The sequence below is a fragment of the Streptomyces lateritius genome (assembly GCF_014649715.1).
Classification (GTDB): Bacteria; Actinomycetota; Actinomycetes; order Streptomycetales; family Streptomycetaceae; genus Streptomyces; species Streptomyces lateritius.
This window is the reverse complement of the sequence record NZ_BMTO01000008.1, coordinates 169,769-279,947: the sequence shown is the minus strand read 5'-3', so window position 1 is coordinate 279,947 and position 110,179 is coordinate 169,769. Positions and strand designations below refer to the sequence as shown.

Genomic DNA, 110,179 nt, shown 5'->3' with positions numbered 1-110,179 from the left:
ACGCCGGCCGGGACGGGCTCGGTTCGGTCGCCACCGCGCAGTACCGTTCGGGCGGCCTCGACCCCGCCGTGCAGCTCGCGCTGTCCTCCGGCCCGGAGCAGTATCTGGAGCGCGCCGCCATCGCCGAGAAGGCCGGGGAGCGGCAGGCGGCGGCCCTCACGTCCGTACGGCGCGAGCTCGCCGGGATCCAGCAGCTGCGCGCCGAGTCCACCCGGCGGCTGACCGAGCTGCGCGGACACGAGGCCGATCTGCGACGGCAGAAGAGCGCCGTCCAGAGCAAGCTCGCCGAGGCGCGGACGCTGCTGGCCCGGCTGACCGCCGAGGAGCGGGCGCGGTACGAGGACGCCGCGGCGGGATCGGGCCGCGGCGGGGCCGGGCGCGACACGGGTGGTACGGACTCCGGGTCGGGGGCCGGCTCCGGGGCCAGGGCCGACCGGGCCCCCGAGCCGCGCGGGCCGATCGCGGCGCCGAACGCCCGCGCCGCCGAGGCCATCTCCTTCGCCCGGGCTCAGATCGGCAAGCCGTACGTGTGGGGGGCGACGGGCCCGTCGGGCTACGACTGCTCGGGCCTGACCCAGGCCTCCTGGCGCGCGGCCGGGGTGTCGCTGCCCCGCACGACGTACACGCAGATCAACGCCGGACAGCGCGTCCCACGCTCCGAACTGGCCCCGGGCGACCTGGTGTTCTTCTACTCCGGCATCAGCCACGTCGGGCTCTACATCGGCGGCGGCCAGATGATCCACGCCCCCCGGCCGGGGGCGCCGGTACGGGTCGCGCCGATCGACGAGATGCCGTTCGCGGGGGCGACCCGGGTGGGTTGACCGCTCGTGGCCTCGTCCCGGTGACTCCGGGCGGCGCTGTCAGACCAGGCGGCGGGCGGTGGCCCAGCGGGTCAGCTCGTGCCGGTTGGAGAGCTGCAGCTTCCGGAGCACCGCCGAGACGTGCGACTCGACCGTCTTCACCGAGATGTAGAGCTGCTTGGCGATCTCCTTGTACGCGTATCCACGGGCGATCAGGCGCAGCACCTCCCGCTCCCGCTGGGTGAGCCGGTCCAGGTCTTCGTCCACCGGCGGGGCGTCGGTCGAGGCGAAAGCGTCCAGGACGAAGCCGGCCAGGCGGGGCGAGAAGACGGCGTCGCCCTCCTGGACGCGGAAGATCGAGTCGACCAGGTCGGCGCCCGTGATCGTCTTGGTGACGTAGCCGCGGGCGCCGCCGCGGATCACGCCGATGACATCCTCGGCCGCGTCCGAGACCGAGAGGGCCAGGAAACGGACGGGGTTCTCGGACGCCGCCATCAGGCTCGAGCAGCGGCGCAGCACCTCGACCCCGCCGCCGCCGGGGAGGTGCACGTCGAGCAGGACGACCTCGGGGCGGGTGGCGGTGATGACCGTGACCGCCTGGTCGACGTCGGCGGCCTCGCCGACCACCTCGACGCCGGTGACGTCGGTCCGGCCGATCTCGGCCTGGACGCCCGTGCGGAACATCCGGTGGTCGTCGACGAGCACCACCCGCACCCGGCGCTCCGTGGTCGGCTCCCCCGTCGTCCCGGTCCCGGTCTCGTCGCTCATGCGTCCGCCCTCTCCATCTCGAGCTCCACTTCGGTGCCTCCGTCCGGCACGGACCGCAGCCGGGCCGAACCGCCGTTCCGCTGCATTCGGCCGATGATCGATTCTCGTACACCCATCCGGTCGTCGGGGACGGCGTCGAGGTCGAACCCGGGGCCGCGATCCCGGACGGAGACGAAGACCGTGCGGCCCTCGACCTCCGCGTAGACCTGCACCGCCCCTCCCTCGCCACCGTACTTGGCGGCGTTGACCATCGCCTCGCGCGCGGCCTGCATCTGTGCGACCAGTTTCTCGTCGAGCGGGCAGTCGCCCACGACGACGACCTCCAGCGGCACGCCGTGCTTGTCCTCGACCTCGGCGGCGGCCTTCTTCACCGCCTCGGCGAGGGTGTCGGGCTCCTCGCCCTCGTCCTTGCCGTTGCCCTCCGGCCGGTACAGCCAGTTCCGCAACTCCCGCTCCTGCGCACGGGCGAGACGGCGCACCTCGCCCGGCTCGTCCGCGTTGCGCTGGATCAGGGTGAGGGTGTGCAGGACGGAGTCGTGGACGTGGGCAGCGACCTCGGCGCGCTCCTGGGCGCGGATACGCATGGTCCGCTCCTCGGAGAGGTCCTGCGACATCCGCACCAGCCAGGGGCCGGCGAGCAGGGCGATGCCGGTGAGGACCGCTATGGCGGCCGTGAACGCCGTGCCCAACTGGGCGGCGGAGCCGCGGATCACCAGGAAGACGGTCAGGCCGACGCCGACCAGCGCGACCCCGGCGAACCCCCGCGCGAGCTGGAGGGTGCGCCGGCGCCGTCCGGTCTCGGTCCAGCTGGCCCGGCGGGCGTTGTCGGCCTGGCGCCAGACGAGGACGACACCGATGCCAGTCAGCAGCGTCGGCCAGACGTAGCGGTCCGCCTGGTTCCCGAAGTCGACGTTGCCCACGAAGACGGCGGCGCCGAGTGCCAGGGCGATCAGTGCGAAGACCTGCCCCCGGTCGGGCTTGCGCAGCCGGCGCCGCCCGTCGGGGGTCGTCTCGAACACTGGGCGGGGCGCGCCCCGGCCACCGACGCCGAGCGGGACGACGATCCAGAAGACCGCGTACAGCAGTGCCCCGAGCCCGTCCGCGAGCAGCAGCACCACGAACAGGGTGCGGACCCAGACGACCGGCACGCCGAGATGTCCCGCCAGACCCCGCGCGACACCGCCGAGCCACCGCCCGTCGGCGCTCCGGTAGAGCTTGCGCACGGGCGGTTCGTCGGTGTCGGCGACACGGGCGGATGCTGGCATGTCCCGATCGTCACACGTTCGGCCGGGCGGGCACATCAGGGTCGGCCCCTGAGATGCCCCCGAGGCCGTGTCCGGAAAGTCCCGCCTGGCCCGCGACGCCTGGCACGCACGCTCGCCGCGTTGTCGGGATCACCCGAGTACGCCCGGTACGAGGGCGGCCCTCCGCCTTGCGATCGCACGCACCGGACGCCGCTGGCCCTGCCCTGCGGGCAGACGGCGCTCCTTTCCGGACACGACCTAGCCTCCGGACTTCCCCCCGTCCCGGATGCCCGCGGAATATCAGGGTCGGGCCAGGGTCGTCCCCGGTGCCGCGGGAGGCGACCGGCCGTCACCATGGAGCCATGACGAGTTCGACGCCTTCGCACCACGGGGCCCCGCCGTCGGCGGAGGCCCCGCCCGTCACGGCGCTGCGCCGCTCGCCGCGGCAGAAGGTCGTGGCGGGTGTGTGCGGCGGTCTGGGCCGGCACTTCGATCTCGATCCGGTGATCTTCCGGATCGCGGTCGGTGTGCTGTCCGTGCTCAGCGGCATAGGGCTGATCTTCTACGGCTTCGCGTGGCTGCTGATCCCGCTCGACGGCGAGGAGGAGAACCAGGGCCGCAGGCTGCTGTCCGGCCGAGTGGACGGGGCCGCGCTCGCTGCCGTGCTCATGGCGCTGACCGGCTGCGGCATCTTCCTGTCGATGCTGCACAACGGCGGGACGATCGCGTTCGCGATGATGCTGTCGACAGCGGTCTGCGGCGCGGCGGTCTGGTCGCAGCGGCGCCGGCAGGCCGTCGGCGGTGACGCCGAGGGCCGGATGGACGCGGCGACGGCGCACGCGGTGGCCGAGGCTCCGCCGGAGACGAAGGCCCCGCCGCTGGTGGAGTTCCCGTCCTGGTGGAAGGACCCGATAGTCAAGGACGGCTCGACCGGAAGGATCGCGGTCGGCTATCTCTGGGGCCCTCACGGCGTGGTGGGCCCGGACGGCAGGCTCGAGAACGGCGAGAAGCCGGTGCCCGGCGGCCAGTGGGGCGTGAGCGTCCCCGAGGACGGTGCGCGTCCCCCGGCGGCGAGCGTCCGGCGCGGCCCGCGCTCCATCGGCGGCCTGCTCTTCCTGCTCGCCCTGCCGGCAGGCGGGCTCGGCACGGGGCTCTCCTGGGAGACGCATCCGCTCGGCACGAGCCTGCAGATCGGCCTGGTCGCCGCCCTCGCGGTGTTCGGCCTCGGCCTGGTGGTCGCCAGTTTCCTCGGCCGGACCGGCTTCGGCACGATCTTCCTGACCGTGGTCACCGCCGGCCTGCTCGCCGTGTCCGCCGCCCTGCCGAAGGAGATCTCGACGGACTGGGTCCGTACGACCTGGGAGCCGGCGTCGGTCGCCGCCGTCCAGCCGCGCTACGAACTGGGAACGGGCGTCGGCACGCTCGATCTGTCGCGCCTCGCGGTCCCGGCGGGAACGGCGGTCGGCGCCACGGTGGAGGTCGGTGCCGGAAAGCTCGAAGTGGTCGTTCCGAGGAACGTCACCGTGAAACTGCGGGCCCAGGTGGGCCTGGGTGATCTGCAACTGCCGCAGCAGCGCCCCGGTGACATCGACATCGCCCCGGACCGCGACGAGACCCGTACGCTCACCCCTCCGGCGGGCACCGTCCCGGCCGGGACGCTGAACCTGTCCCTCGAGGTCGGTCTCGGACAGGTGGAGGTCACCCGTGCTTCTTCATGAGTTCCGTCCGGGCCGGCTGATCGCCGGCGGGACCGCCCTCGGGCTCGCCGTGCTGTACGCGGGCGATGCCGCCGACGCCTGGGTGACGCCCTGGTACGGAGTCGTCCCGGTGCTCTGCGGCGGTCTGGGGACGGCCGCGCTCGCGACGTGGATCGCCTACCGGATCCGCCGCCGCCGTTCGGCGAGGACCGCGTCGACCGAGAACATCGAGGCCCCGGCCAGCACCAGCGGCAGCCAGGACATCAGATAGGCGAGGTCGTTGCCGTAGTAGTACGGGTCGGTCTGCCAGCTCACGGTCAACCACAGGCTCAGTGAGATCAGCGCGCCGCCGAGCGCGGCCAGCCGGGCGTAGAGGCCCACCAGGGTGCCGATGCCGACGGCGAGTTCCCCGATGGCGATGGCGTGGCCGAAGCCGGTGGGGCTCTTGAGCGCCAGGTCGACGAGGGCGGGGACGGCCGAGGTGTCCCGCACGCCGCGCATCATCTCGCCGATGGATCCGCTGCCGGTGTCGGCCATGAAGGAGGGGTCGGTGAGCTTGTCGAGCCCGGCGTAGATGAAGGTGACCCCGAGGAAGACACGCAGCGGCAGCAGGGCGTACCGCGAGGCGGTGGCCTTCCACCCGGTGAGCCCGCCCGGCCCGCCCGTACCAGCGGGGCCGCCGTGGCCGCCCCGGTCGCCGCCCGCGGGCCCGTACGCTCCGTGCTCCCCGCGCGTCCCGTTCGTACCGCGCATGCGTCCTGACATCACCGGCCCGCCTCTCCACGCCCTGTCCGCAGAACCGATTGTCCTCGGACCCCCCGCATCTGGATACGCGGAGAACACGCCCGGAGTTCAGGTGGCTCGGCCGAGGCTCAGTCGACGACGTCGATCGTGACCCGGTTGGTCTCCACGCCCGCGGCCGTCACCACCCACACCTCGACCCGCCCCGGCTCCACGTCCACCGGGAGCGGCACGGTCAGGGTCGCGTCCGTCGGGTTGGCGAAGCCGCCCGGGACCGGGATCAGGGGGACGTGCGCGTGGACGGGGCCGACGCGCACGACCAGACGAGTCAGGGCGTCCGGGCTCTCGGCGCCGGCCGGGACGAACCCGGCGCCCCGGATCTCGATGTCGTCCCCGGTACGGATCGGGGCGTCCAGGTCGCCCGCCTCGCGGGACCGGACGACGGCGAGGATCGTGGGCCGGCCGCCCTCCGCACACTTCCCGGCGAGATAGCCGGCCGCCGACACGGCGACGAGGAGAACCAGGCTCCACGGCAGGGCGGGCAGCCGGTCGGGGTCACGCCCGAGCCGGACGGCGCCGAGGACGAGGACGGCCCCGGTCACCAGGACGTACTGGAGGTCGGTGAGGCTCGCCCGGCCGTTGTCGTCGCACAGCAGGTCGGCCGCACGGGGGCGGTCGGCGCGGATCTTCTGCAGCCGCTGCCCCACGATCCGCACCCACACGATCCGCCGGACGGCGACGGCGACGGCCGCCGTCAGCGCGAAGGCGGTCAGCAGTCCGGCGCCGCGCGCGGGCCCGAGGCCGACCCGGTCGGCTCCGGTGACCAGCCGCAGCGCGAGGAAGAGCACGGTCCAGACGGCGAAGAGGAGCCAAGAGGCGGCGACCGCACGGGAGGTCGAGAGCCGGTTGTCCTCCCCGATCAGCGGCGCGAGGATCCCGCCGCGCGCCCGGTGGGCGTGGCCGGCGCCGGTCAGCAGGGCGGCGAGGACGAGGGTCGCGGCCAGCGCGGCCGTACGCGCGCCGGTCCACCCCGTGCCGATGGCCGTGAGCGCCTGTCCGAGGAGCAGGGCGAGGACGGCGCCGCCGAGCACGCCGAAGGTGACGCGCCGGACCCGCCGGAGCCAGGCTTCGCCGGCCTCGCGGCCCCGCGCGGCGACGGTGCGGGCGGACTCGGCGAGCTCGTCGGAGACCCACTGCCGGGAGGCGCCCGGGGAGTGGGCGACGGCCGCCGGCACCCCCTGCCCCGCGGCGAGCTCGTCCCGTCGGGCGAGGAACGCGGCGACGGCGCGCCGGTGCCCCGCTCGTCCGCCCTCTGCGCACCGCGCGTGGTCACCGCACTGTCTGGCCTCTTGCACCGCCACGGCGCTCACTTCCCGATCAGTCAACTCGCCGGTGATTATCGGGAATTGTGCCGTATCGAAACGTGCCCCACATGCTTCGAGCGCCCCGCGCGAGAGTGATTGAACCGTCATCACATTGACGTAAGGACAGCTGAAGTGCCGTTTGCAGCGCCGCTCTACGACAGGAGTTCGGGTTCCGCGCGGCTGATCCGACGCCACAGCGGCTGGTAGTTGATCCACGCGGCCAGATCGGTGCCGAGCTGGTCGCGGGTGGCGACCGCCTCCCGGTGACCGATCGGGACCGGCCTGCCCGCCGCGCGCGCGGTCAGCTGCACCTGGGCGCAGCGCTCCATCGCGATGAACCACCAGGCCGCCGCGTCCACCGAGCCCCCGACGGTCAGCAGACCGTGGTTGCGCAGCACGATCGCCTTGTACGGGCCGAGGGCGGTGGCGATCCGGCGCCCCTCCTCCCGGTCGACCGCGACCCCGGTGTACGCGTCGAAGAGCGCGTGGTCCTGGTAGAAACCGCAGGCCTCCTGTGTGATCGGCTCGATCAGTTCGCCGAGCGCGGCGAGCGCCCGCCCGTACGTGGAGTGGGTGTGGGCGACGGCGACGACGTCGGGCCTGGCCCGGTGGACCTGTGCGTGGACGGTGAAGGCGGCCTGGTTCACATGATGGCCGCCGTGGACGACCCTGCCGTCCCCGTCGACCAGGAGGAGGTCGCTCGCGGTCAGCTCGGCGAACGGGGCCCCGAAGGGGTTCACCCAGAAACAGTCGGCGAATCCAGGGTCGCGTGCGGTGACATGACCCGAGACGCCCTCCTCGTACCCGAACCGCGCGAAGAGTCGCAGCGCGCCCGCGAGCCGCTGCTTGCGGTACGCCCGTTCCTCCTCGGCGGTCTCGTGGACGGGCGGCATGGCGAAGTGGAGCCGGGCGACGGGTACGGGGGCCGGGGCCGGTGTCTCGCTCATGCGCGGGAAGGTAACGCCGGGCCGCGCAACTCACCAGAGTCCGTACGCCACGGAAACACGCCATGGAAACACGCGACCGGAACACGCGACGGAGAGACGGCGAAGCCGCCGCCCACGAGGGACGGCGGCTTCGAACGACGGCGCGGAGGGACTACTCCCACTCGATGGTGCCCGGCGGCTTGCTCGTCACGTCGAGCACCACACGGTTCACGTCGGCGACCTCGTTGGTGATCCGGGTGGAGATCTTCGCCAGCACGTCGTACGGCATCCGCGTCCAGTCCGCCGTCATCGCGTCCTCGGAGGAGACGGGGCGCAGGACGATCGGGTGGCCGTAGGTCCGGCCGTCACCCTGGACGCCCACGGAGCGCACGTCGGCGAGCAGGACGACCGGGCACTGCCAGATCTCGCGGTCGAGACCGGCGGCCGTCAGTTCCTCGCGGGCGATGGCGTCGGCCTCGCGCAGCAGGTCGAGCCGCTCCTTGGTGACCTCGCCGACGATCCGGATGCCGAGGCCCGGTCCGGGGAAGGGCTGGCGCTGGACGATCTCCTCCGGCAGGCCGAGCTCCTGGCCGACCATGCGGACCTCGTCCTTGAACAGCTGGCGCAGCGGCTCGACGAGCTCGAACTCCAGGTCCTCGGGGAGTCCGCCCACGTTGTGGTGGGACTTGATGTTCGCGGTGCCGGTGCCGCCGCCGGACTCGACGATGTCCGGGTAGAGCGTGCCCTGGACGAGGAAGGCGACGTCCTCGCCGGTGCCCGCCGACTCGGCGACGATCTCGGCCTGGGCCTGCTCGAAGACGCGGATGAACTCGCGGCCGATGATCTTCCGCTTCTCCTCGGGGTCGGAGACCCCGGCGAGCGCGGTGAGGAATCGCTCCTGCGCGTCGACGACCTTCAGCTGGACGCCGGTCGCGGCGACGAAGTCCTTCTCGACCTGCTCGGTCTCGCCCTTGCGCATCAGACCGTGGTCGACGTAGACGCAGGTGAGCTGCGAGCCGATGGCCTTCTGCACGAGCGCGGCGGCCACGGCGGAGTCGACGCCGCCGGAGAGACCGCAGATGGCGCGCTTGGTGCCGACCTGCTCGCGGATGGCCGCGACCTGCTCCTCGATGACGTTGCCGGTGGTCCAGCTCGGCTCGATGCCGGCGCCGCGGTAGAGGAAGTGCTCCAGGATCTGCTGCCCGTGCGTGGAGTGCAGCACCTCGGGGTGGTACTGGACGCCGTACAGCTTCTTCTCGTCGTTCTCGAAGGCCGCGACCGGCACGACGTCCGTGGACGCGGTGACGGCGAAGCCCTCGGGGGCGGCGGAGCAGGCGTCGCCGTGCGACATCCACACGGACTGCTCGCTCGGCGTGCCCTCGAAGAGGGTCGAGCCGCTCCTGGAGACGTACAGCGGGGTACGGCCGTACTCACGGGCGCCCGTGTTGTCGACGGTGCCACCGAGGGTGGTCGCCATCAGCTGGAAGCCGTAGCACATGCCGAAGACGGGAACGCCGGCCTCGAAGATGGCGCGGTCGAGGCGCGGGGCGCCCTCCGCGTACACGGAGGACGGGCCGCCGGAGAGGATGATCGCCTTGGGGTTCTTGGCCAGCATCTCGGCCACCGGCATGGTGGACGGGACGATCTCGCTGTAGACCCGGGCCTCACGGACGCGGCGGGCGATGAGCTGGGCGTACTGGGCGCCGAAGTCGACAACGAGGACTACGTCCGGGTTGGAGACGTCGGGCGCGGCAGCGGGAGTCGCTGATGACACTACGGCGGCCTTCCGGCGGTAGGGAGGGTCCCCCGAGAGGGGGGCTATTTGTCGATTCTACCGGCGCGTCGGTAGTCGCTTTTCGTCTCACCATCCGAACCGGGTTTGGCCGACGGAGCGGGGCGGGGTCCATACTGTCCGCATGCGCAAGCTCACGACCTTCGTCTTTACCTATGGCACCGGCCCGTCCGGCTGCCATGGTCGTGCTGCTTGAGCAACTGACAAGCGACTTCCGAGGCGCCCCGGGCCGACAAGGCCCGGGGCGCTTCGTGGTTTCCGGGCCATGTCGCTCCGGGGCGGCCGACACCGACAGCCCAAGGAGCCCCACCATGACCGTGAACATCGCTGAGAAGACCGGCGCCCGTACCGACGAGGCGGCCGCGCTCATCGGCGACGCCCGCGAGCGGATCGACGCGCTCGACGACCGGATCATCGGTCTGATCCAGGAACGTATGGCCGTCTCGGCCGTGATCCAGGAGGCCCGGATCGGCTCGGGCGGCCGCCGCGTGAACCTCGCGCGCGAGATGGAGGTGCTGGGCCACTACCGGGACGCGCTGGGCAAGCCGGGCACCTCGCTCGCGATGACCGTCCTGGAGCTGTGCCGGGGCCGCGTCTGACCCGCGGGCGCGGGGGCCCGGGGGCCCGGGGCACGGACCGCCGCGTCTGTGGCCCGGGGCACGGACGGCCGTATCCGACCCTCGGGGGCGGTGGTACGGACCTGAGTTCGGGCCCGCTCTCACCCGTACGGCGCGTGACCGGCTCCTGCACCCCTTCGTTGGTCGTGTTGTCCGTGCCAGCCAGGGGCGGGCCCGAAAAAACCACGCGTGGCTTCGCTGGAGCGTGTGACGTACCGCAAGTACGTCGTGGGACCTCGCCCCAGCGCGCGTGACCGGACGGCAGGGGACAGCAGCCCGGTCACCGAGAAAGGGCGGTCGGCCCCGGGGACGCCCGGGGCCGACCGCAACCGGTCCAGACGGATGCGCCGGCACCCGTCCCGATCAGGCGCGAGACGCGCGACAACCCCACACCTCCCCGTCCCCCACCACCTCCACGCGGCGCAACCCCCGGCGCCGCTCCCCCTCGGCACCGCCGCCGCCCTGACACCGGTGCCGATCCCCAAGGGCCCCGCCGCGACCGGAATCGCGCAGCGGGGCCCTTGCCCTGCCCCGACGCGCCACCCGTCACAGAAGTGACGCGCGTCACACCGCAAATCTCGGAATCGGGTACAACCAATCCCCCTGGCCACAGGTCATGTATGCGGCACCACCCAGAAGCTGGAGAGGCGCTGCACTCGGAGGGGGGTGCAGCGCCTCTTCCGTATCCGGAACGCCGTCCGGAGCCGCGCGCCCTGACCGCTTGGCCCGCCTACGCCGGCCGCGTCGGCTGGGAGCGCTTCGGCGGTACGGCCGGGATCCCCAGGAACGGCAGCTTCAGCGCGCCGAAGGCGTCCGCCGGCACCGTCGGGGCCTTCGGGGCGATCGCGGCGAGGCGGACGTACGCCTCGCCCTGCCGCGGCCGCGGGTCATCCTCCCCCTTGTTCGGCCAGAAGGACATCGCGCGCTCCGCCTGGGCCGTGATCGTCAGCGAGGGGTTGACGCCGAGGTTCGCGGAGATCGCCGCCCCGTCGACGACCGAGATGCCCGGGTGGCCGTAGAGCCGGTGGTACGGGTCGATGACGCCGGACGCGGCGTCGGCGCCGATCGGACAGCCGCCCAGGAAGTGCGCGGTCAGCGGGGTGCCCATCAGCTCGCCGATGTTGGAGCCGGCGAAGCCGTTGATCTCCTCGGCGAGCAGGGACGCGGCCCGGGTCGCCTCGGGGATCTGGTTCGGGTTGGGCGCGCCATGGCCCTGGCGGGCGGTGAGCAGGCCCTTTCCGATGCCGCCGGGCTTGCGGAAGGTCGTCAGGGAGTTGTCCAGGGACTGCATGACCAGACCGATGATGGTCCGCTCCGACCAGCGGCGATTGGAGAGCGAGCGGACCGCGAGGGCCGGGTGCAGGGCCATCTGGAGGAGCCAGTTCCGTACCCGGTGCGCGCCGTAGGGCACCTGGAGGACGGTCATGCCGCCCATGGCGTTGGAACCCTTGCCGTACCGGACCGGCTCGATGTGGGTGTTCTCGTCCGGGTGGATCGAGGAGGTGATCGCGACCCCGCGCGTGAAGTCGACCCTCGCGGCGCCGTGCTTCTTGCGGTAGCGCCGGTCGGTGGTCTGCGAGCCGACCAGCGCCTCCGAGTTGGTACGGGTCAGCTCACCGAGGCGGGCGGAGATCCGGGGCAGCAGACCGGTGTCCTTCATGCGGTGCAGCAGCGTCTGCGTGCCGTACGTACCGGCCGCGACGACGACCCGCCGGGCCGTGAACGTCCTCCCCTTGCCCTTCTTCCGGTTGTCGGTGGGGAGGGTCTTGACCGCGAACCCGCCCCGCGAGTCCTCGGTGAGGGCGACGACCGAGGTCATGGGGTGGACGACGGCGCCGGCCTTCTCGGCGAGGTAGAGGTAGTTCTCGTTCAGGGTGTTCTTGGCACCGTGGCGGCAGCCCGTCATGCACTCGCCGCACTCGGTGCACGCCGTACGGGACGGGCCGGCGCCGCCGAAGTACGGGTCGTCGACCTCCGTGCCCGGCTTCGCCTTCGTGACCCCCTCGGCGTCCGCGCCGTCCCCGAAGAAGACGCCGACCGGCGCCATGTGGAAGGTGTCACCGATGCCCATGGCCTGCGCGGTCGCCTTCAGGTGGACGTCCGAAGGGGTCATCGTCGGGTTGAGACGGACGCCGAGCATCCGCTTGGCCTGGTCGTAGTAGGGCGCCAGCTCCTCCCGCCAGTCCGTGATGTCCTTCCACTGCGGGTCGTCGAAGAACGGCTCGAGCGGTACGTAGAGGGTGTTGGCGTAGTTGAGGGAACCGCCGCCGACACCGGCGCCCGCGAGCACCATCACGTTGCCCAGCAGGTGGATGCGCTGGATGCCGTACAGGCCGAGGGCGGGGGCCCAGATGAAGTTCTTCAGGTCCCATGAGTTCTTGGGCAGGTCGCCGCGGCCGAAGCGGCGGCCGGCCTCCAGGACGCCGACGCGGTAGCCCTTCTCGGTCAGGCGCAGGGCGGTGACCGAGCCGCCGAAGCCGGAGCCGACGACGATGACGTCGTAGTCGTACGCCGAGTCGTCGTCGGTCTCGGCCTGCTGAGCGGCCTGACTTCGGGCAGGGGGTACCGCGGTCATGGCTCTCCTCGTACGAAACGTGTGGAAACGGACGGGTCTCGGCGCGGGACGTCTGCGCCCGGTGTCGGCGCAAGACGTCGCCGCGGGGCGTCAGCGCAGGCGCAAAGCCTTCATCGCCTTCAGGGACACGCTCATGAACGCGGCGTACTTCTCGTCGTCCATCCCGAAGGAGGGAGCGAGCGGCATCAGCCTCTGCTGGGCCACGGTCTGGGCCTCGGTGTACTTGAGGATGCCCTCGGAGCCGTGGCGCCGGCCGAGGCCGGAGTCCTTCATGCCGCCCATCGGCGCCTGGACGCTGCCGTACGCCGGGGCGTACCCCTCGTTGATGTTGACCGTGCCGGTGCGCAGTCGGGCGGCGACCGCGTGGCCGCGCCGCGAGTCCTTCGTCCAGAGGGAGGAGTTCAGGCCGTACGGAGTGGCGTTGGCCAGCTCGACGACCTCGTCCTCGTCCGTGAAGCGGTAGACGGAGACGACCGGGCCGAAGGTCTCCTCGGTGCAGACGGACATCGGGGCCTCGACGCCGTCGAGGATGGTCGGCTCGTAGAAGAGGGGGCCTATGTCGGGGCGGGCGACGCCGCCCGCGACGAGCTTGGCGCCCTTGGCGACGGCCTCCTCGACGTGCCGGGTGACGGTCTCCAGCTGCCGCTCGCCGACGAGGGAGCCCATGTCGGCGCCGTAGGAGAGGGAGTTGCCGAGGCGCATCGCCTTCGTACGGGCGGCGAACCGGGCGACGAAGTCGTCGGCGACCGACGCGTGGACGTACAGCCGCTCGATGGAGATGCAGAGCTGTCCGGCGGAGGAGAAGCAGGCGCGGACGGCGCCGGCGGCCGCCTTCTCGATGTCGGCGTCCCGCAGGACCAGCATGGCGTTCTTGCCGCCGAGTTCGAGGCTCACGCCGACGAGCCGGGCCGCCGCGCCCTGGGCGACCTCGCGTCCGGTGCGGGTGGAGCCGGTGAAGGAGACGTAGTCGGCGTGCTTGACGACCTCGGGGCCGACGACCGGCCCGTCGCCGAGGACGATCTGGAAGACGCCGGCCGGGAGGCCCGCCTCGATCAGCAGGTCACGGGCCCAGAGGGCGGTGAGGGCGGTCTCGGTGTCCGGCTTCATCACGACGGCGTTGCCGGCGACGAAGGCGGGGAGCGCGTCGCCGACCGACAGCTCCAGGGGGTAGTTCCAAGGCGCGATCTGGCCGACGACACCGCGCGGCTGGCGCAGCTCGGTGACCTTGGTGAGGGTCGGCACGACGCCGGTGTGGCGCTTGGGGCGCAGGTAGGAGGGGGCCTTGCGGCCGTAGTGGCGGGCGGCGACGGCGACCGCCTGGACCTCTTCGTGCGCGTGGAGCCGGGCCTTGCCGGTCTCCAGCTGGATGAGGTCGAGCACCTCCGCCTGCCGTTCCAGGATCAGGTCGTGGAAGCGGAGGAGGACGGCGGCGCGAGCCTTGACGGGGGTCGCGGCCCAGGCGGTCTGGGCCGCGCGGGCGAGGGCGAAGGCCTCGGCGACGTCCTCGGGGGTGGACTCGGGCAGGTCGGCCAGCTTCTCCCCGGTGAAGGGGGTGTGGTTCGCGGTCCGGCCGGAGCCGACGACACCGCGGGTGAGCTGCGCGACCACCTCGGGAGTGACCACGTCGGCGGCGGTACGGGCGCCGGCCGGCGAGGGCGCCACGGGGTTGGTCCCCTTGGCCGAAGTCACCGGAGTCCCCGACGTGGCCGAGGTGGCGGAAGGGGTGGCGGCGGTGGTGGCCGTGGCGGTGGAAGCCTGCGAGTCCGTCATGAGGGGGAGAGTAGGCCGCATTCCGGCCTTTGGGTACCCGTCGGTAATACGTTTTCACCGGGTGCGCACAATCACGCCAGCGATCACTGGCACATAAGCCCTGATCGGCGGCTCACGGTCGGGCAGGCGTGCGAATCTGTGATTCTCGGCGGGTCAGTCGCCGGGCGCCCGCCAGTGCTGCAGGACGATGTCGAACTGCTCCCGCGTCACGCTCCAGCTCTCCTCCGGGGACGACATGTACACGGCGTACTCGGTGCCGTCGTCGCCGAAGTAGACCTGGTCGATCGCGTGGCGGGGGCCGGGGAACGTTTTCCTCTCGTTCCAGGTGAACTCCCACAGAGCGGACCGGACCTGGTCCCGGTAGGTGTTCTGGTCGAGCTTGACCCTCTCGTACCCGGACCGCGTCCCCACGGTCTTCTCCAGGTCGAGCAGGTGCATGTACGGGTTCTCGAAGTCGGGCGTGCGGTCCATGCTGATCCGGATGCGGTGGCGTCCGTTGTCCGGCGTGTAGTCGATGTTGTCGCCATCGGCCTGCCGCTTCCAGCCGTCGGGCACGAGCAGACTGAAACCCTTGGGGTCCTCGACCCGGTGCCACCCCTCCGGGACGCCGTTCGTGGCGGGCTTCGTCACCGTGGGGCCCGCGGAGTGGCCGGCGGCCCCGCCCTTCGTGCCACCGTCGGAGTGGTTCATGGCGACGAAGACGGCTCCGCCGGCGAGCAGACCGGCGAGGACGGCCGCCATGACCGCCGTACGCCACTTGCCGCGGCTCTTCGCCGGAGAGGGAGCCGGGGCCGAGGCCGGGGTCGACGTCGGAGCCGGGGACGGCGTCGGCGTGGAGGGCTGCGCCGGCCTGGAAGGTGCGGGCCGCGGCGTCGTCGGCTGCTGCAGCGTGGCGGAGGTCAGCTCCGCCCGTCCCACCCGCTGCGTCGGTACGTACGCCTGCGCGGCGACCGGGTCACGGCCCTCCATGGCGTCGAGCAGCATGCGTTCGGCCTCGTCCGCGTGCGGCCGGTCGGCCGGATTCTTGCGGAGCAGTGCGACGATCACGGAGGCCAGGGCACCGGCCTTGGCCGGATGCGTCGGCTCCTCATCGACGACGGCCTGCATGGTGCTGATCGGCGAGGTCCTGCGGAACGGCGAGACGCCCTCCACCGCCGTGTACAGCGTCGCGCCCAGCGACCAGAGGTCGGAGGCGGGTCCGGGGTCCCCGCCCCGTACCCGCTCGGGCGCCAGATAGTCGATGGAACCGACCAGTTCACCGGTCCGCGTGATGGTGGAGTCGCCCTCGATCGCCGCGATCCCGAAGTCCGTGAGCAGGACCCTTCCGTCCCTGGCCAGCAGGACGTTGCCGGGCTTGACGTCCCGGTGCAGCACGCCGGCCGCGTGCGCGGCGCGCAGGGCGCCGAGGACGTGCAGTCCGATCCTGGCCGCCTCGCGGGCCTCGATCGTGCCGGCCTCCTTGGCGGCGTCCGCGAGCGAGGGGCCGTCGACGTACTGCATCACGATCCACGGCCGGTCGTCGTGCTCCAGCACGTCGTGCACCGTGACCACGCCCGGGTGGGTGATCCGCGCCGCGGCCCGGGCCTCCTTCTGCGTCCGGGCGTGGAGGACCAGCCGGTCGGCCTCGGCCGCGAACCGACCTGCCGTCAGTTCCTTGACCGCCACCACCCGGTGCAGGACTTCGTCGTGGGCGCGCCAGACCTTGCCCATGCCGCCGCGACCTATGCTTTCGGCCAGCCGGTAGCGCCCGGCGAGCAGAAGACCCTCCCCGGTCTCCGCCCCGGTCCCTCTTCCGTTCCCGGACCCCGCACCTGTGTTCTGAGACTGTTCCACTTGCCCCCGCCCGTTCCTTCGGATGCCAGGTTACGGAGGGGGACACGGGCGACGGAACCTCGGGGCTGGCATAGGAACGCCACTGTGACCAGGGCGACGTGGACCGACGCGTTTCGGCCACTCCTGAGGAGGGCTCAGTCGGCGCTCCACAGGGTCGGCGGGAGTATCAGCGGGTCGAACGGTAGGCCTTCACGGCCTGGTCGTAGATCTCGGACACCTTGTCGCGCTCGCTCTCCGGCCCGATCACCTGGACGACGTGGTAGCGGCCGTCGTCGATCAGGGCCAGGTTGCGGACGAACACCTCACGGCCCGTGCTGTCCTGCCAGGTGAACTGGCCCACCGCCATGGCCTGCCGGCCGACGTCGATCCGGCGCAGCCCGGAGGCGCTGGACCAGGAGGAGTCCCGCCAGGGCTGGAGTTCGCGCTCCTTGGTCCGCTGATACGCCATCGGGTCCGAGCCGTTGGCCTGCACCGTGTCGCGGCCGGGGACGACGATCAGGATGAAATCGCCTCCGCTGTAGCGCACTTGGCCGGCGTCGTTGACGGGGCTGCGCCGCCAGCCGTCGGCGACACCCACCTGGAAGCCCTCCGGGTCCTTGCGCAGGGTGTACCCGGCGGCGAGGGCGGGCGTGCTGGGCTCGGTGGCGGGCGGAGTCGACCGGCCGGAACTCGGCTTGGCGCTGGGCTCGGAGCTCGGCCCGGCGGGCGGGGCGGACTGTCCTGTGGGCCCGCTCGTCGGCCGCTGGGCGGGGTCTTGGCCCCCGGTTGCGGCCTCCTTGGGCATGAACATCACGGCGTACGCGACGGCGCCGCCGAGCAGGAGGAGGATCAGGAGCAGGAGCGTACGCCCGAGGGAACGCGGGGACCGGGACGAGCGTCCGTCGCGGGGCGGGCGCGGCACCCGGGGCGGGCGTGGGGCACGCTGCGGAAGCTCCTCGTGGAACCGCTCCTGCGACCGCTCCTGCCGGAACTCCCGGCGGGCGTCTGGGCGCTCGTCGTGCCGTACGTCCTGGTGGCGGGCCGATCGGGGTTCCCTGCCCTTCTTGTGGCGGTGGCGGCCACCGGCCGCCGCCCCGCGGCGCCGGCGCACCAGCTCGCCCCGCCGGCGCACCACGGGCAGCCGGGTCGCGTCCACCGGGGGCAGGGGGACGACCCCGAGGCCGGCCTCGGGTTCCGGCGCGGAGCGGACGAGGGAGCGCAGCCAGCCGCGCAGCTCCTCGAAGTCGGGTCGGTCGGCCGGGTCCTGACGGAGCAGCGATTCGACGACCGGGCGCAGGGGGCCGCACTCCTCGGCGAAGGCGGGCGGCTCGGCGCAGACGAGCTGGACCAGCTCGGCGGCGTTGTCCTCGGGGTACGGGGCATGGCCCTGGACGGCCCGGTAGAGGAGCGCGCCGAGCGCCCAGAGGTCGGTGGCGGGGCCGATGGGCGGAGCGAGCCGCCAGTTCTCGTGGACCGGCCCTGCCTGCTCGGGCGCCCATCGTTCCGTGACGGCGCCGACGACGGCGATCCGGGCCTGCCGGGCACGCTCACCGGCGAGGCGGGTGGCGGGGCCCCGGTAGACGGACGCGGCGCCGCCGTCTCCCTCACCCGGCTCGCCCCAGCCGCCCTTTCCGCTCCTTCCGTCTCGGCCGGAGGCAGGTACGGGGTCGGGGGACGCGGGGGCCGGTGCGGGCACGGGCGCGGGGGCGTAGCCGGCCGGGAGGGCGGGGCGGCCTGATCCGGGGAGCGCCGGGCCGCCGCCCGCGGGGACGGGCGGAGAGCTGTCGCGGGAGGCGTGCGGTCCGTCGCTCCAGGATCCGGTGAGCAGCGCGCGCGGCGGTCCGCCGCCTTCCGGGCGGTAGCCGTCCGGATAGGTCGTGTCGGCCTCGTCCGTGTCGTCGTCGTCATCGTCGTCGTCGACGGCCTGGGACCACCAGTGCGGCTCCGGGCCGAGGCCCCGAGCGGGAACCGGGGAGGGGGGCGGGGGCACCGGGCGCTGAACCGGGACGGCCCCGGTCTCGCCGATCTGCGCGGCAGCCCGGGCTCCCGCCCGGTAGGCGGCGATGGCGCCCGCGCGCGCCGCCCGTACATCGGAGACGGGCGTCGGCGTTCGGGCCGGCGAGGCAGCGGGCCCGCCGGGCAGAGTCGGCGACGCCGGCGTGTCGGAAGGGTCCGTCGACTCCGTCCGCTCCTTCGACTCCGTCCGCTCCGCCGACTCCATCGACTCCGTCGGTTCCGTCCGCTCCGGCCCGGCCGTCGCCTCGATCTCCGTACGTCCGCGCGCTCCGGGTACGTGCGTCGCACTCGCACTCGTCGGCGGCTCCTCCTCCACACCGCCGCCGCCGCGGTCGTCGTACCCCCGCTCGACCTCCTCCGGGAGCGGCACCGGTGCGTAGCCGCACAGGGCCTCCTCCGCCGCGCCGGCCGCGAGCCCGGTCAGCACCACGCGTCCGTCGTCGCAGACGAGCACCGTGCGCGCGGTGATGTTGCGGTGGGTCCAGCCGTGCGCGTGCAGCGCCCGCAGGGCGGTGAGGACGTCCGAGCCGATCTCGGCGGCGCGGTAGGGGCTCAGTGGCCGGTCGTCGAGGAGCGCCGCCAGCGGCGTGGCCGCCACCAGCTCACTCACTATCCACAGCGAACCGGCCTCCGCGAACACGTCGAAGACCTGGTCGAGGCGAGGATGATCGGGGATCTGGGCGGCCGCCTGCGCGGCCTCGACGGCCCGGCGCACCGCGGGGTCGGCCGGCCGCCGGGTCGCCCGGCCCTGGGCGCGGTACGGCGTGTACCCGGCACCGTCGTCCTCGACGACCTCGGCGTCGACCACCTCGGGCAACGGCACCTGACGGACGAGCACTTCCTGCCCGCTGTAGGTGTCGAAGGCACGCGTCTCCAGGAGTTCGTACGCGTCCGCGGGCGGCAGCGGCAGGCGGTAGCGGTCTGCGAGCACCCTTCCCGCGTAGTCCTCCACGACGCCTCCCCACCGAGCGCGCTGTCCTCCGGGTTCTCACGGACCCCTGCCCCAGGGAACGTTCGAGAACCGTCAAATCCGGTCCGGTCCGGTGCAGTTAACGGCTCTGTTCGGCTGCGTACGGTCCGCGTACTCTCACGATACGTGGCGCCGGTCAGTCCTTGGGGCTGAACGTGGCGAACGCCGTGTCCCGCAGCGTCTTGCACGCCGCGGCGTCCCACTCGTCCGCCTTACAGCTGATCATGATGGAGTAGCCGCGCTGGGCGTCCACCTTGAATCCGCGGTTGAGTATCCGGACCCGCATGCCGCTCTGGTTCCGCTCGAACTCCCAGTCGGCGACGGTCGGATAACCCTTGTACGAGACGGTCCTGATGCCGATGGTCTTGTAGCCGTTGCTGGACGCGGCCACCCCGGCCACGGCGGCGGCCCAGGCGCTGCGCGCGTCGTCCTTCGGGTTGCTGTTGAAGTCGACCTGGACGCGCGGGAAGCCGCCGTTCGCGTTGAATATCCCGCCCGAGTTCCGGCCCGCGATGGCGTTGAGCTTGAAGGTCGCCGGCATCGCCATGGAGAAGTGGAACCGGTCGTTGGTCACCATGACGTATCCGGCGGGCAGCTGCGTGCCGCCGGCGTCCGAACCGCCGGCGCTGGGCGTCGAGGACGGCGTACCGCTCTGCTCGCCCGTGCCGCCCGGCTTCTCGCCACCCTGCTGACCGGGGTCGCTCGGCGTCTGCCCCTGCTGCTGACCGTCGCTGTCGCCGTTGCCGGCCGTGGCACCGGCCGAGGTCACCTTGTCCCCGGTGCCCTTGCCCCCGCCCTTGTTGCCCGTCCCGTCCTCGCCGCCGCCGAGCGCGACGGTGAGGATGGTGCCGAGCAGGGCAAGGACCACGACCGCGGCGATGATCACCAGGGTGCGGCGCGGCACCACGTCGGTGAGCGAGGCCCGCGGCTGCGCCGGCCGGTTCCCTCCCTGGAGCGGCTCCGGCCTCGGCCTGGCCTTCTGTTCGGACTTCACCGCGGCGGCCGCGTTCCGCACGGACTTCAGCGCGCCGCGCACCCGCTCTGCGGCCGCCTCGACGGGCTTCTCCTTCGGCACGGACGCGAACGGCGGCGTGGCCGGCAGCGGCGGCAGCGGAACGACCCGCGTGGCCTCCGGCGACGGCTCCGGTTCGGCCACCGGCGCGGGCGAGTCGAGCACGGCCCTGAGCAGCACCCGCGCGCCGGCGTCGTCGAGCCGCTGCGCGGGGTCCTTGGCGAGCAGGCCGTAGATGACCTTCTCCAGCAGGGGCCCGGCGTTCTTGGGCGGGTCGACGGGCTCGGTCATCACGGCGGTCAGCGTCGCGATCGCCGAACCCTTGTCGTACGGCGGGCTGCCCTCGAGGCTCGCGTACAGCAGGCCGCCGAGCGACCACATGTCGGCGGCCGGGCCGGGCTTGTGACCACGGGCCCGCTCGGGCGAGATGTACGAGGGCGCGCCGACGAGCATGCCGGTGGAGGTGATCGACGGATCGCCCTCGACCTGGGCGATGCCGAAGTCGGTGAGGACGACGCGGCCGTCCTCGGCGATCAGGACGTTGGACGGCTTCACGTCGCGGTGCAGGATGCCCTCGCGGTGCGCCGAGCGCAGCACGTCGAGGATCGCGAGGCCGACCTCGGCGGCGCGGTGGGGCGTCAGCGTGCCGTCCTCGCGGATGGCGTCGGCGAGGGACTTGCCCTCGATGAGCTCCATGACGATCCACGGCCGGTCGTCCTCGTCGACGACGTCGTAGACCGTGACGGCGCCGTTGTTACGGATCCGGGCGATGGCCTTCGCCTCGCGCAGGGTCCGAGTGATGAGGCGTCGCTTCTCGTCCTCGTCGATGCTGTTGGGGAAGCGCAGCTCCTTGACGGCGACGGTACGCCCGAGAGTCTCGTCGACCGCGCGCCACACCGTGCCCATGCCGCCGCGTCCGAGCACCCCGTCGAGGCGGTAGCGCCCGGCGAGCAACCGCCCTTCGGTGGTCGGCACGGCACCGGTCTTCGCGGGGCGCCCGGCAGCCGCGGCCTTGGCCTTCGGCTTCACGGGCGGCGCGTCCTCCGGCTCCGTCGCAGCGGGCGCCTTCCCCGATCCGCCGTCCGCGGCTCCCGCCCCGGCCCCGGAATGGGAATCCGTCCTGGAATCCGACCCGGAACCGGGCCGGATCACGCGGTCGGCGGCGCCGTCTCCGGCACCTTCCGCGTCGCTCTTGGTGTCCGTCTTCGGGCCGGACTCCGCGTCCGGCTCCGCCTCACGGGCCGCTGGAACCACACTTCGGTCGCCGTCGGTTCCGGCACCCGCGCCGGCGTCCCGCCGAGGGTCCCGCGCCGTGTCCCGCGACTGCTCCGCCTCCGACATGCGTCCCCTCTGCGATCCCTGATCTTCGCCCGCGCTGCCGCTTCCCGCGCGATGCGGTAACCCGCCCTGGAAGAGAGCCCATTGTCTCTCACCCCGGGACCGATGCGGATCCCGGGTCCGCACTCCGAGAGGACGGCCCCTGGAGAAAGCGCTCCCCATCACGCCACCGGACGCGCAGTCACCCCTCGAAGGTTCCCCTCCCGCAGGAACAGGATGCCGCACCCGCCCGCCAACGACCCTCGCCGACGGGCGACTTCTCCTCTCCCCACTCCCTCCTCGCCCCCTTTCCGCCTGGCCAGACAGCCGGCCGGCGTTCCGAGGCCGGCCGGCTCAGCCCAGGAGTCCGGCCGGTCAGATCGGCACGATGTCCGGTGCTCCGAGCCGCGCCGCGTCCGCCGTCAGGTCGTCCGGCTGCCGCTGCGACTCACGCTCCGCCTCCACCCGCTTCTCGTAGTGCTCCACCTCCTTGTCGATCTGGTGGTGGTCCCAGCCCAGGACCGGTGCCATCAGCTCGGCGCACTCCCGTGCGCTGCGGGTCCCCCGGTCGAACGTCTCGATCGAGATCCGGGTCCGCCGGGTCAGGACGTCGTCCAGGTGCCGAGCCCCTTCGTGCGAGGCGGCGTAGACGATTTCGGCGCGCAGATAGTCGTCGGCGCCGGTCAGCGGGTCGCCGAGCCCCGGATCGGCGGCGATCAGCTCCAGGATCTCGTCCGTCAGGGCTCCGTAGCGGTTGAGCAGATGCTCGACCCGTACGACATGGAGACCGGTCCGCGCGGCGATCCTGGCCCGGGCGTTCCACAACGCTCGGTATCCCTCGGCGCCGATGAGGGGGACGTCCTCCGTGACGCAGTCGGCGACCCGCTGGTCGAGTGCGTGTACCGCGGCGTCGACGGCGTCCTTGGCCATGACCCGGTAGGTCGTGTACTTCCCGCCGGCGACGACGACCAGGCCGGGGACCGGGTGGGCGACGGTGTGCTCGCGCGAGAGCTTGCTGGTGGCGTCCGACTCGCCGGCCAGCAGCGGGCGCAGCCCCGCGTAGACGCCCTGCACGTCGTCCCGGCCGAGCGGGACGGCCAGGACGCTGTTCACATGCTCCAGCAGGTAGTCGATGTCGGCGCTGGAGGCGGCCGGATGGGCCTTGTCCAGGTCCCAGTCGGTGTCCGTGGTGCCCACGATCCAGTGCCGGCCCCACGGGATCACGAACAGCACGGACTTCTCGGTCCGCAGGATCAGTCCGGTGGTGGAGTGAATCCGGTCCTTGGGCACCACCAGATGGATGCCCTTCGACGCCCGTACGTGGAACTGCCCCCTCTCCCCGATGAGGGCCTGGGTGTCGTCCGTCCACACCCCGGTCGCGTTCACGATCTGCCTGGCGCGGATCTCGTACTCTCCGCCCGCCTCCACGTCCTGCACCCGGGCGCCGACGACGCGCTCCCCCTCGCGCAGGAAGCCGACCACCCGTGCGCGGCTGGCGGCCAGCGCTCCGTAACTCGCCGCGGTGCGCACCAGAGTGGCGGTGAAGCGGGCATCGTCCATCTGGGCGTCGTAGTACTGCAGAGCCCCCACCAGGGCGTCCTTCTTCAGGCAGGGCGCCACGCGCAGCGCGTGACGCCGTGAGAGGTGGCGGTGGACGGGCAGGCCCCTGCCGTGGCCCGAGGAGACCGACATCGCGTCGTACAGCGCGACGCCCGAGCCCGCGTACAGCCGCTCCCAGCCCTTGTGCCGCAAGGGATAGAGGAAGGGCACCGGCTTCACGAGATGGGGCGCGAGCCGCTCCAGGAGCAGTCCGCGCTCCTTCAGGGCCTCCCGCACCAGCGCGAAGTCCAGCATCTCCAGATAGCGCAGGCCGCCGTGGATCAGCTTGCTCGACCGGCTCGACGTGCCGGACGCCCAGTCGCGGGCCTCCACGAGACCGGTCGAGAGCCCTCTGGTGACCGCGTCGAGGGCGGTTCCGGCGCCGACGACGCCGGCGCCCACGACCAGCACGTCCAGTTCACGCTCGGCCATCGCCGCGAGCGCTTCCGCGCGCTCGGCGGGTCCCAGTTTCGCTGTCCTCACCGCTGCCTCCCGTCGTCCCCCCGTGTGGTCGGGCTCACAGGGTCGATTCTGTCCCGGCCTTCCGACTTCAGCCACCGCCTGTGGATAACACTCGGCGACCTTCGACTCCCCAATGCGGCATATCGGTCATATTTACGCCTAGTCTGACATTGCGCTCGACCCGTTCTGTCCACCGGGCTTGCGCGTCTCGTCCCCTCCGGCTACTGGGAAGGACGGCCCACCCTCATGCCCGCTGATCTCGCCGTCATCGGCCTCGGCCACCACGGACTCCCCCTCGCCCAGGCCGCCATCGCCGTCGGCATCGACACCGTCGGCTACGACACCGACCCACGGCCCGTCGCCGAACTCGCCGCCGGCCGCCCGCCCGTCGACGGCTCGCTCACCGCGTCGGAGATCCGCCGGATGCTCTCGGGGGGCTTCCGGCCCGCCACCAACCCGGCCGAGCTCGGACGGGTCCGCACGGCCGTCATCTGCGCCCCGACCCCGCCAGGGCCGGACCGGTCCCTCGACCTCACCGGCGTCGCCGACGCCGCCCGCGCCCTCGCCGCCCGGCTGCGCCCCCACACGACGGTCCTGCTGGAGTCCCCCGTCCCGCCCGGCACCACCGAGGGCGTGCTGCGCGACCTCCTCGAAGAGGGCTCCGGCCTGCGAGCGGGCCGCGATTTCCACCTCGCGTACTCCCCTGGCCGCCTCGACCCCGGCCGGCGCACCCACGGCTTCGCCGGGACCCCGAAGGTCATCGGCGGCCTCACCCCCGCCTGCACCGAATCCGCCGCCGCCTTCTACGGCCGGCTCACCGACAAGGTGGTACGCGCGCGTGGCCCGCGCGAGGCCGAGACGGTCAAGCTCCTGGAGACCAACTTCCGGCACGTCAACATCGCCCTGGTCAACGAGATGGCGGTGCTCTGCCACGAACTCGGCGTCGACCTGTGGGACGTCATCCGCTGCGCCGAGACCAAGCCCTTCGGCTTCCAGGCATTCCGGCCGGGGCCCGGTGTGGGCGGCCACGGCGTCCCCGTCGACGTGGTCGGCACCAACCGCCCGCTGCGCATGGTCGAGCTGGCGAGCCAGGTCAACGAGCGCATGCCGCAGTACGTCGTCCAGCGCTGCGCGACCCTCCTCAACGAGCACGGAAAGTCGGCCCGGGGCGCCCGGGTGCTTCTGCTCGGCATCACGTACAAACCCGATCTCGCCGACCGCGAGAGCTCCCCAGCCGACGAGATCGCCCGCCGCCTGATGGACCTGGGAGCCGTGGTCAGCTACCACGACCCGTACGTCCCCGACTGGCGCGTCCGCGACCTCCCCGTGCCCCGCGCGGACTCCCTCTACGAGGCCGCCGCCCACGCCGACCTGACGGTCCTCCTGCAACACCACCGCACCTACGACCTCCAGGGCCTGGCGGTCAAGGCCCAACTGCTCCTCGACACCAGGGGAGCGACCCCGGCGGGTGCGGCGCACCGCCTCTGAGAGCGGCCGAAACCGCCGAAAGCCGCCGAAAGCCGCTGGGGGCCACACGGGACACGGGAAGGGCCCCGCACCAGATCCACATGGTGCGGGGCCCCTCTCGTACGCGTACGGCCGAACGGGTCAGCGCTTGTGCTGCGCGTCCGCGACCGTGACCTCGACGCGCTGGAACTCCTTGAGCTCGCTGTAGCCCGTCGTCGCCATCGCCCGGCGCAGCGCGCCGAAGAAGTTCATCGAGCCGTCGGGGCTGTGCGACGGGCCCGCGAGGATCTCCTCGGTCGTCCCGACGATGCCGAGGTCGACCAGCTTGCCGCGCGGCACGTCCTCGTGGACGGCCTCCATGCCCCAGTGGTGCCCCTTGCCCGGCGCGTCCGTGGCGCGGGCCAGCGGGGAGCCGATCATCACCGAGTCGGCGCCGCAGGCGATCGCCTTGGGCAGGTCGCCCGACCAGCCCACACCGCCGTCGGCGATGACGTGGACGTACCGGCCGCCGGACTCGTCCATGTAGTCGCGGCGGGCCGCGGCCACGTCGGCGACCGCGGTCGCCATCGGGACCTGGATGCCCAGCACGTTGCGCGTGGTGTGCGCCGCGCCGCCGCCGAAGCCGACCAGGACACCCGCGGCGCCGGTGCGCATCAGGTGCAGGGCCGCGGTGTACGTGGCGCAGCCGCCGACGATGACCGGGACGTCGAGCTCGTAGATGAACTGCTTCAGGTTCAGCGGCTCGGCGGCGCCGGAGACGTGCTCGGCGGAGACCGTCGTGCCGCGGATGACGAAGATGTCCACGCCGGCGTCGACGACGGCCTTCGAGAACTGCGCGGTGCGCTGCGGGGAGAGCGCGGCCGCGGTGACCACGCCCGAGTCGCGCACCTCCTTGATCCGCTGCCCGATCAGCTCTTCCTTGATCGGGGCGGAGTAGATCTCCTGCAGACGGCGGGTCGCGGCGGCCTCGTCCAGCTCCGCGATCTCGTCGAGCAGCGGCTGCGGGTCCTCGTACCGGGTCCACAGGCCCTCGAGGTTCAGCACGCCCAGGCCGCCCAGCTCACCGATGCGGATGGCGGTCTGCGGCGAGACGACCGAGTCCATGGGGGCGGCCAGGAAGGGAAGCTCGAAGCGGTAGGCGTCGATCTGCCAGGCGATCGAGACCTCCTTCGGGTCCCGGGTGCGCCGGCTCGGTACGACGGCGATGTCGTCGAACGCGTACGCCCTGCGGCCGCGCTTGCCGCGCCCGATCTCGATCTCAGTCACGATGTGTGGCCTTTCCCTCTATGTCTGCGCCTACCAGTATCCCCGACACAAGCGGGAGGGGCGGTTCCGGCCACATGCCGAAACCGCCCCTCGCTGCCGCGCGCTACTTCCTGCTGTAGTTCGGCGCCTCGACCGTCATCTGGATGTCGTGCGGGTGGCTCTCCTTGAGGCCCGCCGAGGTGATCCGCACGAAGCGGCCCTTGGACTCCATCTCCGAAACGGTGGCGGCGCCGACGTAGCCCATGGTCTGACGAAGACCGCCGACGAGCTGGTGCAGGACGTTGGACAGCGGGCCGCGGTAGGGCACCTGGCCCTCGACGCCCTCGGGCACCAGCTTGTCGTCGGAGCTGACCTCCGCCTGGAAGTAGCGGTCCTTCGAGTACGACCGGCCCTGGCCGCGGGACTGCATGGCGCCGAGCGAGCCCATACCGCGGTACGACTTGAACTGCTTGCCGTTGATGAAGAGCAGCTCGCCGGGCGACTCCTCACAGCCCGCGAGGAGGCTGCCGAGCATGACGGTGTCGGCGCCGGCGGCGAGCGCCTTGCCGATGTCGCCGGAGTACTGCAGACCACCGTCGCCGATCAGCGGGACACCGGCGGCCCGGGCCGCGAGGGAAGCCTCGTAGATGGCGGTGACCTGCGGGACGCCGATGCCCGCGACCACGCGGGTGGTGCAGATCGAGCCGGGGCCCACGCCGACCTTGATGCCGTCGACACCGGCGTCGATCAGCGCCTGCGCGCCGTCACGCGTGGCGACGTTGCCGCCGATCACGTCGACGTTCACGCTCGACTTGATCTTCGCCATCCAGCTCAGGGCGTTGCTGTTGTGGCCGTGCGAGGTGTCGACGACCAGGAAGTCCGCCCCGGCGGCGGCGAGCGCCTGGGCGCGCTCCAGCGCCTCGGGGCTCGCGCCCACGGCGGCACCGACGAGCAGGCGGCCCTCGGCGTCCTTGGCGGCGTTCGGGTACTTCTCCGCCTTGACGAAGTCCTTGACGGTGATCAGACCCTTGAGCACGCCCTCGTCGTCGACCAGCGGCAGCTTCTCGATCTTGTGGCGGCGCAGCAGCTCCATGGCGTCGACGCCGGAGATGCCGACCTTGCCGGTGACCAGCGGCATCGGCGTCATGACCTCGCGGACCTGACGGCTGCGGTCGCTCTCGAAGGCCATGTCGCGGTTGGTCACGATGCCCAGCAGCTTGCCGTCCGGGTTCGTGACGGGGACACCGCTGATGCGGAACTTGGCGCACAGGGCGTCCGCCTCGGCGAGCGTCGCCTCCGGGTGCACCGTGATGGGGTCGGTGACCATGCCGGACTCGGAGCGCTTGACCAGGTCGACCTGGTTGGCCTGGTCCTCGATGGAGAGGTTGCGGTGCAGCACGCCGACGCCGCCCAGACGGGCCATCGCGATCGCCATGCGGGACTCGGTCACCTTGTCCATCGCCGCCGAGAGCAGGGGGATCTGGACCCGGACGTTGCGGGAGATACGGGACGAGGTGTCGACCGCGTTGGGGAGCACCTCCGACGCGCCCGGCAGCAGCAGCACGTCGTCGTAGGTCAGCCCGAGCGTCGCGAATTTCTCGGGCACTCCGTCGACGTTGACAGTCATGACACCTTCCCCAAATGGCCTTGATCGGTGCGGACGTCCATGCTAACGGGCTACGGCGGTGTCTCATTCCACGATCAAGATCACCGAGAAGCTTTGTACGTTCATACGTGTACGTGAGGGCCACCGGCCCCCGTCGACCCTTACTGCTCGGCCAGTGCCCGCAGGCGGCTGAGCGCGCGGTGCTGCGCCACCCGTACCGCACCCGGCGACATCCCGAGCATCTGGCCGGTCTCCTCCGCGGTGAGCCCGACCGCGACCCGGAGCACCAGCAGCTCGCGCTGGTTCTCGGGGAGGTTGGCGAGGAGCTTCTTGGCCCACTCCGCGTCGTCGCTGAGCAGCGCGCGCTCCTCGGGACCCAGCGAGTCGTCGGGCCGCTCCGGCATCTCGTCGGAGGGCACGGCCGTCGAGCCGGGGTGCCGCATGGCGGCCCGCTGCAGATCGGCGACCTTGTGTCCGGCGATGGCGAAGACGAAGGCCTCGAACGGCCTGCCGGTGTCCTTGTAGCGCGGCAGCGCCATCAGGACGGCGACGCAGACCTCCTGCGCGAGGTCCTCCACGAAGTGACGAGCGTCACCGGGCAGGCGACTCAGCCGCGTACGGCAGTAGCGCAGGGCGAGCGGGTGCACGCGCGCCAGGAGATCGTGCGTCGCCTGCTCGTCGCCCTCGACGGCGCGGTGGACGAGTGCGCCGATCTCACCCTGCCCTGCGGGCATGGGGGACCCCACGGTCTCGTCGTCGCGCATCGCTCCATGGTGCCTCGACGCCTGAGGATTCGCGGCACCGCGTCCGTAGTTGTGCACCGAAGCGTTATGAGCAGGTGCGCCGGAACTCATCTCCTGCGCCCTCCCCTCCCGCTCGATCGACTCGTCCCCGAGGAACTCCACACCTCAAGGATGCGGCATCCCGCGCGTAAGTGACACAAGCCCCTGTCCCGGCGGGGACTCGAGCCGCTGTCACGGCCCGAAACCAGAGCCGCCCCGCCCGCCGACGGCGGACGGGGATACGGGCACCCCCCTAACGGACGAGACCCCAGCGGAAGCCGAGGGCGACGGCGTGCGCGCGGTCCGATGCGCCGAGCTTCTTGAACAGGCGCCGCGCGTGGGTCTTGACGGTGTCCTCCGAGAGGAAGAGCTCGCGTCCGATCTCCGCGTTGGACCTGCCGTGGCTCATACCTTCGAGCACCTGGATCTCGCGCGCGGTGAGGGTCGGCGCAGCGCCCATCTCGGCCGACCGCAGTCGACGCGGGGCGAGGCGCCAGGTCGGGTCGGCGAGGGCCTGGGTGACCGTGGCCCGCAGTTCGGCGCGCGAGGCGTCCTTGTGCAGGTAGCCACGGGCCCCGGCGGCGACCGCGAGCGCGACGCCGTCCAGGTCCTCGGCGACGGTGAGCATGATGATGCGGGCGCCCGGGTCCGCGGACAGCAGCCGGCGGACAGTCTCCACGCCGCCCAGACCGGGCATGCGTACGTCCATCAGAATCAGGTCCGAGCGGTCCGCACCCCAGCGGCGGAGGACTTCCTCGCCGTTGGCGGCGGTGGTCACGCGCTCCACACCGGGCACGGTCGCGACCGCGCGGCGAAGCGCCTCTCGGGCAAGCGGGGAGTCGTCGCAGACGAGGACGGATGTCATGGCCGCCCTCCGCAGCTGATGCGCGTCACCTTGAGCCTCCAGGGCTGGTACGTATCGTCACCTGTGCGGTTGACGCCCTCGGACATCTGCCCGAGCGCTTGTTCCTTCAACCGCCTCCGCACTCTCAACGACGGTCACTCGAAAGAGTTACGGGTCGGCGGCCGCCTTCGGCACTCTACGTGAGGAGGCGTGCGCGGAGGAGAGCGACGCGACCTATCTGCCCACCATCGGAAGCTATGCCCCATTTAGCGGGTTTTCTTCCCTTTTTGTGGTGTCTGTGGCTAGATTCGCAATGAGTCATATTTACATCTACTTAGACAGTAGTTGTACGGTCGGGTCGATCCCGCGAGAGCGGGTAGCCGAGACCCCGGGGGGCGAAAGGCCCCCACCCATCAGCCCCCATCAGCCATCCACCCGCCCACCTATCCGTTCGACACGGTTTCAAGGGGACAAGCGCAATGGCAGATTTCTCCCGCCTTCCCGGACCCAACGCCGATCTGTGGGACTGGCAACTCCTCGCGGCCTGCCGCGGGGTGGACAGCTCCCTGTTCTTCCACCCCGAGGGAGAGCGCGGCGCGGCACGGAGTGCGCGTGAGAACTCGGCGAAAGAGGTCTGCATGCGGTGCCCGGTACGCGCGGAGTGTGCGGCACACGCACTCGCGGTACGGGAGCCCTACGGCGTATGGGGCGGCCTCACCGAGGACGAACGCGAAGAGCTCATGGGACGTGCCCGAAATCGCCTGATCACGGCGGCGGCCAGCCCATCGACCACGGCATCGGCATCGAGTTCGGCAGGCGTGGGACACGCCTGAAGGAACGTTTCTGCACGGCATCTGCACGGCAAGGGAAGAGCAGTTCGCGGCAGTCGAGAGAACGGGGCCGGGAAACGCCCCCGCCCGGCCCCTTGATTCCGCCGGTGAACGGCGGCCCCGCACCTGAACGGCGTTACGCGCGCGTGGCCGCGCGGGAGAGTTCGTCCAGAGTCGCGGCGACGGCCGGCACCTGAGCCAGATCGGGCAGCGTGAGGGCGACGATCTCGCGTTCGACGGCCGGTTCCACGGCCACGGTCCTCGCGCCCTTGGGCCGCACCGACTCGATGGCGAGTTCCGGCAGGACGGCCACTCCCAGACCGGCCCCGACCAGCCCCACCACCGCCGGGTAGTCGTCGGTGGCGAAGTCGATGCGCGGCGTGAAGCCGGCCTCCTCACAGACCTCCACCAGCTGGCGACGGCAGCGCGGGCATCCCGCGATCCAGGATTCACCGGCCAGTTCGGCGATCCCCACCGACTCCGCGTCCGCGAGCCGGTGTCCGTCCGGCACCAGGCCGACGAGCCGGTCCGCGAGCAGCGGCCGGACCACCAGGTCGTCCCACTCGGCCGGGCCCGCTCCGTACCGGAAGGCGAGGGCCACGTCGCAGTCACCCTCCCGGAGCATCTCCACCGAGCGCGGAGGCTCGGCCTCCACCAGCGAGACCCGGGTGCCCGGGTGCGCCGCCCGCAGCGCGGCGAGGGCGGTGGGGACCAGGGTGGAGCTGCCGCTGGGGAAGGAGACCAGGCGGACGCGGCCCGCCCGCAGTCCGGCGATGGCGGCCACCTCCTCCTCGGCCGCCGTCAGCCCGGCGAGGATCCCGGAGGCGTGACGGACCAGGGCCTCACCCGCCTGGGTGAGGCGCATCTCCCGGCCGGTCCGGATCAGCAGCGGCGTGCCCGCGGAGGATTCGAGCGCCTTCATCTGCTGGCTCACCGCGGGCTGCGTGCAGCCCAGTTCGCGCGCGGCGGCGGAGAAGGAGCCGGTGGCGGCGACGGCGCGCAGGACGCGGAGATGACGGGCCTCGATCATAGGTCGAGCATAAGCGAACCTTGGGATTCACGGCCAATAGTCGTTCGCTGCTTTGAGAGCGCTCCGCTTTGGGCCTCTAAGGTGCCGGTATGAAGGTGCTGAGCGTGAATGCGGGCCGGGCCAAGGCCGTGGATTACACCGACGCCCCGTCCGGGACGACGGGTATCGACAAGCGTCCGGTCGAAGGGCCGGTACGGGTCGAGGCGCCGGGCCCGCGGGGCGTCGGGGCGAGCGGGGTCGCCGGGGACGCGGTGTGCGACCTGCGCTTCCACGGCGGCGACCACCGCGCGGTGTACGCCTTCGCCCGGGAGGACATGGACCTCTGGGAGACCGAACTGGGCAGGCCGCTGGCCAACGGTTCCTTTGGGGAGAACCTCACCACCCTCGGGCTCGATGTGAACGGGTCCCTGATCGGGGAGCGTTGGCGGATCGGCCGGGACGTGGTCCTCGAAGTGACCGGGAGCCGCATCCCCTGTCGCACCTTCGCCGCCTTCGTGGAGGAGCAGGGCTGGGTCCGGCGCTTCACCCGGTCGACGGCCGGCCCGGGCGCGATGCTGCGGGTGATCGAGCCGGGCGAGCTCGCGGCCGGCGACCCGGTGACGGTCCTGCGCCGGCCGGACCACGAGGTCACGGTCGCGCTGATGCACCGGGCCGCGACGGCCGACCGCGCGCTGCTGCCGAGCACCCTGGCCGCCGCCGAGTGGATGGAGCCGGGTCTCCTCGCCCTCGCCCGCACGCACGCGGCGAAGTACGGAACCGGGGCCCCGGTCTCGTCCTAGGCCGCGTCCGTGAAGTCGCGCCTGGCCCGACACGACCTCGGCCGTGTCCGCGGGCACCACTGGCCTCGGTGGCGCTCGCGCGGGGCACTACCGTGCCGCTATGACGACTGCACTGATTACGGGCGCGACGGCGGGCATCGGGGCCGCGTTCGCGCGGAGACTGGCGGCGGACGGGCACGATGTCGTGCTCGTGGCCCGCGATGTGAAGAGGCTGCGGGAGCAGGCGACCGAGCTGCACGACCGGCACGGCGTCGAGGCCGAGGTCCTCGCGGCGGACCTGGCCGAGGAGAAGGGGATCGCCGCGGTCGAGGCCCGGCTCTCCGATCCCAGGCAGCCGGTGGACCTCCTGGTGAACAACGCCGGTTTCGGCAACAAGGGCCAGTTCCTGGACGTGCCCATGGCCGACGAGCTGAAGATGCTGACGGTGCACTGCGAGGCGGTGCTGCGGCTGACGTCGGCGGCGGCCCGGTCCATGCGCACGCGGGGCCGCGGCGGCGTGGTGAACGTGGCCTCGGTGGCCGCCTTCCTGCCGCGCGGCACGTACGGCGCGTCGAAGGCGTGGGTGGTGCAATTCACCCAGGGCGCGGCGCGGGACCTGGCGGGCAGCGGAGTGCGGCTGATGGCGCTGTGCCCGGGCTTCGTCCGTACGGAGTTCCACGAACGGGCCGGGATGGGGACGGACAACATCCCGCGCTGGATGTGGCTGGACGCCGACAAGCTGGTGGCGACGGCCCTGTCCGACCTGGCGCGGGGCCGGACGCTCTCCATCCCCGATCCCCGGTACAAGGCCCTGATGGGCGTGGTGAAGCTGGCGCCGCGCGGCCTGCTCGGAGGGGTGTCCTCCAGGGCGGGCCGCGCGTACGGACCGAGGTAGGGGGTGTTAGCCGACGCCCGGGTGATCCTCCGGGCCGAGGGTGAGTCGTGCGGTCGTGCCGTCCCGCCAGGTCACGTGGAGGGTACGGCCGCTGACCTGGACGGTCGCGAGGGTGGTGACGGGGGCCGGGTCCGGCTCGGCGGTGAGGGAGGCGAGGGACACGAAGAGGGACTCGGCGCCGCTGGTGGTGGAGTGCAGGGCCGCGGTGCGGGTCTTCGGGCCCTGGAGAGTGGCGCCGGTGGTGAGGGGGACGGGGTCGGCGGCCGGTGGGTAGCCGTGGACCGGGTGGAGCTGGGCAGTGGGGCCTTCGGGGGTGGTGGCCCAGCCGGTCTGGCGTACGGGCGTTCCCTCCGGGGCGCCCAGGACGAGGTGGGCGCGGACCTCGGCGCGGCCGTGCGCGAGGGTCGCGGAGACGACCCGGACGCCGGGCAGCGGGGTGTGCAGGGAGGCGGCCCAGCAGGGGCCGGTGGAGACGGGCACGGCGGGCCCGCGCCGGGTGACCCGGCCGTCGACGACCAGGGCGAAGTGGTTGTCGGCCGGGTCGGGCGGGGCGGTCGGTCCGGTACGGGTGGAGTACGCGAAGCGGCCGTAGCCGGCGTCGTCCCCGCCCGCTTCGTGGGCGGCCACATGGTTGCTGCCGTGGTTGTGGAGGCGTACGAGTCCGTCGCCCGCGGTGGAATGGATGAGCAGCCCGGCCGGCGCGACGGGGCGGACGGTGTCGGCGCGCTCGGCGGGGAGCGGCTCCTCGCGGTCGGTCCAGACGGGGTGGCCGGCCGGGAGGAGGAGGCCGAGGAACCCCTTGGCGGCCCAGTAGGGCGAGGCGGGGCCGGAGTAGCTCTGCACGAGTGGTGGGTGCGGGCCGTACCAGCCGAGGGTGAGCAGGCCGTGCTCGTCGGTGGCGCCGCGGTCGAGGAAGTGCCGCAGGGCGCCTGAGGCGAGGCGGCGGGTGGCGCCGGGGGTGAGCGGCGTGTGGCCGGTGAGGGCGCCGAGCCAGGGGGCGGCCGCGGCGGCGAAGCGGTAGATGAGGGAGCGGCCGTACGGGAGGGGCGCTCCGTCGGCGTCGAAGAGGTGGACGTGGTCGTCGAGTTGGGCGCGCAGCCGCGGGCCGTAGCGGGCGAGGAGGTCCTGGTCGCCGGAGAGGTGGGCGTGCAGGACGGGGTAGAAGTGCAGGGCCCAGGCGTTGTAGTGGTCGAAGGCGCGGTTGTCGCCGTCGCTGTACCAGCCCTCTCCGAGGTACCAGTGCTCGATGCGGTCGAGGGACCGGTCGATGGCGGCGGCGGCGCGGTCCGTCTCGACGCCGGCGTCCTGGAGGAAGCCGGCGACGGTGAGGCCGAAGAGCCACCAGTTGTTGTCGACGGGCGAGGGCGCGAGGGCGGGCAGCAGCCAGTCGACGGCGCGTTGCCGGGTGCGGTCGTCGAGGGCGTCCCAGAGCCAGGGCCGGGTCAGGCGCAGCGCGAGCGCGACGGAGGCGGATTCGACGACGGCCTGACGCACGTCGGTCGAAAGGGGCCAGGATTCGGGCCCGGTGGAGCCGGGCGCCTCGGTTCCGGCCTCAAGTCCCGCGGCGTAGCGGGGGAGATGGCCGAGGGGGTCGTCGCCGTGGGCGCCCGCGACGCGAAGGGCGGCGAGGAGGAACGTGCGGGCGTAGCCTTCGAGGCCGTCGGAGCGTACGCCGGACCAGCTGGGGCGGGGTCCGGGCAGGTCGATCAGTCCGTGGCGGGGCGTGGCGTACGGGCGTACGGCGAGGAGGAGTCGGTCGGCGCGGTCCTCCCAGTGGGCGCGGGTCCAGCCGGTGAACGGACTGAGCTCACGGTTCTCGGGCGGCGTGGGCATGATGCTCCCTGAGGCGGACTGAGGCGTCGCCCGGAATCATGAACACGGCTCGATCGAACGTCAATGGACTGGACCGAATGATCGAAACTCCCGCCGTTCGATCATATTGCATTAAGGTCTGAGACGGGGCGGCGTCCCGCCGGACCACCACACCGCGAGGGGGAGGAACGCCGTGCGCGAGAGTTCCGTCGAACGTCACGACCGTCTGCTGGCCCTGGTGCGCGAGCGCCGCACGGCACGCGTCTCCGACCTGGCCGTTCTGCTGGGGGTCTCCCCCGTCACCGCGCGCCGGGACGTCGAGGCGCTGGCGGCCAGGGGGCTCCTCGACCGGGTGCACGGCCAGGTCTCCTGGCCGGAGCGCCCGGCCACCGGGGGCGGCGCGGGCCACTCGGCGGGCGCCGGCGAGGGCCTGGTCCTCGGGCTGCTCGCGCCCTCCGCCACGTACTACTTCGCCGAGGTCATCCGGGGTGCGCACGAGGCCGCGGCGCGGGCGGGGGCCCGGCTCATCCTGCGTATCTCGGACTACCGCCCCGAGGAGGACCGGGCCCGCACCGAGGGCCTGCTCGCGGCCGGCGCCGAGGGCGTGCTCGTCGCGCCCGGCTGGCGCGGCCCGGAGGACCGGTTCTCGTACGGGGACTGGCTGGCCGCACTTCCCGTACCCGCCGTCCTCCTCGAGCGCCGCGCCGCCCCCGGATCGTCGCTCGACGGCCTGGACCGGGTGGCCTCCGACCACGGCCACGGCGTCCTGCTCGCCCTGCGCCACCTGCTGGACCTGGGCCGTCGGACGCCGTTGCTGGTGGCCCGCGGGGACAGCCCGACCGCGCTCGCGGTGCGCGCCGGATACGCCGAGGCGCTGCGGGCCCTGGGCGTGGAGGCGCCCGGACCGGTGATCGAGTCGGTGCCGGCCGACCAGGACCCGGAGGGCTTCGAACGCGCGGTACGGGCCCTGCACGAGGCGGTCACCTCCGGCCTGGCGGGCGCGGCCCTGGTCCACAACGACGTGGACGCGATCGAGATCGTGCGGCGCCTGGCCGACCTCGGCGTGAAGGTGCCCGAGGACCTGGCGCTGATCGCGTACGACGACGAGGTCGCCGCGCTCGCCGACATCCCGCTGACGGCGGTCGCCCCGCCCAAGCGCCAGGTGGGCCGTCACGCGACGGAGTTGCTGGTGGAGCGGTTGACGCAGGCCCCCGACGAGGAGGCGGCGCGGCGCCATCTGAGCCTGCTGCCCCGGCTCCGGGTGCGCTCCTCCTGCGGGGCCGTGGTGGGGCCCGACCCCTCCTGACCCCGCGGCTGCCGCACAGTCCACTCTCTGATCGAAGTGAGCTTTTTTCGATCAATCAATCTTTCGCTCTTGACTTCGGTCATGGACGGTCGCAGGATCACGGCCACACACCCCGTGCCGCCGCCCCAGGAGCCGTGCCATGAGCCGTACTTGGAACAGAACGTCCCGTGTCATAGCCGGCACCGCCACCGCCCTCGCCGTTCTCACGGCGTGCGGCGGCGGTGGTGACAGTGCCGGATCGTCAGCGAACAAGCCCGTCACCATCACCTTCTGGGGCTGGGCCAAGGGCTCCAAGGACGTGGTGGACGCGTTCAACGCCTCCCACAAGAACATCCGGGTGACGTTCGAGGAGATCCCCTCCGGCACCGCCGGCGGCTACGCCAAGATCTCCAACGCCGTGAAGGCGGGCAACGCGCCCGACCTCGTCTCCATCGAGTACTCCTCGCTCCCCGAGTTCGTCAGCTCCGGCGCCCTGCAGGACATCGGCGACGAGTTCACCGAGGCGGACCGGGCCAAGCTGCTGCCACAGGCGGTGGAGCTCACCACCCTCGGCGGCAAGACCTGGGCCGTCCCCTTCGACGCCGCCCCGCAGGCCTTCTTCTACCGCAAGGACCTGTTCGAGAAGTACCAGGTGGCCGTCCCCAAGACCTGGGACGAATTCAAGGCGGCCGCGGAGAAGGTGAGGAAGGCCGACGCCAAGGCCCGTATCGGCACCTTCTTCCCGGACGACCCGACCACCTTCGAGGCGATGGCCTGGCAGGCCGGCGCCCAGTGGTTCAAGGCCGAGAACGACACCTGGAAGATCGACACCACGGACCCGGCCACCACCAAAGTCGCCGCCTACTGGCAGGGCCTGGTCGACGCCGACCTCGTCCACAAGAACGCCTCCTTCAGTCCCGAGTGGACCGGCTCGCTCAAGAACGGCACCACCATCGGCTACCTCGGCGCCTCCTGGGGCGCGGGAGTCCTCAAGGGCACCCTGCCCGAGCAGAACGGCAAGTGGGCGGTGGCGCCCATGCCGAGCTGGGACGGCAAGCCCGCCAGCGGCATGCTCGGCGGCTCCACCTTCGCGGTGACCAAGGACAGCCGGAACAAGGCGGCGGCCGTCGAGTTCGCCGAGTGGATGTCCACCACCGAGGCCGGTGTCAAGGCCCGTATCGCCTCCGGCACCTCCAGCGCCTTCCCCGCCGCCACCGCGCTCCGCCCGGTCGCCAAGCAGGCCTTCGACGCGAGCTACTACGGCGGTCAGGACATCTACGCCCTCTTCGAGCGGTCCGGCGCCTCCATCGGCCAGAACTGGGCCTGGGGTCCGACCACCGGCACCACCAACACCGCCATCAAGGACCAGTTCGGCAAGATCACCAAGGGTGGCCCCACGATCGCCGACGCGATCAGGACCGGACACGAGGCGACGGTCGCCGAGCTGAAGAAGCGCGGCCTGAAGGTCGAGGGCTGACCCGGTGAAGGCCCGCACCCGTGCCGCAGCGTTCCTGCTGACCCCCTTCTTCGTCCTGTTCACCGCGGTGATGGTGGTGCCGATCGGATACGCGGTCTGGCTCAGCCTGTTCACGGAGAAGCAGTCGGGGCTGGGCTTCGGCGGCACCGAGACCGTCTTCACGGGACTCGACAACTACACCGCGGCACTGGGTGACCGGGCCTTCCGCGAGGGCTTCGGCGTACTGCTCGGATACTGCCTGTTCTACATTCCGCTGCTGATCGCCGGGGCACTCGGGCTCGCCCTGCTGCTCGACTCCGCGCTCGCCCGCGCCCGCCGCTTCTTCCAGCTCGCGCTCTTCCTGCCGCACGCGGTCCCCGGGATCATCGCCGCGCTGATCTGGGTCTACCTCTACACCCCCCAACTCAGCCCGGTCGTCGAGGCCATGGAGGCCGGCGGCATCGGCTTCGACTTCTTCTCACCCGGGGGAGCACTCCCCTCCGTGGTCAACATCGCCCTGTGGGAATGGCTCGGCTACAACATGGTGATCTTCTACGCCGCCCTGCAGGCCATCGACCGCTCGGTCCTGGAGGCGGCCACCGTCGACGGGGCCGGCTCCTGGCGCATCGCCTTCAGCATCAAGGTCCCGCTCGTCCGCGCCTCCCTCGTGATGGTCGGTCTCTTCACCGTCATCGGCTCGCTGCAGCTGTTCACCGAGCCGCTGATCCTCAACAAGGGCACGGGCTCCGCCGTCACCTCGACCTGGACGCCGAACATGTACGCGTACACCGCGGCCTTCGACCGCAACGACTACGGGCTCGCGGCCGCGGCCTCCGTCCTCCTCGCCCTGACCGCCGCGCTGCTCTCCTTCGGCGTCACACGGCTGACCGGCCGCCGGAAGGAGAAGGCAGCATGAGCAGGCCCCGCCCCCAGAGCGCCTGGCTCTCCAAGACCGCCGTCAACGGAGCGCTCGTCCTCGCCGTCGTCTACATGCTCTTCCCCCTCGTCTGGCTGGTGACCGCGGCCACCAAGGACGCGGGCGGACTGCTCGCCGGAAACGCCTTCTCCTTCGAGGGCTTCGACCTCGGCGGCAACCTGAGCCGCCTCGCCGAGTACAACGACGGCATCTACTTCCACTGGTACGTCAACAGCCTGCTCTACGCCGGCCTGGGCGCCGTCGTCTGTTCGCTGATCAGCGTCGCCGCGGGCTACGCCTTCGACAAGTACGACTTCCGGGGCAAGGAGAAGCTCTTCGCCGTCGTTCTGCTCGGCGTCCTCGTCCCCACCACCGCGCTCGCCCTGCCCATGTACCTTCTCGCCAGCGAGGTGGGCATCGTCAACACCTACTGGGCCGTGCTGATCCCCGTCCTGGTCAACCCCTTCGGGGTCTACCTCTCCCGGGTCTTCAGTGCCGGCTACATCCCCGACGAGGCCCTCGAAGCCGCCCGTATCGACGGCGCCGGCGAACTGCGCACCTTCTGGTCGATCGGTCTGCGCATGGTCATGCCGGGGTTCGTGACCGTCTTCCTCTTCCAGTTCACCGCCATCTGGAACAACTTCTTCCTCCCCCTGGTGATGCTCTCCGACCAGAAGCTCTTCCCGCTGAGTCTCGGGTTGTACGCATGGAACAGCAACGCCCACGCGGAACCCGACTTCTACCCCCTCGTCGTCACCGGGTCCCTGCTCGCCGTCGTCCCCCTGGTCGTCGCCTTCGTCTCCCTCCAGCGCCACTGGAAGGCCGGCCTGACCGCCGGCAGCGTCAAGTGAGGAGCACGAGTTCCACCATGCACCACGCCACTGACAACCGGCCGGCACTCCTGCTCTCGATGGACCCGGGCATCCCGGAGCGCCTGCTGACCGACGCCCACCGCGCCCGGCTCGCCGCCCTCACCCGTACCGACCCCCACCTGGTCGCACACGACCTCGCGACCCCCGCCCCCGAGGTCGTCGCGGCGCTCGCCGAGGCGGAAGTCCTCCTCACCTGCTGGGGTGCCCCGCCGCTGACCGCCGCCGTCCTGGAGCGCGCCCCGCGCCTGCGGGCCGTCGTCCACGCGGCCGGTTCGGTCAAGCACCACATCACCGACGCCTGCTGGGAGCGGGGCCTCGCCGTCACCTCGGCGGCGGCGGCCAACGCCCTGCCCGTCGCCGAGTACACGCTCGCCGCGATCCTCTTCGCCGGCAAACGCGTCCTGCACGCCGCCCAGCGGTACGCGGAGGTCCGCGCCGACCACGCATGGACGGCCGAGTCGACGGTCTGGGGCAACTACCGGCGTACGGTCGGACTCGTCGGCGCCTCCCGGATCGGGCGGCGGGTGATCGAGCTGCTGCGCCCCTTCGACTTCGAGGTACTGCTCCACGACCCGTACGTGGAGCCCGCCGAGGCCGGGGGGCTGGGTGTCGAGCTCGTGTCCCTGGACGAGTTGTGCGCCCGCGCGTCGATCGTCTCCGTGCACGCCCCCCAACTTCCCGCCACCCACCGGATGGTCGGGGCGGCGCAGCTGGCGGCGATGCCGGACGGAGCGACGCTGATCAACACCGCCCGCGGCTCCCTGGTCGACGAGGCCGCTCTCCTCCCCCACCTGCGGGCCGGCCGCCTGCACGCGGTCCTCGACGTCACGGACCCGGAGGTTCCCCCGGCCGGCTCGCCCCTGTACGAGCTGCCGAACGTCCTGCTCACCCCGCATGTGGCGGGGTCCCTCGGCAACGAGCTGCACCGGATGGCGGACCAGGCGCTGGACGAGCTGGAACGGTACGTGCGCGGCGAACCCTTCCGGGAGGCCGTGCTTCCGACCGCCCTGGAGCGGTCGGCCTGACCGGAGGGACCGTCCTAGCATGGAGGTGTCCCACCCGGTTCGGGAGGCGCCATGACATTCGTACAGATCATCGATTGCAAGACTCAGCGGTTCGACGACATGAACCGGCTCATGGACAAGTGGGTCGAGCAGACCAAGGGCAAGCGCACCGCCACGCACAGCATCCTCGCCAAGGACCGCTCCGACGCCTCCCACTTCGTGGAGATCGTCGAGTTCCCCTCGTACGACGTGGCGATGAGGAACTCGCAGCTTCCCGAGACCGACCGGATCTTCCAGGAGATGGTCGCGCTCTGTGACGAGATGCCGACCTTCACCGACCTGGACGTCGTGCGCGACGAGCAGCTGTACAAGGCGACGGCCCGGCGGTTCTTCGAGCTGGCGGCCGCCGAGGGCGAGCTCGGACCGCTGGACGAGGTCTTCGCCGAGGGCTACCACGACCATGACCCGACCAATCCGCAGGACGCCATCGGCATGGACGCGGTCCGGCGGGAGCTGGACGAGTGGCGCGGCGGCTTCAGGTTCACGTTCACCGTCGACGACCAGATCGCGGAGGGCGACCGGGTCTGCACCCGCTGGACCTGGAACGCCACGCACACCGGCGAGTTCATGGGGATCGAGGCGACCGGCAGGGAGATCTCGATGACGGGGACGGTCATCCACCGCTTCCGCGACGACGGCAAGATCGTCGAGGGGTGGTGGCAGTACGACCAGCTCGGTCTGATGGGCCAGCTCGGCGCCGTCGAAGCCTGACGTCCGAGGCCGGACACCACCCGGACGACACCGAGGCCCGGCGCCCCCTCGCGGGGGCCCCGGGCCTCGGTGATCAGCGGTGCTCAGCTACGAGCGGCTACGAACGGCCTCAGTGGGAGTGGCCGTGACCGTGGCCGTGGCCCGCGTCCGCCGGCTCCTCTTCCTTCTTCTCGACGACCAGGGTCTCGGTCGTGAGCAGCAGGGAGGCGATCGAGGCGGCGTTCTCCAGCGCGGAGCGCGTCACCTTCACCGGGTCGATGACACCGGCCTTGATCAGGTCGCCGTACTCGCCGGTCGCGGCGTTGAAGCCCTGGCCCTTGTCGAGCTCCGCCACCTTGGAGGTGATGACGTAGCCCTCGAGGCCGGCGTTCTCGGCGATCCAGCGCAGCGGCTCGACGACGGCGCGGCGGACGACGGCGACACCGGTGGCCTCGTCGCCCTGCTTGTCGAGGTTGCCCTCGAGCACCTTGGCGGCGTGGACCAGAGCGGAGCCACCACCGGAGATGATGCCCTCCTCGACCGCGGCGCGGGTCGCGGAGATGGCGTCCTCCAGACGGTGCTTGCGCTCCTTGAGCTCCACCTCGGTGGCGGCGCCGACCTTGATCACGCACACGCCGCCGGCCAGCTTCGCGAGGCGCTCCTGGAGCTTCTCGCGGTCCCAGTCGGAGTCCGTGGTCTCGATCTCGGCCTTGATCTGGTTGACGCGGCCCTGCACGTCCTCGGAGTTGCCGCCACCGTCGACGATGGTGGTGTCGTCCTTGGTGATCGTCACACGGCGGGCGGTGCCCAGCACGTCCAGGCCGGCCTGGTCGAGCTTGAGTCCGACCTCCTCGGCGATGACGGTGGCACCGGTGAGGGTGGCCATGTCGCCGAGCATCGCCTTGCGGCGGTCGCCGAAGCCCGGGGCCTTGACGGCCACGGCGTTGAAGGTGCCACGGATCTTGTTGACGACCAGGGTCGACAGGGCCTCGCCCTCGACGTCCTCGGCGATGATCAGCAGCGGCTTGCTGGAGCCGGCCTGGATGACCTTCTCCAGGAGGGGCAGCATGTCCTGGATCGAGGAGATCTTGCCCTGGTGGATCAGGATGTACGGGTCGTCGAGGACGGCCTCCATACGCTCCTGGTCGGTCACCATGTACGGGGACAGGTAGCCCTTGTCGAAGGCCATGCCCTCGGTGAAGTCGAGCTCCAGGCCGAAGGTGTTGGACTCCTCGACGGTGATGACACCGTCCTTGCCGACCTTGTCCATCGCCTCGGCGATGAGCTCGCCGACCTGCTGGTCCTGCGCGGAGAGCGCGGCCACGGCGGCGATGTCGGACTTGTCCTCGATGGGGCGGGCGGTCGCGAGGAGCTCCTCGGACACGGCCTTGACCGCGGCGTCGATGCCCTTCTTCAGGGCGGCCGGGGAAGCGCCGGCGGCGACGTTGCGCAGTCCCTCGCGGACGAGCGCCTGGGCGAGCACGGTGGCGGTGGTGGTGCCGTCACCCGCGATGTCGTTGGTCTTGGTCGCCACCTCCTTCACCAGCTGGGCGCCGAGGTTCTCGTACGGGTCCTCGATCTCGACCTCGCGGGCGATCGTGACACCGTCGTTGGTGATGGTGGGGGCGCCGAACTTCTTGTCGATGACGACGTTGCGGCCCTTGGGGCCGATCGTCACCTTCACCGTGTCGGCAAGCTTGTTGACGCCGCGCTCAAGGGCGCGACGGGCGTCCTCGTCGAACTTCAGGATCTTCGCCATGGGAGCGGTTCAGCCCTCTCGGAAATCGGGTGGAACGAACTGCGCCCCGGGGCGCCCGGAAGGGGCCTCGGGGCGCAGCTCAAAGCATCTGCTTCAGGTGCTCAGGTACTTCGGTGAACTACTTCTCGACGATCGCGAGCACGTCGCGAGCCGAGAGGACGAGGTACTCCTCGCCGCTGTACTTCACCTCGGTGCCGCCGTACTTGCTGTACAGCACGATGTCGCCGGTCTTGACGTCGAGCGGCAGGCGCTCGCCGTTCTCGAAGCGGCCCGGGCCCACGGCCAGGACGACGCCCTCCTGGGGCTTCTCCTTGGCGGTGTCCGGGATGACCAGGCCAGAGGCGGTGGTCTGCTCGGCGTCGAGCGGCTGGACCACAATGCGGTCCTCGAGCGGCTTGATGGCAACCTTGGAGCTGGTGGTCGTCACGATCCGACCTCCCCCTTCGGAGATCACGGGGTTGACTGTCTGAGGTGGCGACCAGGTGGATCCGTCGTCGCGGGTGCCGGACCTGCCCGTCGCTGTGTTGGCACTCTCCAGTGGTGAGTGCCAGAGCTGAGACTATGACCGCGATTAGCACTCGGTCAAGCGGAGTGCCAATTCAGAGCCATGTGGCGTGATCACGGCGCGATCAGGAGGCGGTCCCGTGGCGTGCTCGGGCGGCGCGGTCGGCCCGGCTCGACGCCGGGGCGTCCGGTACGGGAAACGGCACCGCGGACCGGAGAGTTCCGTCGAGCACCCGGGCCGCCGCCTCGCGGATCGCCCGCCCCTCCCCCACCCGCTCCGCCGCCTTGCGGCCCAGCCGTTCGATCGGGTCCACGGACGACGCGCACCCCGGGAGGGCGAGCAGCGCGCCGGCCAGGGCCAGGCCGGCCGGCAGCCGGCGCGCCCGGGTCACACGTAGTCCTCGAGTTTGGCGACCGCGTAGCCCTTGGCGGTGATCGTCTTCATCACATGACGGATCATGTCCGGCATGGAGCCCTTCCAGTCGCCCTTGCCGCGGAAGTGCGTGAGCACGATGTCACCGGGGTGCAGGTCCCGGTCCCACTCGCGCCACTCCATCCGGTCCGGGAACGCCTCCGCCGCCCACAGCGGGACCGCCTTCACCCCGCACGACCTGGCCGCGCGCAGCGTGTCCTCGTTGTAGTTGCCGTACGGCGGCCGGAAGAGCGGGGGCCGCTTCCCGTACCGCTTCTCGATGGTGTCCTGCATCCCGCAGATCTCCCGCTTCTGCGCCTCGTAGGAGAGCCCGGGCATGTAGCGGTGGTTCAGGGTGTGGTTGTGCAGCGAGACGCCGGCGTCCTGCATCTTCTTGAAGTAGCCGTAGTCCTCCTTGACGAGATAGTCGCTGAGGAAGGCGCTGTACGGGATGCGCAGCTCGCTCATCATCCGCAGCAGCTCGGGGTCCTTCTCCGCGCCGTCGTCGATCGTCAGGAAGACGACCTTCTCCTTCGTCGGCACGGTGGTGAAGACCGGCGGCAGACCCTCGCCGTCGGTCTCGAACCCCTTGCGCGTGGTGATCCTCGGCTTCACGGCGGGCGGGGCCGGCGCGTCCAGCGGGGGCCGGTCGAGCCCCCACTTCTTGGCGGCGATCGCCCGGGCGGCACGCTGCTTGCGGACCTTCTCCACGTACGCGTTGAGGGCGCCGGACGCCCCCTGCGCCTGCTCCCGGGGCTGACCGGGGGCGGGTTTCCCCTGCGAGCCGTCCCCGCCACCGGCCCCTCCGGCTCCGCCCGCGCCGTCGGACGGCTCGGCGCAGGCGGACGCGAGGGCGGCGACGAGCAGCACCGCACCGACCGACCGGCGCAGGGGGAGCGTGCGGGTGGCTCGAATCGAGCGCATTTCTTCTTTTTGTCGTACTAGCTGCATGGCGTCGCATCCTGTCAGCGGCGACCCCCTCCCACCGCCACGACACCGCGGCGCCGCGCGCACGGTCCCCCGGCCGGCCCACACGGCACCAGGGCTCACAATGGGGCGGGTGACCGACCTCGCCGCCTTCACCGCCCTGCTCACCCCCGAGGGCCAGACGCTCCTCGCCGCCCTGCGCGACTACGACCCCGCCCACGAACTGGCGGTCGCCTCCCGGCTGCGCCGCGAGCACCCCCCCGAACTGGTCACGGCGGCCCTGGGCCAGGCCCGGCTGCGGCAGCGCGCGGTCGCCAAGTTCGGCGCCGAGGACGCGTACCGGATGTACTTCACGCCCAACGGCGTCGAGCAGTCGACCCGGGCCTCGGTCGGCGCCTACCGGGCCGAGCGCATGAGGGAGCTCGGGGTCCGGAGCGTCGCCGACCTGTGCGGCGGGATCGGCGGCGACGCGATCGCGTTCGCGCGCGCCGGGATCTCCGTCCTGGCCGTCGACCGCGACCCGCCGACGGTCGAGGCGGCCCGCGCGAACGCCGAGGCGCTGGGCCTCACCGACCTCATCGAGGTCCGCTGCGCGGACGTGACCGAGATCGACACCTCCCCGTACGACGCCGTCTTCGTCGATCCCGCGCGGCGCGGCGGGCGCGGGCGGATCTTCGACCCGGAGGCGTACTCCCCGCCGCTCTCCTGGGCCGTCCAGGCCGCCCGCAGAGCCCCGCACGCGGCGCTGAAGATCGCGCCCGGGGTGCCGCACGAGGCGGTCCCCGAGGACGCCGAGGCCGAGTGGATCTCGGACGGCGGCGACGTGAAGGAGGCCGTGCTCTGGTTCGGCACCGACCCCGGCTCGGTCCGCGCGACCCTGCTCCCGGCCCGCACCTCGCTGTGGACCGCGACGCCGCTCCCCGACCCGGCGGTCCGTCCGGTCGGCCGCTACCTCTACGAACCGGACGGCGCCGTCATCCGCGCCCACCTGGTCGCCGAGGTCGCCCGGGAGCTGGACGGCGGCCTGATCGACGAGACCATCGCCTATGTGACGGCGGACGGGCTCATGCCGACCCCCTACGCCACCGCGTACGAGATCACCGACGAGATCCCCTTCAACCTGAAGAAGCTGAAGGCGCTGCTGCGCGAGCGGGAGGTCGGCACGCTGACGGTGAAGAAGCGCGGCTCGGCGGTCGAACCGGAGGAGCTCCGCCGAAGGATCAAGCCGAAGGGCAAGAACTCCGCCACTGTCTTCCTCACTCGGGTCGCGGGCGCCCCGACGATGCTGATCGGCCACCCGGTACGTCATCCGGCGAACGACCCCGCGAGCCCTCAGGCGCGATGAGCCGGACCGCGAAGCGGTAGTGACCGATCGCCTTGACGAATCCGGTCAGTCCGGGGATCCAGAGCCCGAGGGCGGTGCCCATGAGGAAGGCGACCGTCCCGTACCCGCCGAGCCCCGGCCCGACCAGCTCGGCGGGCGCGGCCAGGGACACCCACAGACCGAGCGCGCAGAGCGCGAAGGAGAGCACCAGCCACGCGGCGCTGAGGACGGGTTCCCGCAGGCGGGCGTCGGCGACGGGGTCACAGTCCAGGGCGGCCCACCGCAGCAGGCGGTCACGCGCCTCACGGTCGAGCCACACACCTCGGCCCAGGAAGTAGACCGCGGGAACGAGCACGCACAGGCCGATCGCCACGAGGACGAAGACGAACATCATCGAGATCGGGTCGATGGCGTCCTCCAGGGCGACGAGCCCGCCCCCGGCGAACCCCCAGCCCAGCAGCAGGGTCGCGACCCACACCAGGAACACCGCCAGCCTCCCGCCGCCGAGCAGACGGCGGTTGAGCTCGCCCATGGCCCGCGCGCGGTCCGCGAGCAGGGCCTCCCGGTCGGGCCAGCTCTGTATCTCGGCGGGCGGCGGAGGGGGAGGAAGCGGGGTACGGCGTGACATGCCCACGAGACTACCCAGCGATCACTCCCCCACCGCGCCCGCCCGCCGCGCCCGTTCGCGCAGCAGTTCCCGCTCGCGTGTGTTGCGGGTCAGCGAGGCCGCCCGCTCGAACGCCGCCCGGGCCTCCTCCGTACGCCCCAACCGGTCCAGCAGGTCTCCCCGTACGCTCGGCAGCAAGTGGTAGTCCGCCAGGGCGGGTTCACCGGCCAGGGCGTCGACGAGCGCGAGCCCCGCCTCCGGGCCCTGCGCCCTCGACACCGCGACCGCCCGGTTCAACTCGACCACAGGCGACGGTGCGACGGCCGCCAGCCGGCCGTACAGCGCGGCGATGGTCCGCCAGTCCGTCTCCTCGTACGTCACCGCCTTCGCGTGACAGGCGGCGATGGCGGCCTGGAGGGCGTAAGGCCCGTGGACGCCACCCTCCGCCGCCCGTTCGAGCGCGGCGAACCCGCGCCGGATCAACGACCGGTTCCAGCGGCTCCGGTTCTGCTCGGCGAGCAGCACCGGCTGCCCGTCCGGGCCTGTCCGGGCCGCCGTCCGCGAGGCCTGGATCTCCAACAGGGCGGCGAGACCGTGGACTTCGCTCTCCTTGGGCATCAGCGCGGCCAGCACCCTGGCCAGCCTCAGTGCGTCCTCGCACAGCGCCGGTCGCAGCAGGTCGTCGCCCGCCGTGGCCGAGTACCCCTCGTTGAAGATCAGGTAGATGACCTCCAGGACGGACCCGAGCCGGGCCGCCCGCTCCTCCCCGTACGGCACCTCGAACTCCACCCCGGCCTTCGCGAGGCTCCGCTTCGCCCGCACGATCCGCTGGGCCACGGTCGCTTCCGGTACGAGGAAGGCGCGGGCGATCTCGTCCGTCCGCAGCCCGCCGACCAGTCGCAGGGTCAGCGCGGTCCGCGCCCGGGCGGAGAGAACGGGGTGGCAGGCGGTGAAGATCAGCCGCAGCAGGTCGTCGTCGATGTCACCGGGCCCGGCCGGCTCCGGGTCGTACGCCTCCTCGGTCAGCTCGCGCCCCACCTCCGCGAGCTTGCGCGCGTACGTCTCACGGCGCCGTACGAGGTCGACGGCGCGGTTCTTGGCGGCGGCCGTCAGCCAGGCGCCCGGCCGGTCCGGCACCCCCGTCCGCGGCCACTGTTCGAGGGCGGCGACGAGCGCGTCCTGGGCGATCTCCTCGGCGATGCCGACATCGCGCACGATCCTCGCCACGGCGGCGATGATCCGCGCCGACTCCATGCGGAAGACCGTCTCGACGGCGGCGGGGGCGGGTGCGGTCATGGATCCACCATGACAGCACCCGCCCCGGCGGTGCCTACATCTCTTCGATCTCGCGGACCTCGCAGGTCACCTTCCACTGCGGCGGGTGAATCTCCAGGAACCGCTTCGACCACTCGACGGCCTCCGCCATGTCCCGGCACTGGGAGATCGAGTAGCCGCCGACGACCTCCTTCGTCTCGGTGAAGGGGCCGTCGGTGTAGCTGATCTTCCCGCCCTCCCAGACGACCCGGGTGGACTCGGAGGTCGGCTTGAGACCGGCCGTCTCCAGCATCACGCCGGCCTTGGTGATCTCCTCGAACAGCGCGCCCATGCGCTCCTCGAAGCCGGGGTCGGCCTCCTCCATCTGGAAGGCGCCCTCTTCGATGCGGACCAGCGTCAGAAAGCGGGGCATGATCTGTCTCCTCGCGTGGCGGGCGGGGCCGTTCCCCGCCTCTCACTCCTACGTCGAACGGGCTCGGCCCGCGTCGACACCACTCGCGAAGAAATTTCCGGGAACCTCTGGGAGCGGCGGCCCCGGGCGGTCTCAGACGTAGTCCTCCAGCCGGGCCACCGTGAAGCCCTGCTCCTGGATGTGGCGGAGCAGGTTGGCCGTCATCTCGGTCATCGTCGTGCCCTTGAGTTCCGACGGGCCGCGGAAGTGGGCCAGGATGATGTCACCGGGGTGCAGCCTCTTGTCCCCGCGCTGGTACTGCATGTTCGTGATCTGCATCGACTCGCGCCACAGCACGATCGCGTCCACACCGCACTCCCCGGCCGCCGCGCGGGTGTCCTCGTTCCAGTTGCCGTAGGGCGGGCGGAAGAGCCGCGGGGTCGTCCCGTACTCCTCGGCCAGTCGCGTCTGCTGTCCGCAGATCTCCTGACGCTGGGCCGCGCGGCCGAGGGTGCGCAGGTTGGGGTGGGTGAGGGTGTGGTTGGCGATGCCGTGACCGAGAGTGGCGAACGGCTTGAAGTAGCCGTAGTTGGTGCGGATGGCGGAGTCGGTGAGGAACAGCGTCACCGGGACGTCGAGCTCCCGCATCATCCTCAGGAACTCCGGGTCCTTCTCGGCCCCGTCGTCGATCGTGATGAAGACGACCCTGTCCTTCGTCGGGATCTCGCTGATGACCGGTACGGGCCCGCCGACCGTCCTCCTCACCGGCTTGGTCCTCGGCGGGGCGGGCGGCGCGGCGAGAGGCTTCAGGCCCCACTCGCGGTACGCGGCGGCGGCCCGGGCCGCCTTGTCGGGGGCTTTCGGCGCCTCGGGGGCCGGCGCCGCCGCGGGAGCGCCGGACGCCCCGCGCGCGGGGGCGTCCGCCCCGGAAGCACAGCCCGTCATCAGCAGAGCCGCGACGGTCAGCGCCGCCCACGTCACGATCTTCTTGTCCACGCCACATGTCACGGAGTAGATGATGTGACAAAAGGACCGGAGGTTGCCTCAGTCCACGGACTCGAAACGCCAACGGTGCACCGGACGGGTGACCAGGTCCGCCGCCGGCTCGGGCAGCTCGGGCAGCTCGGCGTCGAGCGCGGGCGCCTCCCACCAGGTCAGCACGAGCACCCGGTCCTGTGGGGCGCGGAAGGTCTCGCGCCGCAGCGGCTCGTACGGCAGGATCCGCGCCCGCGCCCACTCCAGGAGCTCGGCGCCACGGCCCTGGACCGCGCGCGCCTCCCACATCAGGACGACCCTCATGGGTAGAGGTTCTCCTTGCTCACCTCATGCACGTGGTCGTGGCCGTGGTTCCCCGGGACGTGCGGGTCCGTCACCGGCAGGGAGGAGTCCGCCGACAGCTCCAGGTCGGAGGCCGGCCGGTTGCGGGCGACCATCTCTGCGCCGAGCGCCGCCACCATCGCGCCGTTGTCCGTGCAGAGTCCGGGCCGCGGCACCCGCAGCCGGATCCCGGCCCGCTCGCACCGCTCCTCGGCCAGCGCCCGCAGGCGCGAGTTGGCCGCCACGCCGCCGCCGATCATCAGGTGGTCGACGCCCTCGTCCTTGCAGGCACGGACGGCCTTGCGGGTCAGCACGTCGACGACCGCCTCCTGGAAGGAGGCCGCCACGTCCCGTACCGGCACCTCCTCGCCCGCCGCCCGCTTCGCCTCGATCCAGCGGGCCACGGCCGTCTTCAGGCCGGAGAAGGAGAAGTCGTACGCGGGGTCCTTGGCGCCGGTCAGGCCGCGCGGGAAGGCGATCGCGTTCGGGTCGCCCTCCTTGGCGAGCCGGTCGATCACCGGGCCGCCGGGGAAGCCGAGGTCGAGCACGCGCGCGATCTTGTCGAAGGCCTCACCGGCCGCGTCGTCGATCGTCGCGCCCATCGGACGCACGTCGGCGGTGATGTCGGGTGCGAGGAGCAGCGAGGAGTGGCCGCCGGAGACCAGGAGCGCCATGGTGGGCTCGGGCAGCGGGCCGTGCTCCAGCTGGTCGACGCAGATGTGCGAGGCCAGGTGGTTCACGCCGTACAGCGGCTTGCCGAGGGCGTACGCGTACGCCTTCGCCGCCGAGACGCCGACGAGCAGCGCGCCCGCGAGTCCGGGTCCGGCGGTGACCGCGATGCCGTCGAGGTCGCGCGCGGAGACCCCGGCCGTCTTCAGGGCGCGCTCGATGGTGGGGACCATCGCCTCCAGGTGCGCGCGCGAGGCGATCTCGGGGACGACCCCGCCGTAGCGCGCGTGGGTGTCGACGCTCGACGCGATGGCGTCGGCGAGCAGGGTCGTGCCCCGCACGATGCCGACGCCGGTCTCGTCGCAGGAGGTCTCGATGCCGAGTACGAGCGGTTCGTCAGCAGCCATCAGAATCAGTCTCAGTTCCTTGAACGGTCAGTCGCATCACGAGCGCGTCCACGTTGCCCGGCTGGTAGTAGCCGCGCCGGAAGCCGATGGGCTCGAAGCCGAAGCGCTCGTACAGCTTCTGGGCCCGGGTGTTGTCCACCCGTACCTCCAGCAGCACCTCCTCGCACTCGAAGGCGGTGGCGTGCTGGAGCAGATCGGTCAGCAGTCGGGCGCCGAGCCCGGTCCCCCACTGGTCGCGGGCGACGGCGATCGTCTGGACGTCGCCGAGGCCGCCGGCGGCGGCCAGTCCGGCGTAGCCGACGAGCCGGCCGTCCGCCGGGTCCTCGGCGACCACGTAGCGGCGGGTGGCCCGCGCGCCGCGCGCGTGCGCGAGCTCGGACCAGAACATCCCCTCGGACCAGGCGTCCTCGGGGAACAGATCGTGTTCGAGGGTCAGCACGGGCGCGATGTCCCACCAGCGCATCTCACGCAGCACGGCGGCGGACGTCGTCACGGCGGTCACTTGGGGGTGACCACCTTGTAGTTCTTCGGCACCTGGGCGTCGGGCCGGCGCAGATACATCGGCAGCGGGTCGAGGAAGTCGTCCGTGCCGGCCGCGAGCTTCTCCGCCGCCAGCGCGGCGAGCGCGCCGGCGGACTGGTGCTCGGGGTCGCGGGCGTCGGGGAAGACCTCGGGGTACAGGCGGGCGCCGGCGCCGACGACGGGCAGACCCGCGACCTGTCCGGCGATCTCGGCCGGCCGGTCGACGGCCGCTTCGGTCACGCGCGTACGCGAGTTGTCGTACCGCGCCCAGTAGACCTCCTTTCGGCGCGCGTCCGTCGCGACGACGAACGGCTCCTCGATCCCGGAGGCGTGGGCGAGTCCGTCGAGCGTGCACAGACCGTGCACGGGCACGCCGAGCGCGGAGGCGAAGGTGGCGGCGGTGACCAGACCCACACGCAGGCCGGTGTACGGCCCCGGTCCGACGCCGACCACGATGCCGGTGACCGCGTCGAGCGTCAGCCCGGCCTCCTTGAGGACCCGGTCGACGGCGGGCAGCAACAGCTCCCCGTGGCGGCGTGCGTCGACCTGCCGGGACTCGGCGACGACGGAGCCGCCGTCGTGGAGGGCGACGGTGACGGCGGGTGTGGCGGTATCCATGGCGAGCAAGAGCACGCAAACAGCCTACGGCTCCCGCGCGCAGGGCACGGCGCCCCGTCCCGCCGGCCGGCTGCTGCTAACGTCACCACTCGAACAGGACGTGGGGCACCTCCCGGGCCGAGGGCTCCGGGGGTAGGGAGGTTGGCACGGTGGCTAGGAGCAGCTCGGGGTTCGTGGCCGCGCTCACCGCGGCGGCGGTCGCCGCGGTCGCCTTCCTCGCCTATCAGGCGTCGGCCAACGCGCCCGCGGACGTCTCGGCGGTCGGGTCGAGGACGCCGAGCTCGGCCCCGTCGGCACCCGCGAAGGGCGGCGCCCAGAAGCAGGTGAAGGACCCCCTCGCCGTCCCGGCGCACTCGGGCACCGGCGCGCGCGTCGTGTACGCGCTGGCCGAGCGCCGTGTGTGGCTCGTGGACGAGAAGGGCCAGGCCACCCACACCTTCTCGGTGATGCCGAGTACGGTCCACCCGGTGCCGGGGGCGTACACCGTCACGTCCCGCTCCGGCTCGGTGACGGGCTCGGACGGCGTGCAGATCGAGCACGTGGTGCGGTTCGCCACGGTCCAGGACGTCTCGATCGGCTTCAGCGCGGCGGTCGACGGCTCGCTGCCGACGCCGGACCCGTCGCGGAAGACGGGCGGCATCCGCATGAAGCGGGCGGACGGCGAGGCGATGTGGACGTTCGCCTCGATCGGCGCGAAGGTCGTCGTCGTCGCGTAGACCGCCCGTACGGGGTACCCGCGCACCGGTCTCCGGCGGGTCCTCACGACGCGTCTCTACGCCGTCTCCCGCGAGTCCGTACGAAGCGTCTCCTACGCGGCCTCGCGCCGGACCGGGGTCTCTTGCTCGACGCCGGGCTCGGCCTCCGCCGGTTCCGTCTCGCGCGGTGGTGTCGACACCGCGCTCGCGGCGGCACAGGACGCCAGCAGGTCACTCATCGAGATGCGCTCTTCCGCGCGCTCTGGCGTCGCCATGCATGCCTCCCGTAGGTTAGGTACACCTAACCAGCTCGTGCACCCATGTCACCACGGCTCGTACGACCGATGCAACATCTTCCCGACACCTTGTCGGAACCTACGTACGTTCAGCCGCCCGGCCTCATCCGAGCCGCAGGTCCTCGTCGGCCCACCGTGCGCCGATCCCGCGCAGCACGACCGTGCGCCGGTCGTCGTCCGTGTCGCCGACGACCCGGTGGATCAGCACGTGCAGCCGGTCGTCCGTCAGGTCCTCGACCTTGCCGTCACCCCACTCGACGACGACCACCGACTCGGGCAGCGAGACGTCCAGGTCGAGGTCCTCCATCTCGTCGAGGCCGCCGCCGAGGCGGTAGGCGTCGACATGGACCAGGGCCGGGCCGCCGGCCAGGGAGGGGTGGACGCGGGCGATCACGAAGGTCGGGGAGGTGACGGCGCCCCGGACTCCGAGGCCCTCGCCCAGGCCGCGGGTGAGCGTCGTCTTCCCGGCGCCGAGCTCGCCGGTGAGCATCACCAGGTCGCCGGGGCGGAGCAGCTTGGCCAGCCGGCGGCCGATCTCCTGCATCTGCTCGGGGGAGTCGACGTCGAGCGTGGCCCCGGAGGCGGGGGTGGAGGGGGTGAGCGGTGCTTCCATACGGCCAAATCTAGCTGCTGCCCGAACCCGCCTTCGCCGCTGTCGCGGGGACCGCGCCGACCCGGGCGAGCAGGTCCGCCAGCCGGTCCGTGACCGCCTCGGGGTGCTCCAGCATCACCAGGTGCCCGGCGTCCGGCACGATGACCAGTTCGCTGTCCGGCAGCAGATCGGCGATGGCCTCGGTGTGCGAACTCGGGGTGACCAGGTCGCGGTCACCGGCCAGGGCGAGCACCGGCACGTCGCGGAAGGCGGCGAGCGCCTCCGCCTTGTCGTGCTCGGCGAAGGCCGGGTAGAACTCGGCGACCACGTCGATCGGGGTCGACTCGATCATCCGCTCCGCGAACCGGGCGACCGCCGGGTCCACGTCCTTGGAGGAGAAGGAGTACTTCTTGATCAGCCCGGCGAACAGGTCGGCGGTGGCCCTGCGGCCTCGCTCGACCAGCTCCGCCTGCGAGCCGAGCGCCTTCAGGACGCCGGGCAGCACCCGCCGCACCGCGTTGACCCCGGCCGTCGGCAGCCCGTAGTTCACCTCGCCGAGCCGGCCCGTGGAGGTGCCGACGAAGGCCACCCCGACGACCCGCTCGCGGATCAGCTCGGGAAACGCGTCGGCGAGCGCCATGATCGTCATGCCGCCCATCGAGTGCCCGACCAGGACCAGCGGCCCCTCGGGCGCGGCGGCGTCGATGACGGTCTTCAGGTCGCGGCCGAGCCGGTCGATGGAGACGGGCAGCCCGTCGGGCCCGGACTGGGCGACCCCCCGGTCCGACCGTCCGTGGCTGCGCTGGTCCCAGTGAACGGTACGGACCAGGCCGCGCAGCGCCGAGCGCTGGAAGTGCCAGGAGTCCTGGGTGAGGCAGTAGCCGTGGCTGAAGACGACCGTGACGGGGGCGGGGGCCTTGCGGCCGAAGAGCCGCCGCTTGCGCGGGGCGCTGCCGGGCCCGTTATCCGGGTCGACCTCGTCGACCTCGTAGTACAGGGCGGTGGTGTCGTCGGCGATCGCCTTGCCGGGGGTGCCCCGGAGGGAGCCGTAGGGGCCGGAGGCGTCGAGGGCGAGGCGCGCCTTCTGGCGCATGCCGCGCCCGACGGTGAGCCGCTCCAGGGCGACGCCGGCCGCCGCGCCGGCGGCCAGGACGCCGATCGCGGCACCGGCGAACCCGGCCCGGCGCCAGTTGTCGGTGCTGGACTCGCTCACGTACCGCTCCCTGTCTCTCCGCCTCTTCCTCTGCCTCTGCCCGCTGTCACCCGTTCAGATAGACGCGGGGGACGCGCGCGCCGATGCGCGTGACGATCTCGTACGCGATGGTGTCGGCGGCCCGCGCCCAGTCCTCGGCGGTCGGCTCGCCCCGGTCGCCGGGGCCGAAGATCAGCGCCTCGGCGCCGGGCTCGACGGTGTCGCTCCCGAGGTCGACCACGAACTGGTCCATGGCGACCCGGCCGGCCACCCGGCGGACCCGGTCACCGACCAGGACGGGGCCACGGCCGGAGGCGTGGCGCGGGATCCCGTCGGCGTACCCGAGCGGCACCAGACCGAGGCGGGTCTCCTGCTCGGTGACGTAGTGGTGTCCGTAGCTGACGCCGTGCCCGGCCGGGACCTGCTTGACCAGGGCGATGCTCGCCGCGAGCGTCATCACCGGGCGCAGGCCGAAGTCGGCGGAGGTGCCGAGCTCGGGGCTGGGCGAGACGCCGTACATGGCGATGCCCGGCCGTACGAGGTCGAAGTGGGTCTCGGGCAGGGTCAGGGTGGCCGGGGAGTTGGCGATGTGCCGGACCTCGGGCTCGACGCCGGCCTTCTCGGCGTGCTCCAGCATCGTGTGGAAGACGTCGAGCTGGGAGGCGATGGAGGGGTGGCCGGGCTCGTCGGCGCAGGCGAAGTGCGACCAGAGGCCGGTGATCTCGAGCAGGCCCTGGCCCTCCGCCTTCAGGGCCTCACCGACGAGTTCGGGCCAGTCGGCGGGCTGGCAGCCGTTGCGGCCGAGGCCGGTGTCGGCCTTGAGCTGGACGCGCGCCCGCTTCCCCGTGGCCCGGGCCGCCTCGACGACCTCGCGCAGGGCCCACATCCCGCTGACGGACATGTCGAGGCCGGCCTCGACGCCGTCCGCCCAGGGGTCGCCGGGGGTCCAGAGCCAGCACAGGATCCGCGCGTCGGCCTCCGTGATCCCGGCGGCGCGCAGCGCGAGTGCCTCGTGGGGAGTGGCCGTGCCGAGCCAGCCGGCGCCCGCGTCGAGGGCGGCGCGGGCACAGCGGACGGCGCCGTGTCCGTAGGCGTCCGCCTTGACCACGGCCATCACCTGGGCATGGGGCGCGACGCGGGCGCGCAGCGTGCGGACGTTCGCACGCAGCGCGCCGAGGTCGATCTCGGCGCGGGCTCTGCGGGGCGGCGGTGTCTCAGTCATCGCGCCCAGTCTCTCAGGTGTCAGCTCCCGGGCCGCTTTCCCCAGATGTAGACCCGGTCACCCTTGCGCAACACGTCCCGGAGTTTCTTGGCGTGGGCGTGGCCGAGATCGACTCATCCGCGGCTGCGGGAGGGCGTGGCGAGCCGGCGGTAGCCGGCCCGCACCCCACCCACCCCACCCCACCCCCTCCCGCCCAACCCCACGCCTGTTCCGAGGCTTTCCCCGACCGGACGTGGCCACGTGTGCCGGAGGCCCCCGACCTGGGCCCACCGCGGGTGGGGTGAGGTGGGGCCTCCCCCTACGACGTGACGTCCCGCCACGCGTCCGACAGCGCCGACGCCACCTCTCCCGCCGCGATCGGCGAGGCGCCCCCCGACGCCCGGCGGGCCGCGAGGCCGTGCAGGTAGGCGGCGGTGGAGGCCGCGTCGATGGCCGGCAGGCCGGCGGCCAGCAAGGAGCCCGCGAGACCCGACAGGACGTCGCCGCTGCCCGCCGTTGCCAGCCACGACGTGCCCGTGGGGTTCACCCGGACCGGCCCGCGCCCCCCGGCCTCCGCCACCAGCGTCGTCGAGCCCTTCAGCAGCACCGTCGCCCCGAAGCGCGCCGCCAGCTCCCGTACCGCCGCGAGGCGACCGGCCTCCACCACCTCCCGGGCGACACCCAGCAGCGCCGCCGCCTCCCCCGCGTGCGGGGTGAGCAGCGTCGGCGCCGTACGGGCCCGGACCAGCTCCGCCGACAGGCCCCGCAGCCCGTCCGCGTCCACCGCCACCGGCACGTCCGAGGCCAGCACGTCGTCCACGCCCGGCGCGTCACCGAGCCCCGGCCCCACCACCCACGCCTGCACCCTCCCCGCCTTCGCCGGCGGCCCCGCGTGCACCAGCGTCTCCGGGAAGCGCGCGATCACGGCCTCCCCCGCCGGCCCGACGTACCGCACCGCCCCCGCGCCGCCGTGCAGCGCGCCCGCCACCGCGAGGACCGCAGCGCCCGGGTAACGGCGGGACCCGGCGACCACGCCCACGACACCCCGCCGGTACTTGTCGCTCTCGGCCGCCGGGACCGGCAGCATCAGGGCCACGTCCTCGTGCTGGAGGGCCTGGAGCTCGGGCACGGAGGGCAGGAAGTCCTCCAGTCCGATGCCCACGAGCCGTACCGCACCCGCGTACTCCCGTGCCGGATCGATCAGCAGCCCCGGCTTGTACGCCCCGAAGGTCACCGTCGCGTCCGCGCGCAGCACCTCCCCGGCCACCTCCCCGGTGTCCGCGTCGACCCCGCTCGGCAGGTCGACGGCGACGACGACCGCGCCCGAGCCACGCGCCGCCCGGGCGACCGGGACCGCGTCCGGCCGCAGCCCGCCGTGCCCGCCGATCCCGGTGATCCCGTCCAGGACGAGATCGGCCGTGGCGAGCGGCTCGAACGGGTCCTCAGCCACCCGCCCTCCGGCCGCCCGCAGCGCCGCGAGCCCGCCCGCGTGGGCGCGCGAGCCGAGCAGGACGGCCGTCACCCCCGCCCCGCGCCGCGCGAGTCGCGCCCCGGCGTAGAGCGCGTCGCCCCCGTTGTCCCCGCTGCCCACGAGCAGGACGACCCTCGCCCCGTAGACCCGGCCGCGGCCGAGCAGCGAGAAGCAGGCGGCGGCGAGGCCCGCGGCCGCCCGTCGCATGAGCGTGCCCTCGGGCAGACGGCTCATCAGCTCGGCCTCTGCGGCCCGGACGGTCTCCACGCGGTAAGCGGTACGCATGCCCCGCAGTCTGCCGCACACCCCAAGCCCGTGCGCGCGGGCGCGGGTTGACGCCCCCTCGGAGCGCGGCGCGGGTGCGCGCGGCGGTACGGATGCGAGTACCGGTACCGATGCCGGCGGAACCGGCCGCAGGTCCGGACCGGCATCGCCATCCTGCCCCGAGGCCGTGTCGCGTCGGCCACGGCCGGATCGGACCAGATCGACGTCGGGCCCCGCCTCGGCAGAACGCCCGCCCCCACGGACTCTACAAATGTAGAGTCGGGCGCATGAGCGGACTCGCAGGCACGTTCGTCCCACGCCCGGACTTCGGCTCCCGGCACCAGACGGTCATCCCGGCTCCGGTGGAGGCGGTGTGGGCGGCCTGGCAGGAGATGGAGCGGGCCGGCGAGGAGGGGTGGGGGCCGCTCGTCCGGGTGCTGTTCGCCGTGCGGCGGCAGGTCGGCCGCCTGAAGAGCGGCGGCGGCGAGGCGCCGTCGTCACAGAAGGACCTGCGGGACAGCTTCCTGTCGCTGGCCGAAGACCCACCACGAGAGACGGTCCGGGGAATCGTGGGGCAGTGGTGGACCATGGGAACGGCCGACGGGCGACCGGACGTCACAGGCCCGCGCGAGTTCCTTGCATTCGACGAACCCGGCTACGCGAAGGCGACGTTCAGCATGCGATTCGCCACCGACGCCCCCACCGGCGGCACGCGGGTCGTCACCGAGACCCGGGTCCTGTGCCTCGACGAGACCGCTCGTCGCGCCATGGGGCGGTACTGGCGGCTCGTCGAGCCGTTCAGCGGCCTCGTCCGCCGGATGATGCTCCGCAGGCTCAGGAAGCGGGCCGTCGCGTGAGCGGCGCCAGAAGCCCCCGCGTACAGGCGCTGCTCACCGCGGCAGTGGCGGTCATCGCCGAGGAGGGCCTGCGAGGGCTCACCCATCGGGCGGTCGACGGGCAGGCGAAGGTGCCGGCCGGGTCGACCAGCTACTACTTCCGGACCCGGCAGACACTGCTCGCCGCCGTGGTCGCGTTCATCGCCGAACAGGAAGTGGCGGACATCGAAGCGGCGACCGTCTCCGAGGAGCTGGCCGAGGCACCACCGGTTCGCCAGGTGGCGGACCGCTTCGCGGGCGTACTCGCCCACTGGCTCGGCCCCCAGCGCGACCGCACCCGCGCCCGCCTGGAGATCATCCTCCTGACGGCGCGCCACCCGGAGGGAGAGCTGGGCGCCGAACTGCTCCGCGCCCGGGAGCGGTTCGCCGGCCAGGCACGGCTGCTGGCGACGGCGCTCGGCAGCCCCGATCCGGCGGAAGGCGGAAGGATCGTCGTCGCCTTCGCCGAGGGACTCACCTACGACGGGGTGACGCGACCCGGGCCGGACGCCACCGACCGGGCGGTCCTGCGGCAGATGCTGGAGAGGGTCCTGCTCAGCCTGGCCCGGTAGCGGGGCGCTGAGGGCCGCTGGGGCAGCGGTACCGGCAGGCGGCCCACCGGCCTGTCCGTCAGTCGGCCCGATTGCGTCCTCGTCGGGCCGCGGGAGGGGACTTTCCGGACACGGCCTAGCCCTCCGCGATCACCACCGCCGACGCCACACCCGCGTCATGGCTCAGCGACACATGCCAGTGCCGCACCCCCAGCTCCGCCGCCCGCGCCGCCACCGTCCCGCGCACCCGCAGCCGCGGCTGCCCGCTCTCCTCGACGTACACCTCCGCGTCGGTCCAGTGCAGACCCGCCGGCGCCCCGAGCGCCTTGGCCAGCGCCTCCTTCGCCGCGAAGCGGACGGCCAGTGAGGCGGGCCCACGCCGCTCGCCGCTCGGCAGCAGCAGCTCGCGTTCGACGAAGAGCCGCTGGAGCAGCCCGGGGGTCCGCTCCAGCGAGGCCGCGAAGCGGTCCACCTCGGCCACGTCGATGCCCACCCCGATGATCATTCGCTCATCACTCCACGGTCACGGATTTCGCCAGGTTGCGCGGCTGGTCCACCTCGTTGCCGCGCGCCGTCGCCAGTTCGCAGGCGAACACCTGGAGCGGCACGGTGGAGACCAGCGGCTGGAGCAGCGTAGGCGTTGCCGGGATACGGATGAGATGGTCGGCGTACGGGACGACGGTCTCGTCCCCCTCCTCGGCGATGACGATCGTCCGCGCCCCGCGCGCCCGGATCTCCTGGATGTTGGAGACGATCTTGTCGTGGAGGACCGACCGCCCCTTCGGGGACGGCACCACGACGACGACCGGCAGGTCCTCCTCGATGAGCGCGATCGGCCCGTGCTTGAGCTCGCCCGCGGCGAAGCCCTCGGCGTGCATGTACGCCAGTTCCTTCAGCTTCAACGCCCCTTCGAGGGCCACCGGGTAGCCGACGTGCCGGCCGAGGAAGAGGACCGTGTTCTTGTGGGCGAGCGAGCGGGCCAGTGCGCGCACCGGCTCCATCGTCTCCAGCACGCGCTCGACGTCGTCGGCGCTCCGGGCGAGTTCGCGGATCACGGCGTGGATCTCGTCGCCCCACTTCGTACCGCGCACCTGCCCCAGGTACAGCGCCACCAGATAACAGGCCACCAATTGCGTCAGGAACGCCTTCGTCGACGCGACGGCGACCTCGGGACCGGCATGCGTGTAGAGCACGGCGTCCGATTCCCTCGGGATCGTGGAGCCGTTCGTGTTGCAGATGGCGAGCACCTTCGCGCCCTGCTCGCGCGCGTGCCGCAGGGCCATCAGGGTGTCCATCGTCTCGCCGGACTGGGAGATGGCGATGACGAGGGTGCGCTGGCCGAGGATGGGGTCGCGGTAGCGGAACTCGCTGGCGAGTTCCACCTCGCAGGGGATCCGGGTCCAGTGCTCGATGGCGTACTTCGCGATCAGACCGGAGTGGAAGGCGGTGCCGCAGGCGATGATGACGACCTTGTCGGCCTCGCGCAGCACCGCGTCGGGGATGCGCACCTCGTCGAGCCTGAGGCGGCCCTCGGCGTCGATCCGCCCGAGGAGGGTGTCGGCGACGGCCTTGGGCTGCTCGGCGATCTCTTTGAGCATGAAGTAGTCGTAGCCGCCCTTCTCGGCGGCCGAGGCGTCCCAGTCGACGTGGTACGCCCGTACGTCGGCGGGGGCGCCGACGAAGTCGGTGACCTCGACGCCCTCGCGGGACAACTTCACCACCTGGTCCTGGCCCAGTTCGATGGCCGCGCGGGTGTGGGCGATGAACGCGGCCACGTCGGAGGCGAGGAAGAACTCCCCCTCGCCGACGCCGACCACCAGCGGGGAGTTGCGGCGCGCGCCGACGACCACGTCGGGCTCGTCGGCGTGCACCGCGACCAGCGTGAACGCCCCGTCGAGGCGGCGGCACACCAGCCGCATCGCCTCCGCCAGGTCGCCGCAGGAGGAGAACTCCTCGGCGAGCAGATGGGCGACGACCTCGGTGTCCGTCTCGGACGCCAGGTCGTGGCCCCGCTCCTCCAGCTCGGCGCGCAGGGCGGCGAAGTTCTCGATGATCCCGTTGTGGACGACGGCCACGCGCCCCGCGTTGTCCAGATGCGGGTGCGCGTTGGCGTCGGTCGGCCCGCCGTGCGTGGCCCAGCGGGTGTGCCCGATGCCGGTGGCGCCGCTCGGCAGCGGCCGGTCCACCAGCTCCTTCTCCAGATTGACGAGCTTGCCCGCCTTCTTCGCGGCGGCCAGTCCTCCGTCGGAGAGCACCGCGACACCGGCCGAGTCGTAGCCCCGGTACTCGAGCCGCTTGAGGCCCGCGATCACCACATCAAGCGCCGACTGCCCGCCGACGTAACCCACGATTCCGCACATGGTCGGCAGCCTAAGGCCGAAGACCGCCGCTGGACCGGACTCAGGCCAGCTTGGCGACCTGCGCGTCGACGACGGCCTTCGGGAACTCCTTGACCTTCCCGGCGAGGCTGATGACGGAGAAGGACGCGAGCGTGTTGCCCTTGCGGAAGGCGACGACCTTGCTGATGAACGGCTCGCCGTCCATATCGGTGGTGACGGTGAAGGCGACGGCCTCCTCCCCGGCGGTCACGGCCTCCGGAGCGACCTTGCTGATCTTCGTCTTCTCGCCGCCCCCGTTCAGCGTAAAGCCACCCGCACACTCCGTACCGGCCGTCTTCAGCGAGGCGAACGCGTCCTGCGCGCCGTTCCCGTCGTACGAGCCGAGCGTCACGGCCGTCACCGGCGCGCCCAGCGCGCCCACGATGTCCTCCGGCGACGACGCCGTGTCCTTCTTCGGCTCGGCGATCGCCTTGCGCTGGACGCTGGCTCCGGGGTTGCCGGTCGCGATGAACGACAGGGCGTCGGCGAGCGGCTTGCACGCGGGCTTGTCCGTGGTGACGGCACTCGACGGGACGACGTCCGTCGGCTTGGCCTTCTGCACCTGGTACCCGGGAACGTCGGCCTGCTCGACGATGAGCTTCTCCAGCTCGGCGGCCGACAGCGCCTTGGCGTCGGGCGCGGCGGAAGCGGAGGCGGAGGCCTTGGGGGCGTCCTTCCCCTTGTCACCGCTGTCCTCCTTCCCACCACCGCAGGCGGTGACGAGCAGCGCCAGGGAGACGGTGGTGGTGGCGACGGCGGTACGGCGAAGGGCGGTGGCTCTCATGACTCAACTCTCTGTCGGGGCAGACGAATCTGTGCGAACCCTATGCACGAGACCGGCCCCCTGGATCACTGGGGTGCCCTGCCCCTGCGGTTTCCACGAACACGCGGAGAGCCCTGGCAAGGGGGGCGACGAGGACGTCGGGCGCCTTTGCGTACCAGCACTCCCGCGGCCCGGCCGTGCTCCGCCTGCGGCACAGGACGGCGGGTGACTGCGCTCCGCCCTTGACCCGCCGCCTCCGGGCGCGTGAGGACTACCGGAGGGCGGCCATCACCGGAAGCCCACGGGCCCCGGTCAGCCCAAGCCCCCCGCGTGACCGACCCCACCCCCCACAACCGCCCCCGACCCCCGACAATGGCCGTGTGATCACTTCGCCGCCACGAAGCACCCCTGGCAACGGCAACGGCAACGCCAAGGGGAACGGCAACGGCCAGCGCCGGCCCGAGGCCACGCCGTACGTGGACCTCACCCGCGCCGAGTGGAGCGCGCTGCGCGACAAGACGCCGCTGCCGCTCTCCGCCGACGAGGTCGAGCGGCTACGTGGCCTCGGCGACGTCATCGACCTCGACGAGGTCCGCGACATCTACCTCCCGCTCTCCCGCCTGCTCAATCTCTACGTCCAGGCCACCAGCGGTCTGCGCGGCGCGCTGAACACCTTCCTCGGCGAGCGGGGCGAGCAGCGCGGCACTCCCTTCGTCATAGGGGTCGCCGGTTCTGTCGCGGTCGGCAAGTCCACCGTCGCCCGTCTCCTCCAGGCGCTCCTCGCCCGCTGGCCCGAGCATCCCCGCGTGGAACTGGTCACCACCGACGGCTTCCTCTACCCCATGGAGGAGCTCAAGGCGCGCGGGCTGATGTCCCGCAAGGGCTTCCCCGAGTCGTACGACCGCCGGGCGCTGACCCGGTTCGTCGCCGACATCAAGGCGGGCAAGGACGAGGTCAGCGCCCCCGTCTACTCCCACCTGATCTACGACATCGTGCCCGGCGAGCGGCTCGTCGTGCGCCGTCCCGACATCCTGATCGTCGAGGGGCTCAACGTCCTTCAGCCGGCCCTGCCCGGCAAGGACGGCCGTACCCGCGTCGGCCTCGCCGACTACTTCGACTTCTCCGTGTACGTCGACGCCCGGCCCGAGGACATCGAGCGCTGGTATCTGAACCGTTTCCGCAAGCTGCGCGAGACGGCCTTCCAGAACCCCTTCTCGTACTTCCAGCGCTACACCCAGGTCTCCGAGGACGAGGCGCTGGACTACGCCCGCACGATGTGGCGGACGATCAACAAGGTGAACCTCCTGGAGAACGTGGCTCCCACACGTGGCCGTGCGACGCTCGTCGTCCGCAAGGGCCCCGATCACAAGGTGCAGCGCCTGAGTCTCCGAAAACTCTGAGCTTCCGAAACCCCTGAGCCTCCGTAAGCTCTGAGGATGCTGCATCTGCGGATGATCGTCCCTGCCGAGCACACGGAGGCGGCGGTCCAGCTCATCGAGAAGACCGTCGGCACCACCCATCTGGTCGTCCTGCCCGGGGCCGCCCACGCCCCCTCCGGCGACCTCGTGCTCTGCGATGTCGCACGCGAGGCCGGCGACGAACTCCTGCACGGTCTGCGCGAGCTGAAGATCGATCAGGAAGGCTCGATCGCGCTCGAGAACATCGACCTCTCGCTGTCGAAGCGCGCGGACGAGGTCGAGAAGGAGGCTCCGGGAGAGGCCGCGGACGCGGTGCTCTGGGAGCAGCTGTCCGAGGCGACACACGAGGAGTCGACCCTCTCGGTCACCTACTGCGCGTTCATGATCCTGGCCACGATGATCGCGGCCTGCGGTGTCGTCCTGGACAACGCGATCCTGATCGTGGGCGCGATGGCGGTCGGCCCGGAGTTCGGCCCGCTCGCCGGTGTCTGTACGGGTGTGGTGCGACGGGCTCCGCGACTGGCCGCACGCTCCCTGATCGCGCTGCTGGTCGGTTTCGCGGCGGCGATCGCGGCGACCACCCTGTTCAGTCTGGGGATGGACGCGCTGGACCTGTTCAGCATGGATCAGCTCGACGATCCCCGGCCCAACACGAGCTTCATCTGGCAGCCCGACCCGTTCTCCTTCGTCGTCGCGGTGCTCGCCGGGGTGGCCGGCGTGCTCTCGCTGACCTCGTCGAAGTCCGGGGCCCTGGTGGGCGTCGCGATCTCGGTCACGACGGTCCCGGCCGCCGCGAACGCCGCCGTGGCCCTCAGTTACGGGGAGTTCGGCCAGATGTGGGGGTCTGCGGAACAGCTGCTGCTGAACCTGTTCGGCATCATGCTGGCGGGCGTGCTGACGCTGTACGGACAGAAGCTGCTGTGGCGGACCCAGCGCGGGCACTGGAGCCGTGCCGGTAAGCGCTGAAAAGCACACCGCCGGCACGCGAAGGCCCCGCCGTCCCGGTTGCCCGGGCGGCGGGGCCTTCTCATGATCAGCTCTGGAAGCCGGAGGGTGTCGTGTGGATCCTGCCGGGCTCGCGACGCCTGGCACGCACGCTCGCCGATCCGGCCTGATCCACAGGACGCCGCTAGCCCAGCGTGGACTTCACCACGTCGGCGAGCCGGCCCGCCACCGACCGCGCCTGCTCGATGTCGGCCGCCTCCACCATCACGCGTACCAGCGGCTCCGTCCCGGAGGAACGCAGCAGCACGCGGCCGGTGGTGCCCAGCTCGCGCTCGGCCTCGGTGACCGCCGCGGCCAGCTCTCCCGAGGTCGTCACGCGCGTCTTGTCGACGTCCCGCACGTTGACGAGCACCTGGGGCAGGCGCTCCATCACACCGGCCAGCTCGGCGAGGGACTTGCCCGTCGCCGTGAGCCGGGCGGCCAGCATCAGGCCGGTCAGGGTGCCGTCGCCGGTGGTGGCGTGGTCGAGCACGATCACGTGCCCGGACTGCTCGCCGCCCAGCGCGTACCCGTGCTCCTTCATGGACTCCAGGACGTAGCGGTCGCCGACCGCCGTCTGCACCAGCCGCAGCCCCTCGCGCTCCATGGCGAGCTTGAAGCCGAGGTTGGACATCACGGTCGCGACAACGGTGTCGCCGCGCAGCGTCCCGGCCTCGCGCATCGCGAGCGCGAGCACGGCGAGGATCTGGTCGCCGTCGATCTCGTTGCCCGCCGCGTCGACGGCGAGGCAGCGGTCCGCGTCGCCGTCGTGGGCGATGCCGAGGTCCGCGCCGTGCTCGACGACGGCGGCCTTCAGCAGGTCCAGGTGGGTGGAGCCGCAGCCGTCGTTGATGTTCAGGCCGTCGGGGTCGGCACCGATGGTGACGACCTCGGCGCCGGCCCGCGAGAACGCCTCGGGCGACACGCGCGCGGCGGCGCCGTGGGCCTCGTCCAGGACGACCTTGAGCCCGTCGAGCCGGTTCGGCAGGACGGCGATGAGGTGGGCGACGTACTTGTCGAAGCCCTCGTCGTAGTCGCGGACCCGGCCGACGCCTGAGCCGGTCGGCCGCTCCCAGGGGGCGCCGGTGCGGTGCTCCTCGTAGAGGGACTCGATCCGGTCCTCCAGCTCGTCGGCGAGCTTGTGGCCGCCGCGGGCGAAGAACTTGATGCCGTTGTCGGGCATCGCGTTGTGACTGGCGGAGAGCATCACGCCGAGGTCGGCGCCGAGCGCCCCGGTGAGATAGGCCACGGCGGGGGTGGGCAGCACACCGACGCGCAGGACGTCGACACCCGCGCTCGCGAGGCCCGCCACGACGGCGGCCTCCAGGAACTCTCCCGACGCACGCGGGTCGCGCCCGACCACCGCGGTCGGCCGATGGCCCTCGAAGGTCCCCGCCTCGGCGAGCACGTGCGCCGCCGCGACCGACAGGCCGAGCGCGAGCTCCGCCGTCAGATCCGCGTTGGCCACACCGCGCACACCGTCCGTGCCGAAGAGTCGTCCCACAGCTGTCCTCCGAAACTGCTCCGAAAGTGCGATCCCCTGAGCAAGTGATGCCCGTTCTTATGCGCAAGCCGCCCAGAAGGCACCCAGGGGGAGGAAAAGACGTACGCCCCGGCAGCACGGGCAGTGCCGCCGGGGCGTACGTGCAAAGCAGGTCGAGCAGGCGATTAACGCTTGCTGTACTGCGGGGCCTTACGGGCCTTCTTGAGACCGGCCTTCTTGCGCTCGACCGCACGGTCGTCGCGGGAGAGGAAGCCGGCCTTCTTCAGCGCCGGGCGGTTGTTCTCGACATCCGCCTCGTTCAGCGCACGGGCCACACCGAGGCGCAGGGCGCCGGCCTGGCCGGAGACGCCGCCACCCGAGATGCGGGCGATGACGTCGTAGCGGTTGTCGAGCTCGAGCACCTTGAAGGGCTCGTTGACTTCCTGCTGGTGCACCTTGTTCGGGAAGTAGTCCTCGAGGGTGCGCCCGTTGATCTTCCACTTGCCGGTGCCCGGAACGATCCGGACGCGGGCGATGGCGTTCTTGCGACGGCCCAGGCCGGCGGCCGGCTGCGGGTCGCCGAAGCGGGAAGCCAGGGACTCGGTGGTGTACTCGCCCTCGACGGGGACCTCGGACTCGAAGGTGGTGACCTCCGCGTAGGTCTCCTCGCCCTCAACGCCCTCGACGGGGGTCTCAACAGTGGTCTCGGCCACGATTCTCCTCAGATTTCTTTCGTTCTTAGGGGGTGTGGCCGGAACTACTGCGCGACCTGGGTGATCTCGAACGGGACCGGCTGCTGGGCAGCGTGCGGGTGGTTCTCACCCGCGTAGACCTTCAGCTTCGAGAGCATCTGACGGCCCAGGGAGTTCTTGGGGATCATGCCCTTGATGGCCTTCTCGACGGCCTTCTCGGGGTTCTTCTCCAGGAGCTCGTCGTAACGGACGGAGCGCAGACCACCCGGGAAACCGGAGTGGCGGTACGCCAGCTTCTGGGTCTTCTTGTTGCCGGACAGGTGCACCTTGTCAGCGTTGATGATGATGACAAAGTCGCCCATGTCCATGTGGGGGGCGTAGATCGGCTTGTGCTTGCCTCGCAGGAGGTTCGCAGCCGTAGTCGCCAGACGGCCCAGGACAACGTCCTGCGCGTCGATGATGTGCCACTGGCGCGTGACATCGCCGGGCTTGGGGCTGTACGTACGCACGGTCGTAGCCTTCGCTTCTTCAGTGAGTGGGTCCTGAACTGGTCACCAGGACGACACGACAGCCTTGGCCGTACTGCGGGGACGCAACCCGTGTACCTGCCGCTGGTCATCGACCCGGAAGACCGGCGTAAGGGCCCCTCGCGTGAGAACGACCAAGCCAATACGCATAACAAACCCGAAGAATACCCGGCGTGCCCCGGGCGGGTCAAAACGCCTGGGGCGGACCGGCGGCAGAGGGCCTGCTACCGCACCCGGTCCACCCGTCGCTCGTCCCAGACCGGCTCCGTCGTCTCCCGCACGACCCCGTCCGAGCCGAAGACCAGGAAGCGGTCGAAGGTCTTCGCGAACCACCGGTCGTGCGTCACCGCGAGCACCGTGCCCTCGTACGACTCCAGGCCGTCCTGCAGGGCCTCCGCCGACTCCAGGTCCAGGTTGTCCGTCGGCTCGTCGAGGAGGAGCGCCGTCGTGCCGGACAGCTCCAGGAGCAGGATCTGGAAGCGGGCCTGCTGTCCGCCCGAGAGCTTCTCGAAAGGCTGGTCACCCTGCCCCTCCAGCTCGTACCGGCGCAGCACCGACATCGCCCCGCCCCGGTCCTTCGCGTGCTCCGTCCACAGGATGTCGACGAGGGTCCGTCCCTGGAGCTCGGGGTGGGCGTGGGTCTGGGCGAAGTGGCCCGGCACGACCCGCGCGCCCAGCTTCCACGTCCCCGTGTGCGCCACCGACGGATCCCCGGCGAGCAGCCGCAGGAAGTGCGACTTGCCCGAGCCGTTCGAACCGAGGACGCCGATCCGCTCCCCGTAGAAGATTTCCAGCGAGAACGGCTTCATCAGGCCCGTCAGCTCAAGGTTCTCGCAGGTCACCGCCCGTACGCCGGTCCGGCCGCCGCGCAGCCGCATCCGGATGTCCTGCTCGCGCGGGGGCTCCGGCGGCGGGCCGGCCTCCTCGAACTTCTTCAGCCGTGTCTGCGCGGCCGCGTACCGGGACGCCATTTCATGGCTGACCGCCGCCGCCTGCCGCAGGTTGACCACCAGCTTCTTCAGCTGGGCGTGCTTCTCCTCCCAGCGGCGCTTCAGCTCCTCGAACCGCGCGAACCGCTCCCGCCGCGCCTCGTGGAAGGTGTCGAAGCCGCCACCGTGCACCCAGACGTCGGACCCGGCCGGGCCGGGCTCGACCGCGACGATCTTCTGTGCGGCCCTGGCCAGCAGCTCCCGGTCGTGGGAGATGAAGAGCACGGTCTTACGGGTCTCCCGCAGCCGCTCCTCCAGCCAGCGCTTGCCGGGCACGTCGAGATAGTTGTCCGGCTCGTCCAGGAGCAGCACCTCGTCGGTGCCCCGCAGCAGGGACTCCAGGACCAGCCGCTTCTGCTCACCGCCGCTGAGCGTGCGGACCTCGCGGAACTGCGCCTTCTCGTACGGGACGCCGAGGGCGGCCGTCGTGCACATGTCCCAGACGGTCTCGGCCTCGTACCCCTGGACCTCGGCCCAGTCGCTGAGGGCCTGCGCGTACTTCATCTGCGCGGCCTCGTCGTCGACCGTCATGATCAGGTGCTCGGCCTCGTCGACCGCCTTCGCGGCCTCGCGGATCCGGGGCTGGGCGACCGAGACGAGCAGGTCGCGGACCGTGCGCTCGTCCCGCACCGATCCCACGAACTGCGGCATCACCCCGAGGCCGCCGCTGACGGTGACCGTGCCGCCGTGCGGCTGGAGCTCACCGGCGATCATCCGGAGCAGTGTGGTCTTCCCGGCGCCGTTGGCCCCGACGAGGGCGACCACCGCGCCCTCCCCCACCCGGAAGGAGGCATCGGCGAGAAGCACCCTCCCGTCGGGAAGGTAGTACTCCAGATGCGCGGCCTCGACATGTCCCATGGTGGGCATTGTCGCCGCCCGCACCGCGTGTTCCCAACCGGTTTAGGATGCGCGGCATGAGCTTTGGGGGACCGCAGTGGCCGCAGGAGCCGCAGCAGCACGGTCAGCAGCAGCCGTACGGACAGCAGCCGAACCCGTTTCCTGGGGCGCAGGCACCGCAGACACCCGACTGGGGTGCCCTGGCGGACGCCTCGGCGGCCGGCCGTCGGCGTAAGCGCTGGCTGGTGATCGGCGGTGGCGCGCTCGCGACGCTCGTGGTCGGCGCGATCGTCGCCACGGCGGTCGTGAGCAGCGGCAAGGGCGACGACACGGCCAAGAACGGCTCGGTCACCCCCACCGGCTCCGCGGCGCCCAGCGACTCGGCCACGCCCGAGCCGACGTTCTCGTCCGTGGCACCGCCGCCCCCGCCGAACCCCAAGGACTTCATCTCGAACGAGACGAAGGACAAGGCCCCGCTCAGCGCCGAGGGCCTCTTCCCCGGCAAGAAGCTCACGATGAGCGGCCGCGCGTACAAGAAGGGCGCGACCTCCTCGACCACGAACTGCGCGAGCGTCACGCAGGGCCCGCTCGGCTCGATCCTGAAGCAGAACGGGTGCGACCGCGTGATCCGCGCCACCTATGTGAAGGACGGGGTCGCGATCACCGTCGGCGTGGCGGTCTTCTCCACGGAGGCGGAGGCGCTGAAGGCCAAGGCCCAGGCCAAGGGCGGGGTCGCCCCGCTCGCCGGATCGGGCGTGGGCGAGTTCTGCCGCGCGACGGTCTGTCTGCGGCGCTCGAACTCGATCGGCCGGTACGCCTACTTCACCACCGCCGGCTTCGCCGACGGCAAGAAGGTCACCACCGCCGACAAGCCCATCTACGAGGCCAGCGACGACCTGGCCACGTTCACCTTCAACCAGATCTACGCCCGCGGCCGCACCCAGGCCTCAGCAGCAGCCGCCGCTCCCGGGGAGTGACCGCCTGTTCCTGGCCTCCAGATTGCGGGCGGCCAGGAGCTCGTCGGCCGGGTAGCCGACCTCTTCGAGGGTGAGCCCGTGCGGGCGTACGACGTGGACGGCCGAGTCCCGGACGCCCGCGGCGAGCACCTTCGCGGGCCAGTCGACGGGCCGGTGGCCGTCGCCGACGAACAGCAGGGCGCCGACGAGCGAGCGGACCATGTTGTGGCAGAAGGCGTCGGCCTTCACGGTCGCCTCGAGGATGCCGCCGGGCCGCCGCTCCCAGCGCAGCTCCTGGAGCGTCCGGATGGTGGTGGCGCCGTCGCGCTTCTTGCAGTACGCGGCGAAGTCGTGCTCGCCGACGAGCCGCTCGGCGGCGGCGTTCATGGCGTCCATGTCGAGGGCCCAGTCGTGCCACAGGACGTGGCCGCGCAGGAGCGGGTCGACACCGCCGGGGTTGTCGGTGACCCGGTAGGTGTAGCGGCGCCAGATGGCGGAGAAGCGGGCGTTGAAGCCGCTGGGGGCCTCGGTGAGCCTCCACACCCGTACGTCGTGGGAGAGGCGCCCGGCGAGCCGCCGGAGCAGCTTGTCCCGGTGCTCGGTCCACAGCTCGACGGGGAGGTCGACGTGGGCGACCTGGCCCCGCGCGTGCACGCCGGAGTCGGTCCGGCCGGCGACGGTCAGCTCGTACGTCTCCTTGGACCGGGTCACGGTCCGCAGGGCGTCCTCGATGTCGCCCTGGACGGTGCGCTGCCCGTGGGCCTGCTTGGCCCAGCCGGAGAAGTCCTTGCCGTCGTAGGACAGGTCGAGCCGGATGCGTACGAACCCGGCCTGCACGTCGTCGCTCACGCGCTGAATCCTCTCGAAACCTCTGCGTACGGAGGCGGGCCCGCACCCCAAGGGGTACGGGCCCGCCCACGAGAAACGTAAGAACGCTTACGCGTCCTTCGACTCCTCAGCCGGAGCCTCGGCGGCGTCCTCGGCCTTGGTCTCCTCGACCTTGGCCTCGTCAGCCTCCTTGACCGCACGCTTGGTGGCGGCCTCGGCCTCGGCGACGGTCGCCTTCTTGGCGATCTCGCCCTCGACCAGCTCGATCACGGCCATCGGGGCGTTGTCGCCACGACGGTTACCGATCTTGGTGATACGGGTGTAGCCACCCGGGCGCTCGGCGTAGCGCGGAGCGATCTCGGTGAAGAGGGTGTGGACGATGCCCTTGTCGGTGATCGTCTGCAGCACCAGGCGACGGTTGTGGATGTCGCCCTTCTTCGCCTTGGTGATCAGGCGCTCGGCGACCGGACGCAGGCGGCGGGCCTTGGCCTCGGTCGTGGTGATGCGGCCGTGCTCGAAGAGCGACTTCGCCAGGTTGGCAAGCAGCAGACGCTCGTGAGCGGCGCTGCCGCCGAGGCGGGCACCCTTGGTGGGACGCGGCATGGTGTTTCTCCTTGTGATCTGCACCGGCCGTATGAGGTACCGGTGTCAGTGTCCGCGCGGACGGTCGTGTCCGACGGAGACCCGCGCCCCCCTTGAGGGGCGCGGGGAACTGCGTGGCCGGCCGGAACCGGCCCGCAGCGGTCAATCGGTCCTCTTGGAGAGGATCAGTACTGCTCGGTCTCGACGAAGCCCGCGTCCGCGTCGTCGTCGGCGCCGAAGGCGTCGGCGGCGGCGGTCGGGTCGAATCCGGGCGGGCTGTCCTTGAGGGCCAGGCCCATGCCGGCCAGCTTCGCCTTGACCTCGTCGATCGACTTCGCACCGAAGTTGCGGATGTCGAGGAGGTCGGCCTCCGAGCGCGCCACGAGCTCACCCACGGAGTGGATGCCCTCACGCTTGAGGCAGTTGTACGACCGAACAGTGAGCTCGAGCTCCTCGATCGGCAGCGCCAGGTCCGCGGCGAGGGCGGCGTCCGTGGGGGACGGGCCCATGTCGATGCCCTCGGCGTCGATGTTGAGCTCGCGCGCCAGACCGAACAGCTCGACCAGGGTCTTACCGGCGGACGCCATGGCGTCACGCGGCCGCATGGCCTGCTTGGTCTCGACGTCGACGATCAGCTTGTCGAAGTCGGTGCGCTGCTCGACACGGGTCGCCTCGACCTTGTACGTGACCTTGAGCACCGGCGAGTAGATGGAGTCGACCGGGATACGGCCGATCTCCTGGCCCAGCTGCTTGTTCTGCACGGCGGAGACGTAGCCGCGACCGCGCTCGACGGTCAGCTCCATCTCCAGCTTGCCCTTGCCGTTGAGCGTGGCGAGGACGAGGTCGGGGTTGTGCACCTCGACACCGGCCGGCGGGGCGATGTCGGCGGCGGTGACCAGACCCGGACCCTGCTTGCGCAGGTACATCACGACCGGCTCGTCGTGCTCCGAGGAGACGACCAGCTGCTTGATGTTCAGGATGAGGTCGGTGACGTCCTCCTTGACGCCCGGCACGGTGGTGAACTCGTGCAGGACACCGTCGATGCGGATGGACGTGACCGCCGCACCCGGGATCGAGGAGAGGAGCGTACGGCGGAGGCTGTTGCCGAGCGTGTAGCCGAAGCCCGGCTCCAGGGGCTCGATGACGAACCGCGAACGGAATTCGTCGACGACCTCTTCGGTCAGCGAGGGACGCTGAGCGATCAGCATGATGTGGTTCCTTCAGTCATGGACACCCACTATTTGATGTCCTGAGGCACTGCTGGTACTGCAAGGGTACGGGCGGCACGTCCCCGAAGAGTCGTACCGCCCGAAGTCCTGCGCAAGCAGCCGATGCGTCAGACGCGGCGGCGCTTGGGGGGACGGCAGCCGTTGTGCGGCGTGGGGGTGACGTCCTGGATCGAACCGACCTCGAGGCCCGTGGCCTGGAGGGAGCGGATCGCGGTCTCGCGGCCGGAGCCCGGACCCTTGACGAAGACGTCGACCTTGCGCATGCCGTGCTCCTGCGCGCGGCGAGCGGCCGACTCGGCGGCCATCTGCGCGGCGAACGGAGTCGACTTGCGCGAGCCCTTGAAGCCGACGTGGCCGGCGGAGGCCCAGGAGATCACGTTGCCCGAGGGGTCCGTGATCGAGACGATCGTGTTGTTGAACGTGCTCTTGATGTGCGCGTGGCCGTGAGCGACGTTCTTCTTTTCCTTGCGGCGCACCTTCTTGGCAGCGCCCTGACGACCCTTGGGGGGCATCTATATCTCCTACGGGAGGTGGTCGGTCCTACAGCGAAGACCGTGTGGTCAAGCGTCCGCTGAGGACTACTTCTTGCCCGGCTTCTTCTTGCCGGCGATGGCGCGACGCGGGCCCTTGCGGGTACGCGCGTTGGTGCTCGTGCGCTGACCGTGCACCGGGAGGCCGCGACGGTGGCGGATGCCCTGGTAGCACTGGATCTCGATCTTGCGGCGGATGTCGCCCTGGATCTCGCGGCGGAGGTCGCCCTCGGTCTGGAGGTTGGCGTCCACGTACTCGCGGATCTTGACCAGGTCCTCTTCGGCCAGGTCACGAACGCGGGTGTTCGGGTTCACGCCGGTGGAGGCGAGGATCTCCTTGGACCGGGTGCGCCCGATACCGAAGACGTAGGTGAGTGCGATCTCCACACGCTTTTCGCGCGGGATGTCAACACCGGAAACGCGTGCCATTCAATGGCTCCTGTGTGTTCGGGGGTCTTCCGCAAAGCCGCTCCCGACCGCCGTATGAGGTACGAATCGGGTCCCCGGCCCCCGCCGGAGGTGCCGCCGACCCTTGCGGGCTGGGCGGGCTCTGCGTATGTACGTTGCTTGCGTCGCGCGAAGAACTGCGGAGGTGCAGGTCGGTCGGCGTGCGTCAGCCCTGGCGCTGCTTGTGGCGCAGGTTGTCGCAGATGACCATGACCCGGCCGTGACGGCGGATCACCTTGCACTTGTCGCAGATCTTCTTGACGCTCGGCTTGACCTTCATGGGATGTGAGGTTCTCCGGGTCAGTGCCACCACCCGCGCACGGAAGATGCGGGGTGCGGGCAAGATCTACTTGTACCGGTAGACGATCCGGCCACGCGTCAGGTCGTACGGAGAGAGCTCCACGACGACCCGGTCGTCCGGAAGGATTCGGATGTAGTGCATCCGCATCTTGCCGGAGATGTGCGCGAGGACTTTGTGACCGTTCTGGAGCTCCACCTTGAACATGGCGTTCGGGAGGGACTCGATCACGGTGCCCTCGATTTCGATGGCACCTTGCTTCTTGGCCACGCTTCGCCTTTCGAATCGGCTACCTTGATCGACTCTCGCTCCGGGTGAGGACACACGGGTACACGAGAGCCGACGCATCAGTCTACGTCAGGCTCCCGGAAAAGACGAATCCAGGAAGAATGCCCACCCCTGGAGATCGTTACGCAAGAGACCACGCCGCAGAGAAGGGCTCCGCTCACCCCAGCGGGTCCGGAGCCGCCGTGACGCCCAGCTCCGCGAGCTTCGCCTTGCCGCCGTCCGGGGAGGTCAGGACCAGGGGACCCGCCTCCGTGAGGGCCACCGAGTGCTCCCAGTGGGAGGACCAGGTGCCGTCCGTCGTGATGACCGTCCAGTCGTCGGCGAGGACCTCGGTCTGCGGCGTGCCGAGGGAGACCATCGGCTCGATCGCCAGGCAGAAGCCGGGGACCAGCTTCGGACCCTTGCCTCGCTTGCGGGAGACGTAGTTCAGCAGGTGCGGGTCCATGTGCATCTCGGTGCCGATGCCGTGGCCGCCGTAGTCCTCGACGATGCCGTACTTGCCGCCGCCCGGCTTCGGCTGGCGGCGGATGTACGTCTCGATCGCGCGCGAGATGTCCACCAGTCGGTTGCCGTTCTTCATCGCGGCGATGCCGGCCCACATCGACTCCTCGGTCACCCGGGAGAGCTCGATCAGCTCAGGGGCGTGGCCCGTGCCCACGAACGCCGTGTACGCCGCGTCCCCGTGCCAGCCGTCGACGATCGCGCCGCAGTCGATCGAGATGATGTCCCCGTCCTTGAGGACCGTCTTGTCGTCCGGGATGCCGTGGACGACGACCTCGTTCACCGAGGTGCAGATCGTCGCGGGGAAGCCGCCGTACCCGAGGAAGTTCGACTTCGCGCCGTGGTCGGCGATCACCTTGCGGGCGACCTCGTCCAGGTCCTTCGTCGTGGCGCCCGGCACGGCCGCCTCCCGGGTCGCCGCGTGGATGGCGGCGACGACCAGCCCGGCCTCGCGCATCTTCGCGATCTGCTCGGGGGTCTTGATCTGCACCATCGCGGCGGGGGCCTTTCCTTCGGATACGGGGAACAGAACAACGATACGGCCGCGGCGCCCCCGAGGGGCACCGCGGCCGTATCCGTACAACCAGGGTGAGCGTCAGCTCTTCTTCAGCGCGGCCATCGCACGACCGGTGACCTCGTCCACCTTGCCGAGCGCCGAGATCGTGACGACCAGGTTCTGCGCCCGGTAGTAGTCGATGATCGGCTCGGTCTGCGTGTGGTAGACCTCCAGGCGCCGGCGGACGGTCGCCTCGGAGTCGTCGTCGCGCTGGTAGAGCTCGCCTCCGCACACGTCGCAGACGCCCTCGCTCTTCGGCGGGGTGTACGTCACGTGGAAGACGTGCGCGCTGTCGTTGCGGCAGATGCGGCGACCCGCGATCCGCTTCACGACCTCGTCCTCGGGGACCTCCAGGTCCAGGACCGCGTCCAGCTGCATGTCCTCGGCCTTCAGGACCACGTCCAGCGCCTCGGCCTGGGCCACGTTGCGCGGGAAGCCGTCGAGCAGGAAGCCGTTCGCGGCGTCCGGCTGCTCCATGCGGTCCTTGGCCATGCCGATGGTCACCTCGTCGGGTACCAGGTCACCGGCGTCCATGAACGCCTTGGCCTTGAGGCCCAGCTCCGTGCCCTGACTGATGTTGGCGCGGAACAGGTCACCCGTGGAGATGTGCGGGATGTCCAGGTTCTTGGCAAGGAACGCGGCCTGCGTACCCTTGCCGGCCCCGGGCGGTCCGACGAGGACGATTCGCATCAGCGGAGGAACCCTTCGTAATTGCGCTGCTGGAGCTGGCTCTCGATCTGCTTCACGGTCTCCAGCCCCACACCCACGATGATGAGGATGCTCGTCCCGCCGAAGGGGAAGTTGGCATTGGCGCCACCGAAGCCTGCCAACGCCATCGTCGGCACAAGAGCGATCAGACCCAGATACAGCGAGCCCGGCCAAGTGATCCTGTTGAGCACGTAGCTCAGGTACTCGGCAGTAGGTCGACCAGCCCGGATACCCGGGATGAAGCCACCATACTTCTTCATGTTGTCCGCGACTTCCTCGGGGTTGAACGAGATCGCCACGTAGAAGAAGGCGAAGAACACGATCAGAAGGAAGTACGTAGCGATGTAGTAGGGGTGGTCACCCTTGACGAAGTGGGCTTCGATCCAGGTTTTCCAGCCCGCGGTGGAGTTCGAGAACTGGGCGATCAAGGCCGGGATGTAGAGCAGCGACGAGGCGAAGATGACAGGAATCACACCTGCCTGGTTCACCTTGAGAGGGATATAAGTGGACGTTCCGCCGTAGGACCTGCGGCCGATCATCCGCTTCGCGTACTGCACCGGGATCCTGCGCTGGGCCTGCTCGACGAAGACGACGAGCGCCACCATCACGAAGCCGATCAGGATGACGGTGCCGAACTCGATCCAGCCCTTGGCGAGCTTGCCGCTCTCCTTGATGGCCCACAGGGCGCCCGGGAAGCCGGCGGCGATCGAGATGAACATGAGGATCGACATGCCGTTGCCGATGCCGCGGTCGGTGATGAGCTCACCGAGCCACATGACCAGGGCGGTGCCGGCGGTCATCGTGATGACCATGGTGACGGTGACGAAGATCGACTGGTCGGGAACGACCTGGTTGGCGACCGTGCAGCCGCTGAAGAGCGCGCCGGTACGGGCCGTCGCCACGAGACCCGTGCCCTGAAGGATGGCGAGCGCGATCGTCAGGTAGCGCGTGTACTGCGTGATCTTGGCGGTGCCGGACTGTCCCTCCTTCTTGAGGGCTTCCAGTCGCGGGATCACGACGGTCAGCAGCTGCAGGATGATGCTCGCCGTGATGTACGGCATGATGCCGAGCGCGAAGATGGTGATCTGCAGCAGCGCCCCGCCACTGAACATGTTCACCAGGCCGAACAGGGAGTTGTTGCCCTGGCTCGCCTGGTCCACACACTGCTGGACGGCCTTGTAACTGACACCGGGGACGGGGATGTGTGCCCCGAGCCGGTACAGCACGACGATGCCGAGCGTGAAGAGCAGCTTCTTGCGCAGGTCGGGCGTCTTGAACGCCCGGGCGAACGCGGTGAGCACGGTGCCTCCTGCGACCCCCGCGCAAGTGCGTCAGAGGTGACGGTCTTGAGGTTCGACGAATAGAAACAGGTACGGAAACAGGTACAGATACCGGTCAAGGCCGTACGGGCATACCGCACGGAGCATAGACAGTGCACGCCACCTTACCGGCGACCATGCCCCCCTAGGAACGACCAACCGGGGATGCCCCTTTTGGGAGGCATCCCCGGTCGGATGTTCAAGCCATCGAGTCGTCTCAGACGAGCTCGGTGACGGTGCCGCCGGCAGCGGCGATCTTCTCCTTGGCGGAGCCGGAGACGGCGTCGACCGTCACCTGCAGCGCCACGGAGACCTCACCGGTGCCGAGCACCTTGACGAGGCTGTTCTTGCGCACCGCGCCCTTGGCGACCAGGTCGGCCACCGTGACCTCTCCACCCTCGGGGTAGAGAGCGCCGAGCTTGTCCAGGTTCACGACCTGGTACTCGGTGCGGAACGGGTTCTTGAAGCCCTTGAGCTTCGGCAGACGCATGTGGAGGGGCATCTGCCCACCCTCGAAGCGCTGCGGAACCTGGTAACGGGCCTTCGTACCCTTGGTACCACGACCAGCGGTCTTACCCTTGGACGCCTCACCACGACCCACACGGGTCTTGGCGGTCTTGGCGCCCGGGGCAGGCCGGAGGTTGTGGGCCTTCAGCGGGTTGTTCTCCGCCATGTCAGTCAACCTCCTCAACCGTCACGAGGTGGCGGACGGTGTGCACCATGCCGCGGAACTCGGGGCGGTCCTCCTTGACAACCACGTCGCCCAGGCGCTTGAGCCCGAGCGAACGCAGGGTGTCGCGGTGGTTCTGCTTGCTACCGATGTACGACTTCGTCTGCGTGACCTTGAGGCGAGCCATTACGCACCCGCCCCAGCACGCGCACGGAGCAGAGCCGCGGGGGCGACGTCCTCGAGGGGCAGACCACGGCGAGCCGCGATCTCCTCGGGACGCTGCAGGCCCTTGAGGGCCGCCACGGTCGCGTGCACGATGTTGATCGCGTTGTCGGAGCCGAGCGACTTCGACAGGATGTCGTGAACGCCGGCGCACTCGAGCACGGCGCGCACCGGGCCACCGGCGATAACACCGGTACCGGGGGAAGCCGGCTTGAGCAGGACGACGCCCGCGGCCTTCTCGCCCTGGATCGGGTGAGGGATGGTGCCCTGGATGCGCGGAACCTTGAAGAAGTTCTTCTTGGCTTCCTCGACACCCTTGGCAATGGCCGCGGGAACTTCCTTGGCCTTGCCGTAACCGACACCTACGGTGCCGTCACCGTCGCCCACCACGACCAGCGCGGTGAAGCTGAAGCGGCGACCACCCTTGACAACCTTGGCGACGCGGTTGATCGCGACAACGCGCTCAACGTACGCGGTCTTCTCGGCGGCAGCGCCACCGTCGCGGCCCTTCCGGTCCCGCCGCTCGCCGCCACCGGCACCGCTTCCGCGGCGCTGGGGTCCAGCCATTGGATTACCTCTCTCTGTTACGTCCGTTAGTCCCGGAACCGGGGCTTAGAACTTCAGCCCGGCTTCGCGGGCGGCGTCAGCCAGAGCGGCAATGCGCCCGGCGTACCTGTTGCCACCACGGTCGAACACGACAGCCTCGACGCCGGCGGCCTTGGCGCGCTCGGCGACCAGGGAACCGACCTGCTTGGCCTGCGCGGACTTGTCACCCTCGCCGCCGCGGATCGACGCGTCCAGGGTCGACGCGGACGCAAGGGTGTGACCCTTGAGGTCGTCGATGACCTGAGCGGTGATACCGCGGTTGGAACGCGTCACGACGAGGCGCGGACGCTCCGCCGTACCCGACACGTTCTTGCGGATGCGGATGTGGCGGCGCTTCTTGGCAGCGCCCTTGTAGGCGTCGCCCTTGGCGATCTTCACACCGTATGCCATGGCTTACTTACCAGCCTTTCCGACCTTGCGGCGGATGACCTCACCCGCATACTTCACGCCCTTGGCCTTGTAGGGGTCGGGCTTGCGAAGCTTGCGGATGTTGGCGGCGACCTCGCCGACCTTCTGCTTGTCGATGCCCTCGACCGAGAACTTGGTCGGCGACTCGACCTTGAACGAGATGCCCTCGGGCGCCTCGATCATGATCGGGTGGCTGTAACCGAGCTGGAACTCCAGACCGGAGCCCTTCGCGGCGACGCGGTAACCGACACCGCTGATCTCGAGCGCCTTGACGTATCCCTGGGTCACACCGGTGATCATGTTGGCCACCAGCGTGCGGGACAGGCCGTGGAGGGCCTTGTTCTGACGCTCGTCGTTGGGGCGGGTGACGTTGAGAACGCCGTCCTCACCCTTAACGATCTCGATCGGCGCGGCGACGGTGTGGCTCAGGGTGCCCTTGGAACCCTTGACCGTGACCGTGCGGCCCTCGATGGTGACGTCCACACCGGCGGGAACCTGGATAGGCAGCTTGCCAATACGCGACATTAGCTATTCCTCCGTTCCCGACTACCAGACGTAGGCGAGGACTTCCCCACCTACGCCCTTCTTGCCTGCCTGCTGTCCGGTCAGGAGACCGTGGGACGTGGAGATGATCGCCACGCCCAGGCCACCGAGGACCTTCGGCAGGTTGGTGGACTTCGCGTAAACCCGGAGGCCCGGCTTCGAGATCCGCTTGATGCCCGCGATGGAGCGCTCACGGTTCGGACCGAACTTGAGCTCGAGAACGAGGTTCTTGCCGACCTCGGCGTCCTCGACCTTCCAGCCCGTGATGAAGCCCTCCTGCTGGAGGATTTCCGCGATGTGAGACTTGATCTTGCTGTGCGGCATCGACACGGAGTCGTGGTACGCCGAGTTCGCGTTACGCAGACGCGTGAGCATGTCTGCGATGGGATCAGTCATGGTCATGAATTGGCCTTCGGCCTCTCTCGCCGGGGTTTCCTGTATGCGCCATCCCTCTCCCCACACAGGGGCGGGACGGGTGCGGCGCGGGGACCTACGGCGTAGTAAGTCGTACGGGCGGCAGACGCCCAACCCTCCTAGCCTAAGCCATGAAGGGGTGGGCCTCTGCCAACCCTCTGCTTACCGAGAGACTCCGGTTATCCCAGAATTGCTGGGACTACCAGGAGCTCTTGGTCACGCCCGGCAGCTCGCCACGGTGAGCCATCTCACGAAGGCACACGCGGCACAGGCCGAACTTGCGGTACACGGAGTGGGGACGACCACAGCGCTGGCAGCGCGTGTAGCCGCGCACGCCGAACTTGGGCTTGCGGGCAGCCTTCGCGATGAGAGCCTTCTTCGCCATCTCGCTTACGCCTCCTTGAACGGGAAGCCGAGGTGACGGAGAAGGGCGCGGCCCTCAGCGTCGTTGGTCGCCGTGGTGACCACGGTGATGTCCATACCCCGGACACGGTCGATCTTGTCCTGGTCGATCTCGTGGAACATGACCTGCTCCGTGAGACCGAAGGTGTAGTTGCCACGCCCGTCGAACTGCTTGGGGGACAGACCACGGAAGTCGCGGATGCGCGGAAGCGCGAGCGACAGGGTGCGGTCGAGGAACTCCCACATGCGGTCGCCACGGAGGGTGACGTGCGCACCGATCGGCTGGCCCTCACGCAGCTTGAACTGCGCGATGGACTTACGGGCCTTGGTGACAGCCGGCTTCTGGCCGGTGATCGTGGTGAGGTCGCGGATGGCGCCGTCGATCAGCTTGGAGTCGCGGGCGGCGTCGCCCACACCCATGTTGACCACGATCTTCACGAGGCCGGGGATCTGCATGACGTTCTCGTAGGAGAACTCCTCACGCAGCTTGCCCGCGATCTCCTCGCGGTACTTCGTCTTGAGACGCGGAGTGGTGGTAGCCATCAGATGTCCTCACCCGTCCGCTTGGCAACGCGGATCTTGTTGCCCTCGTCGTCGAAGCGGTAACCGACACGCGTGACGACCTTGTTGCCGTCCTTCTCCACGACGAGCTGAACGTTGCTCACGTGGACAGGGGCCTCGGTCGTGACGATGCCACCGGCCTGCGACGGGCCGGCCTTGGTGTGCTTCTTGACCCGGTTGACACCCTCGACCAGGACACGGTCCTCACGGGGGAAGGCCGCGATGACCTTGCCCTGCTTGCCCTTGTCCTTACCGGTGATGACCTGGACCAGGTCGCCCTTCTTGATCTTCATGCTTACAGCACCTCCGGCGCGAGCGAGATGATCTTCATGAACTTCTTCTCGCGCAGCTCACGGCCCACCGGGCCGAAGATACGGGTGCCGCGAGGGTCGCCGTCGTTCTTGAGAATGACAGCGGCGTTCTCGTCGAAGCGGATGTACGAGCCGTCCTGGCGGCGGCGCTCCTTGACGGTGCGAACGATGACCGCCTTGACGACGTCACCCTTCTTCACGTTGCCACCGGGGATCGCGTCCTTGACGGTGGCGACGATGACGTCACCGATGCCCGCGTAGCGGCGACCGGAGCCACCGAGAACACGGATGCAAAGGATCTCCTTGGCACCAGTGTTGTCGGCGACACGCAGTCGCGACTCCTGCTGGATCACGTCTATCTCCTGATTGTCTGCCGGTTCCCGGCAGGGGCACCGGAGTGCCCCTGCCGAGCCTGGCGGAACTGACCTGAGGGAAACCCCTCAGGTAATTACTTGGCCTTCTCGAGGATCTCGACGACGCGCCAGTGCTTCGAGGCGGACAGCTTCCGGGTCTCCATCAGGAGGACGCGGTCGCCGACGCCGGCAGCGTTCTGCTCGTCGTGAGCCTTGAGCTTGTTCGTACGGCGGATGACCTTGCCGTACAGCGCGTGCTTGACGCGGTCCTCGACGGCGACGACGACGGTCTTGTCCATCTTGTCGCTGACGACCAGGCCCTCACGGACCTTGCGGGCGTTGCGCTCGGTCTTCTGCTCAGTCACATTGTTCTCGCTCATCAGGCGTTCTCCACCGTCTCGATGCCCAGCTCGCGCTCACGCATCAGGGTGTAGATCCGGGCGATGTCCTTACGGACGGACTTGAGCCGACCGTGGTTCTCGAGCTGGCCCGTCGCCGCCTGGAAGCGGAGGTTGAACAGCTCTTCCTTGGCCTCGCGGAGCTTGTTGAGAAGCTCCTCGTTGCCCAGCTCGCGCAGCTCGGACGCCTTGGTACCGGCCGACATCACAGCTCACCTGCCTCGCGCTTGACGATCTTGCACTTCATCGGCAGCTTGTGGGCAGCACGAGTCAGGGCCTCACGCGCGATCTTCTCGTTCGGGTAGGACAGCTCGAACATCACCCGACCGGGCTTGACGTTCGCGATCCACCACTCCGGCGAACCCTTACCGGAACCCATGCGGGTCTCGGCAGGCTTCTTGGTCAGCGGGCGGTCCGGGTAGATGTTGATCCAGACCTTGCCGCCACGCTTGATGTGGCGGGTCATCGCGATACGGGCCGCCTCGATCTGGCGGTTGGTCACGTACGCCGGAGTGAGGGCCTGAATGCCGTACTCGCCGAACGCAACCTGCGTACCACCCTTGGACATACCGCTGCGCTTCGGGTGGTGCTGCTTGCGGTGCTTGACCCTACGGGGGATCAGCATTTCGGTCAGGCCTCCGTTCCGGTGCTCTCAGCCGGAGCGGCAGCGGCGGCGGGAGCGTCGGCCTTGGGGGCCTCCGCAGCCGGCGCGGACTGCTGCTGCGGCTTGCGGCCGCGGCCGCCACGCTCGCCACCGCGGCCACCACGGCCGGCGGGACGGTCACCAGCGCCGGCACCACGGGCCGGGCGGTTACCCGCACGGGCCGCGGCGTTCTCGGCGCGGACCTCGGCGATGTTCTTGACGTCGCCCTTGTAGATCCAGACCTTCACGCCGATGCGACCGAAGGTGGTCTTGGCCTCGAAGAAGCCGTAGTCGACGTTCGCGCGGAGCGTGTGCAGGGGCACACGGCCCTCGCGGTAGAACTCCGAGCGGGACATCTCGGCGCCGCCGAGGCGACCGCCGCACTGGATCTTGATGCCCTTGGCGCCGGCCTTCATCGTGCCCTGCATGCTCTTACGCATGGCGCGACGGAAGGAGACGCGGGAGGAGAGCTGCTCGGCAACGGCCTGGGCGACCAGCTGAGCGTCCATCTCGGGGTTCTTGACCTCGAGGATGTTCAGCTGGACCTGCTTGCCCGTGAGCTTCTCGAGGTCGCCGCGGATGCGGTCGGCCTCGGCGCCACGGCGGCCGATGACGATGCCGGGACGCGCGGTGTGGATGTCCACCCGCACGCGGTCACGGGTGCGCTCGATCTCAACCTTCGAGATGCCGGCGCGCTCCATGCCGGACGTCATCATCCGACGGATGGCGACGTCTTCCTTGACGTAGTCCTTGTACAGCTTGTCGGCGTACCAGCGGGACTTGAAGTCCGTGGTGATGCCGAGCCGGAACCCATGCGGGTTAACCTTCTGGCCCATTACCGGGTTCCTTCCTTGCTGCTGACGACCACGGTGATGTGGCTGGTCCGCTTACGGATCCGGTAGGCACGGCCCTGAGCACGCGGACGGAACCGCTTCAGGGTCGGGCCCTCATCCACGTACGCCTCGCTGATGAACAGCGAAGAGGCGTCACTGTGGTCGTAGTTGTGTGCAGCGTTGGCGATGGCGCTGTCCAGCACCTTGCCAACCGGCACGCTCGCGGCCTGCGGGGCGAAACGCAGGACCGCCTGAGCCTCCGTGGCGTCCATGCCACGGATAAGGTCCACCACGCGGCGGGCCTTCATGGGCGTGACGCGGATGTACCGCGCCTGGGCCCTGGCTTCCATGGTTGTCCTTCCAGTGTCTGTCATGGTCGATTCCACCCCGCTACTAGCGGCGCTTCGACTTCCGGTCGTCCTTCACGTGACCCCGGAAGGTGCGCGTCGGCGAGAACTCGCCGAGCTTGTGGCCGACCATCGACTCGGTGACAAACACCGGAATGTGGGTCTTGCCGTTGTGCACCGCGATCGTGTGGCCGAGCATGGCCGGGATGATCATCGAGCGACGGGACCAGGTCTTGATGACGTTCTTGGTGCCGGCTTCGTTCTGGGCGTCCACCTTCTTTACGAGGTGGTCGTCGACGAAGGGCCCCTTCTTGAGACTGCGCGGCATCTAAACCCGCTCCTAGCGCTTCTTGTTCGTCTTGCGGCGGCGGACGATGTACTTGCTCGAAGCCTTCTTCGGCGAGCGAGTACGACCCTCCTTCTGACCCCACGGGGAGACCGGGTGGCGACCACCGGAGGTCTTGCCCTCACCACCACCGTGCGGGTGGTCGACCGGGTTCATCGCCACACCGCGAACGGTCGGGCGAACGCCCAGCCAGCGCTTGCGGCCGGCCTTGCCCCAGTTGATGTTCGACTGCTCGGCGTTGCCGACCTCGCCAACAGTGGCGCGGCAGCGGACGTCGACCAGACGGATCTCACCGGACGGCATACGAAGGTGGGCCATCGTGCCCTCCTTCGCCAGCAGCTGCACGGAGGCACCCGCGGAACGGGCGAACTTGGCGCCACCGCCGGGACGGAGCTCGATCGCGTGGATCGTGGTACCGACCGGGATGTTGCGGAGGGCCAGGTTGTTGCCGGGCTTGATGTCGGCGCCGGGGCCGTTCTCGACCCGGTCACCCTGCGACAGGTTCTTCGGGGCGATGATGTAGCGCTTCTCGCCGTCCGCGTAGTGGAGCAGCGCGATGCGCGCGGTGCGGTTGGGGTCGTACTCGATGTGAGCGACCTTGGCCGGCACGCCGTCCTTGTCGTGGCGACGGAAGTCGATCAGACGGTAGGCACGCTTGTGGCCACCGCCCTGGTGACGGACGGTCACACGACCGGTGTTGTTACGGCCGCCCTTGCTGTGCAGCGGGCGGACCAGCGACTTCTCCGGCGTGGACCGCGTGATCTCGACGAAGTCGGCTACGGAGGAGCCACGGCGGCCCGGCGTAGTCGGCTTGTACTTGCGGATTCCCATTTCTCAGTCCTCGTCCGATTTCGGACGATCCAGACCGCCGTTAGGCGGTCGGACCGCCGAAGATGTCGATACGGTTGCCCTCGGCAAGGGTCACGATGGCGCGCTTGGTGTTGGCACGCTTGCCGAAACCGGTGCGGGTGCGCTTGCGCTTGCCCTGACGGTTGATCGTGTTGACCCCGGTGACCTTGACCGAGAAGACCGCCTCGACGGCCTGCTTGATCTGGGTCTTGTTGGATCCGGGCGCGACGATGAACGTGTACTTGTTCTCGTCGAGCAGCGCGTAGCTCTTCTCGGAGACAACCGGCTTGACGAGGATGTCGCGCGGGTCCGTGAAGGTCTTGCTGGTGATCGTGGCCTCGGACATCAGGCCTCGCTCCCTTCGGTCTCAGCGGTCTGGGGGCCAGACACGAAGGACTCGAAGGCGGCCTTGGTGAAGACCACGTCGTCGGAGACGATCACGTCGTACGTGTTGAGCTGGCCCGGCTCCAGGATGTGAACCTGGGGCAGGTTGCGGGCGGAGAGCCACGCGGCCTCGTCGGCGCGGTCGACGACCAGGAGCAGGTTCTTGCGCTCCGAGATCTTGCCGAACAGCGTCTTCGCGGCCTTGGTGGAGACCTCACCCTCGACCACGCCGGTGACGACGTGGATACGGGAGTGGCGCGCCCGGTCCGAGAGGGCACCGCGCAGGGCGGCGGCCTTCATCTTCTTCGGGGTGCGCTGCGAGTAGTCACGCGGCACGGGGCCGTGGACGACGCCACCGCCGGCGAACTGCGGCGCACGGGTCGAACCCTGGCGCGCGCGGCCGGTGCCCTTCTGGCGGTAGGGCTTCTTGCCACCACCGCGGACTTCGCCGCGGCGCTTGGTCTTGTGCGTGCCCTGACGGGCAGCGGCCAGCTGAGCGACGACGACCTGGTGGATCAGCGGAACGCTGGTCTTCGCGTCGAAGATCTCCGCGGGGAGCTCGACGGTCCCGGCCTTGTCGCCTGCCGGCGAAAGGATGTCAATGGTGCTCATCGGTTCCTCAAACCCCCTTGGCCGCGGTACGGACCAGGACGAGGCCACCGTTCGGGCCGGGGACCGCGCCCTTGATGAGCAGCAGACCCTTCTCCGCGTCAACGGCGTGGACGGTCAGGTTCTGGGTGGTGACCCGCTCGTTGCCCATGCGGCCCGCCATGCGGAGGCCCTTGAACACGCGGCCCGGGGTGGCGCAGCCACCGATGGAACCGGGCGAGCGGTGCTTGCGCTGGGTGCCGTGACCGGCGCCGAGGCCCTTGAAGTTGTGACGCTTCATGACACCGGCGAAGCCCTTGCCCTTGCTCTTGCCGGTGACGTCGACCTTGACGCCCGACTCGAACACGGCAGCGGTGATCTCCTGGCCGAGCGTGTACTCGCTGGCGTCAGCGGTACGCAGCTCCACCAGGTGGCGGCGCGGGGTGACGTCGGCCTTGGCGAAGTGGCCCTTGAGGGGCTTGTTCACCTTGCGCGGGTCGATCTCGCCGAAGGCGATCTGGACCGACTCGTAGCCGTCGTTGTCGTTGGTGCGCACCTGGGTGACGACGCAGGGCCCGGCCTTGACGACGGTCACCGGGACAACCCGGTTGTTCTCGTCCCAGACCTGGGTCATGCCGAGCTTCTCGCCCAGGACGCCCTTAATGTTCTTAGCCATCTCGCGCGTCACCTCAGAGCTTGATCTCGATGTCGACGCCCGCCGGGAGGTCGAGGCGCATGAGCGAGTCAACCGTCTTCGGCGTGGGGTCGAGGATGTCGATGAGGCGCTTGTGCGTGCGCATCTCGAAGTGCTCGCGCGAGTCCTTGTACTTGTGCGGCGACTTGATGACGCAGTACACGTTCTTCTCAGTGGGCAGCGGCACCGGGCCCGCGACCGACGCACCAGTGCGGGTCACCGTCTCGACGATCTTCTTCGCCGAGGAGTCGATGACCTCGTGGTCGTAGGCCTTGAGCCGGATGCGGATCTTCTGTCCCGCCATGGCTACTCAGTAGTCCTGTCTCTCGTAACGCTCCGGAACCCGGGGGTTCTCTTGACTCCTCCTCCGACCCACGCGGTCGGGCGTGTCGCACTCCCTCTACGCAGAAGTCCCGAAGGATTTCCCAACCAAGGGGGTACGGGCCCACAAACCCGCGGAACCGGGGGTGGAACACCCACCGGGTGCCTGGTCGGCGCCCCGCTGACGCTTCCCGGAAGATTCCCGTACGTCCGCCCCTGAGAAGGGGCGACGAGTACTGTGGGACTCGCTTCCGGTCCTCCCGGCGGGAGGCGCGCAGCATCGGCACTCAACCGAGCAACCCCGACAGTCTGCCATACGGGGTGCGGAGATGGCCAATCGGGCCGAAGAGAGTACCCCGGACGTGACGGAGATCAAACCTGGGGTCGACACGTCCCCCACCCGCCGCCGGGCGGTGCGGGCACGGACCTCCCCGGCTGCTCCACCGACGTACACGGCGCCCCCACACCTCTTCGCACACGCCCGCACGACATGCCGGGCATGTGCGGATTGCCGCCGCGCGAGTGGTGACGGCTTCCGTCGCTGTGCCAAGGTGTCGCGTTGATCGATCTCGGGGGCGGCTCGGACACGCCGATACGGCGGTCTCGGCTCGCTGACTACGCAGACATGCCCGTCGAACCTCAGGGCGCGCCGGCGCGGGCGACCGACGCGGGCGCGCCGGATCCGCCGGCCGTGGGGTGGTCTCCCCCGGGGTGGTCTCCCCCGCCCCCTCCTGACACGCGCGGGCCCGCTCCGTCGCCCTCGTCCCCCGGTGCGCATCGCCCGGGGGAGCCGGGTGCGCCGCAGGACGCGGAGGCGGAGTCCCGGCGACGCGAGTTCGCGGCGGTCCTGGAGATCTTCCGTACGAGGGCGGTGCTCGTACCGCGCCGGGACCAGGCCTGGCTGACCGTCGACTTCGGCGGCGTGCGGTGGATCCTCGCGTTCTCCGACGAGTCGGCGCTGGCCCGGTACGCCCTCGCCCGGGGCGAGGGCGGCGCGGAGTGGGAGTACGAGACGGTGCTCGGGGCTCGGCTGCTGGACGTGGCCGTGCCGAGCGCGGGGGTGCCGTGCGGGGTGGCCCTGGACGCGGCGGACGGCGCGGAGCACGCGGTGCTGTTTCCGCCGGTGACCGGGGTCGTACCGGAATCGGCGGCGGTGGACAAGGGCGTCGCGGGAGCCGACGAGTGGGGGGCGGCACGATGAGCGGGGGCGGGGGCGAGGCCGGCAAGGACCTGGCCACGAGCGGACTGGACGAGATCGCGAACGGCCTGACGCTGGCGCTGGGCGAGCTGAAGGAGCTCGGCATGGACAGCATGGCGGGGGAAGGACGCGGCTTCGGCGCCATCGCACTCCCCGGCCTGGCACTGGGCCACGAAGGGCTGACGGGGACGTTCTCGTCGTTCTGCGAACGCTGGGAGTGGGGCGTGCGCGCCCTGATCAACGAGGGCAACACGTTCGCCGTGGCGACGGGCCTGTCGGCCGGTACGTACCACGAGACCGAGCAGTACCTGGAGGGCACGTTCAAGATCGTGACCAACGCGGCCATCGGCAATCCGTACGCGTCCGAGGACGAGGTCACGAAGCAGGGGTGGGGCGACATCGCCACGTCCGGGTACCTCGGCGGCGTGGACTACAGCAAGGAGTCCTTCGACGAGGCGCGGGCCAACTCGGCTCAGGGCTGGAAGGACGCCGGGCGCGATCTGATGACCTCCCAGACAGTCGGTCTGCCCGGCCTGGGCCCGCAGAACAGCGCCTCGATGGCCGGCGTCACCGACGCGCAGTACGAGGCGGCGCTCGACGACATGTTCGGGCCGTCGCCGGAGGAGCGGGCCGCCGCCGCCCAGCAGCAGCAGCAGGGCGTGCCGCCCCAGCAGCAGAGGGGCGACCAGGGCTGATGGGCGGCCTGCTCGACGACATCGGCAACGGCATCGGTGACCTGGGCAAGGGCATCGAGGACGGCATCAACGAAGGCCTCGGCGCCATCGAGGACGGCATCGACTCCGGCAAGAAGGCGCTGGGCGAGACCGTCGACTGGGCGACCGACAAGGCTGGCGATCGCCTCGATTCCTACGGTCTGCACGGGGCCGCCGACGTGGTCACGGACTGGGGTGACGGTGTCGCGTCGAACCTCGGCGCGACCCCCGGCGAGAAGCAGCTCGGCCAGACCGAGGAGGCGAACGAGCTCATCCGGGGCAACCCCACGAAGATCCTCGAGAGCGCGGCGCACCTGAAGGACTTCCGGGCGGCTTTCGAGAAGGTCGGCCAGGGCATGAGGAAGGTCGACTCCTCGCGCTGGAAGGGCGTGGGCGGCGACGCCTTCCGCGAGAAGTTCGGCGTGCACCCGACGAAGTGGCTGCACGCGGCGGACGCGTGCGAGGGGGCTGCCGCCGCGCTGGAGGCGTACGCGCACACCGTGAAGTGGGCGCAGGGCATGGCGTACGACGCGATCGACCTGTACCGCCAGGGCAAGCGCGCCGAGGGGGAGGTCAAGGCGGCGGTCGCGGCCGCGGCCGCCAAGGACGCGGACGCCGCGAAGGACCCAGAGGCCGTCAGGGCGGAGGAGGCCGCGAAGGCGCTCGTCGAGGAGGCCAAGGCGCTGCTCGCCCACGCCCGCGAGCAGCGGAACACCGCCGCGACGGACGCCCAGGCCAGGGTGGAGAAGGCCCTGGCCCACGCCCCGGCCGAACCTCCGCCCCTCGAGCGCCTGACCGACAACGTCGTCGACGGATACCAGGCGTACAACATGGAGCTGACCCACGTGGTGGGCGGCGCCCTCAAGGGAACGGCGGGGCTGCTCAACTTCGTCCGCGGCCTCAACCCGGCCGACCCGTACAACCTGACGCACCCGGCCGCGTACATGCAGAACGTCTCGATGACGCTCTCCGGCCTGGTCTCCACGGTCGCCCACCCCGAGCGTGTCGTGACAGCCGCGGTGGAGGGCTTCAAGAAGGACCCGGCCGAGTTCCTCGGCCGCCTCATCCCGGAACTCTTCGGCACGAAGGGCACGGGCCTCGCCGGCGGCGGCGTGCGGGCCGCGGCCAGGGAGGGCCTGGAGGCGGCGGCGACGAACCCGGTGACGAGGAACGGCCTGAAGTACGGCGACGACGCCGCGGGCACGCCTCCGACGGGTCTGGTGGACAACCCGCCCCCTCAGTGGCCGCCGGCCGGTGCGTCCGACAACGCGGTCTCCCAGCTCCCCCCGGGCTGGACGATCGACGACGCCTCCGCGGCCGCCCACCCGACTCCAACGGGCTTGGCCGACGACGCGGCCACCCCCTCGACACCGACGGGCGCCGCCGACAACGCGGCCGCCGGCAAGGACTGGGACGGCCTGGCCCAGGCCACGGACCAGGTGGACGAGGGGGCCGTCCACGCGGATTCGGTGGACGGCAAGACGGCTCAGGAGTTCCTGGACGATCAGTATCCGGAGATTCAGGGGGTCAATGACGGGCCGGGCGGGCACGCGGACAGTGGTTTCACGTACGAGCCGCACGTTTCGGCGGACGAGTTCGACGGTCTCAGCATCGAACAGAAGCACCAGGTTGCCTCCGCCGAACTGAGCGATGGTGCGGTTTCTTTCCCCGACAGCAATGACGCGATCGCCTACGGTCGGGACCACTGGAACGAGTACGCGAGCGGTCTTCCGGACCCGACCAAGAAGTCGCTCCTCGATTACTCGGACGACCACCTCGGAGGCGCGGATCCCCGTTACGCCACCTACAAGGAGATGAACGGATACCTCAGGGGGAATCCCGACCTGGGCACCCCGGATGTCCTCCATAACATCGAGGAGGTCGACAAGGGTCTCGCCGGCCGCCCGCTGGCGGAGGACGTCATGGTGGTTCGCGGGCAAGGGGTGGGCCACTACGGTGTCGACGATCCTGCCAAACTGGTGGGGAGGACGGAGACCGACCCGGCCTATATGTCCACATCCCTCGGCGATCACCCCGTAGCGGCCTTCGCGGACATGAAGGGCATTCTCCACCTGCGTGTCCCCGAAGGGACCGATGCCCTGTGGTTGGAGAAGGTCAGCCATTACGGCATGGGTGAGCGGGAACTGCTGCTCGGGCGAGGCACGAGCTACAGGGTGACACGGGCCTTCGAGGACGAAAACGGCCAGTGGCAGATCTACGGGGAAATTCTTCCCAGGAATTGAGAAGGAATCCGCGAATGAACGACAAGAAGGAAGCACTTCGCTTCGTCAAGCGAACAACCCCGCCGCACATCCTGGACGAAGGCCCCTTGATTTCCACCGGACCTCCGGAATACGTCTCCCGAACCAGCAGACCCGTCGAGTACGTCGCCGTGGCGAATTCCAGTGGGGCGGTGATCGGCTATGTGTGGATCAACGACGAGGACGACGCCGCCGACTGGATCCGTCCCAGGGCTGTCGCCCCCAGGGGCTCAGAGTGGATCGAGCGGCTGCGCGACGCCAAGGCACGTGGCCTTGCGCCCTCGGAAGCACTGGCCGAGATGACCCGGAACCCGCTCGCCCACAGCCACGTCGTACCGGGCTCCGCTGCCGAGGCTCCGAATTCCGACGCGGTCAGAGACCTTGCCGGGTGGCCTCCCAGGGAGCGTCCGTGGCCCGCGGCGAGGGGGGTACTGCTCGGCCTCGCACTCGGTGACGCCATGGGCTACCCCACCGAGTTCCTGACCATGGAACAGATCAGCGCCACGTTCGGCCCCTGGCACAGGATGGAGATGCCCCTCTCCCCCGGCGACATCGTGCGGGTGACCGACGACACCCAGATGACACTTGCCGTCGGGGAAGCCCTGGCGGACGTCACGACGAGTCCCCACGAGACGGGAGGGCGCTGGGGGGCGGCGCAGCCCGTCACCCCCACCCAAGTCGAGGCGGCCCTGCGCAGGCACCTCGTGGCCTGGCTGCGCTCCCCGGACAACAACCGCGCGCCCGGTCAGACCTGTCTGAACGCCTGCGCCGCCCTGGAGCGTGGCATCCCGTGGCAGGACGCCACGGTCATCAGCTCCAAGGGCTGCGGCGCGAACATGCGCGTGGCTCCCGTCGCCCTCGTACCCGGCCTGTCGGCCGAGCAGCGCTCAGGCATCGCACAGCTCCAGGCGGCCATGACGCACGGCCACCCCACCGCGCTCGCCGCCAGCGACCTGACGGCGCACGTCATCTGGCTTCTCACCCAGGGCTGCGCCCTGGACGACCTCCTCCCCCGGCTGCGCTCGTACGCGCAGGAGTCGCGGCACAACTATCACTCCGACTGGCTCGGAGACCTGTGGCGCAAGGCAGGAGCGGCGGATCCCGCGTCGTACATCGCATTCGGATGGGACGAATGCCTGCGCGCCCTCGACAAGGTGTCCGGCGCACTCCGCGCCCGGGAGATGGACCGGGATCCCTCCGAGGCGGTCGGGCCCGGTTGGGTCGCCGAGGAAGCCCTGGCGACGGCCCTGTATTGCTTCCTCCTCGTCCAGGGCGATGCCCGCGGATCGATCATGCGAGGAGCGCACTCGTCAGGGGACTCCGACTCCATCGCCGCCCTCGCCGGCGCGTTCGCCGGGGCCAAACACGGAACCCACTACTGGCTGCACGAGTGGGTCACGGTCCTGGAGTACCGGGATCGCATCAAAGCCCTGAGCTCCCTCTGGGATGCCTGAACGCTGAGGTGAAAGGCATGCAGACGGATGAACTCGAGGCTTCGGCGTGGACGCCGCACCCCACTCAGCAGGCGCCCGTCTGGCTCAGCGCGGTCTACGGCGGGCTCGTCGAGCTCGCCGCACCGCAGCCGGTGCACGAGACCGGCACGGCCTGGCTGCTGTCCTGCCGGGCCCTCCCCCAGCCCGGGTACCCGCGCTCGCCCATGCTCGCGGCCTCGCTCGTCGTGCCGAAGGACGGCAGTTCGCCGTTCCACCCCGCCCCCAGCGCCCCGCTGGCGGACCTGGAACCGGCTCCGTCACGCGAAACCGCCGCCCGTGTCCGGAACCAGTCGCGCCGCATCAACGCCCGCGGCTGCGTGGCCGCCGTGCACTCCGCGCTCGGCGGGCACCGGTCGGTCGCCCTGCCCTGGAGCCCCGCCCATGAGGCCCCCGGCTGGTGGGACCGGCTGAACCGCCGGTACTTCCCTGGCTTCACGCACGTGCCGGTGGACGACTGGAACGACGTGATCAGGGCCCTTCACGGGCCGGGCCCGGACACACGCGGGCTGGTGTGGGTACGCCGTGAGGCCGGCGGTCAGGAGGTGACCGGGAACCTCGTCTACGCCCACAACAACAGCGGTCAGGTCGTCCTCCTGGACGGCGTCACGGGCTCCCTGGCCGTGCTGGACACCTCGCACGTCCGCGAGCTGGTCCTGCTCCGGGCACTCCCGACGAAGCCCTGACGGCGTCCCGCCCGGTCGGTGGACCGTGGCGCGGTGCACGCGCCCGGTCCGCCGGCCCTCAGGCTCGCCGGGCGGCGGAGACTCAGCCCTCGGAGGCGTACGAGACGAAGCCGGCCCAGGCGCCGGGGGCAAAGGCGAGGTGGGGGCCTTCGACGTCCTTGGAGTCGCGGACGTGGATCGTGGCAGGGGTGGTAGCGACCTCGACGCAGGACTCGCCATCGGTGCCGCTGCTGTAGCTGCTCTTGAACCACTCCGGCTCGGGCTCGCGAATCATGTTTCTCCCAGCAATTGCTCGATGAAGGCCAGCGTCTCCCTTGGAGTGAGCGCCTGCGCCCGGATGGTGCCGTACCGCAGCTCAAGAATTCGCAGCTGTTTCGGTTCCGAGACCGGGCGTCCGTTGAAGGCGCCCTCGGAACGGCCCACGGCCGTGCCGTCCTCGAACTTCAGCACCTCGATCCGGCCGTCCAGTCCGGGGTGGGCCTCGCTGTGCGTCGGCATCACCTGGAGCGAGACGTTTCGCAACCGCCCCACCTCCAGCAGATGTTCGAGCTGCTGTCTCCACACCATTGTGCCCCCGACGGGCCGACGCAGCGGCGACTCTTCGAGAACGAAACTGAGCGCGGGCGCGGGCGACCGTTCGAAGACCGAACGCCTGGCCATCCGTGCGGCAAGCATGCGCTCTATGTCGTCCTCCGAGTACGCCGGCTGTCCGGCTTCGAAGAGAGCTCGGGCGTGCTCCGGCGTCTGCAACAACCCGTGAATGCTGTTGCTCTCGTACAGGCAGAACTCGACGGCTCGCGCCTCCAGCTTCTTCAGGTCCCGCACCTTCTTCGGGTACCGGACCTCGGCCACGTCGCTCTTCATCGCCGCGACGAGTCCGCCCGCGCCGAGCGCCTGGTCCACCTTGTCCAGGAACTCCGGTCGCGGAATCCGGGCCCCGCGCTCGACCTTGCGGATCATGTCCTCGCCGTAGCCGACCAGCTCGCCGAACTCCGCCGCCCGGAGGCCCTTCGCCTCCCGCCACAGCTTGATCTGGCGACCCACCGCCGCCACGACCGCCGCGCCCGACTCGTCCTCGGGATCGACCTCCCAGCCCGGCTCTTCCGTCGCCGTCCCGTCCACACCGACCACGCCGTCCACGCTCATGCGCGCCCACCTCCTCAGCCGCCCTTACCCGGGAGGCCACCCCGGACAGCCGGGACAGGGCCGGACAGTGGCGGGACAGTCACCGTACGTAAGGACATGTTTGCTGGGCAGCGTACGCAGAGCCCGCCACTCTGAGTGACATGAACCAAGAACGAACCCAACTCTTGGCGTGTGTACGCCAGTTCGGAATCCAGCTCTCCGCTACGCGCCGGGGCGCCCGCCTCGCCCGGCTCCTGGCCGTCGAGCAGCTGCGCTCCTGGGAGCTGATGGCCGTCTCCGATGCCGCGGCCCAGGTCGTCGCCGAGCTGGTGACGAACGCCGTGACCCACGGCCGCGTCCCGGGCCGGGACTTCCGCCTGGCGCTCCTCGCCACGGACGCCGCGCTCCGCATCGAGGTCACGGACACGCGGGGTGACCGGCTCCCCGCCGTCGGCCGGCCGGCGGACGCGGAATCGGGGCGCGGACTCGTGATCGTCGAGGCGCTCGCGGACCGGTGGGGCGTCACGTCAGGGCCCGTCCCCCGCAAGACGGTCTGGGCTGAGATCGGGACCGCATCGCGGCCGTCCGCGACCCGGCGGCCCACGACGGAAAAGACTTAAGTACCAGGGCAAGTACCCCTCCCATCCCCTCCAGCCTCCCCGCCGCGCACCCGTCACTCACACGGGTGATCTGTGCCAACTGGGCTGGATTTGGGGCCGGTTGCCTGGCATATGCTCACCGCCGACAACCCCAGACATGCGACGGCCCCCGGCCGGGACTAGCGATCCCGATCGAGGGCCTGACCACCGAGGAAGAGATAGCTTCCCGATGGCTTCCCAGCACCCTAGCGCGCCCTCGCGCGCCTCCGGGCTCATTCACGTCAACGTCCGGCACACGACCCGCTACACGGTCGTCGGCAACCACCTCGCCCAGCACCGCGAGCTCTCGCTGCTCGCCATCGGGCTCGCCGTCCACCTCCAGTCACTCCCCGCCGGAACGCCCGTCGGGATCAAGGCCCTGGCCGCGAAATTCCCGGAGAGTGAGATGCGGATCGCGGGCGCCATGCGGGAGCTGGAGGCCCATGGCTACCTGAAGCGCTTCAACGAGCGACTTCCCACCGGGCGCCTCGCCCCGCGCACGATCTCGTACAACCGACCAGGGGCTGAACCCGACCCCGCTCCGGAGACGCCCCCGGAGCCCCCAGAGCCTCCGGACGTCCCGCCGCCGGCCCCGCCACAGCCCACAAAACCCGCGCCCCGCCCCGTGACCCCGGCTCCGCCACCACTCGCGCAGGCGCACCGCCCCGCCGCCGAGCTGCTCGCCCGCCTCCACCTCCACGAGCCCAGGCTGCTCCTCGCCCAGCGCGACATCCAGCGCCTTGCGCCCGGCCTCACAACCTGGCTCGAACGCGGCGCCCGCCCCGACGCCGTCCTGCGCACCCTCGCCGCGAGCCTCCCGGACGATCTGGTGCACCCGGCCGGACTCCTCGCCCACCGCCTCACAGCCCTGCTTCCACCGCCCCTCCCCGCGAAGCCGCCCGCCCTCGACCCCCTCCAGAACTGCGACACGTGCGACCGAGCCTTCAGATCTGCCGAACCCGGCCACTGCCGCGACTGCAGTCCCCACGAGAGAAAGGCCGCCTAGCATGAAGCTGATGACTCGGGCCCCAGGGCACGGACGAGGAGCCAGCGGGATGACGACCGTTTCCCCGCTCTACCTGTCCATGCGCAAAGTCGTGCACAGCCTGGATGACACCGTCCCCGGCAAGTTCGAGATCACCAAAGAAGGAATCGTTCACGACATGGTGACGCCCGGGGGTCCCCACGAGCTCACCGTGCTGCGGCTGCGAAAGAGGCTGGAGAAGGTGATGCCCGACGAGCTCGCCGCGCACACAGGGGAGCCAGACGTCGAGGACGAGCCCGAGGGCATCATGCGCCACCCCGACGTGATGGTGATCGCCGAGGCGGACATGGAAGTGGAGAACTCGTTCGCCCCCCGCACCCTCATCGCCGCCATCGAGGTCGTCTCCCGGTGCAACCCCGACAACGATTGGGTGGGCAAGCTGCGGGACTACGCGCTCATCGGCGTTCCCCTCTACGCGATCTTCGACCCCCGCACCGGCACGGGAGCGGTGTTCTCCGACATCCACGCCACTCCCGACGGGCCGCGCTACGCCACGCGCAAGGACTTCGTGTACGGCGAGGACGTCACCATCGCCCACTGGACGATCTCGACCCAGGACCTGCCCCGCTACCCGTAGCGGCCCCGGCCGCCGACTGAGACACCACACCCGGGGCACACGCCGGACGTGCACACCAGTGACGAGGTCTACCACCAGGTCATCTGGGATCCTCGCCTCGATCCCGAGCGCTTCGTCATGGGGATCGCCGAGCGCGGGGCCCCACCGAAGCGGGTGGCGTTGCCGGACTTCGTACCGGGTGGGGAGATCCCCTGGCACCGGGTGCTGTTCTTCGAGGCCGACGGCGAGATCGTCTGGGACCGGGCATCCCACGTGGACCGGCTCCGCGAGACCGCCGCCGGAGAGCGGCCCGAACCGCCGCCTCCCGTGCTCGCCGTTCCTCCCACGCACCGTACGGCCGTCGCCTGGATCCCACCCCCGCAGCTGTGGCCTCCCCTCCAGCACATCCGCCGCGATCACGACCGGCAGATCCACCGCTGGCCGCCCCACGTCAACGTCCTCTTCGGATTCGTGCCCGAGGACGACTTCCCCCGGGCGGCCCCGCTCGTCGCGTCGGCCCTCGCCGGAGTGCCGGCGTTCAGGGCGCGGCTGGAAGGGGTGCACTGGTTCGGGCACCGTGAGGACGCCACCGTCTGGATCGACCCCGCGGCGGCCGGAGAAGAGCCCTGGGCCCGGCTGCGGGACGCCCTGGAGAGCCGCTTCCCCCTCTGCGGGGGCCACTCCAAGGGCTACACGCCCCACCTCTCCCTGGGGCGCAGCCACGACCCCCACCGGCTCGCCGCCGACGCCGAAGCACTTCTCGGGGCGATGACCACGCGCGTCACCGAACTGGTCCTGCTCTCCCGCCGGGGTGAGGAGCCGATGCGCGTACGTGCGGTCGTGCGGCTCGGGACCGGTCACGTCCGATGGACCCCCGATTGAGCGGATCGCACCTCCGTTCGGGGATACTTTCGGTACATCGCAACAGATCCCGCACAACCCCGGGCACCGAACTCCCGTCTGGCAAGGCGCAGGATCGGTACCAGCACAGGGGACGCACCAGCAGTGGACGACAGATCCGAACCCAGGACGGGTCTGCCCCGTCGACGCCGTGTGCTCGCCGCGGCGATCGGGGCCGCCGCGCTCGCCGGCCCCCTCGCGGCCGGCCTCACCGGGTGTTCCGTGCCCGCGTCCCGGCGGACCGGGCCCACCGCGGACCCCGCGCCCGGGATGCCGATCGCCAGTTCGCGCCGCGCGCAGCTGCTGCAGATCGCCGCACACCCGGACGACGACCTGTACTTCATGAACCCCGACACCCAGCGCATGCTCGACGCGGGGGTCCCGCTCGTCTCCGTCTACGTCACGGCGGGCGAGCACACCGGCAAGAACTGGATCCAGGGGATGCCCGAGACGGCCCCCGACAAGGCCGCCTACTCCTCCGCGCGCCACCAGGGCCTGCGGCAGGCGTACGCGACGCTCCTGGGCCTCGACGTGTTCACGCCCTGGCAGAAGGGCACCACCCCCCTCAGCGGCGGGCGCAGCGCCGAGATCAACACCCTCACGCACGGCGGCCGCCGGGTGGAGCTGATCTTCCTCAATCTGCCCATGCACACCTCCCGGCGCTACATGGCCCTGCCCGCGCTGTGGGACGACCGCGCCCTCGAACTGCGGACCCACCTGTCGGCCGACTCCCCCGTCGACCGGTCGGACACCTACGACCACGACCAGCTGATCGAGGTCCTGGTCGGGCTGCTCGACCGCTACCGGCCGACCGTCGTCCAGACCCTCGACCCCGACCCGGACATCCAGCTCAGCGACGAGGCGACCCGCAAGCGGGACAGCGAGCAGCCCGGTTACTCCGACCACGGCGACCACACCGCCGTCGCCTGTTTCTCCTGGGCGGCGCTGATCCGCTGGGTCGCCGGCACAGCCCGGAGCGGGGGGACGATACCGGCGTTCGTCGCGACCGCCTTCCGCGGCTACTACAACCGCCACTGGCCGAAGAACCTCCCCCCGCAGGTCCTCAAGGAGAAGGCGGACAACCTCGTCCCGTACGGCGGCGATCCGTCCTGGCAGTGCGGCAATCCCTCCGGCTGCGGGGACTACGGCGTCGGCGGCGACCGGCCCCTCACCAACAAGAAGGGCTGGGTGCGTGCCACGCACCACCGCTGGCCGGGCGCCGGCCCCGCGGTCGTCGAGCGGCCGGACGGGCGGCTCGACGCCTTCGGCGTCCTCGGACTGCGTGCGGTGCGCTGGCGGGAGACGGAGGAGGGCTCGGGCCGGTGGGGTGAGCCGGAGGACCTGGGCGGCGGTCCGCTCGCGCCCGCGCTGGGCTCGGCCACGCTCCTCGACGGCCGCGTCCTCCTCTTCGGTGTGGGCTTCGCCGCGCTCGCCGGCCACGGCGGCCCGAACAGGCGGGAGGTCGTCCTCCTGGAGCAGCGTTCCCCCGGCGGCCCCTTCCTCGCCTGGCGGGGTCTCGGCAGCCCGGAGCGCGGGGACGACCGGGGGCGCAGGATCGGTGTGCCGGTGGCCGTGACGGCCCCCGACGGCCGGGTCCATCTCTTCGTGCGCGACGCGGACAAGGGGGTGTCGACGCGGGTACGGGAGGCCGACGGCGCCTGGAGCGCGTGGCGGGCCCTGGGGGGCGGCGTCGAGGTGCAGGACGGGCTGAACGCCGTGGTGGACGAGGCAGGCCGGGTCCACGTGCTGGCGGCGGGCCGGGAGTCCGTCGCGCACTGGATCGACGGCACACTCGCCGATCCGCTGCCCCTGGCCGGTGATCCCGTCGCCGCGGTCCCGGGGCCGGGCGGCACGAGCGGGAGCCCGCGAGGCACGGCGGGGACGGGCGGCGCGGAAGGCACGGCGGGCACGGGCGGCGCGGGAGGCTCGGGCGGGCTGGCGGTGTACTACCGCGCGCCGGCCGCGAAGGAGTTGCTGTCAGGCGGCAGGAACGCCTCCTTCGACGGCTACGGCCCCGTGGCCGCCGCGGCGGACGCGCACGGGACCGTGCTGCTCGGCAGGGACCTGCGGGGCCGGATCCAGCTGCGGCGGGGCGACCGGCTCTGGACCCGTACGCAGGGAACGGCGGCCGTGCAGGCGGCGGCGCTGTGTCTCGTACCGGGCGGTCCGCTCGCTGTCGGCCTGGGCGCCGACGCGCACCCGTGGGTGTGGCGCCCGGCGGACGGCTCCGGCCCCTCGCACTCGTAGGCCGGGAAGAACGACGACGAGGGCCCCCGTCCCGCCGCGAACGGCGGGCCGGGGGCCCTCTGATGACGCTCCGTCAGGAGCGGCACAGGTCAGACGATCGACAATTACTTGTTGATCTTGGTGACCTGGCCGGCGCCCACGGTCCGGCCACCCTCACGGATGGCGAACTTCAGGCCCTCCTCCATGGCGACGGGCTGGATCAGCTCGACGGTCATGGAGGTGTTGTCGCCCGGCATGACCATCTCGGTGCCCTCGGGGAGGGTCACGACGCCGGTCACGTCCGTGGTACGGAAGTAGAACTGCGGGCGGTAGTTGTTGAAGAAGGGGGTGTGACGGCCACCCTCGTCCTTCGACAGGATGTAGGCCTGGGCCTCGAACTCGGTGTGCGGCGTGACCGAACCGGGCTTGATGATGACCTGGCCGCGCTCGACATCCTCGCGCTTGATGCCACGGAGGAGCAGACCGACGTTCTCACCGGCCTGGCCCTCGTCGAGCAGCTTGCGGAACATCTCGATGCCGGTGACCGTGGTGGTGGTCTTCTCCTGCTTGATACCGACGATGTCGACGGTCTCGTTGACCTTGAGGACACCACGCTCGATACGACCGGTGACGACGGTGCCACGACCGGTGATCGTGAAGACGTCCTCGATCGGCATCAGGAACGGCTTGTCGACGTCACGCTCGGGCTGCGGGATGAAGTCGTCCACGGCCTGCATGAGGTTGAGGACCGACTGGCCCCACTCCTTGTCGCCCTCGAGCGCCTTGAGCGCCGAGACCTTGACGACCGGGAGGTCGTCGCCCGGGAACTCGTACTCGGAGAGGAGCTCACGGACCTCGAGCTCGACGAGCTCCAGGATCTCCTCGTCGTCCACCATGTCGGCCTTGTTCAGGGCGACGACGATGTACGGAACGCCGACCTGGCGGGCCAGGAGCACGTGCTCCTTGGTCTGCGGCATCGGGCCGTCGGTGGCGGCGACCACGAGGATGGCGCCGTCCATCTGCGCCGCACCGGTGATCATGTTCTTGATGTAGTCAGCGTGACCCGGGCAGTCGACGTGCGCGTAGTGACGCGACTCCGTCTGGTACTCGACGTGCGCGATCGAGATGGTGATACCGCGCTGACGCTCCTCGGGAGCCTTGTCGATCTGGTCGAAGGCCGAGGCCTCGTTCAGGTCGGGGTACGCGTCGTGCAGCACCTTGGTAATGGCGGCCGTGAGGGTCGTCTTACCGTGGTCGATGTGACCGATGGTGCCGATGTTGACGTGCGGCTTAGTCCGCTCGAACTTCGCCTTCGCCACGGGGGTCCTCCTGGAGTGGTTCTGAACGCCTTGCTTCATCGGCGCCAGGTGATCTTTGCTGGGATGCCAGGCGCCGGGACCCGATCCTCGGGTTTCGGGGCTGAGCCCCGGCGACTGGTGTCAAGCCTAAAGCGTGAACTTGGGAGAGCTACTCGCCCTTGGCCTTCGCGATGATCTCCTCGGCGACGTTCCGCGGAACCTCGGCGTAGGAGTCGAACTGCATCGAGTAGCTTGCGCGACCCGAGGTCTTGCTGCGGAGGTCTCCGACGTAGCCGAACATCTCCGAAAGGGGCACGAGGCCCTTCACGACGCGAGCGCCGCTGCGCTCCTCCATGGCCTGGATCTGACCACGGCGGGAGTTGATGTCGCCGATGACCTCACCCATGTAGTCCTCGGGCGTGACGACCTCAACGGCCATCATCGGCTCAAGGATGACGGGGGAAGCCTTGCGCGCGGCCTCCTTGAAGGCCTGCGAACCGGCGATCTTGAACGCGAGCTCGGAGGAGTCGACCTCGTGGTAGGCACCGTCGAGAAGGATGACGCGGACGCCAGTCATCTCGTAGCCGGCCAGGATGCCGAACTGCATGGCCTCCTGCGCACCGGCGTCGACCGAAGGGATGTACTCCTTCGGGATGCGGCCACCGGTGACCTTGTTCACGAACTCGTACGAGGCGTCGCCGCCCTCGATGGGCTCGATCGCGATCTGCACCTTGGCGAACTGACCGGTACCACCGGTCTGCTTCTTGTGGGTGTAGTCCACGCGCTCGACGGCCTTGCGGATCGTCTCGCGGTACGCGACCTGCGGCTTGCCGACGTTCGCCTCGACCTTGAACTCGCGACGCATACGGTCGACGAGGATGTCGAGGTGAAGCTCGCCCATACCACCGATGATGGTCTGGCCGGTCTCCTCGTCCGAGTGAACCTGGAAGGAGGGGTCCTCCTCCGCGAGGCGCTGGATGGCGACACCCAGCTTCTCCTGGTCACCCTTGGACTTGGGCTCGATCGCGACCTGAATGACCGGCGCCGGGAAGTCCATGGACTCCAGGATGACCGGGTTCTTCTCGTCGCACAGCGTCTCACCGGTGGTGGTCTGCTTCAGGCCCATGACGGCGACGATGTCGCCGGCGCCCACCGAGTCGATCTCCTCACGCTTGTTCGCGTGCATGCGGTAGATCTTGCCGATGCGCTCCTTCTTGCCCTTGACGGAGTTCAGCACCGAGGTGCCGGCCTCCAGGCGACCGGAGTAGATCCGGACGAAGGTGAGCTTGCCGAGGTGCGGGTCGCTCGCGATCTTGAACGCGAGGGCCGACAGCGGCTCGTCCTCGGACGGCTTGCGCTTGACGACCTGCTCCGGGTCCTTCACGTCGTGGCCCTCGATGGCCTCGACGTCCAGGGGGGAGGGGAGGTAGCGCACGACCGCGTCGAGCAGGGGCTGGACGCCCTTGTTCTTGAACGCGGTGCCACAGAAGACGGGGGTGACGGTCTTCTCGCCGCCGCCCTTGCCGGACGCGATGGTGATACGACGGATCGCGGCGTACAGCTGCTCCTCGGTGGGCTCGACACCCTCGAGGAAGAGCTCCATGATCTCTTCGTCGTTCTCGGCGACGGTCTCGACCAGCTTGCCGCGCCACTCTTCAGCGGCCTCGGTGTGCGTGGCCGGGATGTCGACGACGTCGTACATCTCGCCCTTGGTCGCTTCCGCGGACCAGACCAGGGCCTTCATGCGGACGAGGTCCACAACACCCTGGAAGTCCATCTCGGCGCCGATCGGGAGCTGCATGACGATCGGGGTCGCGCCGAGGCGGTCCACGATCATGTCGACGCAGCGGTGGAACTCGGCGCCCGTACGGTCGAGCTTGTTGACGAAGCAGATACGCGGGACGCCGTAGCGGTCCGCCTGACGCCAGACAGTCTCGGACTGGGGCTCGACACCGGCGACGCCGTCGAACACCGTCACCGCACCGTCGAGCACGCGGAGCGAACGCTCCACCTCGACGGTGAAGTCGACGTGGCCCGGGGTGTCGATGATGTTGATGGTGTGGTCAACGTCTTCCAGCGGCCAGTGGCAGGTCGTCGCGGCAGACGTGATCGTGATGCCGCGCTCCTGCTCCTGCTCCATCCAGTCCATCGTGGCAGCGCCGTCGTGGACTTCACCGATCTTGTAAGAGACACCGGTGTAGAACAGGATCCGCTCGGTGGTGGTCGTCTTGCCCGCGTCGATGTGGGCCATGATCCCGATGTTGCGGACCTTGGCCAGGTCAAGCGAAGTGGTAGCCATAAGGCTTCAGTCTTCTCTCGGTCTCGATGTGGGTGCGACTACCAGCGGTAGTGCGCGAAGGCCTTGTTGGACTCGGCCATCTTGTGCGTGTCCTCGCGCTTCTTGACCGCAGCACCGAGGCCGTTGGAGGCGTCGAGGAGCTCGTTCATGAGGCGCTCGGTCATGGTCTTCTCGCGGCGGGCGCGGGAGTAGCCCACGAGCCAGCGGAGCGCGAGGGTGGAGGCGCGACCGGGCTTGACCTCGATCGGAACCTGGTAGGTGGCGCCACCGACACGGCGGGACTTGACCTCGAGCGACGGCTTCACGTTCTCGAGGGCGCGCTTCAGCGTGATGACCGGGTCGTTACCGGTCTTCTCGCGGAGGCCTTCCATGGCGCCGTAGACGATGCGCTCGGCGGTGGAGCGCTTGCCGTCCAGCAGGATCTTGTTGATCAGCGAGGTGACAAGAGGAGAGCTGTAGACCGGGTCGATGATGACCGGGCGCTTCGGGGCGGGGCCCTTACGAGGCATTCTTACTTCTCCTTCTTGGCGCCGTAGCGGCTGCGAGCCTGCTTACGGTTCTTGACGCCCTGCGTGTCGAGGGAACCGCGGATGATCTTGTAACGAACACCCGGCAGGTCCTTCACACGGCCACCACGCACGAGCACGATGGAGTGCTCCTGCAGGTTGTGACCCTCACCCGGGATGTAGGCCGTGACCTCGATACCCGAGGTCAGACGCACACGCGCGACCTTACGGAGGGCCGAGTTCGGCTTCTTCGGGGTGGTCGTGAACACACGCGTGCAGACGCCGCGGCGCTGAGGGGAACCCTCGAGTGCGGGCGTCTTGTTCTTCTCGACCTTGTCCTGCCGGCCCTTCCGGACCAGCTGCTGGATCGTAGGCACTACTTCTCCGGTTTCTGTGTGCCGTCGTCAAACTAACCTGGAACATCGCCGACCCACGCGGTCGGGTGTGTCGAATACTGCGATCGTCCGCCGCGAGGCGGAAAAGGCGCAGATTGCGATGGCCGTTGACAGACTCGCCATGCGGTTGAGGACACGCACACGAGCCCAGGCACACCCCAGGCACAAGGTCTGAGCGTACCTATCGCATGGACTCCGGTCAAAACAAATGCCCACGCACACCGGAGCCCGGCCCACCTCGGAGAACGACGGGCCTACCCGGGGTGCGGTTCGGGTCACGGGCCGGGGCGGGTCGGAGGCGGGCCCGGCCCGGGCCCGGACGCGCCGAAGAGCCGGGTGGATCCCACCTCGGCTCTTCCCCCACGGCCGCACCCGGCCCCCCGTTCGGTCCCGTCGGGACCCGCCCGGCCGCGTTCAGTCCCGTGCGGCGCGCCGCGCCTCGGCCCGCTCGCCGCCTTCCGCGTCGTCCGCGTCGGGCTCCAGGAACTGGTTCACCACCTTGATGAAGACCCCGAGCCGTTCGTCGGGGACGCCGAGCCAGCGCGCGAAGTCCTCCATGGACGGCTGCCAGTCGGCCGGCGGCAGCAGATCCTCCGCCAGCGGCAGCTCCTCCGGGGTCACCCGGCCGGACCGGATGAGCATGTCGCGGACGGACACCCCGAGGAGCGGGGCGATCCTGCGCATGGTCTCCAGGTCGGGCATGCTCTGCCGCTGCAGCAGTCGGGTCACGGCGGCGCGGTGGACTCCGGCCTCGTCCGCGATCCGCGACTTGCCGCCGCCGCGCGGGCTGTCGATGTCATAGCCGCGCGCTCTCATCAGGCCTTCGACCCAGCCTGCGAATTCATCCAGCCCACGAGTGGTCATGTACCGCTCCTCACTCCTCCAGGCGCCTCACTCTAGCGTGCTTGCGCGCACGGAATTACGTGCTTTCGGGTGCGCAACCGTGTCGAATCCGTAAAGAGGTCTCCACATCTTTGTTGCGCGCCCGCACGCAACATGTCACGCTGGCTCGCCGCCGAACTCATCGGCCTCCTGAGCCCCAGGGACCTCACAGGCCCCGCGGGACGCCCATTGGCCCCGGACCTGGAGTACACGTTGCTTCCATTCGACTCCCCTGCCTGGCAGGCCGCCGCCGCGTGTGCCGGCCTCTCCCCGGCCGTCGTCTTCTCCCGCCGCGCGAAGCAGGCGGCTCCGGCGCTGCGCGCCTGCACGAACTGTCTCGTCCGCCGCGAGTGCGAGGAGGCGGTCGCTCCGGCGGAGAGCTTCTTCGACGGCGTCTGCGCGGGCCGCCTGTGGCGCAACGGCCGCCCGGTACCGGCATCGCGTACGGGGGTGGGCGCCGCGTCTCGTACGACGGCGCTCCCCGCACCCGCACCCGCCTCCGCCCCCTCCGCCGCCTCCTCCTCCGCCGGGAGCGTTCGTGTCTGACCCCGCGATCGACCGCGTCCTCACCGACATCGCCCTGTGGACGGCCTCGCTCGTCCGCCAGTTCCCCGAACTCTCCGAGGAGCTGGCGCCCGGCCGCCGCTCCCCCGTCGGCACCGCCCCCGCCGCGCCCTCCACGGCCCGGGACGAGCTCATCCGGGAGGAGCGCCGCGAGGCCCTCCTCCTCCGGCAGCGGCACGGCCTGGTGGTCCCGGGCCACGGCGCCGCCCCGATCCGGCTGCACATCTCCGACGCCATCCGTGACATCACCGACGGCGTGGTGGAGCTGGAGGAGGCGGTACGGGCGCGGCTCGGCCTGCCCCGGCCTGCGCGGGCGCAGGTGATCGAGCGGCTCCGGCGGATCGCCGCGCTGCTCGACGACGTCGCGGCCCACCCGGACCTGGCCCGGCACGTGCGCGACGAGCTGCGCCGGATGGCACGGCGCTGCGCCCGCACACTCGGCGACGCGGAGCCGGTCGTACGGGTGTCGGGGCGGTGCCCCTGGTGCGACTCGGTGTCGCTGCGGGCCTTCCCGGACCGGCGGGCCGTGCTCTGTGTGAACCCGGCGTGTACGTGCACGGTGGAGGACTGCGGCTGCCAGGACGACCCGGCGTACCGCCACCTGTGGCCCGAGGCGGAGTGGCGGGAACTGGCGGACGCGGCGGGCTGCCGTACCGAGGAACTCGAAGCCGCGATGGAGGAGACCCCGTGCTGAAGTCCCTGCCCCTGCCGGCCCTGATCCCAGGTCCCCTCGCGGCCGAGGAGGCCGGCGTCGCCCCGGCGACCATCCGCAAGTGGGTCCAGCTGGGCCATCTGCGAGCGGCCGGCAAGGCGGGCCGCGCCCAACTCTTCCGCCTGGAAGACGTCTTCGCCGCCGAACGCGCGGCCCGCCGCCGCCCAAGCCTCTCCGTCTGACCCTCGCCACCAGGAACGCCCCCTGTCCGGATCCGGACAGGGGGCGTTCCGGCGTGAGCGGCGCCCGACGACGCCCGGCACGTGCCGCCACGGGATGCCGGGATTCAGCGCCGCGCCGGCCACCGCTGCCGCCCGACACCGCACGGCAGTGGCCCCCCGAGCACCCCGCCGCCCCACAGCGGTACGGCTGTGAGCCGTCGAGCACCCCGCCGCCCCACAGCGGTACGGCTGTAGTCGCGCGACGGCGCGCAGCCGAGCGATCCGCCCCTGTCGCGGCGGACGCGCGGCGGGCCCGCGTCTGGGGCCGGCCCCGGGCCGGCCCCACGGGCATCGCCGGAGCGAACTCGCACGGCTCCGTCACCGGCAGCGCGGCCCGTCGCCCCCCGACGCGACGCCCCACCGGTCGCACCAGGCGCGACGCACACCCTCAGGGACCACCTCCGTCGCGGCCGGCCCGTCGGCGTGAGGCGGCGCCGGGCCCCGGGCGCAGCCGCCGGCCACGCGCGCCCCATCAGCCCCAGAGCGGCGCACGTCCCCGTGCAACCCCCGGCGGTGCGGCGCCCCCGCCGCGTGCGGACGGCGCCCGTGGCGGGGGCAGGCCGAAGGGCGCCCCCCGCCCCGTCCGGAACCCACCTCCCGAATTAGTTGCGTGCGCGCACGCTCTCTGTCACAGTTGGTGCAGCGGCGGAGCTGTGCCCGCGAGACGGGTCGCAGCTCCGCCGTTCGCTGTCCGGGCGCGCTCTCTGCGCCGTGCGCCCCCTTCCCCGCGGGGAGCGCCCCGGCAGCGGCCCGCCCTCACGCCATCACGCTCCTGAGGAGAACCGTCATGACCACGCCCCCGAGTGCCTTCCCAGACGTCGAGAAGCTGGTCGTCGACGTCCTCAAGGCCGACCCCGCCCTCGCCGGCGCCACGGTCGCCGTCCACCCGCCCACCGGCTTCGACGGCACCCAGAGCGTCGTCCTCGTGAACCGGCGCGGCGGTGCCTGGATCGGCGATCTGCACGTCGACATGCCGGTGATCGAGTTCGAGGTGTACGGGCCGAGCAAGAACGCCGCCCACACCCTCGCGAACGCGGCCCGCAAGGCGCTGCTCGCGACGATCGGCAAGAAGGTCGGCAGCAACGTCTTCCACGACGTCGAGGAGCAGGACGGCCCGCGCTGGACGCCCGACTACCTCTACCGCGGCGCCAACCGGTACGTGTGCCTCATCCGGGTCTCCGTGACCGTCTTCTGACGGACCGGCACCCGGCGACACGCACGCACCGCCACCCCACAGACCAGGCCCTGCCACCCGGCGGGGCCTTTGCCGTTCCCGGGCCCGAAGCCCTGGAGCGGTGCTCCCGCACAACCCACGTCTCAACCACAAGGAGAAACCCACCATGGCAGGAAACAACTCCGCCGAGATCCGCGTCGCAGGCGTCGGCAAGCTCTACGTCGCCAAGGTCGGCACCGCCGTGCCGGCCTTCGGCGCCGACTCCGCCACCGACTGGAAGGACTGGACGGACCTCGGCTTCACCACCGGTGACGGCGTCACGTTCTCGAAGAAGGACAAGCTGGAGGCCATCGACTCGTGGCAGTCGGTCTCTCCGGTCCACTACATCTACTCGGCCCGTGACCTGTCGCTGAAGTTCTCGATGCTGCAGTTCAACGAGGACACGCTGCCGTTCTTCATGGGCGGCGGCAAGGTGGCGGCGGAGCCGACCCCGGCGGTCGACACCTACAAGTACGAGATCTCCGAGCGTCCGTTCGCGGACGTGCGCGCCCTCGGCCTGGAGTTCACCGACGTCAAGGCCGGTGGCACCACCGCGGTGACGTACCGCTTCATCATCCCGCGCGGCCAGGTCACCGCCTCCGACGACATCAAGCTGGCCCGTAAGGCGGCGTCCCAGCTGGGCGTCACCTTCTCGGCCATGTCGAACGGCGACGGCAAGCCGCTGGCCACCTTCATCATGAAGGACAGCCAGTACTCCGCGACCGTCTGATCCCTCTCCACCCGGGGCGGGGCGGCACACCGCCGCCCCGCCCCGCCCCTCTCCTCTTCACTCACTCGAACAAGGAGTACGCATCACCATGGCCCGTTTCGACGTCAACGCAGCACGCGCCCAGCGCCTGGAGGCCAGCGGCCGCAGCTGGTCCTTCGAGCTGGACGGCGAGTCCTACACCCTCCCCACCGAGCTCAGCCGCGCGACCGCGAAGGGTCTGCGCAAGCTCGACGACAACGACGTGGACGGGCTGCTCGCGCTCCTGATGGGTGAGGAGCAGTTCGCCCGCTTCGAGCAACACGACATCACCATGCAGGACATCGCCGCCATCCTGGAGGCCTACGGCAAGGAGACCGGGCTCGGCCTGGGGGAAGACTGAGCCTCGTCGAGTTCGCCGACGAACACGCCGAGGCCCTTGAAGCGGATCTCCTCCGCTACTACTCCGTCGATCTGCTCGACTGGTACCGCGGGGACCTCTCCAGCCGCCGGGTCCTGACGCTGATCAAGCACCTTCCGCAGGACAGTGCCGTACAGCGGGAGCTGCACGGCGAGGCCGCGGAGTGGTCGATCACCGATCACCTGCTCGCGGCGACGGTGGACCATCTGGCCGTCGCCAACTGGATGTTCCAGTGCGTCAACAGCGGCGAGGACGACGATCCGCCGGAGCCCCCGAAGCCCGTCCCGCGTCCGGGCTCGAACGCGGACGCGGACGGCGGGGGAGAGGGAGAAGGACAGGAGAGGGACTCCGCGGAGGAGGGCGCCGGCGAGGCGGTCTCCCCGGGAGCGCTCGCCCGGTTCTTCGGCTGACCTCCCCGTCCCGCCACAGCCCCCGGTGCCCGTTCCCGTTTCAGGGAGCGGGCTCCGGGGGCGGTTCCTGTGCTCGGTCGACCAGCTCCTCCTCCAGAGCCCTGGCCCGCTCCGACAGCCGTCGCCCCCTGCGCCCGCGCGTCTCCGGTTCGCCGGGCTCGGAGGTACGGCGGTCGGTCGCGGACCCGGTCTGTCCGGGGACCTGGCCGAGTGGCGGCACCACGGGGCGCCCGCCCTTGCCGCGTACCACCTTCCGTACCGAATGGGTCGTCCTGCGGGTCCGCAGCTCCTGCGCGGTGGGCAGGACATCGGCTTCCGGTTCCGGGGGCCGTTCCGCTTCGCCTTCGGGCTCCTCGGTACGCGGGCGAGGCGGCTCGTCGTCGTCCCGGAGAGCGGTGGCGTGTTCGAGCTGGACATCGCGCCCCTGGTCGCGATGCTCATCGAGATCCTCGTCGGACGCGGAGTCCGGCTCGGCCACCTGATCCGGCGCCGACTCCGGCACCGGCACCGGCGCCGACTCCGGCTCCGGCTCGGGGTGCCGGCCCCGCTCGTCGAACTGTGCGCGTTCCCGGCGGAGGCGTTCCTCCGCCTGGATCACCGCGGCG

At 70.7% G+C, this 110,179-nt stretch carries 119 protein-coding genes (2 of these 119 cut by a window edge); 38 read left to right on the top strand and 81 right to left on the bottom strand.

Translation table 11 applies throughout. The features are described 5' to 3' along the window. On the top strand, positions 1 to 821 hold the 3' portion of the coding sequence (locus tag IE136_RS18635; RefSeq protein ID WP_189600891.1) for a C40 family peptidase. Its footprint begins 286 nt before the window's first position; only the last 821 of its 1,107 coding nucleotides appear in the window; its start codon lies off the left edge, out of view; its stop codon occupies positions 819 to 821. A gap of 39 nt (positions 822 to 860) precedes the next feature. Here the strand turns inward: IE136_RS18635 and IE136_RS18630 are convergent, their stop codons facing one another. Together IE136_RS18630 and IE136_RS18625 are read right to left on the bottom strand one after the other, a co-directional pair. After that, positions 861 to 1,568, bottom strand: a complete 708-nt coding sequence (locus IE136_RS18630; RefSeq protein WP_158989547.1) for a LuxR C-terminal-related transcriptional regulator — start codon at positions 1,566 to 1,568, stop codon at positions 861 to 863. Beyond that, entirely contained in the window at positions 1,565 to 2,833 is a 1,269-nt protein-coding gene (locus IE136_RS18625) for an ATP-binding protein (RefSeq protein ID WP_189600890.1), read from the bottom strand. Before IE136_RS18625 ends, IE136_RS18630 begins: the two co-directional genes overlap by 4 nt. 341 nt (positions 2,834 to 3,174) lie before the next feature. Here IE136_RS18625 and IE136_RS18620 point away from each other — a divergent pair, with 341 nt between their 5' ends. Next, complete coding sequence (locus IE136_RS18620; RefSeq protein WP_189600889.1) at positions 3,175 to 4,530, top strand: PspC domain-containing protein; 1,356 nt, start codon at positions 3,175 to 3,177, stop codon at positions 4,528 to 4,530. Next, a complete protein-coding gene (locus IE136_RS18615; protein WP_189600888.1) occupies positions 4,517 to 4,780 on the top strand; it encodes a hypothetical protein in 264 nt (87 codons plus the stop codon). The genes IE136_RS18620 and IE136_RS18615 overlap by 14 nt, the downstream gene beginning before the upstream one ends. On the opposite strand, the gene IE136_RS18610 is transcribed toward IE136_RS18615, so the two are convergent. From IE136_RS18610 to guaA, 4 genes are all read right to left on the bottom strand, one after another. Continuing rightward, the gene (locus tag IE136_RS18610; protein ID WP_189600887.1) at positions 4,687 to 5,262 is read right to left on the bottom strand and encodes a DoxX family protein; all 576 of its coding nucleotides are present in this window, start codon (positions 5,260 to 5,262) and stop codon (positions 4,687 to 4,689) included. The two genes, IE136_RS18615 and IE136_RS18610, sit on opposite strands and share 94 nt — an antisense overlap. Positions 5,263 to 5,381: 119 nt before the next feature. Further along, entirely contained in the window at positions 5,382 to 6,611 is a 1,230-nt protein-coding gene (locus tag IE136_RS18605; protein ID WP_373309088.1) for a hypothetical protein, read from the bottom strand. Positions 6,612 to 6,766: 155 nt separating this feature from the next. After that, complete coding sequence (locus IE136_RS18600) at positions 6,767 to 7,561, bottom strand: class II aldolase/adducin family protein (RefSeq protein WP_189600886.1); 795 nt, start codon at positions 7,559 to 7,561, stop codon at positions 6,767 to 6,769. A gap of 151 nt (positions 7,562 to 7,712) precedes the next feature. After that, positions 7,713 to 9,314, bottom strand: a complete 1,602-nt coding sequence (guaA, locus tag IE136_RS18595) for a glutamine-hydrolyzing GMP synthase (RefSeq protein WP_158989535.1) — start codon at positions 9,312 to 9,314, stop codon at positions 7,713 to 7,715. 269 nt (positions 9,315 to 9,583) lie between these two features. Here guaA and IE136_RS36750 point away from each other — a divergent pair, with 269 nt between their 5' ends. Beyond that, entirely contained in the window at positions 9,584 to 9,931 is a 348-nt protein-coding gene (locus tag IE136_RS36750; protein WP_373309087.1) for a chorismate mutase, read from the top strand. Positions 9,932 to 10,679: 748 nt separating this feature from the next. Here the strand turns inward: IE136_RS36750 and IE136_RS18585 are convergent. The 6 genes from IE136_RS18585 to IE136_RS18560 all read right to left on the bottom strand — a co-directional run bounded on the left by IE136_RS18585 (position 10,680) and on the right by IE136_RS18560 (position 23,503). Then, a complete protein-coding gene (locus IE136_RS18585; RefSeq protein ID WP_189600885.1) occupies positions 10,680 to 12,524 on the bottom strand; it encodes a GMC oxidoreductase in 1,845 nt (614 codons plus the stop codon). Between the two features lie 90 nt (positions 12,525 to 12,614). Beyond that, positions 12,615 to 14,294, bottom strand: a complete 1,680-nt coding sequence (locus tag IE136_RS18580) for a succinic semialdehyde dehydrogenase (RefSeq protein ID WP_189600884.1) — start codon at positions 14,292 to 14,294, stop codon at positions 12,615 to 12,617. Between the two features lie 153 nt (positions 14,295 to 14,447). Further along, positions 14,448 to 16,052, bottom strand: a complete 1,605-nt coding sequence (locus IE136_RS18575; RefSeq protein ID WP_189600935.1) for a serine/threonine-protein kinase — start codon at positions 16,050 to 16,052, stop codon at positions 14,448 to 14,450. 241 nt (positions 16,053 to 16,293) lie between these two features. Then, on the bottom strand, positions 16,294 to 19,074 hold the full coding sequence (locus IE136_RS18570; protein ID WP_189600883.1) for a serine/threonine kinase C-terminal domain-containing protein: 2,781 nt from the start codon (positions 19,072 to 19,074) through the stop codon (positions 16,294 to 16,296). 154 nt (positions 19,075 to 19,228) lie between these two features. Next, positions 19,229 to 21,445: a serine/threonine-protein kinase gene (locus IE136_RS18565; protein ID WP_189600882.1), complete on the bottom strand. Its 2,217-nt coding sequence runs from the start codon at positions 21,443 to 21,445 to the stop codon at positions 19,229 to 19,231. 351 nt (positions 21,446 to 21,796) lie between these two features. Further along, entirely contained in the window at positions 21,797 to 23,503 is a 1,707-nt protein-coding gene (locus IE136_RS18560) for a glycerol-3-phosphate dehydrogenase/oxidase (RefSeq protein ID WP_158989522.1), read from the bottom strand. A gap of 225 nt (positions 23,504 to 23,728) precedes the next feature. Between IE136_RS18560 and IE136_RS18555 the strand changes: the two genes are divergently transcribed. Further along, the gene (locus IE136_RS18555; protein ID WP_158989520.1) at positions 23,729 to 24,970 is read left to right on the top strand and encodes a nucleotide sugar dehydrogenase; all 1,242 of its coding nucleotides are present in this window, start codon (positions 23,729 to 23,731) and stop codon (positions 24,968 to 24,970) included. Positions 24,971 to 25,090: 120 nt separating this feature from the next. On the opposite strand, the gene IE136_RS18550 is transcribed toward IE136_RS18555, so the two are convergent. From IE136_RS18550 to IE136_RS18535, 4 genes are all read right to left on the bottom strand, one after another. Continuing rightward, positions 25,091 to 26,215, bottom strand: coding sequence for a GuaB3 family IMP dehydrogenase-related protein (locus IE136_RS18550; protein WP_158989518.1), 1,125 nt, complete (start codon positions 26,213 to 26,215; stop codon positions 25,091 to 25,093). 103 nt (positions 26,216 to 26,318) lie between these two features. Then, positions 26,319 to 27,821, bottom strand: a complete 1,503-nt coding sequence (gene guaB / locus IE136_RS18545; RefSeq protein WP_158989516.1) for an IMP dehydrogenase — start codon at positions 27,819 to 27,821, stop codon at positions 26,319 to 26,321. 140 nt (positions 27,822 to 27,961) lie between these two features. After that, positions 27,962 to 28,564 carry a sigma-70 family RNA polymerase sigma factor gene (locus tag IE136_RS18540; protein WP_158989514.1) on the bottom strand — a complete coding sequence of 201 codons (603 nt, stop codon included), beginning with the start codon at positions 28,562 to 28,564 and terminating at the stop codon, positions 27,962 to 27,964. Between the two features lie 271 nt (positions 28,565 to 28,835). Continuing rightward, entirely contained in the window at positions 28,836 to 29,447 is a 612-nt protein-coding gene (locus tag IE136_RS18535) for a response regulator transcription factor (protein ID WP_003948568.1), read from the bottom strand. A gap of 458 nt (positions 29,448 to 29,905) precedes the next feature. On the opposite strand from IE136_RS18535, the gene IE136_RS18530 reads away from it, so the two are divergent. Beyond that, positions 29,906 to 30,259 (top strand): WhiB family transcriptional regulator, encoded by a 354-nt coding sequence (locus IE136_RS18530; protein WP_189600881.1) that lies wholly within the window; start codon positions 29,906 to 29,908, stop codon positions 30,257 to 30,259. A 133-nt stretch (positions 30,260 to 30,392) separates the two neighbouring features. Here the strand turns inward: IE136_RS18530 and IE136_RS18525 are convergent, their stop codons facing one another. Then, positions 30,393 to 31,286: a LysR family transcriptional regulator gene (locus tag IE136_RS18525; RefSeq protein WP_158989510.1), complete on the bottom strand. Its 894-nt coding sequence runs from the start codon at positions 31,284 to 31,286 to the stop codon at positions 30,393 to 30,395. An 89-nt stretch (positions 31,287 to 31,375) separates the two neighbouring features. Between IE136_RS18525 and IE136_RS18520 the strand changes: the two genes are divergently transcribed. After that, positions 31,376 to 32,065: an MOSC domain-containing protein gene (locus tag IE136_RS18520; RefSeq protein ID WP_158989508.1), complete on the top strand. Its 690-nt coding sequence runs from the start codon at positions 31,376 to 31,378 to the stop codon at positions 32,063 to 32,065. 100 nt (positions 32,066 to 32,165) lie between these two features. Beyond that, on the top strand, positions 32,166 to 32,939 hold the full coding sequence (locus tag IE136_RS18515; protein ID WP_158989506.1) for an SDR family NAD(P)-dependent oxidoreductase: 774 nt from the start codon (positions 32,166 to 32,168) through the stop codon (positions 32,937 to 32,939). 6 nt (positions 32,940 to 32,945) lie between these two features. Here the strand turns inward: IE136_RS18515 and IE136_RS18510 are convergent, their stop codons facing one another. Further along, positions 32,946 to 34,772 carry a DUF2264 domain-containing protein gene (locus tag IE136_RS18510; RefSeq protein WP_158989504.1) on the bottom strand — a complete coding sequence of 609 codons (1,827 nt, stop codon included), beginning with the start codon at positions 34,770 to 34,772 and terminating at the stop codon, positions 32,946 to 32,948. A 172-nt stretch (positions 34,773 to 34,944) separates the two neighbouring features. Here IE136_RS18510 and IE136_RS18505 point away from each other — a divergent pair, with 172 nt between their 5' ends. From IE136_RS18505 to IE136_RS18480, 6 genes are all read left to right on the top strand, one after another. Beyond that, a complete protein-coding gene (locus IE136_RS18505) occupies positions 34,945 to 36,057 on the top strand; it encodes a substrate-binding domain-containing protein (protein WP_158989501.1) in 1,113 nt (370 codons plus the stop codon). A gap of 139 nt (positions 36,058 to 36,196) precedes the next feature. Then, positions 36,197 to 37,513 carry an ABC transporter substrate-binding protein gene (locus IE136_RS18500; protein ID WP_158989499.1) on the top strand — a complete coding sequence of 439 codons (1,317 nt, stop codon included), beginning with the start codon at positions 36,197 to 36,199 and terminating at the stop codon, positions 37,511 to 37,513. A 4-nt stretch (positions 37,514 to 37,517) separates the two neighbouring features. Next, positions 37,518 to 38,408: a carbohydrate ABC transporter permease gene (locus tag IE136_RS18495; protein WP_158989497.1), complete on the top strand. Its 891-nt coding sequence runs from the start codon at positions 37,518 to 37,520 to the stop codon at positions 38,406 to 38,408. Then, positions 38,405 to 39,259 carry a carbohydrate ABC transporter permease gene (locus IE136_RS18490; protein WP_158989495.1) on the top strand — a complete coding sequence of 285 codons (855 nt, stop codon included), beginning with the start codon at positions 38,405 to 38,407 and terminating at the stop codon, positions 39,257 to 39,259. The genes IE136_RS18495 and IE136_RS18490 overlap by 4 nt, the downstream gene beginning before the upstream one ends. 17 nt (positions 39,260 to 39,276) lie before the next feature. Then, positions 39,277 to 40,305 (top strand): hydroxyacid dehydrogenase, encoded by a 1,029-nt coding sequence (locus IE136_RS18485; RefSeq protein WP_158989493.1) that lies wholly within the window; start codon positions 39,277 to 39,279, stop codon positions 40,303 to 40,305. A 51-nt stretch (positions 40,306 to 40,356) separates the two neighbouring features. Continuing rightward, entirely contained in the window at positions 40,357 to 41,055 is a 699-nt protein-coding gene (locus IE136_RS18480) for an ester cyclase (protein ID WP_189600880.1), read from the top strand. Positions 41,056 to 41,164: 109 nt separating this feature from the next. Here the strand turns inward: IE136_RS18480 and groL are convergent, their stop codons facing one another. From groL to IE136_RS18460, 4 genes are all read right to left on the bottom strand, one after another. After that, on the bottom strand, positions 41,165 to 42,793 hold the full coding sequence (gene groL / locus IE136_RS18475; RefSeq protein WP_158989489.1) for a chaperonin GroEL: 1,629 nt from the start codon (positions 42,791 to 42,793) through the stop codon (positions 41,165 to 41,167). A gap of 118 nt (positions 42,794 to 42,911) precedes the next feature. Next, positions 42,912 to 43,220, bottom strand: a complete 309-nt coding sequence (gene groES, locus IE136_RS18470; RefSeq protein WP_010471835.1) for a co-chaperone GroES — start codon at positions 43,218 to 43,220, stop codon at positions 42,912 to 42,914. 202 nt (positions 43,221 to 43,422) lie between these two features. Continuing rightward, on the bottom strand, positions 43,423 to 43,689 hold the full coding sequence (locus IE136_RS36745; protein WP_373309086.1) for a hypothetical protein: 267 nt from the start codon (positions 43,687 to 43,689) through the stop codon (positions 43,423 to 43,425). Beyond that, positions 43,686 to 44,633 (bottom strand): polysaccharide deacetylase family protein, encoded by a 948-nt coding sequence (locus IE136_RS18460; protein ID WP_229818938.1) that lies wholly within the window; start codon positions 44,631 to 44,633, stop codon positions 43,686 to 43,688. The genes IE136_RS36745 and IE136_RS18460 overlap by 4 nt, the downstream gene beginning before the upstream one ends. A gap of 127 nt (positions 44,634 to 44,760) precedes the next feature. Here IE136_RS18460 and IE136_RS18455 point away from each other — a divergent pair, with 127 nt between their 5' ends. Beyond that, a complete protein-coding gene (locus IE136_RS18455; RefSeq protein WP_158989487.1) occupies positions 44,761 to 45,981 on the top strand; it encodes a THUMP-like domain-containing protein in 1,221 nt (406 codons plus the stop codon). On the opposite strand, the gene IE136_RS18450 is transcribed toward IE136_RS18455, so the two are convergent. The 8 genes from IE136_RS18450 to tsaB all read right to left on the bottom strand — a co-directional run bounded on the left by IE136_RS18450 (position 45,893) and on the right by tsaB (position 51,781). Next, entirely contained in the window at positions 45,893 to 46,588 is a 696-nt protein-coding gene (locus IE136_RS18450) for a hypothetical protein (RefSeq protein ID WP_189600878.1), read from the bottom strand. The genes IE136_RS18455 and IE136_RS18450 overlap by 89 nt on opposite strands. Before the next feature lie 21 nt (positions 46,589 to 46,609). Beyond that, complete coding sequence (locus tag IE136_RS18445; RefSeq protein ID WP_189600877.1) at positions 46,610 to 47,863, bottom strand: RNA polymerase sigma factor; 1,254 nt, start codon at positions 47,861 to 47,863, stop codon at positions 46,610 to 46,612. Positions 47,864 to 47,897: 34 nt separating this feature from the next. Further along, complete coding sequence (locus IE136_RS18440; protein ID WP_158989481.1) at positions 47,898 to 48,254, bottom strand: YciI family protein; 357 nt, start codon at positions 48,252 to 48,254, stop codon at positions 47,898 to 47,900. Positions 48,255 to 48,386: 132 nt separating this feature from the next. Beyond that, on the bottom strand, positions 48,387 to 49,178 hold the full coding sequence (locus IE136_RS18435; RefSeq protein ID WP_158994595.1) for a polysaccharide deacetylase family protein: 792 nt from the start codon (positions 49,176 to 49,178) through the stop codon (positions 48,387 to 48,389). A 99-nt stretch (positions 49,179 to 49,277) separates the two neighbouring features. After that, the gene (locus IE136_RS18430) at positions 49,278 to 49,532 is read right to left on the bottom strand and encodes a hypothetical protein (protein ID WP_158989479.1); all 255 of its coding nucleotides are present in this window, start codon (positions 49,530 to 49,532) and stop codon (positions 49,278 to 49,280) included. Continuing rightward, entirely contained in the window at positions 49,529 to 50,626 is a 1,098-nt protein-coding gene (gene tsaD, locus IE136_RS18425; protein WP_189600876.1) for a tRNA (adenosine(37)-N6)-threonylcarbamoyltransferase complex transferase subunit TsaD, read from the bottom strand. Before tsaD ends, IE136_RS18430 begins: the two co-directional genes overlap by 4 nt. Then, on the bottom strand, positions 50,616 to 51,119 hold the full coding sequence (rimI, locus tag IE136_RS18420; RefSeq protein WP_189600934.1) for a ribosomal protein S18-alanine N-acetyltransferase: 504 nt from the start codon (positions 51,117 to 51,119) through the stop codon (positions 50,616 to 50,618). The genes tsaD and rimI overlap by 11 nt, the downstream gene beginning before the upstream one ends. A gap of 5 nt (positions 51,120 to 51,124) precedes the next feature. Beyond that, entirely contained in the window at positions 51,125 to 51,781 is a 657-nt protein-coding gene (gene tsaB, locus IE136_RS18415; protein ID WP_158989475.1) for a tRNA (adenosine(37)-N6)-threonylcarbamoyltransferase complex dimerization subunit type 1 TsaB, read from the bottom strand. 158 nt (positions 51,782 to 51,939) lie between these two features. Between tsaB and IE136_RS18410 the strand changes: the two genes are divergently transcribed. Then, complete coding sequence (locus IE136_RS18410; RefSeq protein ID WP_158994591.1) at positions 51,940 to 52,482, top strand: hypothetical protein; 543 nt, start codon at positions 51,940 to 51,942, stop codon at positions 52,480 to 52,482. A 92-nt stretch (positions 52,483 to 52,574) separates the two neighbouring features. On the opposite strand, the gene IE136_RS18405 is transcribed toward IE136_RS18410, so the two are convergent. The 5 genes from IE136_RS18405 to IE136_RS18385 form a co-directional block, all read right to left on the bottom strand. After that, positions 52,575 to 52,736 (bottom strand): hypothetical protein, encoded by a 162-nt coding sequence (locus IE136_RS18405; protein ID WP_189600875.1) that lies wholly within the window; start codon positions 52,734 to 52,736, stop codon positions 52,575 to 52,577. A 124-nt stretch (positions 52,737 to 52,860) separates the two neighbouring features. Next, complete coding sequence (tsaE, locus tag IE136_RS18400) at positions 52,861 to 53,370, bottom strand: tRNA (adenosine(37)-N6)-threonylcarbamoyltransferase complex ATPase subunit type 1 TsaE (RefSeq protein WP_158989473.1); 510 nt, start codon at positions 53,368 to 53,370, stop codon at positions 52,861 to 52,863. Between the two features lie 10 nt (positions 53,371 to 53,380). After that, on the bottom strand, positions 53,381 to 54,562 hold the full coding sequence (locus tag IE136_RS18395) for an alpha/beta fold hydrolase (protein ID WP_158989471.1): 1,182 nt from the start codon (positions 54,560 to 54,562) through the stop codon (positions 53,381 to 53,383). A 46-nt stretch (positions 54,563 to 54,608) separates the two neighbouring features. Continuing rightward, complete coding sequence (alr, locus tag IE136_RS18390; protein WP_158989469.1) at positions 54,609 to 55,763, bottom strand: alanine racemase; 1,155 nt, start codon at positions 55,761 to 55,763, stop codon at positions 54,609 to 54,611. Positions 55,764 to 56,061: 298 nt separating this feature from the next. Next, positions 56,062 to 57,498, bottom strand: coding sequence for an NAD(P)H-hydrate dehydratase (locus IE136_RS18385; RefSeq protein ID WP_189600874.1), 1,437 nt, complete (start codon positions 57,496 to 57,498; stop codon positions 56,062 to 56,064). 266 nt (positions 57,499 to 57,764) lie between these two features. Here IE136_RS18385 and IE136_RS18380 point away from each other — a divergent pair, with 266 nt between their 5' ends. Further along, complete coding sequence (locus IE136_RS18380) at positions 57,765 to 58,334, top strand: hypothetical protein (RefSeq protein WP_158989465.1); 570 nt, start codon at positions 57,765 to 57,767, stop codon at positions 58,332 to 58,334. After that, the gene (locus tag IE136_RS18375; RefSeq protein WP_158989463.1) at positions 58,331 to 58,924 is read left to right on the top strand and encodes a TetR/AcrR family transcriptional regulator; all 594 of its coding nucleotides are present in this window, start codon (positions 58,331 to 58,333) and stop codon (positions 58,922 to 58,924) included. Before IE136_RS18380 ends, IE136_RS18375 begins: the two co-directional genes overlap by 4 nt. A 115-nt stretch (positions 58,925 to 59,039) precedes the next feature. On the opposite strand, the gene IE136_RS18370 is transcribed toward IE136_RS18375, so the two are convergent. Genes IE136_RS18370 through IE136_RS18360 form a run of 3 tightly spaced genes read right to left on the bottom strand, consistent with a single transcriptional unit; the run spans position 59,040 to position 62,065 of the window. Further along, positions 59,040 to 59,408, bottom strand: coding sequence for a holo-ACP synthase (locus IE136_RS18370; protein WP_158989461.1), 369 nt, complete (start codon positions 59,406 to 59,408; stop codon positions 59,040 to 59,042). Between the two features lie 7 nt (positions 59,409 to 59,415). After that, the gene (glmS, locus tag IE136_RS18365) at positions 59,416 to 61,263 is read right to left on the bottom strand and encodes a glutamine--fructose-6-phosphate transaminase (isomerizing) (protein WP_158989459.1); all 1,848 of its coding nucleotides are present in this window, start codon (positions 61,261 to 61,263) and stop codon (positions 59,416 to 59,418) included. A 40-nt stretch (positions 61,264 to 61,303) separates the two neighbouring features. Continuing rightward, positions 61,304 to 62,065: a hypothetical protein gene (locus IE136_RS18360; RefSeq protein WP_189600873.1), complete on the bottom strand. Its 762-nt coding sequence runs from the start codon at positions 62,063 to 62,065 to the stop codon at positions 61,304 to 61,306. A 359-nt stretch (positions 62,066 to 62,424) separates the two neighbouring features. Here IE136_RS18360 and coaA point away from each other — a divergent pair, with 359 nt between their 5' ends. Continuing rightward, entirely contained in the window at positions 62,425 to 63,444 is a 1,020-nt protein-coding gene (gene coaA, locus IE136_RS18355; RefSeq protein ID WP_189600872.1) for a type I pantothenate kinase, read from the top strand. 36 nt (positions 63,445 to 63,480) lie between these two features. Then, positions 63,481 to 64,428: a DUF389 domain-containing protein gene (locus tag IE136_RS18350; RefSeq protein ID WP_189600871.1), complete on the top strand. Its 948-nt coding sequence runs from the start codon at positions 63,481 to 63,483 to the stop codon at positions 64,426 to 64,428. 163 nt (positions 64,429 to 64,591) lie between these two features. On the opposite strand, the gene glmM is transcribed toward IE136_RS18350, so the two are convergent. From glmM to IE136_RS18330, 4 genes are all read right to left on the bottom strand, one after another. Then, positions 64,592 to 65,950 (bottom strand): phosphoglucosamine mutase, encoded by a 1,359-nt coding sequence (gene glmM / locus IE136_RS18345; protein WP_158989451.1) that lies wholly within the window; start codon positions 65,948 to 65,950, stop codon positions 64,592 to 64,594. Between the two features lie 164 nt (positions 65,951 to 66,114). Continuing rightward, entirely contained in the window at positions 66,115 to 66,642 is a 528-nt protein-coding gene (rpsI, locus tag IE136_RS18340) for a 30S ribosomal protein S9 (RefSeq protein WP_158989449.1), read from the bottom strand. A 44-nt stretch (positions 66,643 to 66,686) separates the two neighbouring features. Then, positions 66,687 to 67,130: a 50S ribosomal protein L13 gene (gene rplM, locus IE136_RS18335; RefSeq protein WP_189600870.1), complete on the bottom strand. Its 444-nt coding sequence runs from the start codon at positions 67,128 to 67,130 to the stop codon at positions 66,687 to 66,689. A gap of 242 nt (positions 67,131 to 67,372) precedes the next feature. Beyond that, complete coding sequence (locus IE136_RS18330) at positions 67,373 to 69,004, bottom strand: ABC-F family ATP-binding cassette domain-containing protein (RefSeq protein ID WP_189600869.1); 1,632 nt, start codon at positions 69,002 to 69,004, stop codon at positions 67,373 to 67,375. Positions 69,005 to 69,051: 47 nt separating this feature from the next. Here IE136_RS18330 and IE136_RS18325 point away from each other — a divergent pair, with 47 nt between their 5' ends. Continuing rightward, positions 69,052 to 69,951 carry a hypothetical protein gene (locus IE136_RS18325; protein ID WP_158989445.1) on the top strand — a complete coding sequence of 300 codons (900 nt, stop codon included), beginning with the start codon at positions 69,052 to 69,054 and terminating at the stop codon, positions 69,949 to 69,951. Here the strand turns inward: IE136_RS18325 and truA are convergent. From truA to rpsJ, 31 genes are all read right to left on the bottom strand, one after another. Beyond that, entirely contained in the window at positions 69,922 to 70,779 is an 858-nt protein-coding gene (gene truA, locus IE136_RS18320; RefSeq protein WP_158989443.1) for a tRNA pseudouridine(38-40) synthase TruA, read from the bottom strand. The genes IE136_RS18325 and truA overlap by 30 nt on opposite strands. An 87-nt stretch (positions 70,780 to 70,866) precedes the next feature. Beyond that, positions 70,867 to 71,361 carry a 50S ribosomal protein L17 gene (gene rplQ, locus IE136_RS18315; protein ID WP_158989441.1) on the bottom strand — a complete coding sequence of 165 codons (495 nt, stop codon included), beginning with the start codon at positions 71,359 to 71,361 and terminating at the stop codon, positions 70,867 to 70,869. A 164-nt stretch (positions 71,362 to 71,525) separates the two neighbouring features. Continuing rightward, on the bottom strand, positions 71,526 to 72,548 hold the full coding sequence (locus IE136_RS18310; RefSeq protein ID WP_069171149.1) for a DNA-directed RNA polymerase subunit alpha: 1,023 nt from the start codon (positions 72,546 to 72,548) through the stop codon (positions 71,526 to 71,528). A gap of 128 nt (positions 72,549 to 72,676) precedes the next feature. Then, the gene (gene rpsK, locus IE136_RS18305) at positions 72,677 to 73,081 is read right to left on the bottom strand and encodes a 30S ribosomal protein S11 (protein ID WP_003956432.1); all 405 of its coding nucleotides are present in this window, start codon (positions 73,079 to 73,081) and stop codon (positions 72,677 to 72,679) included. A 66-nt stretch (positions 73,082 to 73,147) separates the two neighbouring features. After that, the gene (gene rpsM, locus IE136_RS18300) at positions 73,148 to 73,528 is read right to left on the bottom strand and encodes a 30S ribosomal protein S13 (RefSeq protein ID WP_005313488.1); all 381 of its coding nucleotides are present in this window, start codon (positions 73,526 to 73,528) and stop codon (positions 73,148 to 73,150) included. Positions 73,529 to 73,712: 184 nt separating this feature from the next. Then, positions 73,713 to 73,826, bottom strand: a complete 114-nt coding sequence (gene rpmJ, locus IE136_RS18295; protein WP_003956441.1) for a 50S ribosomal protein L36 — start codon at positions 73,824 to 73,826, stop codon at positions 73,713 to 73,715. A 66-nt stretch (positions 73,827 to 73,892) separates the two neighbouring features. Next, the gene (gene infA / locus IE136_RS18290) at positions 73,893 to 74,114 is read right to left on the bottom strand and encodes a translation initiation factor IF-1 (RefSeq protein ID WP_003956442.1); all 222 of its coding nucleotides are present in this window, start codon (positions 74,112 to 74,114) and stop codon (positions 73,893 to 73,895) included. Between the two features lie 175 nt (positions 74,115 to 74,289). Continuing rightward, positions 74,290 to 75,126 (bottom strand): type I methionyl aminopeptidase, encoded by an 837-nt coding sequence (gene map / locus IE136_RS18285; RefSeq protein WP_158989439.1) that lies wholly within the window; start codon positions 75,124 to 75,126, stop codon positions 74,290 to 74,292. A 102-nt stretch (positions 75,127 to 75,228) separates the two neighbouring features. Then, positions 75,229 to 75,879 carry an adenylate kinase gene (locus IE136_RS18280; protein WP_158989438.1) on the bottom strand — a complete coding sequence of 217 codons (651 nt, stop codon included), beginning with the start codon at positions 75,877 to 75,879 and terminating at the stop codon, positions 75,229 to 75,231. Next, a complete protein-coding gene (gene secY / locus IE136_RS18275; RefSeq protein WP_158989436.1) occupies positions 75,879 to 77,198 on the bottom strand; it encodes a preprotein translocase subunit SecY in 1,320 nt (439 codons plus the stop codon). Before secY ends, IE136_RS18280 begins: the two co-directional genes overlap by 1 nt. A gap of 235 nt (positions 77,199 to 77,433) precedes the next feature. Next, positions 77,434 to 77,889, bottom strand: a complete 456-nt coding sequence (gene rplO / locus IE136_RS18270; protein WP_158989434.1) for a 50S ribosomal protein L15 — start codon at positions 77,887 to 77,889, stop codon at positions 77,434 to 77,436. A 1-nt stretch (position 77,890) separates the two neighbouring features. After that, on the bottom strand, positions 77,891 to 78,073 hold the full coding sequence (gene rpmD, locus IE136_RS18265) for a 50S ribosomal protein L30 (protein ID WP_041130781.1): 183 nt from the start codon (positions 78,071 to 78,073) through the stop codon (positions 77,891 to 77,893). After that, positions 78,073 to 78,675 carry a 30S ribosomal protein S5 gene (gene rpsE, locus IE136_RS18260; protein WP_017239585.1) on the bottom strand — a complete coding sequence of 201 codons (603 nt, stop codon included), beginning with the start codon at positions 78,673 to 78,675 and terminating at the stop codon, positions 78,073 to 78,075. Before rpsE ends, rpmD begins: the two co-directional genes overlap by 1 nt. Before the next feature lie 45 nt (positions 78,676 to 78,720). Further along, complete coding sequence (gene rplR, locus IE136_RS18255) at positions 78,721 to 79,104, bottom strand: 50S ribosomal protein L18 (protein WP_056651228.1); 384 nt, start codon at positions 79,102 to 79,104, stop codon at positions 78,721 to 78,723. Positions 79,105 to 79,107: 3 nt separating this feature from the next. Further along, entirely contained in the window at positions 79,108 to 79,647 is a 540-nt protein-coding gene (rplF, locus tag IE136_RS18250; RefSeq protein ID WP_158989432.1) for a 50S ribosomal protein L6, read from the bottom strand. A 21-nt stretch (positions 79,648 to 79,668) separates the two neighbouring features. Continuing rightward, positions 79,669 to 80,067 carry a 30S ribosomal protein S8 gene (rpsH, locus tag IE136_RS18245; RefSeq protein ID WP_158989430.1) on the bottom strand — a complete coding sequence of 133 codons (399 nt, stop codon included), beginning with the start codon at positions 80,065 to 80,067 and terminating at the stop codon, positions 79,669 to 79,671. A 211-nt stretch (positions 80,068 to 80,278) separates the two neighbouring features. After that, a complete protein-coding gene (locus IE136_RS18240) occupies positions 80,279 to 80,464 on the bottom strand; it encodes a type Z 30S ribosomal protein S14 (protein ID WP_003948630.1) in 186 nt (61 codons plus the stop codon). 5 nt (positions 80,465 to 80,469) lie between these two features. Then, the gene (rplE, locus tag IE136_RS18235) at positions 80,470 to 81,027 is read right to left on the bottom strand and encodes a 50S ribosomal protein L5 (protein ID WP_158994589.1); all 558 of its coding nucleotides are present in this window, start codon (positions 81,025 to 81,027) and stop codon (positions 80,470 to 80,472) included. After that, a complete protein-coding gene (gene rplX / locus IE136_RS18230) occupies positions 81,024 to 81,335 on the bottom strand; it encodes a 50S ribosomal protein L24 (RefSeq protein ID WP_158989426.1) in 312 nt (103 codons plus the stop codon). Before rplX ends, rplE begins: the two co-directional genes overlap by 4 nt. Before the next feature lie 2 nt (positions 81,336 to 81,337). Then, the gene (rplN, locus tag IE136_RS18225; protein WP_003956455.1) at positions 81,338 to 81,706 is read right to left on the bottom strand and encodes a 50S ribosomal protein L14; all 369 of its coding nucleotides are present in this window, start codon (positions 81,704 to 81,706) and stop codon (positions 81,338 to 81,340) included. Positions 81,707 to 81,801: 95 nt separating this feature from the next. After that, complete coding sequence (rpsQ, locus tag IE136_RS18220) at positions 81,802 to 82,086, bottom strand: 30S ribosomal protein S17 (RefSeq protein WP_158989424.1); 285 nt, start codon at positions 82,084 to 82,086, stop codon at positions 81,802 to 81,804. Beyond that, positions 82,086 to 82,310, bottom strand: a complete 225-nt coding sequence (gene rpmC / locus IE136_RS18215) for a 50S ribosomal protein L29 (RefSeq protein WP_017239580.1) — start codon at positions 82,308 to 82,310, stop codon at positions 82,086 to 82,088. Before rpmC ends, rpsQ begins: the two co-directional genes overlap by 1 nt. After that, positions 82,310 to 82,729, bottom strand: coding sequence for a 50S ribosomal protein L16 (gene rplP, locus IE136_RS18210; protein WP_015035580.1), 420 nt, complete (start codon positions 82,727 to 82,729; stop codon positions 82,310 to 82,312). Before rplP ends, rpmC begins: the two co-directional genes overlap by 1 nt. Before the next feature lie 5 nt (positions 82,730 to 82,734). Continuing rightward, positions 82,735 to 83,583 carry a 30S ribosomal protein S3 gene (rpsC, locus tag IE136_RS18205; protein WP_017239578.1) on the bottom strand — a complete coding sequence of 283 codons (849 nt, stop codon included), beginning with the start codon at positions 83,581 to 83,583 and terminating at the stop codon, positions 82,735 to 82,737. After that, positions 83,583 to 83,930 (bottom strand): 50S ribosomal protein L22, encoded by a 348-nt coding sequence (rplV, locus tag IE136_RS18200; RefSeq protein WP_058848120.1) that lies wholly within the window; start codon positions 83,928 to 83,930, stop codon positions 83,583 to 83,585. Before rplV ends, rpsC begins: the two co-directional genes overlap by 1 nt. A 43-nt stretch (positions 83,931 to 83,973) precedes the next feature. After that, entirely contained in the window at positions 83,974 to 84,255 is a 282-nt protein-coding gene (gene rpsS, locus IE136_RS18195; RefSeq protein ID WP_019888752.1) for a 30S ribosomal protein S19, read from the bottom strand. 12 nt (positions 84,256 to 84,267) lie between these two features. After that, positions 84,268 to 85,104 (bottom strand): 50S ribosomal protein L2, encoded by an 837-nt coding sequence (rplB, locus tag IE136_RS18190; protein ID WP_158989422.1) that lies wholly within the window; start codon positions 85,102 to 85,104, stop codon positions 84,268 to 84,270. A 40-nt stretch (positions 85,105 to 85,144) separates the two neighbouring features. Next, positions 85,145 to 85,468 carry a 50S ribosomal protein L23 gene (gene rplW / locus IE136_RS18185; RefSeq protein WP_158989420.1) on the bottom strand — a complete coding sequence of 108 codons (324 nt, stop codon included), beginning with the start codon at positions 85,466 to 85,468 and terminating at the stop codon, positions 85,145 to 85,147. Next, on the bottom strand, positions 85,468 to 86,118 hold the full coding sequence (rplD, locus tag IE136_RS18180) for a 50S ribosomal protein L4 (protein WP_158989419.1): 651 nt from the start codon (positions 86,116 to 86,118) through the stop codon (positions 85,468 to 85,470). Before rplD ends, rplW begins: the two co-directional genes overlap by 1 nt. 7 nt (positions 86,119 to 86,125) lie before the next feature. Next, a complete protein-coding gene (gene rplC, locus IE136_RS18175) occupies positions 86,126 to 86,770 on the bottom strand; it encodes a 50S ribosomal protein L3 (protein ID WP_158989417.1) in 645 nt (214 codons plus the stop codon). Between the two features lie 13 nt (positions 86,771 to 86,783). Continuing rightward, a complete protein-coding gene (gene rpsJ, locus IE136_RS18170) occupies positions 86,784 to 87,092 on the bottom strand; it encodes a 30S ribosomal protein S10 (protein WP_003948644.1) in 309 nt (102 codons plus the stop codon). A gap of 642 nt (positions 87,093 to 87,734) precedes the next feature. Between rpsJ and IE136_RS18165 the strand changes: the two genes are divergently transcribed. The 5 genes from IE136_RS18165 to IE136_RS18145 all read left to right on the top strand — a co-directional run bounded on the left by IE136_RS18165 (position 87,735) and on the right by IE136_RS18145 (position 93,457). Next, entirely contained in the window at positions 87,735 to 88,310 is a 576-nt protein-coding gene (locus IE136_RS18165) for a hypothetical protein (RefSeq protein WP_189600868.1), read from the top strand. Continuing rightward, positions 88,307 to 89,002, top strand: a complete 696-nt coding sequence (locus IE136_RS18160) for a hypothetical protein (RefSeq protein ID WP_189600867.1) — start codon at positions 88,307 to 88,309, stop codon at positions 89,000 to 89,002. The genes IE136_RS18165 and IE136_RS18160 overlap by 4 nt, the downstream gene beginning before the upstream one ends. After that, entirely contained in the window at positions 89,002 to 91,263 is a 2,262-nt protein-coding gene (locus IE136_RS18155) for a putative T7SS-secreted protein (RefSeq protein WP_158989411.1), read from the top strand. Before IE136_RS18160 ends, IE136_RS18155 begins: the two co-directional genes overlap by 1 nt. Positions 91,264 to 91,712: 449 nt before the next feature. Next, the gene (locus tag IE136_RS18150) at positions 91,713 to 92,735 is read left to right on the top strand and encodes an ADP-ribosylglycohydrolase family protein (RefSeq protein ID WP_268247941.1); all 1,023 of its coding nucleotides are present in this window, start codon (positions 91,713 to 91,715) and stop codon (positions 92,733 to 92,735) included. Between the two features lie 17 nt (positions 92,736 to 92,752). Then, the gene (locus tag IE136_RS18145) at positions 92,753 to 93,457 is read left to right on the top strand and encodes a toxin glutamine deamidase domain-containing protein (RefSeq protein WP_189600866.1); all 705 of its coding nucleotides are present in this window, start codon (positions 92,753 to 92,755) and stop codon (positions 93,455 to 93,457) included. 82 nt (positions 93,458 to 93,539) lie between these two features. Here IE136_RS18145 and IE136_RS18140 read toward each other — a convergent pair whose 3' ends face one another. Together IE136_RS18140 and IE136_RS18135 are read right to left on the bottom strand one after the other, a co-directional pair. Further along, on the bottom strand, positions 93,540 to 93,731 hold the full coding sequence (locus IE136_RS18140; protein ID WP_189600865.1) for a DUF397 domain-containing protein: 192 nt from the start codon (positions 93,729 to 93,731) through the stop codon (positions 93,540 to 93,542). Next, positions 93,728 to 94,603 (bottom strand): helix-turn-helix domain-containing protein, encoded by an 876-nt coding sequence (locus IE136_RS18135; RefSeq protein ID WP_189600864.1) that lies wholly within the window; start codon positions 94,601 to 94,603, stop codon positions 93,728 to 93,730. The genes IE136_RS18140 and IE136_RS18135 overlap by 4 nt, the downstream gene beginning before the upstream one ends. Before the next feature lie 140 nt (positions 94,604 to 94,743). Between IE136_RS18135 and IE136_RS18130 the strand changes: the two genes are divergently transcribed. From IE136_RS18130 to IE136_RS18110, 5 genes are all read left to right on the top strand, one after another. Next, positions 94,744 to 95,202: an ATP-binding protein gene (locus tag IE136_RS18130; RefSeq protein WP_189600863.1), complete on the top strand. Its 459-nt coding sequence runs from the start codon at positions 94,744 to 94,746 to the stop codon at positions 95,200 to 95,202. Between the two features lie 208 nt (positions 95,203 to 95,410). Continuing rightward, complete coding sequence (locus tag IE136_RS18125; protein WP_189600862.1) at positions 95,411 to 96,226, top strand: helix-turn-helix domain-containing protein; 816 nt, start codon at positions 95,411 to 95,413, stop codon at positions 96,224 to 96,226. A gap of 10 nt (positions 96,227 to 96,236) precedes the next feature. Then, a complete protein-coding gene (locus tag IE136_RS18120) occupies positions 96,237 to 96,842 on the top strand; it encodes a Uma2 family endonuclease (protein ID WP_189600861.1) in 606 nt (201 codons plus the stop codon). Between the two features lie 48 nt (positions 96,843 to 96,890). Next, positions 96,891 to 97,703 carry an RNA repair domain-containing protein gene (locus tag IE136_RS18115; protein ID WP_158989403.1) on the top strand — a complete coding sequence of 271 codons (813 nt, stop codon included), beginning with the start codon at positions 96,891 to 96,893 and terminating at the stop codon, positions 97,701 to 97,703. 123 nt (positions 97,704 to 97,826) lie between these two features. Continuing rightward, complete coding sequence (locus IE136_RS18110) at positions 97,827 to 99,968, top strand: PIG-L family deacetylase (protein WP_189600860.1); 2,142 nt, start codon at positions 97,827 to 97,829, stop codon at positions 99,966 to 99,968. A gap of 104 nt (positions 99,969 to 100,072) precedes the next feature. Here the strand turns inward: IE136_RS18110 and tuf are convergent, their stop codons facing one another. The 5 genes from tuf to IE136_RS18085 all read right to left on the bottom strand — a co-directional run bounded on the left by tuf (position 100,073) and on the right by IE136_RS18085 (position 105,309). Next, the gene (gene tuf, locus IE136_RS18105) at positions 100,073 to 101,266 is read right to left on the bottom strand and encodes an elongation factor Tu (protein ID WP_158989401.1); all 1,194 of its coding nucleotides are present in this window, start codon (positions 101,264 to 101,266) and stop codon (positions 100,073 to 100,075) included. Positions 101,267 to 101,414: 148 nt separating this feature from the next. Beyond that, a complete protein-coding gene (gene fusA / locus IE136_RS18100; RefSeq protein ID WP_158989399.1) occupies positions 101,415 to 103,544 on the bottom strand; it encodes an elongation factor G in 2,130 nt (709 codons plus the stop codon). A 38-nt stretch (positions 103,545 to 103,582) separates the two neighbouring features. Then, a complete protein-coding gene (gene rpsG, locus IE136_RS18095; RefSeq protein WP_007445917.1) occupies positions 103,583 to 104,053 on the bottom strand; it encodes a 30S ribosomal protein S7 in 471 nt (156 codons plus the stop codon). 2 nt (positions 104,054 to 104,055) lie between these two features. Beyond that, positions 104,056 to 104,427 carry a 30S ribosomal protein S12 gene (gene rpsL, locus IE136_RS18090; RefSeq protein WP_003948652.1) on the bottom strand — a complete coding sequence of 124 codons (372 nt, stop codon included), beginning with the start codon at positions 104,425 to 104,427 and terminating at the stop codon, positions 104,056 to 104,058. Between the two features lie 432 nt (positions 104,428 to 104,859). Further along, positions 104,860 to 105,309, bottom strand: a complete 450-nt coding sequence (locus IE136_RS18085) for a helix-turn-helix domain-containing protein (RefSeq protein WP_158989397.1) — start codon at positions 105,307 to 105,309, stop codon at positions 104,860 to 104,862. A 132-nt stretch (positions 105,310 to 105,441) separates the two neighbouring features. Between IE136_RS18085 and IE136_RS18080 the strand changes: the two genes are divergently transcribed. The 7 genes from IE136_RS18080 to IE136_RS18050 all read left to right on the top strand — a co-directional run bounded on the left by IE136_RS18080 (position 105,442) and on the right by IE136_RS18050 (position 109,574). Continuing rightward, complete coding sequence (locus IE136_RS18080; protein ID WP_158989395.1) at positions 105,442 to 105,873, top strand: WhiB family transcriptional regulator; 432 nt, start codon at positions 105,442 to 105,444, stop codon at positions 105,871 to 105,873. Beyond that, on the top strand, positions 105,866 to 106,585 hold the full coding sequence (locus tag IE136_RS18075) for a hypothetical protein (RefSeq protein ID WP_189600859.1): 720 nt from the start codon (positions 105,866 to 105,868) through the stop codon (positions 106,583 to 106,585). Before IE136_RS18080 ends, IE136_RS18075 begins: the two co-directional genes overlap by 8 nt. Further along, positions 106,579 to 106,785 carry a MerR family transcriptional regulator gene (locus IE136_RS18070; RefSeq protein ID WP_189600858.1) on the top strand — a complete coding sequence of 69 codons (207 nt, stop codon included), beginning with the start codon at positions 106,579 to 106,581 and terminating at the stop codon, positions 106,783 to 106,785. Before IE136_RS18075 ends, IE136_RS18070 begins: the two co-directional genes overlap by 7 nt. A gap of 826 nt (positions 106,786 to 107,611) precedes the next feature. Beyond that, entirely contained in the window at positions 107,612 to 108,019 is a 408-nt protein-coding gene (locus IE136_RS18065) for a phage tail termination protein (protein WP_158989391.1), read from the top strand. Positions 108,020 to 108,164: 145 nt separating this feature from the next. After that, a complete protein-coding gene (locus IE136_RS18060) occupies positions 108,165 to 108,767 on the top strand; it encodes a phage tail tube protein (RefSeq protein ID WP_158989389.1) in 603 nt (200 codons plus the stop codon). Positions 108,768 to 108,855: 88 nt separating this feature from the next. Further along, positions 108,856 to 109,146 carry a hypothetical protein gene (locus IE136_RS18055; RefSeq protein ID WP_158989387.1) on the top strand — a complete coding sequence of 97 codons (291 nt, stop codon included), beginning with the start codon at positions 108,856 to 108,858 and terminating at the stop codon, positions 109,144 to 109,146. A gap of 71 nt (positions 109,147 to 109,217) precedes the next feature. Continuing rightward, entirely contained in the window at positions 109,218 to 109,574 is a 357-nt protein-coding gene (locus IE136_RS18050) for a DUF5361 domain-containing protein (protein WP_229818952.1), read from the top strand. A 40-nt stretch (positions 109,575 to 109,614) separates the two neighbouring features. Here IE136_RS18050 and IE136_RS18045 read toward each other — a convergent pair whose 3' ends face one another. Next, a protein-coding gene (locus tag IE136_RS18045) for a hypothetical protein (RefSeq protein WP_158989385.1) crosses the window boundary here: on the bottom strand, positions 109,615 to 110,179 show its 3' portion. Its footprint extends 374 nt past the window's final position; only the last 565 of its 939 coding nucleotides appear in the window; the start codon falls outside the window, past its right edge; the stop codon is at positions 109,615 to 109,617.

Excerpts from the sequence above, each read along its gene's own strand:
- IE136_RS18630 (WP_158989547.1), bottom strand. The coding sequence starts at position 1,568 with ATGAGCGACGAGACCGGGACCGGGACGACGGGGGAGCCGACCACGGAG.
- IE136_RS18625 (WP_189600890.1), bottom strand. The coding sequence starts at position 2,833 with ATGCCAGCATCCGCCCGTGTCGCCGACACCGACGAACCGCCCGTGCGC.
- IE136_RS18620 (WP_189600889.1), top strand. The coding sequence starts at position 3,175 with ATGACGAGTTCGACGCCTTCGCACCACGGGGCCCCGCCGTCGGCGGAG.
- IE136_RS18610 (WP_189600887.1), bottom strand. The coding sequence starts at position 5,262 with ATGCGCGGTACGAACGGGACGCGCGGGGAGCACGGAGCGTACGGGCCC.
- IE136_RS18600 (WP_189600886.1), bottom strand. The coding sequence starts at position 7,561 with ATGAGCGAGACACCGGCCCCGGCCCCCGTACCCGTCGCCCGGCTCCAC.
- IE136_RS18585 (WP_189600885.1), bottom strand. The coding sequence starts at position 12,524 with ATGACCGCGGTACCCCCTGCCCGAAGTCAGGCCGCTCAGCAGGCCGAG.
- IE136_RS18580 (WP_189600884.1), bottom strand. The coding sequence starts at position 14,294 with ATGACGGACTCGCAGGCTTCCACCGCCACGGCCACCACCGCCGCCACC.
- IE136_RS18565 (WP_189600882.1), bottom strand. The coding sequence starts at position 21,445 with ATGTCGGAGGCGGAGCAGTCGCGGGACACGGCGCGGGACCCTCGGCGG.
- IE136_RS18555 (WP_158989520.1), top strand. The coding sequence starts at position 23,729 with ATGCCCGCTGATCTCGCCGTCATCGGCCTCGGCCACCACGGACTCCCC.
- guaB (WP_158989516.1), bottom strand. The coding sequence starts at position 27,821 with ATGACTGTCAACGTCGACGGAGTGCCCGAGAAATTCGCGACGCTCGGG.
- IE136_RS18540 (WP_158989514.1), bottom strand. The coding sequence starts at position 28,564 with ATGCGCGACGACGAGACCGTGGGGTCCCCCATGCCCGCAGGGCAGGGT.
- IE136_RS18535 (WP_003948568.1), bottom strand. The coding sequence starts at position 29,447 with ATGACATCCGTCCTCGTCTGCGACGACTCCCCGCTTGCCCGAGAGGCG.
- IE136_RS18530 (WP_189600881.1), top strand. The coding sequence starts at position 29,906 with ATGGCAGATTTCTCCCGCCTTCCCGGACCCAACGCCGATCTGTGGGAC.
- IE136_RS18525 (WP_158989510.1), bottom strand. The coding sequence starts at position 31,286 with ATGATCGAGGCCCGTCATCTCCGCGTCCTGCGCGCCGTCGCCGCCACC.
- IE136_RS18520 (WP_158989508.1), top strand. The coding sequence starts at position 31,376 with ATGAAGGTGCTGAGCGTGAATGCGGGCCGGGCCAAGGCCGTGGATTAC.
- IE136_RS18515 (WP_158989506.1), top strand. The coding sequence starts at position 32,166 with ATGACGACTGCACTGATTACGGGCGCGACGGCGGGCATCGGGGCCGCG.
- IE136_RS18510 (WP_158989504.1), bottom strand. The coding sequence starts at position 34,772 with ATGCCCACGCCGCCCGAGAACCGTGAGCTCAGTCCGTTCACCGGCTGG.
- IE136_RS18500 (WP_158989499.1), top strand. The coding sequence starts at position 36,197 with ATGAGCCGTACTTGGAACAGAACGTCCCGTGTCATAGCCGGCACCGCC.
- IE136_RS18490 (WP_158989495.1), top strand. The coding sequence starts at position 38,405 with ATGAGCAGGCCCCGCCCCCAGAGCGCCTGGCTCTCCAAGACCGCCGTC.
- IE136_RS18485 (WP_158989493.1), top strand. The coding sequence starts at position 39,277 with ATGCACCACGCCACTGACAACCGGCCGGCACTCCTGCTCTCGATGGAC.
- IE136_RS18480 (WP_189600880.1), top strand. The coding sequence starts at position 40,357 with ATGACATTCGTACAGATCATCGATTGCAAGACTCAGCGGTTCGACGAC.
- groL (WP_158989489.1), bottom strand. The coding sequence starts at position 42,793 with ATGGCGAAGATCCTGAAGTTCGACGAGGACGCCCGTCGCGCCCTTGAG.
- IE136_RS18460 (WP_229818938.1), bottom strand. The coding sequence starts at position 44,633 with ATGCGCTCGATTCGAGCCACCCGCACGCTCCCCCTGCGCCGGTCGGTC.
- IE136_RS18455 (WP_158989487.1), top strand. The coding sequence starts at position 44,761 with ATGGGGCGGGTGACCGACCTCGCCGCCTTCACCGCCCTGCTCACCCCC.
- IE136_RS18450 (WP_189600878.1), bottom strand. The coding sequence starts at position 46,588 with ATGTCACGCCGTACCCCGCTTCCTCCCCCTCCGCCGCCCGCCGAGATA.
- IE136_RS18445 (WP_189600877.1), bottom strand. The coding sequence starts at position 47,863 with ATGACCGCACCCGCCCCCGCCGCCGTCGAGACGGTCTTCCGCATGGAG.
- IE136_RS18440 (WP_158989481.1), bottom strand. The coding sequence starts at position 48,254 with ATGCCCCGCTTTCTGACGCTGGTCCGCATCGAAGAGGGCGCCTTCCAG.
- IE136_RS18435 (WP_158994595.1), bottom strand. The coding sequence starts at position 49,178 with ATGACGGGCTGTGCTTCCGGGGCGGACGCCCCCGCGCGCGGGGCGTCC.
- IE136_RS18430 (WP_158989479.1), bottom strand. The coding sequence starts at position 49,532 with ATGAGGGTCGTCCTGATGTGGGAGGCGCGCGCGGTCCAGGGCCGTGGC.
- tsaD (WP_189600876.1), bottom strand. The coding sequence starts at position 50,626 with ATGGCTGCTGACGAACCGCTCGTACTCGGCATCGAGACCTCCTGCGAC.
- IE136_RS18405 (WP_189600875.1), bottom strand. The coding sequence starts at position 52,736 with ATGGCGACGCCAGAGCGCGCGGAAGAGCGCATCTCGATGAGTGACCTG.
- tsaE (WP_158989473.1), bottom strand. The coding sequence starts at position 53,370 with ATGGAAGCACCGCTCACCCCCTCCACCCCCGCCTCCGGGGCCACGCTC.
- alr (WP_158989469.1), bottom strand. The coding sequence starts at position 55,763 with ATGACTGAGACACCGCCGCCCCGCAGAGCCCGCGCCGAGATCGACCTC.
- IE136_RS18385 (WP_189600874.1), bottom strand. The coding sequence starts at position 57,498 with ATGCGTACCGCTTACCGCGTGGAGACCGTCCGGGCCGCAGAGGCCGAG.
- IE136_RS18380 (WP_158989465.1), top strand. The coding sequence starts at position 57,765 with ATGAGCGGACTCGCAGGCACGTTCGTCCCACGCCCGGACTTCGGCTCC.
- IE136_RS18370 (WP_158989461.1), bottom strand. The coding sequence starts at position 59,408 with ATGATCATCGGGGTGGGCATCGACGTGGCCGAGGTGGACCGCTTCGCG.
- glmS (WP_158989459.1), bottom strand. The coding sequence starts at position 61,263 with ATGTGCGGAATCGTGGGTTACGTCGGCGGGCAGTCGGCGCTTGATGTG.
- IE136_RS18360 (WP_189600873.1), bottom strand. The coding sequence starts at position 62,065 with ATGAGAGCCACCGCCCTTCGCCGTACCGCCGTCGCCACCACCACCGTC.
- IE136_RS18350 (WP_189600871.1), top strand. The coding sequence starts at position 63,481 with ATGCTGCATCTGCGGATGATCGTCCCTGCCGAGCACACGGAGGCGGCG.
- IE136_RS18330 (WP_189600869.1), bottom strand. The coding sequence starts at position 69,004 with ATGCCCACCATGGGACATGTCGAGGCCGCGCATCTGGAGTACTACCTT.
- IE136_RS18325 (WP_158989445.1), top strand. The coding sequence starts at position 69,052 with ATGAGCTTTGGGGGACCGCAGTGGCCGCAGGAGCCGCAGCAGCACGGT.
- rplQ (WP_158989441.1), bottom strand. The coding sequence starts at position 71,361 with ATGCCGCGTCCCACCAAGGGTGCCCGCCTCGGCGGCAGCGCCGCTCAC.
- IE136_RS18310 (WP_069171149.1), bottom strand. The coding sequence starts at position 72,548 with ATGCTGATCGCTCAGCGTCCCTCGCTGACCGAAGAGGTCGTCGACGAA.
- rpsK (WP_003956432.1), bottom strand. The coding sequence starts at position 73,081 with ATGCCCCCCAAGGGTCGTCAGGGCGCTGCCAAGAAGGTGCGCCGCAAG.
- rpsM (WP_005313488.1), bottom strand. The coding sequence starts at position 73,528 with ATGGCACGCGTTTCCGGTGTTGACATCCCGCGCGAAAAGCGTGTGGAG.
- rpmJ (WP_003956441.1), bottom strand. The coding sequence starts at position 73,826 with ATGAAGGTCAAGCCGAGCGTCAAGAAGATCTGCGACAAGTGCAAGGTG.
- map (WP_158989439.1), bottom strand. The coding sequence starts at position 75,126 with ATGGTGCAGATCAAGACCCCCGAGCAGATCGCGAAGATGCGCGAGGCC.
- IE136_RS18280 (WP_158989438.1), bottom strand. The coding sequence starts at position 75,879 with ATGCGAATCGTCCTCGTCGGACCGCCCGGGGCCGGCAAGGGTACGCAG.
- rplO (WP_158989434.1), bottom strand. The coding sequence starts at position 77,889 with ATGGCGGAGAACAACCCGCTGAAGGCCCACAACCTCCGGCCTGCCCCG.
- rpmD (WP_041130781.1), bottom strand. The coding sequence starts at position 78,073 with ATGGCTCGCCTCAAGGTCACGCAGACGAAGTCGTACATCGGTAGCAAG.
- rpsE (WP_017239585.1), bottom strand. The coding sequence starts at position 78,675 with ATGGCTGGACCCCAGCGCCGCGGAAGCGGTGCCGGTGGCGGCGAGCGG.
- rplR (WP_056651228.1), bottom strand. The coding sequence starts at position 79,104 with ATGGCATACGGTGTGAAGATCGCCAAGGGCGACGCCTACAAGGGCGCT.
- rplF (WP_158989432.1), bottom strand. The coding sequence starts at position 79,647 with ATGTCGCGTATTGGCAAGCTGCCTATCCAGGTTCCCGCCGGTGTGGAC.
- rpsH (WP_158989430.1), bottom strand. The coding sequence starts at position 80,067 with ATGACCATGACTGATCCCATCGCAGACATGCTCACGCGTCTGCGTAAC.
- IE136_RS18240 (WP_003948630.1), bottom strand. The coding sequence starts at position 80,464 with ATGGCGAAGAAGGCTCTCATCGCGAAGGCTGCCCGCAAGCCCAAGTTC.
- rplX (WP_158989426.1), bottom strand. The coding sequence starts at position 81,335 with ATGAAGATCAAGAAGGGCGACCTGGTCCAGGTCATCACCGGTAAGGAC.
- rpsQ (WP_158989424.1), bottom strand. The coding sequence starts at position 82,086 with ATGAGCGAGAACAATGTGACTGAGCAGAAGACCGAGCGCAACGCCCGC.
- rpmC (WP_017239580.1), bottom strand. The coding sequence starts at position 82,310 with ATGTCGGCCGGTACCAAGGCGTCCGAGCTGCGCGAGCTGGGCAACGAG.
- rplP (WP_015035580.1), bottom strand. The coding sequence starts at position 82,729 with ATGCTGATCCCCCGTAGGGTCAAGCACCGCAAGCAGCACCACCCGAAG.
- rpsC (WP_017239578.1), bottom strand. The coding sequence starts at position 83,583 with ATGGGCCAGAAGGTTAACCCGCATGGGTTCCGGCTCGGCATCACCACG.
- rplV (WP_058848120.1), bottom strand. The coding sequence starts at position 83,930 with ATGGAAGCCAGGGCCCAGGCGCGGTACATCCGCGTCACGCCCATGAAG.
- rpsS (WP_019888752.1), bottom strand. The coding sequence starts at position 84,255 with ATGCCGCGCAGTCTCAAGAAGGGGCCCTTCGTCGACGACCACCTCGTA.
- rplB (WP_158989422.1), bottom strand. The coding sequence starts at position 85,104 with ATGGGAATCCGCAAGTACAAGCCGACTACGCCGGGCCGCCGTGGCTCC.
- rplW (WP_158989420.1), bottom strand. The coding sequence starts at position 85,468 with ATGTCCGAGGCCACGATCACCAGCAAGACCTTCACGGACCCGCGCGAC.
- rplD (WP_158989419.1), bottom strand. The coding sequence starts at position 86,118 with ATGAGCACCATTGACATCCTTTCGCCGGCAGGCGACAAGGCCGGGACC.
- rplC (WP_158989417.1), bottom strand. The coding sequence starts at position 86,770 with ATGGCTAAGAACATTAAGGGCGTCCTGGGCGAGAAGCTCGGCATGACC.
- rpsJ (WP_003948644.1), bottom strand. The coding sequence starts at position 87,092 with ATGGCGGGACAGAAGATCCGCATCCGGCTCAAGGCCTACGACCACGAG.
- IE136_RS18165 (WP_189600868.1), top strand. The coding sequence starts at position 87,735 with ATGCCCGTCGAACCTCAGGGCGCGCCGGCGCGGGCGACCGACGCGGGC.
- IE136_RS18160 (WP_189600867.1), top strand. The coding sequence starts at position 88,307 with ATGAGCGGGGGCGGGGGCGAGGCCGGCAAGGACCTGGCCACGAGCGGA.
- IE136_RS18155 (WP_158989411.1), top strand. The coding sequence starts at position 89,002 with ATGGGCGGCCTGCTCGACGACATCGGCAACGGCATCGGTGACCTGGGC.
- IE136_RS18145 (WP_189600866.1), top strand. The coding sequence starts at position 92,753 with ATGCAGACGGATGAACTCGAGGCTTCGGCGTGGACGCCGCACCCCACT.
- IE136_RS18140 (WP_189600865.1), bottom strand. The coding sequence starts at position 93,731 with ATGATTCGCGAGCCCGAGCCGGAGTGGTTCAAGAGCAGCTACAGCAGC.
- IE136_RS18135 (WP_189600864.1), bottom strand. The coding sequence starts at position 94,603 with ATGAGCGTGGACGGCGTGGTCGGTGTGGACGGGACGGCGACGGAAGAG.
- IE136_RS18130 (WP_189600863.1), top strand. The coding sequence starts at position 94,744 with ATGAACCAAGAACGAACCCAACTCTTGGCGTGTGTACGCCAGTTCGGA.
- IE136_RS18125 (WP_189600862.1), top strand. The coding sequence starts at position 95,411 with ATGGCTTCCCAGCACCCTAGCGCGCCCTCGCGCGCCTCCGGGCTCATT.
- IE136_RS18120 (WP_189600861.1), top strand. The coding sequence starts at position 96,237 with ATGACTCGGGCCCCAGGGCACGGACGAGGAGCCAGCGGGATGACGACC.
- fusA (WP_158989399.1), bottom strand. The coding sequence starts at position 103,544 with ATGGCTACCACTTCGCTTGACCTGGCCAAGGTCCGCAACATCGGGATC.
- rpsG (WP_007445917.1), bottom strand. The coding sequence starts at position 104,053 with ATGCCTCGTAAGGGCCCCGCCCCGAAGCGCCCGGTCATCATCGACCCG.
- IE136_RS18085 (WP_158989397.1), bottom strand. The coding sequence starts at position 105,309 with ATGACCACTCGTGGGCTGGATGAATTCGCAGGCTGGGTCGAAGGCCTG.
- IE136_RS18080 (WP_158989395.1), top strand. The coding sequence starts at position 105,442 with ATGTCACGCTGGCTCGCCGCCGAACTCATCGGCCTCCTGAGCCCCAGG.
- IE136_RS18065 (WP_158989391.1), top strand. The coding sequence starts at position 107,612 with ATGACCACGCCCCCGAGTGCCTTCCCAGACGTCGAGAAGCTGGTCGTC.
- IE136_RS18060 (WP_158989389.1), top strand. The coding sequence starts at position 108,165 with ATGGCAGGAAACAACTCCGCCGAGATCCGCGTCGCAGGCGTCGGCAAG.
- IE136_RS18055 (WP_158989387.1), top strand. The coding sequence starts at position 108,856 with ATGGCCCGTTTCGACGTCAACGCAGCACGCGCCCAGCGCCTGGAGGCC.